Source organism: Paraburkholderia sp. RL18-101-BIB-B (genome assembly GCF_046026985.1).
GTDB lineage: Bacteria > Pseudomonadota > Gammaproteobacteria > Burkholderiales > Burkholderiaceae > Paraburkholderia.
In genome coordinates, this window is the sequence record NZ_JARESV010000003.1 from 230,167 (window position 1) to 345,130 (window position 114,964).

At 63.7% G+C, this 114,964-nt stretch carries 106 protein-coding genes and 1 pseudogene (2 of these 107 running past the window's edge); 37 read left to right on the forward strand and 70 right to left on the reverse strand.

All coding sequences use genetic code 11. From position 1 onward, the window contains the following. Together P0D73_RS06875 and P0D73_RS06880 are read right to left on the reverse strand one after the other, a co-directional pair. Positions 1–927 carry the 5' portion of a sensor histidine kinase gene (locus tag P0D73_RS06875; protein WP_132374299.1) on the reverse strand. Its footprint begins 438 nt before the window's first position, so 927 of the gene's 1,365 nt are visible here — the first part of the coding sequence; it begins with the start codon at positions 925–927; its stop codon lies off the left edge, out of view. Further along, positions 927–1,586: a response regulator gene (locus P0D73_RS06880; RefSeq protein WP_408430516.1), complete on the reverse strand. Its 660-nt coding sequence runs from the start codon at positions 1,584–1,586 to the stop codon at positions 927–929. Before P0D73_RS06880 ends, P0D73_RS06875 begins: the two co-directional genes overlap by 1 nt. 206 nt (positions 1,587–1,792) lie before the next feature. Here P0D73_RS06880 and P0D73_RS06885 point away from each other — a divergent pair, with 206 nt between their 5' ends. From P0D73_RS06885 to P0D73_RS06895, 3 genes are read left to right on the forward strand one after another with little or no spacing between them, the layout of a single operon-like run. Continuing rightward, on the forward strand, positions 1,793–3,271 hold the full coding sequence (locus P0D73_RS06885) for a TolC family protein (protein WP_408430519.1): 1,479 nt from the start codon (positions 1,793–1,795) through the stop codon (positions 3,269–3,271). Continuing rightward, positions 3,261–4,394, forward strand: a complete 1,134-nt coding sequence (locus tag P0D73_RS06890) for an efflux RND transporter periplasmic adaptor subunit (RefSeq protein ID WP_408430521.1) — start codon at positions 3,261–3,263, stop codon at positions 4,392–4,394. The genes P0D73_RS06885 and P0D73_RS06890 overlap by 11 nt, the downstream gene beginning before the upstream one ends. Then, entirely contained in the window at positions 4,391–7,441 is a 3,051-nt protein-coding gene (locus P0D73_RS06895; protein ID WP_408430523.1) for an efflux RND transporter permease subunit, read from the forward strand. Before P0D73_RS06890 ends, P0D73_RS06895 begins: the two co-directional genes overlap by 4 nt. A gap of 89 nt (positions 7,442–7,530) precedes the next feature. On the opposite strand, the gene hpnK is transcribed toward P0D73_RS06895, so the two are convergent. The 3 genes from hpnK to P0D73_RS06910 are packed head-to-tail and all read right to left on the reverse strand — an operon-like array spanning position 7,531 to position 9,982. Then, positions 7,531–8,355, reverse strand: coding sequence for a hopanoid biosynthesis-associated protein HpnK (hpnK, locus tag P0D73_RS06900; RefSeq protein ID WP_408430526.1), 825 nt, complete (start codon positions 8,353–8,355; stop codon positions 7,531–7,533). Further along, entirely contained in the window at positions 8,345–9,619 is a 1,275-nt protein-coding gene (gene hpnI / locus P0D73_RS06905) for a bacteriohopanetetrol glucosamine biosynthesis glycosyltransferase HpnI (RefSeq protein ID WP_408430528.1), read from the reverse strand. The genes hpnK and hpnI (P0D73_RS06905) overlap by 11 nt, the downstream gene beginning before the upstream one ends. 12 nt (positions 9,620–9,631) lie before the next feature. Further along, positions 9,632–9,982, reverse strand: coding sequence for a hypothetical protein (locus P0D73_RS06910; protein WP_132374293.1), 351 nt, complete (start codon positions 9,980–9,982; stop codon positions 9,632–9,634). Between the two features lie 329 nt (positions 9,983–10,311). Between P0D73_RS06910 and P0D73_RS06915 the strand changes: the two genes are divergently transcribed. Together P0D73_RS06915 and P0D73_RS06920 are read left to right on the forward strand one after the other, a co-directional pair. Continuing rightward, entirely contained in the window at positions 10,312–10,971 is a 660-nt protein-coding gene (locus P0D73_RS06915; RefSeq protein ID WP_408176512.1) for a response regulator, read from the forward strand. Then, positions 10,968–12,371, forward strand: a complete 1,404-nt coding sequence (locus P0D73_RS06920) for an ATP-binding protein (RefSeq protein WP_408176511.1) — start codon at positions 10,968–10,970, stop codon at positions 12,369–12,371. Before P0D73_RS06915 ends, P0D73_RS06920 begins: the two co-directional genes overlap by 4 nt. On the opposite strand, the gene P0D73_RS06925 is transcribed toward P0D73_RS06920, so the two are convergent. From P0D73_RS06925 to P0D73_RS06940, 4 genes are all read right to left on the reverse strand, one after another. Continuing rightward, positions 12,368–13,366: a flippase-like domain-containing protein gene (locus P0D73_RS06925; RefSeq protein WP_408430531.1), complete on the reverse strand. Its 999-nt coding sequence runs from the start codon at positions 13,364–13,366 to the stop codon at positions 12,368–12,370. The genes P0D73_RS06920 and P0D73_RS06925 overlap by 4 nt on opposite strands. A gap of 93 nt (positions 13,367–13,459) precedes the next feature. Beyond that, positions 13,460–14,620, reverse strand: a complete 1,161-nt coding sequence (hpnI, locus tag P0D73_RS06930) for a bacteriohopanetetrol glucosamine biosynthesis glycosyltransferase HpnI (protein ID WP_408430534.1) — start codon at positions 14,618–14,620, stop codon at positions 13,460–13,462. Continuing rightward, complete coding sequence (gene hpnJ / locus P0D73_RS06935; RefSeq protein ID WP_408176507.1) at positions 14,617–16,038, reverse strand: hopanoid biosynthesis associated radical SAM protein HpnJ; 1,422 nt, start codon at positions 16,036–16,038, stop codon at positions 14,617–14,619. Before hpnJ ends, hpnI (P0D73_RS06930) begins: the two co-directional genes overlap by 4 nt. A 334-nt stretch (positions 16,039–16,372) precedes the next feature. Beyond that, entirely contained in the window at positions 16,373–16,576 is a 204-nt protein-coding gene (locus P0D73_RS06940) for a cold-shock protein (protein WP_007181784.1), read from the reverse strand. 319 nt (positions 16,577–16,895) lie between these two features. Here P0D73_RS06940 and P0D73_RS06945 point away from each other — a divergent pair, with 319 nt between their 5' ends. Further along, positions 16,896–18,341, forward strand: coding sequence for an NAD-dependent succinate-semialdehyde dehydrogenase (locus P0D73_RS06945; RefSeq protein ID WP_408310986.1), 1,446 nt, complete (start codon positions 16,896–16,898; stop codon positions 18,339–18,341). Between the two features lie 111 nt (positions 18,342–18,452). Next, complete coding sequence (locus P0D73_RS06950; protein ID WP_408430536.1) at positions 18,453–19,028, forward strand: GNAT family N-acetyltransferase; 576 nt, start codon at positions 18,453–18,455, stop codon at positions 19,026–19,028. Positions 19,029–19,093: 65 nt separating this feature from the next. Here P0D73_RS06950 and kdgT read toward each other — a convergent pair whose 3' ends face one another. Beyond that, a complete protein-coding gene (gene kdgT, locus P0D73_RS06955) occupies positions 19,094–20,110 on the reverse strand; it encodes a 2-keto-3-deoxygluconate transporter (protein ID WP_408183591.1) in 1,017 nt (338 codons plus the stop codon). Between the two features lie 270 nt (positions 20,111–20,380). Between kdgT and kduI the strand changes: the two genes are divergently transcribed. From kduI to kdgR, 3 genes are all read left to right on the forward strand, one after another. Beyond that, a complete protein-coding gene (gene kduI / locus P0D73_RS06960) occupies positions 20,381–21,217 on the forward strand; it encodes a 5-dehydro-4-deoxy-D-glucuronate isomerase (protein WP_408233502.1) in 837 nt (278 codons plus the stop codon). 52 nt (positions 21,218–21,269) lie between these two features. Beyond that, positions 21,270–22,040 carry a 2-dehydro-3-deoxy-D-gluconate 5-dehydrogenase KduD gene (gene kduD, locus P0D73_RS06965; RefSeq protein WP_408430539.1) on the forward strand — a complete coding sequence of 257 codons (771 nt, stop codon included), beginning with the start codon at positions 21,270–21,272 and terminating at the stop codon, positions 22,038–22,040. Positions 22,041–22,140: 100 nt separating this feature from the next. After that, positions 22,141–23,013, forward strand: a complete 873-nt coding sequence (gene kdgR, locus P0D73_RS06970; RefSeq protein ID WP_132374282.1) for a DNA-binding transcriptional regulator KdgR — start codon at positions 22,141–22,143, stop codon at positions 23,011–23,013. Positions 23,014–23,024: 11 nt separating this feature from the next. Here the strand turns inward: kdgR and P0D73_RS06975 are convergent, their stop codons facing one another. Beyond that, positions 23,025–23,957: a TauD/TfdA dioxygenase family protein gene (locus P0D73_RS06975; protein ID WP_408180717.1), complete on the reverse strand. Its 933-nt coding sequence runs from the start codon at positions 23,955–23,957 to the stop codon at positions 23,025–23,027. A 790-nt stretch (positions 23,958–24,747) separates the two neighbouring features. Between P0D73_RS06975 and P0D73_RS06980 the strand changes: the two genes are divergently transcribed. After that, positions 24,748–25,131 carry a hypothetical protein gene (locus tag P0D73_RS06980; RefSeq protein ID WP_132374280.1) on the forward strand — a complete coding sequence of 128 codons (384 nt, stop codon included), beginning with the start codon at positions 24,748–24,750 and terminating at the stop codon, positions 25,129–25,131. Between the two features lie 78 nt (positions 25,132–25,209). Further along, positions 25,210–25,458 carry a hypothetical protein gene (locus P0D73_RS06985; RefSeq protein WP_132374279.1) on the forward strand — a complete coding sequence of 83 codons (249 nt, stop codon included), beginning with the start codon at positions 25,210–25,212 and terminating at the stop codon, positions 25,456–25,458. Positions 25,459–25,522: 64 nt separating this feature from the next. On the opposite strand, the gene P0D73_RS06990 is transcribed toward P0D73_RS06985, so the two are convergent. From P0D73_RS06990 to P0D73_RS07060, 15 genes are all read right to left on the reverse strand, one after another. Further along, positions 25,523–25,774 (reverse strand): hypothetical protein, encoded by a 252-nt coding sequence (locus tag P0D73_RS06990; protein ID WP_408180719.1) that lies wholly within the window; start codon positions 25,772–25,774, stop codon positions 25,523–25,525. Between the two features lie 294 nt (positions 25,775–26,068). Further along, positions 26,069–27,316: an enolase C-terminal domain-like protein gene (locus P0D73_RS06995; RefSeq protein WP_408180720.1), complete on the reverse strand. Its 1,248-nt coding sequence runs from the start codon at positions 27,314–27,316 to the stop codon at positions 26,069–26,071. A gap of 44 nt (positions 27,317–27,360) precedes the next feature. Continuing rightward, complete coding sequence (locus tag P0D73_RS07000) at positions 27,361–28,653, reverse strand: MFS transporter (protein WP_408180721.1); 1,293 nt, start codon at positions 28,651–28,653, stop codon at positions 27,361–27,363. Positions 28,654–28,734: 81 nt separating this feature from the next. Beyond that, a complete protein-coding gene (locus tag P0D73_RS07005; protein ID WP_132374275.1) occupies positions 28,735–29,502 on the reverse strand; it encodes an SDR family oxidoreductase in 768 nt (255 codons plus the stop codon). Positions 29,503–29,663: 161 nt separating this feature from the next. After that, positions 29,664–30,383 carry a FadR/GntR family transcriptional regulator gene (locus tag P0D73_RS07010; protein ID WP_408310972.1) on the reverse strand — a complete coding sequence of 240 codons (720 nt, stop codon included), beginning with the start codon at positions 30,381–30,383 and terminating at the stop codon, positions 29,664–29,666. A 285-nt stretch (positions 30,384–30,668) separates the two neighbouring features. Next, positions 30,669–31,310, reverse strand: coding sequence for a glutathione S-transferase family protein (locus tag P0D73_RS07015; RefSeq protein ID WP_408430544.1), 642 nt, complete (start codon positions 31,308–31,310; stop codon positions 30,669–30,671). 16 nt (positions 31,311–31,326) lie between these two features. After that, positions 31,327–31,863: a chromate transporter gene (locus P0D73_RS07020; RefSeq protein ID WP_132374272.1), complete on the reverse strand. Its 537-nt coding sequence runs from the start codon at positions 31,861–31,863 to the stop codon at positions 31,327–31,329. Then, positions 31,853–32,425 (reverse strand): chromate transporter, encoded by a 573-nt coding sequence (locus tag P0D73_RS07025; RefSeq protein ID WP_408430547.1) that lies wholly within the window; start codon positions 32,423–32,425, stop codon positions 31,853–31,855. The genes P0D73_RS07020 and P0D73_RS07025 overlap by 11 nt, the downstream gene beginning before the upstream one ends. 87 nt (positions 32,426–32,512) lie before the next feature. Continuing rightward, positions 32,513–34,060 carry a tripartite tricarboxylate transporter permease gene (locus P0D73_RS07030; protein WP_408289975.1) on the reverse strand — a complete coding sequence of 516 codons (1,548 nt, stop codon included), beginning with the start codon at positions 34,058–34,060 and terminating at the stop codon, positions 32,513–32,515. Between the two features lie 12 nt (positions 34,061–34,072). Next, positions 34,073–34,591, reverse strand: a complete 519-nt coding sequence (locus P0D73_RS07035; RefSeq protein WP_408289977.1) for a tripartite tricarboxylate transporter TctB family protein — start codon at positions 34,589–34,591, stop codon at positions 34,073–34,075. A 188-nt stretch (positions 34,592–34,779) separates the two neighbouring features. After that, positions 34,780–35,160 (reverse strand): VOC family protein, encoded by a 381-nt coding sequence (locus P0D73_RS07040; protein ID WP_132374268.1) that lies wholly within the window; start codon positions 35,158–35,160, stop codon positions 34,780–34,782. A 46-nt stretch (positions 35,161–35,206) separates the two neighbouring features. Then, entirely contained in the window at positions 35,207–36,205 is a 999-nt protein-coding gene (locus P0D73_RS07045) for a tripartite tricarboxylate transporter substrate binding protein (RefSeq protein WP_408289980.1), read from the reverse strand. A gap of 35 nt (positions 36,206–36,240) precedes the next feature. Beyond that, positions 36,241–37,224 carry a substrate-binding domain-containing protein gene (locus tag P0D73_RS07050; RefSeq protein WP_408180727.1) on the reverse strand — a complete coding sequence of 328 codons (984 nt, stop codon included), beginning with the start codon at positions 37,222–37,224 and terminating at the stop codon, positions 36,241–36,243. 182 nt (positions 37,225–37,406) lie between these two features. Beyond that, entirely contained in the window at positions 37,407–38,144 is a 738-nt protein-coding gene (locus P0D73_RS07055; RefSeq protein WP_408180728.1) for a GntR family transcriptional regulator, read from the reverse strand. Between the two features lie 162 nt (positions 38,145–38,306). Then, on the reverse strand, positions 38,307–39,443 hold the full coding sequence (locus tag P0D73_RS07060) for a porin (RefSeq protein ID WP_342960346.1): 1,137 nt from the start codon (positions 39,441–39,443) through the stop codon (positions 38,307–38,309). Between the two features lie 277 nt (positions 39,444–39,720). Here P0D73_RS07060 and P0D73_RS07065 point away from each other — a divergent pair. Then, positions 39,721–40,974, forward strand: a pseudogene (locus P0D73_RS07065) (Hsp70 family protein). Positions 40,975–40,996: 22 nt separating this feature from the next. Here the strand turns inward: P0D73_RS07065 and P0D73_RS07070 are convergent. From P0D73_RS07070 to mprF, 7 genes are all read right to left on the reverse strand, one after another. Then, positions 40,997–41,776, reverse strand: coding sequence for a ParA family protein (locus P0D73_RS07070; protein WP_408180729.1), 780 nt, complete (start codon positions 41,774–41,776; stop codon positions 40,997–40,999). Positions 41,777–41,959: 183 nt separating this feature from the next. Beyond that, positions 41,960–42,616, reverse strand: a complete 657-nt coding sequence (locus P0D73_RS07075) for a TetR/AcrR family transcriptional regulator (RefSeq protein WP_408430551.1) — start codon at positions 42,614–42,616, stop codon at positions 41,960–41,962. 211 nt (positions 42,617–42,827) lie between these two features. Continuing rightward, on the reverse strand, positions 42,828–44,006 hold the full coding sequence (locus P0D73_RS07080) for a 4-hydroxybenzoate 3-monooxygenase (RefSeq protein WP_132374263.1): 1,179 nt from the start codon (positions 44,004–44,006) through the stop codon (positions 42,828–42,830). A 241-nt stretch (positions 44,007–44,247) separates the two neighbouring features. Then, a complete protein-coding gene (gene ilvA / locus P0D73_RS07085) occupies positions 44,248–45,822 on the reverse strand; it encodes a threonine ammonia-lyase, biosynthetic (RefSeq protein ID WP_408180734.1) in 1,575 nt (524 codons plus the stop codon). Positions 45,823–46,037: 215 nt separating this feature from the next. Beyond that, on the reverse strand, positions 46,038–46,286 hold the full coding sequence (locus tag P0D73_RS07090) for a hypothetical protein (protein WP_408180735.1): 249 nt from the start codon (positions 46,284–46,286) through the stop codon (positions 46,038–46,040). A gap of 43 nt (positions 46,287–46,329) precedes the next feature. After that, a complete protein-coding gene (locus P0D73_RS07095; RefSeq protein WP_408430554.1) occupies positions 46,330–47,592 on the reverse strand; it encodes a virulence factor family protein in 1,263 nt (420 codons plus the stop codon). Then, positions 47,589–50,141: a bifunctional lysylphosphatidylglycerol flippase/synthetase MprF gene (gene mprF / locus P0D73_RS07100; protein WP_408430832.1), complete on the reverse strand. Its 2,553-nt coding sequence runs from the start codon at positions 50,139–50,141 to the stop codon at positions 47,589–47,591. Before mprF ends, P0D73_RS07095 begins: the two co-directional genes overlap by 4 nt. Before the next feature lie 490 nt (positions 50,142–50,631). Here mprF and P0D73_RS07105 point away from each other — a divergent pair, with 490 nt between their 5' ends. Next, positions 50,632–50,772: a hypothetical protein gene (locus P0D73_RS07105; RefSeq protein ID WP_165923832.1), complete on the forward strand. Its 141-nt coding sequence runs from the start codon at positions 50,632–50,634 to the stop codon at positions 50,770–50,772. Positions 50,773–51,067: 295 nt separating this feature from the next. Here the strand turns inward: P0D73_RS07105 and P0D73_RS07110 are convergent, their stop codons facing one another. Further along, positions 51,068–51,220 carry a hypothetical protein gene (locus tag P0D73_RS07110; RefSeq protein WP_165923831.1) on the reverse strand — a complete coding sequence of 51 codons (153 nt, stop codon included), beginning with the start codon at positions 51,218–51,220 and terminating at the stop codon, positions 51,068–51,070. 228 nt (positions 51,221–51,448) lie between these two features. Here P0D73_RS07110 and P0D73_RS07115 point away from each other — a divergent pair, with 228 nt between their 5' ends. Beyond that, the gene (locus P0D73_RS07115) at positions 51,449–52,846 is read left to right on the forward strand and encodes an MFS transporter (protein WP_408430556.1); all 1,398 of its coding nucleotides are present in this window, start codon (positions 51,449–51,451) and stop codon (positions 52,844–52,846) included. A 9-nt stretch (positions 52,847–52,855) separates the two neighbouring features. Here P0D73_RS07115 and P0D73_RS07120 read toward each other — a convergent pair whose 3' ends face one another. From P0D73_RS07120 to P0D73_RS07140, 5 genes are all read right to left on the reverse strand, one after another. Further along, a complete protein-coding gene (locus tag P0D73_RS07120; protein ID WP_408430558.1) occupies positions 52,856–53,350 on the reverse strand; it encodes a DUF421 domain-containing protein in 495 nt (164 codons plus the stop codon). A gap of 38 nt (positions 53,351–53,388) precedes the next feature. After that, complete coding sequence (locus P0D73_RS07125; RefSeq protein WP_408310941.1) at positions 53,389–54,045, reverse strand: glycosyltransferase family 2 protein; 657 nt, start codon at positions 54,043–54,045, stop codon at positions 53,389–53,391. Beyond that, positions 54,042–54,647, reverse strand: coding sequence for a class I SAM-dependent methyltransferase (locus tag P0D73_RS07130; RefSeq protein ID WP_408290000.1), 606 nt, complete (start codon positions 54,645–54,647; stop codon positions 54,042–54,044). Before P0D73_RS07130 ends, P0D73_RS07125 begins: the two co-directional genes overlap by 4 nt. Before the next feature lie 24 nt (positions 54,648–54,671). Next, positions 54,672–55,850, reverse strand: coding sequence for an acyl-CoA dehydrogenase family protein (locus P0D73_RS07135; RefSeq protein WP_408430560.1), 1,179 nt, complete (start codon positions 55,848–55,850; stop codon positions 54,672–54,674). Between the two features lie 198 nt (positions 55,851–56,048). Continuing rightward, positions 56,049–58,019, reverse strand: a complete 1,971-nt coding sequence (locus P0D73_RS07140) for a PAS domain-containing hybrid sensor histidine kinase/response regulator (protein ID WP_408290004.1) — start codon at positions 58,017–58,019, stop codon at positions 56,049–56,051. 192 nt (positions 58,020–58,211) lie between these two features. On the opposite strand from P0D73_RS07140, the gene P0D73_RS07145 reads away from it, so the two are divergent. Next, positions 58,212–58,448 (forward strand): hypothetical protein, encoded by a 237-nt coding sequence (locus tag P0D73_RS07145; protein ID WP_408180742.1) that lies wholly within the window; start codon positions 58,212–58,214, stop codon positions 58,446–58,448. An 83-nt stretch (positions 58,449–58,531) separates the two neighbouring features. Here P0D73_RS07145 and P0D73_RS07150 read toward each other — a convergent pair whose 3' ends face one another. Continuing rightward, positions 58,532–59,581, reverse strand: coding sequence for an NAD(P)/FAD-dependent oxidoreductase (locus P0D73_RS07150; protein WP_408180743.1), 1,050 nt, complete (start codon positions 59,579–59,581; stop codon positions 58,532–58,534). A gap of 239 nt (positions 59,582–59,820) precedes the next feature. Here P0D73_RS07150 and P0D73_RS07155 point away from each other — a divergent pair, with 239 nt between their 5' ends. Next, positions 59,821–60,258 (forward strand): carboxymuconolactone decarboxylase family protein, encoded by a 438-nt coding sequence (locus tag P0D73_RS07155; RefSeq protein WP_408180744.1) that lies wholly within the window; start codon positions 59,821–59,823, stop codon positions 60,256–60,258. Positions 60,259–60,290: 32 nt separating this feature from the next. Here the strand turns inward: P0D73_RS07155 and P0D73_RS07160 are convergent, their stop codons facing one another. Both P0D73_RS07160 and P0D73_RS07165 read right to left on the reverse strand, forming a co-directional pair. Continuing rightward, a complete protein-coding gene (locus P0D73_RS07160) occupies positions 60,291–61,865 on the reverse strand; it encodes a methyl-accepting chemotaxis protein (protein WP_408430562.1) in 1,575 nt (524 codons plus the stop codon). Between the two features lie 382 nt (positions 61,866–62,247). Further along, complete coding sequence (locus P0D73_RS07165) at positions 62,248–63,108, reverse strand: LysR family transcriptional regulator (RefSeq protein WP_132374250.1); 861 nt, start codon at positions 63,106–63,108, stop codon at positions 62,248–62,250. Between the two features lie 164 nt (positions 63,109–63,272). Here P0D73_RS07165 and P0D73_RS07170 point away from each other — a divergent pair, with 164 nt between their 5' ends. Further along, positions 63,273–64,673, forward strand: a complete 1,401-nt coding sequence (locus P0D73_RS07170) for a DHA2 family efflux MFS transporter permease subunit (protein ID WP_408430565.1) — start codon at positions 63,273–63,275, stop codon at positions 64,671–64,673. Between the two features lie 18 nt (positions 64,674–64,691). Here the strand turns inward: P0D73_RS07170 and P0D73_RS07175 are convergent, their stop codons facing one another. Then, positions 64,692–65,465 (reverse strand): SDR family NAD(P)-dependent oxidoreductase, encoded by a 774-nt coding sequence (locus P0D73_RS07175; protein WP_408430568.1) that lies wholly within the window; start codon positions 65,463–65,465, stop codon positions 64,692–64,694. A 252-nt stretch (positions 65,466–65,717) separates the two neighbouring features. On the opposite strand from P0D73_RS07175, the gene P0D73_RS07180 reads away from it, so the two are divergent. Next, entirely contained in the window at positions 65,718–66,647 is a 930-nt protein-coding gene (locus tag P0D73_RS07180; RefSeq protein WP_408180748.1) for a LysR family transcriptional regulator, read from the forward strand. Positions 66,648–66,702: 55 nt separating this feature from the next. Here the strand turns inward: P0D73_RS07180 and P0D73_RS07185 are convergent, their stop codons facing one another. Beyond that, the gene (locus P0D73_RS07185; protein WP_408430572.1) at positions 66,703–66,954 is read right to left on the reverse strand and encodes a DUF1488 family protein; all 252 of its coding nucleotides are present in this window, start codon (positions 66,952–66,954) and stop codon (positions 66,703–66,705) included. A gap of 226 nt (positions 66,955–67,180) precedes the next feature. Between P0D73_RS07185 and P0D73_RS07190 the strand changes: the two genes are divergently transcribed. The 3 genes from P0D73_RS07190 to P0D73_RS07200 all read left to right on the forward strand — a co-directional run bounded on the left by P0D73_RS07190 (position 67,181) and on the right by P0D73_RS07200 (position 69,033). Further along, positions 67,181–67,360 (forward strand): hypothetical protein, encoded by a 180-nt coding sequence (locus tag P0D73_RS07190; RefSeq protein WP_408180749.1) that lies wholly within the window; start codon positions 67,181–67,183, stop codon positions 67,358–67,360. Between the two features lie 212 nt (positions 67,361–67,572). Next, positions 67,573–68,652, forward strand: coding sequence for a glycosyltransferase family 2 protein (locus P0D73_RS07195; protein WP_408180750.1), 1,080 nt, complete (start codon positions 67,573–67,575; stop codon positions 68,650–68,652). Between the two features lie 159 nt (positions 68,653–68,811). Then, entirely contained in the window at positions 68,812–69,033 is a 222-nt protein-coding gene (locus tag P0D73_RS07200) for a hypothetical protein (RefSeq protein WP_012433250.1), read from the forward strand. A gap of 128 nt (positions 69,034–69,161) precedes the next feature. On the opposite strand, the gene P0D73_RS07205 is transcribed toward P0D73_RS07200, so the two are convergent. The 12 genes from P0D73_RS07205 to P0D73_RS07260 form a co-directional block, all read right to left on the reverse strand. After that, a complete protein-coding gene (locus P0D73_RS07205; protein WP_132374243.1) occupies positions 69,162–70,466 on the reverse strand; it encodes an MFS family transporter in 1,305 nt (434 codons plus the stop codon). Between the two features lie 290 nt (positions 70,467–70,756). Beyond that, the gene (locus tag P0D73_RS07210; RefSeq protein ID WP_207915627.1) at positions 70,757–72,472 is read right to left on the reverse strand and encodes a SpoVR family protein; all 1,716 of its coding nucleotides are present in this window, start codon (positions 72,470–72,472) and stop codon (positions 70,757–70,759) included. Further along, positions 72,469–73,740, reverse strand: a complete 1,272-nt coding sequence (locus tag P0D73_RS07215) for a YeaH/YhbH family protein (protein WP_132374242.1) — start codon at positions 73,738–73,740, stop codon at positions 72,469–72,471. Before P0D73_RS07215 ends, P0D73_RS07210 begins: the two co-directional genes overlap by 4 nt. Positions 73,741–73,966: 226 nt before the next feature. After that, complete coding sequence (locus P0D73_RS07220) at positions 73,967–75,889, reverse strand: PrkA family serine protein kinase (RefSeq protein WP_132374241.1); 1,923 nt, start codon at positions 75,887–75,889, stop codon at positions 73,967–73,969. A 793-nt stretch (positions 75,890–76,682) separates the two neighbouring features. Next, on the reverse strand, positions 76,683–77,444 hold the full coding sequence (locus P0D73_RS07225; protein WP_132374239.1) for a hydratase: 762 nt from the start codon (positions 77,442–77,444) through the stop codon (positions 76,683–76,685). Between the two features lie 388 nt (positions 77,445–77,832). Beyond that, complete coding sequence (locus P0D73_RS07230) at positions 77,833–79,608, reverse strand: methyl-accepting chemotaxis protein (protein WP_408430575.1); 1,776 nt, start codon at positions 79,606–79,608, stop codon at positions 77,833–77,835. Positions 79,609–80,203: 595 nt separating this feature from the next. Next, positions 80,204–81,244: a LacI family DNA-binding transcriptional regulator gene (locus P0D73_RS07235; RefSeq protein ID WP_408180754.1), complete on the reverse strand. Its 1,041-nt coding sequence runs from the start codon at positions 81,242–81,244 to the stop codon at positions 80,204–80,206. A 168-nt stretch (positions 81,245–81,412) separates the two neighbouring features. Continuing rightward, positions 81,413–82,468, reverse strand: a complete 1,056-nt coding sequence (locus P0D73_RS07240) for an ABC transporter permease (RefSeq protein WP_408430577.1) — start codon at positions 82,466–82,468, stop codon at positions 81,413–81,415. After that, the gene (locus tag P0D73_RS07245) at positions 82,465–84,063 is read right to left on the reverse strand and encodes a sugar ABC transporter ATP-binding protein (RefSeq protein WP_408430580.1); all 1,599 of its coding nucleotides are present in this window, start codon (positions 84,061–84,063) and stop codon (positions 82,465–82,467) included. Before P0D73_RS07245 ends, P0D73_RS07240 begins: the two co-directional genes overlap by 4 nt. Before the next feature lie 304 nt (positions 84,064–84,367). Next, positions 84,368–85,330 carry a sugar ABC transporter substrate-binding protein gene (locus tag P0D73_RS07250; protein ID WP_408180756.1) on the reverse strand — a complete coding sequence of 321 codons (963 nt, stop codon included), beginning with the start codon at positions 85,328–85,330 and terminating at the stop codon, positions 84,368–84,370. A gap of 430 nt (positions 85,331–85,760) precedes the next feature. Next, positions 85,761–86,738 carry a magnesium/cobalt transporter CorA gene (corA, locus tag P0D73_RS07255; protein ID WP_132374233.1) on the reverse strand — a complete coding sequence of 326 codons (978 nt, stop codon included), beginning with the start codon at positions 86,736–86,738 and terminating at the stop codon, positions 85,761–85,763. Between the two features lie 179 nt (positions 86,739–86,917). After that, the gene (locus P0D73_RS07260) at positions 86,918–87,385 is read right to left on the reverse strand and encodes a hypothetical protein (protein WP_408430582.1); all 468 of its coding nucleotides are present in this window, start codon (positions 87,383–87,385) and stop codon (positions 86,918–86,920) included. A gap of 381 nt (positions 87,386–87,766) precedes the next feature. Here P0D73_RS07260 and cydX point away from each other — a divergent pair, with 381 nt between their 5' ends. Both cydX and P0D73_RS07270 read left to right on the forward strand, forming a co-directional pair. Continuing rightward, complete coding sequence (gene cydX / locus P0D73_RS07265; protein ID WP_408430585.1) at positions 87,767–87,916, forward strand: cytochrome bd-I oxidase subunit CydX; 150 nt, start codon at positions 87,767–87,769, stop codon at positions 87,914–87,916. Continuing rightward, positions 87,913–88,530, forward strand: a complete 618-nt coding sequence (locus P0D73_RS07270; protein ID WP_408290029.1) for a P-loop nucleotide/nucleoside kinase family protein — start codon at positions 87,913–87,915, stop codon at positions 88,528–88,530. Before cydX ends, P0D73_RS07270 begins: the two co-directional genes overlap by 4 nt. 131 nt (positions 88,531–88,661) lie before the next feature. Here the strand turns inward: P0D73_RS07270 and P0D73_RS07275 are convergent, their stop codons facing one another. From P0D73_RS07275 to P0D73_RS07285, 3 genes are all read right to left on the reverse strand, one after another. Then, positions 88,662–89,759 (reverse strand): saccharopine dehydrogenase family protein, encoded by a 1,098-nt coding sequence (locus tag P0D73_RS07275; protein WP_408430587.1) that lies wholly within the window; start codon positions 89,757–89,759, stop codon positions 88,662–88,664. A 262-nt stretch (positions 89,760–90,021) separates the two neighbouring features. Beyond that, the gene (locus P0D73_RS07280; protein ID WP_132374229.1) at positions 90,022–90,480 is read right to left on the reverse strand and encodes an Lrp/AsnC family transcriptional regulator; all 459 of its coding nucleotides are present in this window, start codon (positions 90,478–90,480) and stop codon (positions 90,022–90,024) included. A 152-nt stretch (positions 90,481–90,632) separates the two neighbouring features. Continuing rightward, entirely contained in the window at positions 90,633–91,517 is an 885-nt protein-coding gene (locus P0D73_RS07285) for a LysR family transcriptional regulator (RefSeq protein ID WP_408430589.1), read from the reverse strand. Between the two features lie 198 nt (positions 91,518–91,715). On the opposite strand from P0D73_RS07285, the gene P0D73_RS07290 reads away from it, so the two are divergent. Then, entirely contained in the window at positions 91,716–92,237 is a 522-nt protein-coding gene (locus P0D73_RS07290; RefSeq protein WP_408180761.1) for a Spy/CpxP family protein refolding chaperone, read from the forward strand. A 243-nt stretch (positions 92,238–92,480) separates the two neighbouring features. Next, positions 92,481–92,918 (forward strand): PGDYG domain-containing protein, encoded by a 438-nt coding sequence (locus P0D73_RS07295; protein WP_408180762.1) that lies wholly within the window; start codon positions 92,481–92,483, stop codon positions 92,916–92,918. Positions 92,919–92,936: 18 nt separating this feature from the next. Here P0D73_RS07295 and P0D73_RS07300 read toward each other — a convergent pair whose 3' ends face one another. The 8 genes from P0D73_RS07300 to P0D73_RS07335 all read right to left on the reverse strand — a co-directional run bounded on the left by P0D73_RS07300 (position 92,937) and on the right by P0D73_RS07335 (position 100,782). Further along, entirely contained in the window at positions 92,937–93,305 is a 369-nt protein-coding gene (locus P0D73_RS07300) for a DUF3022 domain-containing protein (RefSeq protein ID WP_408180763.1), read from the reverse strand. 102 nt (positions 93,306–93,407) lie between these two features. Next, entirely contained in the window at positions 93,408–94,226 is an 819-nt protein-coding gene (locus P0D73_RS07305) for a YhfC family intramembrane metalloprotease (RefSeq protein WP_132374224.1), read from the reverse strand. A 71-nt stretch (positions 94,227–94,297) separates the two neighbouring features. Then, the gene (locus P0D73_RS07310) at positions 94,298–95,383 is read right to left on the reverse strand and encodes a LacI family DNA-binding transcriptional regulator (RefSeq protein ID WP_408180765.1); all 1,086 of its coding nucleotides are present in this window, start codon (positions 95,381–95,383) and stop codon (positions 94,298–94,300) included. A 55-nt stretch (positions 95,384–95,438) separates the two neighbouring features. After that, positions 95,439–96,404 (reverse strand): 2-hydroxyacid dehydrogenase, encoded by a 966-nt coding sequence (locus P0D73_RS07315; protein ID WP_408430594.1) that lies wholly within the window; start codon positions 96,402–96,404, stop codon positions 95,439–95,441. Beyond that, positions 96,404–97,699 (reverse strand): MFS transporter, encoded by a 1,296-nt coding sequence (locus tag P0D73_RS07320; protein WP_408180767.1) that lies wholly within the window; start codon positions 97,697–97,699, stop codon positions 96,404–96,406. The genes P0D73_RS07315 and P0D73_RS07320 overlap by 1 nt, the downstream gene beginning before the upstream one ends. 128 nt (positions 97,700–97,827) lie before the next feature. After that, the gene (locus tag P0D73_RS07325; protein WP_408430597.1) at positions 97,828–98,811 is read right to left on the reverse strand and encodes a sugar kinase; all 984 of its coding nucleotides are present in this window, start codon (positions 98,809–98,811) and stop codon (positions 97,828–97,830) included. 136 nt (positions 98,812–98,947) lie between these two features. Continuing rightward, positions 98,948–99,721 carry an IolE/MocC family protein gene (locus tag P0D73_RS07330; RefSeq protein ID WP_408430835.1) on the reverse strand — a complete coding sequence of 258 codons (774 nt, stop codon included), beginning with the start codon at positions 99,719–99,721 and terminating at the stop codon, positions 98,948–98,950. Between the two features lie 170 nt (positions 99,722–99,891). Beyond that, entirely contained in the window at positions 99,892–100,782 is an 891-nt protein-coding gene (locus P0D73_RS07335) for a LysR family transcriptional regulator (protein WP_408180770.1), read from the reverse strand. A 120-nt stretch (positions 100,783–100,902) separates the two neighbouring features. Between P0D73_RS07335 and P0D73_RS07340 the strand changes: the two genes are divergently transcribed. The 8 genes from P0D73_RS07340 (at position 100,903) to P0D73_RS07375 (ending at position 108,629) form a co-directional block, all read left to right on the forward strand. After that, complete coding sequence (locus P0D73_RS07340) at positions 100,903–101,997, forward strand: YeiH family protein (RefSeq protein ID WP_408430599.1); 1,095 nt, start codon at positions 100,903–100,905, stop codon at positions 101,995–101,997. Between the two features lie 184 nt (positions 101,998–102,181). Beyond that, a complete protein-coding gene (locus P0D73_RS07345) occupies positions 102,182–102,919 on the forward strand; it encodes a glutathione S-transferase (protein WP_408180772.1) in 738 nt (245 codons plus the stop codon). 112 nt (positions 102,920–103,031) lie between these two features. Next, a complete protein-coding gene (locus P0D73_RS07350) occupies positions 103,032–104,765 on the forward strand; it encodes a ClcB-like voltage-gated chloride channel protein (protein WP_132376878.1) in 1,734 nt (577 codons plus the stop codon). 164 nt (positions 104,766–104,929) lie between these two features. After that, a complete protein-coding gene (locus tag P0D73_RS07355) occupies positions 104,930–106,267 on the forward strand; it encodes a C45 family autoproteolytic acyltransferase/hydrolase (protein ID WP_132374215.1) in 1,338 nt (445 codons plus the stop codon). A 279-nt stretch (positions 106,268–106,546) separates the two neighbouring features. Further along, entirely contained in the window at positions 106,547–106,801 is a 255-nt protein-coding gene (locus P0D73_RS07360; RefSeq protein WP_132374214.1) for a hypothetical protein, read from the forward strand. A gap of 196 nt (positions 106,802–106,997) precedes the next feature. Next, positions 106,998–107,228, forward strand: a complete 231-nt coding sequence (locus P0D73_RS07365) for a DUF2795 domain-containing protein (RefSeq protein WP_132374213.1) — start codon at positions 106,998–107,000, stop codon at positions 107,226–107,228. Further along, positions 107,225–108,124, forward strand: a complete 900-nt coding sequence (locus tag P0D73_RS07370; protein ID WP_207915626.1) for an AraC family transcriptional regulator — start codon at positions 107,225–107,227, stop codon at positions 108,122–108,124. The genes P0D73_RS07365 and P0D73_RS07370 overlap by 4 nt, the downstream gene beginning before the upstream one ends. A 115-nt stretch (positions 108,125–108,239) precedes the next feature. Next, the gene (locus P0D73_RS07375; RefSeq protein WP_132374212.1) at positions 108,240–108,629 is read left to right on the forward strand and encodes a cupin domain-containing protein; all 390 of its coding nucleotides are present in this window, start codon (positions 108,240–108,242) and stop codon (positions 108,627–108,629) included. A 48-nt stretch (positions 108,630–108,677) separates the two neighbouring features. Here the strand turns inward: P0D73_RS07375 and P0D73_RS07380 are convergent, their stop codons facing one another. Then, positions 108,678–109,127, reverse strand: a complete 450-nt coding sequence (locus P0D73_RS07380) for a GNAT family N-acetyltransferase (RefSeq protein ID WP_408287381.1) — start codon at positions 109,125–109,127, stop codon at positions 108,678–108,680. A 146-nt stretch (positions 109,128–109,273) separates the two neighbouring features. Next, complete coding sequence (locus tag P0D73_RS07385; RefSeq protein WP_408287384.1) at positions 109,274–110,332, reverse strand: LysR family transcriptional regulator; 1,059 nt, start codon at positions 110,330–110,332, stop codon at positions 109,274–109,276. Positions 110,333–110,616: 284 nt separating this feature from the next. On the opposite strand from P0D73_RS07385, the gene P0D73_RS07390 reads away from it, so the two are divergent. After that, positions 110,617–110,829, forward strand: a complete 213-nt coding sequence (locus P0D73_RS07390) for a hypothetical protein (protein ID WP_132374209.1) — start codon at positions 110,617–110,619, stop codon at positions 110,827–110,829. Positions 110,830–110,847: 18 nt separating this feature from the next. Here P0D73_RS07390 and P0D73_RS07395 read toward each other — a convergent pair whose 3' ends face one another. Continuing rightward, positions 110,848–111,465, reverse strand: coding sequence for a TetR/AcrR family transcriptional regulator (locus tag P0D73_RS07395; RefSeq protein ID WP_408310870.1), 618 nt, complete (start codon positions 111,463–111,465; stop codon positions 110,848–110,850). 218 nt (positions 111,466–111,683) lie between these two features. Between P0D73_RS07395 and P0D73_RS07400 the strand changes: the two genes are divergently transcribed. Together P0D73_RS07400 and P0D73_RS07405 are read left to right on the forward strand one after the other, a co-directional pair. Then, complete coding sequence (locus tag P0D73_RS07400) at positions 111,684–112,835, forward strand: efflux RND transporter periplasmic adaptor subunit (RefSeq protein ID WP_408430838.1); 1,152 nt, start codon at positions 111,684–111,686, stop codon at positions 112,833–112,835. Continuing rightward, a protein-coding gene (locus P0D73_RS07405; protein WP_408430603.1) for an efflux RND transporter permease subunit crosses the window boundary here: on the forward strand, positions 112,832–114,964 show its 5' portion. Its footprint extends 1,005 nt past the window's final position; only the first 2,133 of its 3,138 coding nucleotides appear in the window; it begins with the start codon at positions 112,832–112,834; its stop codon lies beyond the right edge, outside the window. The genes P0D73_RS07400 and P0D73_RS07405 overlap by 4 nt, the downstream gene beginning before the upstream one ends.

Genomic DNA, 114,964 nt, shown 5'->3' on the forward strand with positions numbered 1-114,964 from the left:
CGCCAGCAACGAAAAATCACCCACGGCCTGCTCACCGATCCGGCGCAAGCTGACCGGCACCATCGACGTGACCGGATGCGCGTCTTCACGCGCCAGCGTCAGCAGTTGCTGCACCAGGTGAATGATGCGGTTGACGCGCCCTTCGACGCGCTCGAGCGTTTGCCCTTCGCCCTTTAACGAACCGTCGCGCGACGCCGCCTGCAATTGCAGCTTCAGCGCGGCGAGCGGTGAGCGCAACTCGTGCGCGGCATCGGCAATAAAGGTGCGCTGTGCCTGCGACGCCGTGTGCAGTCGCTGCAGCATATCGTTGAGAGCTTCGACCAGCGGCTTGATTTCGACCGGCACGCTGCCGTCCAGACGCAGCGGTTCGAGCGAGTCGATGGTGCGGGTGGACAGCGCGCGCGACAGCCCGCCGATCGGCGCCAGCCCGCGCGCCACCACCAGCAGGACCAGCACGATCGTCACCGGCACCAGCACGCCAAGCGGCCAGAGCGTGTGCAGCGCGAGTTGCAGCGCAAGGTCCTCGCGCACGGAGATGGGCTGCGCCACCTGGATATAACGCTGCGCCTGCTGCACGGCGAATGTGCGCCAGTGATACTCGCCGCGCTCCACCGTGTTGAAGCCCGCGGGCTGACGCGGAAACACCGGCGCCTGCAGCGAGTGATAGATGAGCTTGCCGGCAGCGTCCCAGATTTCGATGACGACCCGGTCGTCGGCCAGACCACCCAGGTCGGGGTTGCGATGTTCACCGTCGCCCGCACCGGCGAGGTTCGACGGCAGCGACAGCGCGATCGTGCGCAACTCGTAGTCGAACAGTTCGCTCGCTTCCTCGCGCGCCGTGTGAAAGATGCCGTAGCCGGCCACGCCCGAGGCAACCGCCAGGCCGAAGATCAGCCAACCCAGCAGCCAGCGGCGAATCGACTTCATCAGCACCTCTTCAGACGGTAGCCCACGCCGCGCACGGTCACCACCTGCTCCGCGCCGATCTTGCGCCGCAGGCTATGTACATGCACTTCGATGGTATTGCTGCCCACTTCCTCGCCCCAGCCGTACAGTTTCTCTTCCAGCTCGGCCTTGGTGAACACGCGCGTCGGCTCTTCGATCAGCGCCTGCAGCAGCGCGAATTCGCGCGGCACGAGCGGCAGCGACTCGCCGGACTTGGTGACTTCGTGCGCGGCGGGGTCGAGCGTGAGTTCGCCGTGGGCGTAGACCGGCTGCTTCTGGCCGGTGCGGCGTCTGAGCAGCGCACGCACGCGTGCGGCCAGTTCGTCGAGGTCGAATGGCTTGATCAGATAGTCGTCGGCGCCGGCGTCGAGGCCGCGAATCCGTGCGTCGACGGCGTCGCGAGCCGTCAGGATGATGACCGGCGCGGCGCCGCCGCCCTTGCGATAGGCGTTGAGGACGTCGATGCCGTCCTTCTTCGGCAAGCCGAGATCGAGCAGCACGAGGTCGTACACACCATTGTCGAGCGACAACTCCGCCGCGCGGCCGTCTTCGGCCCAGTCGATCGCGTAGCCGGCGCGGCGCATCGCGCCCAGTACCGTTTCCGCAATCATGTCGTCGTCTTCGACCAGTAGCAGACGCATGGTCTCTCCTCTCCCGTGTTGGCCCCGGCATTGTCTCGCCCGGTAGCTTAACGCTTCCTTATGGCTTGCTTATGTTTTCCTGAAGCGACGCTGAAGGGACGCTTAAATTGGCGTTAAGCGTGTCTTAAGCAGTCCATCAGCAGAATCGGCTCCTGTTCGCGGCATCCCTGCGCGGATGCCCTATTTCTTCGTTCAGGAGCCGGACTTTGCCCGTTTTCAATGCCGCAACGGCGGCTATATCGGCGGCCGTGTCTGGGTTCGCCGCGCCGGCCGAGCCCGCGGTCAAACACACTTCGCGACCATACGACCGGCTGCGCGCGCTCGTGCCGCTCTGCGCGCTGCTGATGGGCGGCTGCACGTGGTATCACCGCGAGCCGCTCGCGCCGCAGGACACGTCCACCTCCGCGCATTCGCTCGAACGCATCCGTATCGATCCGTCGAGCATGCCGCTGCCGGAACTGGCCGCGCATCGCTTCGACCCGTCCGACGGGCTCGATATCGACGAAGTCGCGATGCTCGCGGTGGCCAACAATCCCGACCTCAAGCTGGCCCGCGACGACCTCGGCATCGCCCGCGCGCAGGCCTACTCGGCGGGTCTGCTGCCCGACCCGCAACTGAGCGTATCGAGCGATTATCCCGGCCAGATCGGCACCACGCGCGCGTTCAGCTATGGGTTGAGCATGGACGTGATGGCGATCGTCGTGCGCAGCGCCAACCAACAATCAGCCGACGCCACCGTGGCCAAAACCGATCTCGGTCTGCTGTGGCAGGAATGGCAGATCGTCGCGCAGGCGCGGCAGTTGTTCATCAAGACGCGCTTCCAGCAGGACACGTTGCCGCTTTTGCAGCGTCAGCGCGACCTCGCGCGCACGCGCTACGAACGCATGGCGGAAGCGCGCCGCGACGGCAACCTCACCGACGACACGCTGAATGCGGCGCTCCTCGCCTATAGCGACGCACGCAAGCAATACACCGACGCCGAACGCGCAGCCGAGCAAACGCACCACGATCTGAACGCGCTGCTCGGCGTCTCGCCCGAGGTGCAGTTGCAACTCACCGGCGGCGAAGACATCGAGCCGCTCTCCGACACGACGCTCGACGCCGTGCTCGCAGGATTGCCTCGACGCCGCCCCGATCTGATCGCGCTGCAAGCCGGCTACGAGGCGCAGGAACAGAAATATCGCGCCGCGATTCTCAGCCAGTTTCCGAGTCTGTCCGTGGGCTTCGTGCGGGCGCGCGATACCTCGAACATCTACACGAGCGGCTTCCAGATCAACTTGAGCCTGCCGATCTTCAACCGTAACCAGGGCAACGTCGCGATCGAGCAAGCGACCCGCCAGCACCTGCGCGACGAATATCAGGCGCGGCTGAACAACGCTTACGCGGATGTCGCGCATCTGCGCGCGGACAACACGATCCTCACACGGCAGTTGCAGCAGACCGAGGCCGCCTTGCCCGATGTCGACGTAGCCGCCAACGACGCGGCCGCGGCCTACGCGGAACATAACCTCGCGCTCGGCGCTTACACCGACGCGCAAAGCGCCGCGCTCACCAAACAGATCGACGTCGCGATGTTGCGCGAGTCGCTCGCCGAACAACGCGTCACCTTGCAGGCGCTGCTCGGCAGTGCGATTCCCGATGCCTACTCCACCGCTCTGACTGACTCCGACACTCATGCGAAATAGCCAGACTTCAGCGCTGCGGCCGCGCATTGCCGCCGGTGCGATTTTTATCGCCTGCGCCACGTTGCTGTGCGCCGGCGTTCATGCGGCCCGTGCCGCAAGCGCCGCGGCAGCGCCCGCCGCCGACGCCGCCGATCAACCGGTGGTCGCCGTCCAGACCGTGCACGTGCAGCGCGCCGAGATCGCGCAGCCGGTGCGGGCGTACGGCATCGTCGCGGCGTCCGCGTCGAACCTCACCACCGTCAATCTGCCGTATACCGCGCGTATCGTGCAGATGCGCGTGCAGCCTGGGCAAACCGTGGCGCGCGGCACGCCGCTCTTCGTCGTGCAGGCCGACCCTGCCGCCGTCCTCGCGGCCACCCAGGCGAAAAGCGCCGTGACACTCGCACAAGGCGAGCTGGCGCGCACGCAATCGCTGTACGACAAAGCGCTCGCCACCCAGTCGCAACTCGCCAGTGCCCGCAAGGCTGCTGACGACGCACAGCAGGCGCTCGCCGCGCAGATCCAGACAGGCGTGGCAAGCGGCAACAAGATCATCACCGCGCCAAACGACGGCGTGGTGCTGCAGGTCACGGCCGCTCAGGGCGACCAGGTGCAGCCCGGCGCGGCGATCCTGCAACTCGCCGGCGGCAGCGGCAAGGACGCGCGCGCCAACGTGATGCTCGGCGTCGAACCCGCCGATGCCGCCGCGATCCACGCCGGCGACACCGTCACGTTGCACGGCCTGTCCACGTCGTTCGCGAAGACTTCGGTGAACGGCCACGTCGCGCTGGTCGGCGCGTCCGTGGATCAGCAGAGTCAACTCGTCGACGTCGGCGCGAACGTGCCGCTCGGTCAGACTGCCTTCATTCCCGGCACGCGCGTGAGCGCCGATATCGCGACCCGCAGCGGCACGCACTGGATCGTGCCGCGCGCCGCCGTGCTGAAAGACGACAACGGTGCGTACGTGTTCCAGATCACGCCGCAGAACAAGGCGCGCCGGGTGGCGGTGACCACGCAGGTGGAGAACGGCGACCGCTACGGCGTGGATGGCCCGCTCGACGCCGGCGAGGGCCTCGTGGTCAGCGGCAACTATGAGTTGAAGGACGGCATGGCGGTGCAAACCAGCGGAGGCGCGCCGCGATGAATTTCGGTCAATGGATGCAGAAGCACCGGCGCTCGCTGCTCTTCGTGATCGCGTTGCTGGCGATGGCGGGCGCACTGACCGCGTTCCGCCTGCCGATCTCGCTGTTCCCGAACGTCGCGTTTCCGCGTGCGGTCGTCTCGCTCGACGCGGGCGACCGCCCCGCCGAACAGATGGCCACGCTCGTCACGATGCCTGTGGAAGAAGCGCTGCGGCGCGTGCCGAACGTGCGCGACGTCGAATCGAAAACGAGCCGCGGCGCTGCCGAAATCTCGATCAATTTCGACTGGGGCACCGACATGGCGCAAGCCACCTTGCAGGCGCAGTCGGCCATCAGCGAAATACTCGCGACGCTGCCGCAAGGCACCTCGATGCAGGTGCGGCGCATGGACCCCACCGTGTTTCCGGTGCTGGCGTATAGCCTGACTTCGCAGCGGCAGTCGCTCTCCGCGCTGCACGATCTCGCGCAATTCCAGATGCGGCCGTTGCTGTCTTCGGTGGAAGGCGTGGCGCGCGTCGACGTGACGGGCGGCGATCAGGACGAGTTCGAAGTCGCGATCGATCCCGCCCGCCTCGCCGCGTACAAGCTCTCGCTGTCCGATGTGTCGAAGGCGATCGGCGCGAGCAATGTGCTGATGGCGAACGGCCGCATCGAGGATCACTACAAGCTTTACCTCGTAATCGCCAACACCACCATTACGCGGCTCGACGAACTGCGCAATGTCGTGGTGTCGGCCAACGGCGCGACGCAGATCCGCCTCGGCGACATCGCGACCGTACGCGCTGGCGTGGTGCCGCAATGGATGCGCGTCACCGCCGACGGCCAGGACGCCGTGCTCATCAACGTGTATCAGCAGCCGGGCGCGAACAGCGTGGCGATGGCCAAGGCGATCCGCGCGAAGCTCGCCGATTTCCAGCATCAGATGCCGGCCGGCGTGCATCTGTCGAATTGGTACGACCAGAGCGAACTGGTGATCGCCTCGGCCACCAGCGTGCGCGACGCGATCATGATCGGCGTGGTGCTGGCGGCGTTGACGCTGTTCGCTTTCCTGCGCAACTGGAAGATCACCGCGATCGCCGTCGCGCTCGTGCCGGTGGTGATGGCCGCGACGATCCTCCTGCTCGACGTGTTCGGCATGGGCTTCAACATCATGACCCTCGGCGGCATGGCAGCCGCCGTCGGTCTCGTGATCGACGATGCGATCGTGATGATCGAACACATCGTGCGGCGCATGCGCGAGGGCGGCGCACGCGCGTTTCATGGCCGCGTGATGGCGGCGGCGCTCGAATTCACGCGACCGCTGGCCGGGTCGTCGGCGGCAACGCTGATCATCTTCGTGCCGCTGGCGTTTCTATCCGGCGTGACGGGTGCGTTCTTCAAGGCGCTCTCCGTGACCATGGCAAGCGCCCTGTTCATCTCGTTTCTCGTCACGTGGCTCGCGGTGCCGATTCTGTGCGACCGCTGGCTGAACCCGAAAGACGCCGAGGAACACCAGGAAACCCGCTTCGCCTCGTGGATGAACCGGCGCTACGCGTTTCTGGTCGAGCGCGTCACCGCGCGGCCGGTGCTCGTGTTTTTGGGCCTGCTGCCGTTGATCGTGGTGGCCGCGTTCGCGTTCACTCGCGTGGGCAGCGGATTCATGCCGAGCATGGACGAAGGCGGTTTCGTGCTCGATTACCACACTGAACCGGGCACATCGGTGACGGAGACCGACCGCTTGATGATGCAGATCGAGAGCATCATCCGCGCGAATCCGAATGTCGCGACCTATTCGCGCCGCACCGGCGCCGGTCTTGGCGGCGACCTGAACGAGCCCAACAAGGGCGACTTCTTCGTGCGGCTGAAGTCTGGCAACCGCGAACCGATCGACACCGTGATGGAAGAAATCCGCTCGAAGATCGAGACTCAGGTGCCGGGCGTGAGTATCGAACTCGCGCAGTTGATGGAGGATCTGATCGGCGACCTGACGGCGGTGCCGCAACCGGTCCAGATCAAGATCTATTCCGACGACCCGAACACGCTCGACACGACCGCGCGCAAGGTCGCGGCGCAAATCGGCAAGATCCAGGGCGTGGTGGACGTGAACGACGGCATCAATCCGGCCGGCGACGCCCTCGAATTGCACATCCGCCCGGAAGCGGCGGCCGCCGAAGGCATGGACCCGCAGTCGATCGCTCAGGCCGTCTCCGATATGGTGGAAGGCAATGTGGCCACGCAATTCCAGAGCGGGCCGAAAACGGTCGGCGTGCGCGTGCGCGTGGCCGGCGCGATGAAGCTCACGGATACGCAACTGGGACAGTTGCAGATTCGCGCGCCAGACGGCCACCTGTTCGCGCTCGATCGCGTCGCCGATCAGGTGACGGTGACCGGCCAACCGGAAATCAGCCGCGACAATCTGAAACGGATGGTGGCGGTGACCGCACGCATCGACGGCCGCGATCTCGGCTCGACGATCGCCGACGTGCAGAAGACACTCAGCGATAAGGCTCTATTGCCGAGCGGCGTGTATTACGAATTGGGCGGCCTGTATCAGCAGCAGCAGATTGCGTTCAAAGGGCTGCTGAGTGTGTTCGGTGCGGCGATCGCGCTGGTGTTCGGTTTGCTGCTGTTTCTGTACGAGCGCTTTCGCGTCGCGCTGGCGGTCATGGCGATGCCGTTGCTGGCGGCGGGCGCGGTGTTCATCGGCTTGTGGATCACCGGCATCGAGTTGAACATCTCCGCGATGATGGGGATGACGATGATCATCGGCATCGTGACCGAGGTGGCGATTTTTTATGTGTCGGAGCTGCAGGGGCTCGTGCGGGATGACGAAATGCCATTCGAGGAAGCGTTACTGAGCGCCGGGCGCAATCGTCTGCGTCCTATCGCGATGACGACGATCGCCGCGATTCTGGCGCTGCTGCCGCTGGCTTTTGCATTGGGGCAAGGATCGGCGATGCAGCAGCCGCTGGCGATCGCGATTATCTCGGGGCTGATTGTTCAGTTGCCGCTGGTGTTGCTGTTGCTGCCGGTGTTGTTGAAGTTGTTGATGAAGAAGGAGGCGATTTAAGCCGCGCTATGCGGCCCGCGCGGCTTCCGGTGTGTGCGCCTGTGGCTCGCCGCGGGCGCATCTCCGACTCAGTCGACGCACTGAAAGACCTACACCTTCAGCACATCACCAAACCCGCCAACCCGCACCCCCGCCGCACGAATCGCCATAGCAACTTTCGGCGACAACAACGCGCGCAATTCGTCCTCGTGACGATACATCCTCATCCCGTCACTCAACGGCCGCTCCCCCGCCACCGCGGGATGGCAGTAAATCTCCCCCACCCCATGCGGCAGATCGGCGAGCGCCGCCAGCCACGCCGCCTCATCCATCCGGCCGCTATCGGCGATTCCCACTACGTAATCGTTATGCGCGATGCCGGCGCGATCCAGACGCGCCTTGACCCGCGCGATCCACGGCCGCAACCACAGCGGCGCATTCGCTTCGAACGGCAAGCGCATGGCCTTCATCCCATACTCGCTGCCGATGTCCAGAATCAATCCGAGCACCGTCGGGTGCAAATGAAAATGCTTGTGCGTGTTGACGTGGTCGAGCGTCAGACCGGTCTGCGCAAAGGCATCGAACTGCGCGCGAATTTCCCGCGCAAGCTGCTTGCGCACATGTGGCAAAAAGAAAAACCGCACGCCGTCGCGCACCATGTTGTCGCCGAAGCGGCCATGCTCGTCGAGCAAGGCGGCAATCCCCGCGCGCGGCGTGACCGCGTCGCCGTCGGCCAGCACCAGATGCAGGCCGACGCGCAGCCGCGGCAAGGCGCGGGCGCGCGCCACCGCGTCGCCGGCAGCCGGTGCGCCGATCATCAGGCTCGCGGCGCTCAGCACGCCTTCGCGATGCGCCTGCTCGACCGCCAGATTCACCCGCGCGTGCAGGCCGAAATCGTCGGCGGTGACGATCAATGCGCGTGGCTTAGCCGCCATCCGACGTCTCCATCACATCCATCACGTTCAACGCGCCGTTGCGCGCGGCCTTCGAGGTGGAAGCGTCGATGGGCACGCGCGCACCGCGCCATATCACATGTGAGCCGAACACGGCGGCGCACCACTGCAACGCCAGCAACGTATCACGCAACGGCACCAGCGGCAGATCTCGCCAGAACGTCCGCTCACGACGCGCCGAGCGCAGATGCAACAACAGACGCGCGGCGAGGCCGGCGGCCGTGCCGGTTGCGCTCGTGAACGCGGCCCACGCATGCACCGCGTCGGACGAACTGGCCGCGAGGGCGGTGGTGAGCCACGCGCCGGCCACGAGCCAGGGTGTAGGAAACGTAATGAAGAGGAACGCGAAACCCGGCGCATTCACCGAGCGAATCGTACGCAGCCAGCGTGTTTCGCGCTGCCACAAGGCGGACAACGCCGGCTCGATCACGTCGGTGGCCACCGTCACGCGCGAGAGCACGGTTTGCAGGCCGAGGGCGCGTACGTGTTCGGCCAGCCAGTAATCGTCCGCGAGACAGTTTTTCAGCGCCTCGAAACCGCCGATGCGCTCGAGCGTGGCGCGCCGCAACGCGAGCGTCGCACCGAAGCCGAAACGGCGCGAGCCGGCCGCGTGCGCGACCCGCACCGACGGCGCGAACCATTCGTTGATGAAGAGCGCGCCCACGCGCGGCCAGAAGCCGCCGATGCCGCGCGCCACGTAGAGGCACGTGACCACGCCCACCCGCGCATCCGCGAGCGGCGCGGCCACAGTGTCGAGATAATCGGCTTCGACGGCAATGTCGCTGTCGGCAATCACGATCACGTCATGGCGTGCCCGCGCCGCCATGTTGATCAGATTGCTGACCTTGAGATTGCTGCCGTGCACGCGCGTGTCGATCGCGAGTTCGATGTCGTGCGATGGATAGGCGGCTTGCAAACGGCGCACTACGGCAATCGCCGGATCGTCCGGCGAGGACACGCCGAGCACGAGTTGAAAATGCTCATGACGCTGATCGCAAAAGGTCCGCAGATTGTCGTAGAGACGCGGCTCCGCGCCGCACAGCGGCTTGAGCACGCTGACGCCGACATGCGCGAAGCGATGCAACGGCTGCGAAGCTTGCGAGGTGAAATAAGAGGCACGACCCGCTGTGCCGCGGCGCGAGCCGAAAAACGGCATCGCGACAGCCGCCAGCAGCGCGTACAGCGACGCGCATGCGCAGCCGGCTAGCAGGATCCATTGGGATGCCGTCACCGCGTGCACCGCCATCGTCCGGTTCCGTCAGTGCTCGGCCAGCACGAACGCTCTGCCGGTCAGGCGCAGATGAAGAATCACGAGCCAGCGCCGCGGACAATCCGAGGCGATCGCGACCGGCCGCGCGAGACGGTTGGTCCCGGTCGCATAGTGGCCCTGCAGCGCGAGTTCGAAGGCAGCGTGCGCGAACTGGCGCGTCACGATCACGCCGCTCGCAATCACGGCGATGGCGAGCAGACGGAACGGCATGGAACTGAAGACGCTCTGCGAAACCGGCAGCACCAGCAGTGCGAGGCACGCGAGCAACTCGGCGCCCATGGCGGTGAGCGAGGCCACCATCAGGTGGGCGCGCAGCATGTCGACGGTGGCTGGCTTCATGGCTGGGTCTCGTGACCTGATGGAATGCCCGGCGCCCTGATTCGACGCAACTCGTCGGCGTGGAAAAGCACCGACTGTCATCCCATCGATGTGCTTACGATTGAACTGCAACGACATCGCAACAGCCCCGCCGCCGCGTGTCCGCGATGACGCCGCGACAGCGATCTGTTGAGGGGCGATAGTAGCGATTCAAGCTGAAGGAAACCTTAAGGAAGAAGGCGTATAAAGCGGGGGATGAACAGCATGGTTAAACTTCGGATTACGGCCCAGCGCCTGCTTGAATATCGCGGCTGCCGTGCAATGGAACATCGAACGGAAATAATCAACTCATGCGCGTACTCCTCGTAGAAGACGACGACCTGATCGGCTGCGGTATCGAAGCGGGACTGCGTCAAGCCGGCTTCACGGTCGACTGGGCTCGCGACGGCCACAAGGCCGGTCTCGCGCTCGACACCACCGCCTACGCGCTGGTGCTGCTCGATCTCGGCCTGCCCCGCGTGTCAGGTATGGAACTGCTGAAACGCCTGCGCGATTCGGGCAAGGACGTGCCGGTGCTCGTGCTGACCGCGCGGGGCACGGTGGTCGACCGTGTCGGCGGCCTCGAAGCGGGCGCCGACGACTATCTCGGCAAGCCCTTCGATCTGACCGAACTGATCGCCCGTTGCCGGGCGTTGTTGCGCCGCGCGCAGGGCCGCAGCGTCGAGCGGATCCGCTATCAGGACCTGACGGTCAACCCGGCCGCGCAAACCGTCGAAGTGGGCACGACGCGCGTGTCGCTCACCTCGCGCGAGTGGGCGATCCTGTTGCAGTTGCTGACCAACCAGGGGATTCCCCAGTCGCGTTCGCGTCTCGAAGAAAGCCTGTATGGCTGGCAGGAAGAAATCGAGAGCAACGCGATCGAGGTGCACGTGTCCAATCTGCGCAAGAAACTCGGCGCGAAGCTGATCAAGACCGTGCGCAATATCGGCTACGTGGTGGAGAAAGAATGATGGGCGCGTCGATTCGCCGGCGTCTCGTGCTGTTGGTCCTCACCAGCATCGCGCTGGTCTGGGGCATTGCGCTGGTGTCGAGTTATCGTCAGGCCACGCGCGAAGTCGCCGAATGGGAAGAGGCGCGTCTCGCGGAACTCGCGCAGATTCTCGCCCTGCTCGATCAGCGCAATCTGACCACGCTCGCCAACGCGCGCATCGACGTGCGCGAGGAAGAAAAAGGCGGCGAGCCGGGCGCCAACGACAGCGACGACGACGACGCGCTGCCACGCGACGCGCTGTTCCAGGTGCGCGGCCCGAACGGCGCCGTGCTGGCGGGCAGCCCGCAATTGCGCGAACTCAAGGCGTGGGACCTGCCGGTGCCGGCCGTGAGCGGCACGCAGGACATCACGCTCGGCGGCCAGATGTACCACTCATTCACTTTGCGCGACACCACGCTCGGCCACACCGTGCGCGTCTTCGAACCGGCCAATACGCGCAGCGACCTGGTGAGCGGCGTCGCGAGCCGGATCGCCCGGCCTACGCTAGTCGCGCTGCCGGTGCTGGCGGTGCTGGTGTGGCTCAGCATCGGCTGGAGTCTGGCGCCGCTCAGGCTGCTCTCGCGCGCTATCCGCTCACGCGACGTGAACCGGCTGGAACCGATCGACATTGGCCGCGCGCCGACCGAGGTGCGCCCGCTCGTCGATGCGATCAATCAGCTGCTGTCGCGTTTGCTGCATTCATTGGAGCGCGAACGCGCGTTCACCGCCGACGCCGCGCACGAACTGAAAACGCCGCTGGCCGCGATCAAGGTGCAGGCGCAAGTCGCGCTGGCGGAACAGGACACCGTGCGCCAGCGGCTGGCGATGGAGCGCGTGGTGCAAGGCGTCGACCGCAGCGCGCGGCTCGCGGAGCAATTGCTGCTGCTCGCGCGCCTTGACGTGCATGAAAAAATCTCGACGGCGCCGCTCAAACCAGCAACGGTGGCGAAAGACGCGCTGCTCGCCAACGAGCGCAACGCGCAGCAGAAAAACATTCACGTGATGCTGCTCGGCGACATGCGCGCGGAAATCGACGCGGAGCCCGTGCTGATCGGCATCCTGCTCGACAATCTGCTCGATAACGCGATCAAGTACGGGCATGCCGGCGGCATCATCGAAGTGGCGGTGCAGCACGCCGAAGACCGGGTGCAGGTGACCGTGCGCGACGACGGCCCCGGTGTCGCGGCAGGCGACCTCGACCGTCTGACGAATCGTTTTTTCCGCGCGACCGGCAATCAGGCCACCGGCAGCGGACTAGGTCTTTCGATCGTCGCGCGGATCGCGGAGCATTTCGGCGCGAGCCTGCGTCTGGGCAAGGGTATCGGCGAGAGCGGGCTCGCGGTCGAGGTGTCGTTTCCCGCTTATGCGCAGGCGGGCTAAGGTGCGCGCTCGAACGCCCGCTCGGGTGCCCGGTTCGACGACTCCGCGAACTGCCATGCAATGAGGCCGGGCACGAACATCACGAGGTCGCGAATCCGGCGCGCGCCGGCCAGCGCGAGACAGATGGATGGATCGAGGCCCAGCGCGCCGCCGATCAGAATGAAGCCGCCCTCCTGCACGCCGAGACCGCCCGGCACGAAGAAGGCCGCGCTACTGATTGCCTGGATCAGCGATTCGATCACCACCGCTTCCACCAGCGTGACCTGCACGCCGAGAAAGTGCAGCGCCAGCCAGATTTCCAGCGACGTGAGGAAGCACTGCAGCGGCTGCCAGAAGAACAGGTAGCGCAACACCACGCCACGCCGGCGCCAGATCAGCTTGATGGCCTGATCGATCTGCGCCGACTGCCCGACCAGCGCGGCGAGCTTGCCGCTCGTCATATGATTGAGCGCGCGCGTGATGCGCTCGAACGGACTCGCGTGCTGCACCAGCGCGAACAGCACCAGCAACGGCGTGAGCACCACCACGCCCCACGCCAGTTGCCCGGCGAGCCGCAGCGTGTCGGAATGCGCGTGTGCGAACAGAAAGCCGATGCCGACCATCGTGAAGAGCAACTGGCTGATCACCGTGAGCTGCATATCGACGATGATGCTGCCCACCGCCATGGACGGCCGCACGCCCCAGCGCTTGAGCATGCGAAACGACACCACTTCGCCGCCGATGCGCGCCACCGGCAGCATGCTGTTCACCGATTCGCGCACCCACACGAGGTGCAGCATATTGATGAGACCAGGACGGTTCGCGCCGCGAATCAGCGAACGCCAGTCGCAAGCGTTGGTGAGCATCGGCAGCACGTGCGCGAGCGCCGCCAGCAGCAGCCCCGCGCCGGCCGCGCGCAGCGCGCCGAGCACGGCGCCGGGATTGTCCTGCCAGACGAGCCAGAGCGACACCAGCAAGCCGGCTAGCGCGGCTACGCGGCCGAGATGCTTCGTCACGCGAGCACCCCCTGCGCGCGCTTCAGGCGCCTCGCCGTGCTTTTAACCGCTGCTTTAAAAAACCTGCGCATCATGACCGATCCGTGGTGCCGTTCATTCGTCCTGTGCCGCCGACAACAGGCCGTCGCCATCCACCTTGAAGCTGACGCCTCGCCAGATCACGCGCGAGGACCAGAAGCTCGCGACGAAGATCGCAAACGATACGATATCCCAGAACGGCAGCAGCCACAGATCGCGATGCGCCTGCTTCAACGCGCGATCGGACAGCAGTTTCAAGGCGAGCCGCGCGCACATGGCGGCCAGCGCGAGCGACCACGCCCACCAGCCGCCAGCCGAGAAGATGACCGCGAGCAGCGCGAACGCGAGCGGATGAACCAGCGCGGAGCCGAGATGGCCGAGCGGATCGATGCGGCGAATAGTGCGGCTCCAGCGCAGTTCATGCGCGATCAGTTGCGCCGCGCTCGATTCGACGCAGGCATGCGAGATCGTGAACGGCGGAATCACCACCTTCTCGCCGATCAGGCGCACCGCCTCGCCGATCGCATGGTCCTCGGCCAGATGCCGCACGAACGGCGTAAAGCCGCCGATTTTTTCGAGCGTATCGCGCCGCATCACGATGGTCTGCCCGAAGCACGGGCGCGCGAGCCCGAGCGCGAGACCCGTCACGACACCCGGCAGGAACTGATAGTTGGTCGCTTTGGCCGACAGGCGCGGCCAGAAGCCCGGATCGGGCTGTCCGCGATACGCGCAGGTGACGAGTCCGACGCCGGGCTTCTGCAGCTCGCCGATCACATTGCGCAGATAGTTCGGGCCGACGCTCACGTCGCTGTCGGCGAAAACGAGCACGTCGTGCCGCGCTTGCGGCAGCATGTTGAGGATGTTGCTGATCTTGCGGTTCGGGCCGTACAGGCGCGTGTCGGCCACCACGGTGATGTCGGCTTCGGGAAAGTGGCGCCGCAGATCGTCGACGGTTTGCAGCGCGGGGTCGGCCGAGTCGTGCACGCCGAACAGGAATTGCACGGGCCCTGGATAATCCTGCCGGCAGAAGCTCGACAGATTGGCGAGCAACGCCCACTCGTTACCGTGCAGCGGTTTGACGATGGTGACCGGCGGAAAGGTGCTCGGCTCGGACACCGCTCGCGCGAAGAATCGTCCGATCAACGCGCCGGCGAGCACAGTGTAGCCGACGCCGACAACGGCGCCCGCCGCGCACGCATAGGCCAGCGTGACATCGAGCAGGTGCGCGGCGTTCACGCCTCGTGGGCGCGCAGGAACCGGAAGAATTCGACGCCTTCACGCAAGCGCCGTTTCATCATGTCCCAGCTCGTCAACATCTCATGCAGGATTTCCCAGATCTTCGACGGGCGGAAATAGAACCGCTTATAGAAGTTTTCGAGCTGATGGTAGATCTCGTCGCGCGACAGATGCGGATAGCCGATCGCGGCCAACTGCACGCCTTCCTTGCTCACGAGATTGATCACCTTGTTCTCTTCGAGCCAGCCGTTTTCGACCGCCTGGTTGTAGAGCGTCGTGCCCGGATACGGCGCGGCGAGCGACACCTGGATCGTGTGCGGATTGATCTCCTTGGCGTACTCGATCGTCTTCTGGATCGTGTCCTGCGTTTCGCCCGGCAGACCGAGAATGAAAGTGCCGTGAATCTTGATGCCGAGCTTGCGACAATCGTCGCTGAAACGGCGCGCGATGTCGGTGCGCAGACCTTTCTTGATGTTCAGCAGGATCTGGTCGTCGCCGGATTCGTAGCCGACCAGCAGAAGGCGCAGGCCGTTTTCCTTCATGATCTTGAGCGTGGTGTACGGCACGTTCGCCTTCGCATTGCACGACCACGTCACACCCAGTTTGCCGAGGCCGCGAGCGATTTCCTCGACGCGCGGTTTGAAGTCGGTGAAGGTATCGTCGTCGAACATGATCTCCTTGACTTCAGGCATGTTGTCGCGAATCCACTTCACTTCCGCCAGCACGTTCTCGACCGAACGCGTGCGGTAGCGATGCCCGCCCACGGTCTGCGGCCACAGACAGAAGGTGCACTTCGAACGGCAGCCGCGGCCCGTGTAGATCGACACGTACGGATGCTTCAGATAGCCGATGAAGTAGTTGTCGATCTTCAGATCGCGCTTGTACACGGGCGCCACGAACGGCAGCTCGTCCATATTCTCGAGAATCGGGCGCGCTTCGTTGTGCTCGATCGAACCGTCGCGGTTGCGATAGCTGAGCCCTTTGATCTGCGCGAACGGTTTGCCCTCGGCGATTTCCTGGCAGGTGAAGTCGAATTCCTCGCGGCAGACAAAGTCGATCGCCTCGCTCGCGGTCAGCGAATTGTGCGGATCGACCGCCACCTTCGCGCCGACCATACCGATCAGCAGCGACGGCTTGCGCTTTTTCAGGTCTTCGGCGAATAGCGCGTCGGTGGGAAAGGACGGCGTGCTGGTGTGGATCAGCACCAGATCGTATTGCTGCGCAATGTCGAGCGATGCCTCGACGGACAGGCCGTCGGCGGGCGCGTCGAGCACACGGCTGTCGGGCACGAGTGCGGCGGGCTGCGCGAGCCACGTCGGATACCAGAATGAGCGGACTTCACGCTTGGCCTGATAGCGCGAACCCGCGCCACCATCGAAGCCGTCATACGACGGCGCCTGCAAGAACAGGGTTTTCATGGATGCTCCAGCAAGCCTTGTATCGGCGCTTTCAGTTCTCTGTCGCCAAACTATCGGAACTATTGCCCGCCACCCGGCGGGGGAATCGCGCAAATACTACGGAGCAAAGCTGAAGGAAACCTTAAGGAAAATACGGACGCCGACGATACCGGCGGCGCTGTTCCATGTGCTTGGAAACTGGCGTCGGACTACGTGCGGCAGCCAGGATCGTGCGGGCAAAATCCGGCTCACGGCGCTTCATGTCAAGCGTGTGAACGAGCCGCTTTTTTCGATGTGGAGATCATGCAGATTGATGGCCGGCCGCACGCGTTGCGCGCGCGAACCGGCCATGACGTCAGACCGGCTTGATATCCGCCGCCTGTTTGCCCTTCGGCCCCTGCTTGATTTCAAAGCTGACCTTCTGGTTTTCCTGCAAGGACTTGAAACCTTCGGAACGAATCTCCGAGAAGTGGGCGAACAGATCTTCGCCGCCGTCGTCGGGGGTGATGAAACCAAAGCCTTTTGCGTCGTTAAACCATTTCACTGTACCGGTTGGCATGTCGATTCCTCTGTGCATCTGGGTTGATTGGGCTGCATTCGCCGAGCTTCGCCCGCCGCCGCGGGTGTGCGCCGGATCCTGTCACCGCTGCTCGACTCTACGCTTCTTTGCGCGGCGCTGCTTCGCCCGGTTTTCCGCCGCCGCAACAGCCGAGCCGCAAGACGCGTGCCGCGTACCAAGTCCGGGCAGGCCGCCGGTGCGATTTCACACAATCAGATAAGATGTTTGGTTATCGGCAGTCCACCCATGGCCGCGCAGGTCCAGCCCAATGTTTCACGACCGCGCGACCTGTCGTTTTCCCCTATACAGGAACCCCAGCATGGCCACCTCGAACTATACGGATACCCGACTTCTGATCAACGGCGAGTGGTGCGACGCCGCCAGCGGCAAGACGCTCGACGTCATCAACCCTGCCACCGGCAAGGCCATCGGCAAAGTGGCGCACGCCGGCATTGCCGATCTGGACCGGGCGCTGGCCGCCGCGCAGCGCGGCTTCGAAGCCTGGCGCAAAGTGCCGGCCAACGAGCGCGCCACGACCATGCGCAAGGCCGCCGCGCTGGTGCGCGAGCGCGCCTCGGACATCGGCCGCCTGATGACGCTGGAACAGGGCAAGCCGTTCGCCGAAGCACGCGTCGAAGTGCTGGCGGCAGCGGACATCATCGAATGGTTCGCCGACGAAGGCCGCCGTGTCTACGGCCGGATCGTGCCGTCGCGCAATCTCGCGGCGCAGCAACTGGTGCTCAAGGAACCGATCGGCCCGGTAGCCGCCTTCACGCCGTGGAACTTCCCGGTCAACCAGGTGGTGCGCAAGCTGAGCGCCGCGCTCGCGTGCGGCTGCTCGTTCCTCGTCAAGGCGCCGGAAGAAACCCCGGCATCGCCGGCCGCGCTGCTGCAGGCTTTCGTCGAAGCCGGTGTGCCGGCGGGCACGGTCGGCCTCGTGTTCGGCGACCCGGCTGAGATTTCGAGCTACCTGATTCCGCATCCGGTGATCCGCAAGGTCACGTTCACCGGCTCGACGCCGGTCGGCAAGCAACTGGCGGCACTGGCCGGCGCGCACATGAAGCGCGCGACGATGGAACTGGGCGGTCATGCGCCGGTCATCGTGGCCGAAGACGCCGACGTGGCGCTCGCCGTGAAAGCCGCGGGCGGTGCGAAGTTCCGCAATGCCGGTCAGGTCTGCATCTCGCCGACGCGCTTTCTCGTGCACAACAGCATCCGCGAAGAATTCGCCGCGGCGCTGGTCAAGCACGCTGAAGGCCTCAAGCTCGGCGACGGCCTCGTCGAAGGCACCACGCTCGGCCCGCTCGCCAACGCACGCCGTCTCACCGCGATGAGCAAGGTGCTCGACGACGCGCGCAAGACCGGCGCCAAGGTCGAAACCGGCGGCGAACGCGTGGGCTCGGAAGGCAACTTCTTTGCGCCGACCGTGCTGACCAACGTGTCGCTCGAATCGGACGTGTTCAACAACGAGCCGTTCGGCCCGATCGCCGCGATTCGCGGCTTCGACACGCTCGAGGAGGCGATCGCCGAAGCCAACCGTCTGCCGTACGGTCTGGCGGGCTACGCGTTCACGAAGTCGTTCACCAACGTGCATCTGCTGTCGCAGCAATTGGAAGTCGGCATGCTGTGGATCAACCAGCCGGCCACGCCGTCGCCGGAAATGCCGTTCGGCGGCGTGAAGGATTCGGGCTACGGTTCGGAAGGCGGCCCGGAAGCCATGGAAGGCTATCTGGTCACCAAGGCGGTATCGGTGATGTCGGTTTAAGACGGACCGAGGCGGCTTACCGGCCGCCTCTTTTTACACCACCGTACCGGGTCCGCGAGCCGTCGCTCGCGGGCCTTTTTTATTGCCGTGAACGACACCACCCAACGACTTATGCAAGCCACGCTGACCGGCAAGACCGTGGAGCTGCGGCCGCTTCAGCGGGACCACGCGCAAGGTTTGCTCGACGCCGCCGCGGACGGGCAACTGTGGAATATGAAGCTGACCGTGGTGCCGGGACCCGGCAGCATCGACAGCTATATCGCAACGGCGCTCGAAGGCCGCGCGGCCGGCACCGTGATGCCATTCGTGATCGTGCGGCGCGACACTGGCGCGCTGGTCGGCAGCACGCGGTTCTGGAAGATCGACCGGGTCAATCGCAAACTCGAAATCGGCCACACGTGGCTGAGCGAATCGGTGCAGCGCTCGGCGGTGAATACCGAGGCGAAGTATCTGCTGCTGTGCCACGCATTCGAAGCGATGCAATGCGTGCGCGTGCAATTCACCACCGACGAACTCAACGAGAAATCGCGCGCGGCGATTCTGCGCATCGGCGCGAAACAGGAAGGCGTGGTCCGGCACGAACGCATCATGCCGGATGGGCGTAAGCGCAACTCGGTGCGCTTTAGCATCATCGACGAGGAATGGGACGAGGTGAAGGCGATGCTGGAGGCGAAGCTGGCGCGGTAAAGCCACCAGCGCGCGGCCCGCTCACGCTTCTGAACAGAGCGTAAGCGAGCCGCCTTCACCCTGCTCTACACATGCACATCCCGCTCATTCAGCGGCGGCGTGTTGGCCACCGCGAACTCCTCGCGTAACGCATCGCGCGCATGATGCCGGCGCACCCACATCGCCGTGAGGATCGGCACCAGAATGGCGGTCACCAGGCAGGCCGTCGCGACCATCGCGGTCGCGGCCGGCACCAGCGGCTTGAAGCTCGGAATCATTTCGCCGATGATCGCCGGATTCGCCACCGCGGCCCCCGCCGTCGACGACGCCGCCAGCCCCGCCGCCCCATTGCCGCCGGCGATCCAGCGGTCCGCGAGAATCAGCGGAATGCCCGTCACGACGATCACGCCGAGACCCAGCACGATGCCCGGCAAGCCGCTCTTCGCGATCACGCTGAGGTCGATGCCGTTGCCGAGCGCAAAGCCGAAGAACGGAATCAGCGGATGCACGCAACGGCCGAAGAACTCGCGCAATTCGCCATCCAGGTTACCCAGCGTGAAGCCGACCAGAAACGGCAGCACCGCGCCGACGAACAGACGCGGTTCGAAGAACGCCACGCCGGTCGCGCCAAGAATGATCATGCTGACGAGCGGCCCCGATTCGATCGACATCAGCACGAACGCGCCCGCCTCTTCCTTGGTCCCGTATTGCTGCATCACAGCCGCGTAGAGACCGCCGTTGGTCATGTCCATCGACGTCGTGATTGCCAGCACCGAGAGGCCGGCGAAGAGCCCCGCCTTGACGCCGTCGATCGGAATGAAGTGCGACGCGATGATCGTCGCGATCCACGCCACGAGCATTTTCGTCACCAGCAGCGTGCCCGACTTGCGCAGCACCGTGCCGGTCGCCCGCAGATCGATGGTCGCGCCCATGCAGAAGAACCACACCGCCAGAATCGGCACGGTGCCGGAGATCAACCCATTGGTGAACGAGCCGAAGTACTTGCCCGCGCCCGGCGCAAACGTGTGGACGCAGGCGCCGAGCAGCAACGGCACCAACATCAGGCCGCCAGGAATGCGGTCGATGGCCTTCTTGAGCTTCATGCCTCCTCCATGGACTTCGCGTCCAGTTATTGGGTAATTCACCCTGGGTAATGTCCCCGTTCTGACGCCGGGCTGCTCCCTTTCGGCGCAATATAGCACCGTGAAAGGAACGCTGTTCCGTTTCTGTTAGAAATAGCGCTCATCGTTTACCCGCGTGTTCTTTGAAAGCCTTGCCAGCCGTGATGCGGCGTCGCAATATTTTCGGACCACTGTTCCGAAACTGTATTTCTGCGCTACAGTCGAGCCCACAACCCCAGCGGAGAAAGAACAATGGAAGTGAGACAGGCCATCAACAGCGAATACGCGAAGACGCTGGATACCGACGGGCTGCGCAAGGCGTTTCTGGTCGATCAGGTGTTCGAGCGCGATGCGCTGAAGCTGACCTATAGCCATATCGACCGGATCATCGTCGGCGGCGTGATGCCGGTGGCGCGCGCGGTCGAGGTGCCCAGTTCGCTCGGCAAGACGATCGGCGTGAGCTATCTGCTGGAGCGGCGCGAACTCGGCGCGATCAACATCGGCGGCGACGGCTGGGTCGACGTGGACGGTACGCGCTACACAGTGCGCAACGAAGAGGCGATCTACATCGGCCAAGGTGCGCAGGCCATCGCCTTCGGCAGCGACGACGCCGCACGTCCGGCGAAGTTCTATCTGAACTGCGCGCCTGCTCACACGTCGTATCCGACCCGCACTATCTCGCTCGCGCAGGCCTCGCCGCAAACTCTTGGCGACCCCGCCACGAGCAACCGCCGCACGATCTACAAGTTCATCGTTCCCGAGGTGCTGCCCACCTGCCAGCTTTCCATGGGCATGACCAAACTCGAACCCGGCAGCCTGTGGAACACCATGCCGTGCCATACGCACGAGCGCCGTATGGAGGTGTATTTCTACTTCAACGTCGCCGACGACGCCGCCGTCTTTCACATGATGGGCGAGCCGAACGAGACGCGGCACATTCTCGTGCACAACGAGCAGGCGGTGATCTCGCCGAGCTGGTCGATTCACTCGGGCGTCGGCACGCAGGCGTACACGTTCATCTGGGGCATGGTCGGTGAAAACCAGGTGTTCAGCGACATGGATCACGTCGCGGTTCGGGACTTGCGTTGATGGGCCGCTTTTTTACGCCGCTTTTTGACCTCTGCCACTACGACCGCACGACATGGGCTCGAACATCGTGAACCCCTTTGATATCACCGGCCGCGTCGCCATCGTCACCGGCAGCAACACGGGCCTGGGCGCCGGCATGGCGGTCGCGCTTGCCGCCGCTGGTTGCGACATCGTCGGCGTAAGCCGTGCCGACGCCGGCGACACCGCAGCACGCGTCGAAGCCTGCGGACGCCGCTTCGCCGACGTGCGCGCCGATCTCGGCTCGATCGCGCCGGTCGAGGACATCGTGCGCGCCGCGGTCGAAGCCTTCGGCCGCGTCGACGTGCTGGTGAACAACGCGGGCATCATCCGCCGCGAGGACGCGCTCGATTTCACCGAAGCCGACTGGGACGCCGTGGTGGACGTCAATCTGAAAAGCCTGTTCTTTCTCTCGCAGGCCGCCGCGCGGCAGTTCGTGAAGCAGCAAAGCGGCGGCAAGATCATCAACGTCGCGTCGATGCTGTCGTTTCAAGGCGGCATCCGCGTCGCGTCCTATACGGCGTCGAAAAGCGGCGTGCTCGGACTGACGCGGCTGCTCGCGAACGAATGGGCGTCGCAAGGCATTAACGTCAATGCAATCGCGCCGGGCTACATGGCGACCGCGAACACGGCCGCGCTGCGCGACGACGCGCAGCGCAACGACGAGATTCTCAGCCGCATTCCGGCCGCCCGCTGGGGCACGCCGGACGATCTCGCGGGACCGGTGGTGTTCCTCGCGTCGTCGGCTTCGGACTACGTGCATGGGCATACACTGGCGGTGGACGGCGGCTGGCTCGCGCGCTGACTCGGCAGCGCGCGCCGGACGCGGTATGCTCTCGGCGCCTCGCCGGCGTGTGCCGGCATTGCGGGAACGTCGCGGGTACAGATAGACAGGGAAGACGGAAATGGCATCAACAGGCAAACAGCGCAAGGACGACGGCACCGCACAGGCGCAAGACGCGGAGAATGCCGACTGCGGCGAACGCGGCGAATCGGCCTCGTCGATCGGCCGCGTCTTCGCGATTCTCGGCGCGATCGGCGACAGCGGACAGATCGGCATCAGCGAACTGTCGCAACGGCTCGGCATGTCGAAGACCACCGTGCACCGCGTGATCCAGACGCTCAAGGCGCTCGGCTACGTGACGCAGGAAGTGGAAACCGAGCGCTACCGGCTGACCATCCGTCTGTTCGAACTCGGCGCGAAGGCGCTGGAAAGTGTCGATCTGGTGCGCGAGGCCGACGTCGAGATGCGCCGCATCGGTGAAGCGACGCGCGAGGCGGTGCACCTCGGCGCGTTCGACGAAGACGCCATCATCTACATTCACAAGATCGACGCCGACTACGGGCTGCGCATGCAGTCGCGCATCGGCCGGCGCAACCCGCTGCACAGCACCGCGATCGGCAAAGTCTTGCTCGCGTGGATGGACCCGGCCGACGCGCGCGAGGTGCTCTCGCACGTCGAATTCCGCAAGTCGACGCAAAAGACGCTCTCGTCCGCCGAAGCCGTGCTGAGCATCTTGCCGCACGTGCGCGAGCAAGGCTACGGCGAGGACAACGAGGAACAGGAAGAAGGTCTGCGGTGTCTCGCGGTGCCGGTGTTCGACCGCTTCGGCCGCGTGATCGCCGGCCTGTCGATTTCGTTTCCGACCATGCGCTGCGGCGCCGACACGAAGTCGCACTATGTCGCGCTGCTCAAGAAATCGGGCCTCGCGATCTCGACGCGGCTCGGTTATCGGCAAGCGCCGGCGCCGCAACAGATCGCCGCCGAGCCGGGCTGAACCACAAGCCGTCAGGCAGCCTTCGCCGCCGGATTCGGCTGCACGCTGCGCGTGAAACTGCGGCGGCCGTCCACACTCACCGGCACGTCGCCCTTCAGCGTCACGCGACGCACCACGCGGTGCGCGTCGCCATAGTCGTTGACCGCGTAGTGCTGGGTCGCGCGGTTGTCCCAGATCGCGACGTCGCCCGTCTGCCAGCGCCAGCGTACGATGTTCTCCAGACGCGTCACGTAGCCTTGCAGCAGTTCCAGCAGATGCGCCGACGCGCTCGGCGTGAGACCCACGAAGCTCTTTACGAAGTGCCCGAGAATCAGCGTCTTTTCGCCGGATTCCGGATGCACGCGCACGACCGGATGCTCGGTCTCGTAACGCGTCGACACGAACGCCTCGCGATGACGCTTGATCGCTTCAGCGTCGCGGCCACGCTCGCCGACGCTGGTGTGATTCGCGTAGTCGTAGTCGTTGCTGTGTACGGCCCAGAGCTGATCGGCGAGCGCTTTGAGCGGCGGCGGCAGATCGTCGTAGGCGGTCGCCGTGTTGGCCCACACCGTGTCGCCGCCCACTTCGGGAATCGTCACGCCGCGCAGGATCGACGCCTGCGGATAGGCATCGACGAAGGTCACGTCCGTGTGCCATGAATTGGCGCGGCCGCCGCGATTCGAGTCGAGTTCGAGCAGATAGTCCGTGCCGTCCACCACCGGCACCGTGGGATGCGAAACCGGCTCGCCGAACAGCTTGGCGAAGGCTTCCTGATCGGCGTCCTGCAAGTGCGTCTGGTCGCGGAAAAATATCACCTTGTGATGTACCAGCGCCGCACGAATCGCTTCGACGGTGGCCGGCTCAAGCTGGCTCGACAGGCGTACGCCGCGAATTTCCGCGCCGATGCGGCCAGTGACGGGATGAATGTCCAGTGCGTTGGACGTCGCGAGACTGAGGTTCGACATGCTATGCAACTCCTGGTGTGAGGACGATCGAGGACGAGGCGGCTCAGCGTGTCAGCCGGCGCGCGGACTGACACACAGCCGACCCAGCGATCTAACCAGTCTTGGCGGCGCGCGTAAAACACTTGTTTTTCATGTGCTTATCACATGCGACGTCGTGAGGATCGCGCATGGACGCGATGGCGCCGATATCGCCGCGATGCTGCCGCTCAGGTTCGCTATCGAGGCGCGCGCATCGCGCGAACGCATGCACACGCACGGGTCGCGTCCCAAAATCGCTCGACGATGCCAGTCGGCACAGCTAGTCTGCAACCGAATGTATCTGTACGGCATAGCTGCAACGATAGGCGCCACTACACGCTTGACGGCTGCCACTACACGCGCCGTTCAGCGCTCCGCAACACGCGAGACGCGCGACCACGCCGTCTTTTCCGCAACGCGTTCAATGGCTTGCGCGCTCAACTGCCCGCCGAGCCCTACCTCGTCGCTGCGCGCTGACGCACGCTATTGAAGCGACGCGCGCCTTGCCGGCATGCGTCGCAATCGACACGTCCTGTTACACACAAACACACCGGAAATGCCGCGGCTCAGTAGAGTTCGGGTCACAAGGAAACAGGAGCAATGTCATGAAAAGAATTTTCGCGCTGGTCATTCTGGCTGTCACCCTCGGCAGCGCATTGGGCGGTTGCATCGTGGTGCCGGAAGGCGGCTACCACAACCACTATCACGATCGCTATTGAGCGCGAGCCGCGCAAGACTTTCCACTCACCATCGTAGAAGCCGGAAATAAAACATGAACCAATCACAAAACCGCTGGCTGTCCATGGCGATTGTCGCGGGTCTCGGAATCGGCGCATCGTCGGTCGCGCTGGCCCACGTCGATGTGGGCGTGAACATCGGCATTCCGGGCGTCGCTTATGCGCCCGAACCCGTGTATGCCCCGCCGCCACCGCCGGTCTATGCGCCGGCTCCGCCGGTGGTCGTGGTGAGTCCGGGCTGGTACGGCGAGCGCTATTACGACGGCCACCGTTACTGGGAACGGCGCGAGTGGGAAGATCGACATCACGGCGGACGCGAGTGGCATGAAGCGCGTGGTCCGCACGGCGACTGGCGCGGTCACGATAACGGCTGGCATGGTCATGGCGACGACCACGGCCACGGGCACGGCGATCATTGATGCATAGGCCGCGGCCGCGTCGATGACGCGGCCGTGCCGCGCACGCATTCGCGCCACACCTTCTGTAGGAGCGACGATTTGCTACGCAGCGATCCAAGACGAGTCACCGCGCAAATCAACAACACGCTGATCTGCGCCGAATATAGCGAACAAACCGGTCAATTGTGTTTGCGTCAGGACGGCACACTGTTGCGCGAATGGTTTCCACCTCACTCGTGGATCGCGATTGCGTCAGTGGCGGGCGCGCGGCACTGGGGCACGCGGCCTAGCGATGATGATTTGCTGGCGTTGCTGCACAACGAGATGACACTGTTGCGCACGTCATAGAAGACAGAAGAAGACAATAGGATTTGCGCGCGGCGATGTGCTCGCCGCGCGTTTCGTGAATCGCTTAACGCGCGTTGCGAATCGGCGGCGAGTACGAGCTGACCGTCGTGTTGTTACTCTGACCTGCTTGCCACGAGCCAACGCTGGCTGAACCATATCCGCTATTGTCGGCTTGAGCCGCGCCTTGCTGGCTCAAGGCCTGTGCTTGCGCAGCCTGTGCGCCTTGCGATACAGGCTCGTTGGACGACTGAGCAAACGCGGCTACCGGCGCGGCAAGAACAACGGCGATAGCAACGGTTTGAATGAGCGACTTCATGAAACCACCTCCAAAGATTGTCTTTCTACGCGCTGCGGATAGGGCTGTCGTTGCAGCGGTAGCTTGAGTGTAGGTGGCCAGCGCGGCGGGATAAATCCGCCAATCCTGAATTCACTGTTGCTGCTGCCACTACAATGAAAAACGGCTGTTCAGCGATTGTTTTTTAAATTTCATTTGCTCGAAACCAGCCGTTTCCCGGACATCAATGGAGAGACTGTTCTGCCTTGCGCGTACAGTCGCGTTTTTTGCGGCGCAACAGTCGTGGGGCTAACGTGCCAGACAAACTCGGGTGCTTCACGGCGTTTGCAGCGTACCGTCTTTCAGCCGCGTTTGTGTCCACGTCGTCACGCTGTTTTCGCACGGATATTTCGCGGCCTCGGCTTCGTCGATATCGACGCCGAGACCCGGCTTGTCGTTGGCGTACACGTAACCTTGCCTGAATTCGGGCAGGCCCGGGAAGACATCGAGCAAGGCTGCCCTCGGCCCTTTCAGGTCCTGAATCACGAAGTTCGGCGGCTCGGTGCCCGACCATTCCTGCACCCCGAAATTGCGCGCGGCCAGATCGATATGAATATTCGCCGCATGCGCCAGCGGCGACATGTCGCCGGGGCCGTGCCACGCCGTCCGAACCCCGAATTGCTCGGCAAAGATCTGCAGCTTGCGTCCGGCGGTAATGCCGCCGATCTGGCTGAGATGCACGCGGATGAAGTCGATCAGCCGCTCGGTGATCAGGAAGCGCCATTCATAGGGATTGTTGAACAGCTCGCCCTGTGCCAGCGGCGTGGTCGTTTTGGCGCGTAACTGGCGCATCCATTCCCCCTCCTCCAGCGCGATCGCGTCTTCGAGAAAGAACAGCTCGTACCGTTCCAGTTCGCACGCGAAGCGGATCGCTTCGACCGGCTTCAAACGTTCGTGCACGTCGTGACACAGCGCGACGTCGAAACCGATCTTGCTGCGAATGCCGTCGAACAGCTTGAGCGTGTCGCGCATATACTTCCGGCTGTCGAGATAGACGCCGTCCGCGGCGCCTTGCGGCGCGCTCGCCGGCGCCTTGCCGAAGCCGCCTCCGCCGTACCCGCCGCTCTGGCAGCGAATGTGCGTGATGCCCTGCTCGCGATACTTCTGGATGTTCTCGCACAACTCGTTCAGATCGCGGCCATCCGCGTGACGATAGATCGGCACGCCTTCGCGGCACTTGCCGCCGAACAGCTGGTATAGCGGCATGTTCGCCAGCTTGCCCTTGATGTCCCATAGCGCCATATCGACGCCGGAAATCGCGTTGTTCTCGATCGGTCCGTTGCGCCAATACGCGTTCTGATGCATCAGTTGCCACAGTTCCTCGATCGCGTCCGCGTCGCGCCCGATCAGCAGCGGCCGCAGATACTCCTCGATCAGACACTGCACCGCGACATGCCGGTAGGCGAACGTCGCGCATCCCAGGCCATGGAGACCGGGCTGGTTCGTTTCCACCTTGACGACGATCAGGTTGATGCCTTCCGGCGCGGTCAGGATGACTTTTACATCGGTAATCAGGGTTGCCATGTTCTATCTGCCAGGTTTCAGCCAATGAGTTCGATCGACTAGCGTTACGTGCGATGCAGCGACAGCGATGTTTCGCGCTTCGCACGTTCATCGGAACTCGCCGGCACCGTCATCATCAGGATCACGGACGACAGCAGGCCGCCCGCCATGAAAATATAGGAAGCCGCCGGGCTGCCGGTCGCGCCGTTCAGGTATCCCACCACCCATGAGCCGGCGAACGCGCCCAGCGCGCCGCACGCGTTGATCAGACCGATCGCGCCGCCCAGCACGTTGCCCGGAATCAGCTCCGGCACGAGGGCGAAGAACGGACCGTACGGTGCGTACATCGTTGCGCCCGCCACGACCAGCAGCGCGAACGAGATCCAGAAATGCGAGCCGCCGATCAGGTACGACGCCACGAACGCAATCGTGCCCACCAGCAGCAGCGGCCAGACGAACAGCTTGCGGTTGCGCGTCTTGTCCGACAGCCACGACGCGAGCAGCATCAGGATGATCGCCGCGAGATACGGAACCGCGGCGAGCCAGCCGACCGAGACGATGTCGATCGTCGACGCCGTCTTGAGGATCGACGGCAGCCACATGATGAAGCCGTACACGCCGATGCTCCACAACGCGTGAATCGCACAGAACTTCAACACGATCGACGAGCGGAACGCGGCCTTGTAGTCGCGCACTGGTGCGATATGCGCCTGCTCGGCTTTCAGGCGTGCGTCGAGTTCGGTCTTTTCGGCATCGCTCATCCACGGCGCGTCGGCCGGGCGATCCTTCACCGTGAACCACCAGACAACCGCCCACGCGAGCGCGGGCAAACCTTCGAGGATGAACATCTCGCGCCAGCCGAAGCTGCGCACCAGATAGCCGGACACCACCGACATCCACAACACCGTCACCGGATTGCCGAGAATCAGGAAGGTGTTGGCGCGCGAGCGCTCGGTCTTGGTGAACCAGCGGCTGATGTACATCAGCATCGACGGCATGACGGCCGCCTCAACCACGCCGAGCACGAAGCGCAGCACCATCAGCATCGGAATGTTGCTGACCATGCCGGTGGCCGCCGCGCACAGCCCCCAGAGAATCAGGCTAAAGAAGATCAGCTTCTTCACGCTGTTGCGTTGCGCGTAAATCGCGCCGGGCACCTGAAACAGGCAGTACCCGAGAAAGAACAGCGAACCGATCAGCGACGACGTGCCGTGCGTGATGCCGAGATCGCGATCGATGCCGGCCGCGGCGGCGAAGCCGTAGTTCGCGCGATCGAGATAGGCGAGGCTGTAGGTGATGAAGATGATGGGCATCAGATACCACCATCTTTGGGGTGCTACGGGTTTGACGCTTTCCATGATGTCTCCGGATCGGTACGGCATACTCACTATCTGGCGCGGGCGGTGTTTTGGTTGTGCTCTACCCGCGCGAATCGGTCTTTACAGTACGGCCAGCCAGCCGCCGTCCACGTAAATGATCTGGCCGTTCACGTAGCTCGAAGCCGGCGACGCCAGATACACCGCCGTGCCGACGAGTTCTTCCGGCTTGCCCCAGCGTTGCGAAGGATTGCTGTTCTTGACCCACGCATCGAACGCGGCGTTTTCGATCAGTGGCTTGTTCATGTCGGTCAGGATGTAGCCCGGACCAATGGCATTGGCCTGAATGTTCGCGGCCGCCCACTCGGCGCTCATGGCACGGGTCAGCATCTTGATGCCGCCCTTCGCCGCCGTATAGGCGCCGACCGTCGCTCGCCCGGCCTCGCTCGTCAGCGACCCGATGTTGATGATCTTGCCGCCCGTGCCGCGCGCGATCATGCGTCGCGCGGCCTGCTTCGCGACGATGAATGCGCTCGTGAGGTTGGTGTCGATCACACGCTGCCAGTCGCTCAGTTCGAGGTCGACGAGCGGTTTGCGAAACTGGATACCGGCGTTGTTGATCACGATGTCGATCTGCACACCGTCCTTGTCCCATTGCGCGAAGGCTTCGGCGACGGCGGCTTCGTCGGTCACGTCGAACGCGCGGCCTTGTGCTTTCAAGCCTTTGGCGCTGAGCCGCTCAACGGCTTGCGCCACCGTGTCGGCGCGCGTGCCGTTCAGGATCACGCCGGCGCCGGCGGCGGCGAGGCCTTCGGCGAACGCGAAGCCGATGCCGCGCGCCGATCCGGTGATGAGCGCCGTGCGGCCGCTCAGATCGAATAACTGTGTCATGCAAGTGTCCTCTCGAGGTTCGGTAACGAGGCGCGAGTGCGCCCCTCGCGTGTCGTCATGACAGCCGCGATAAATGAGTTGGGGATGCAACAGCGCTGCTTCTGGACGGTCCGCCTAAGAGGCCGCCCCGTGTGGTCGTGTTGCGTGGTTCAGGCGATTCGTCAGACGGGCTTCTCGCTAGCGCTGCGATCGAGCGCGGCACGGTCCTCGAAGTCCTGCTCGGCGCGCTGGATCAGCGTAAGCACGGCCTGTTCCGCCGCCACGGGATCGCCCTGCTCGATCGCCACGCACAGCGCCTCGTGCATGGGCAGCGAACGAGCCGGCCCACCCTCGATCTCCGAGCTGAGTTCGAAACTGGTACGCAGGATCGCCGACAGCGCGTTCTGCATCTGCTGGACAAACTGGTTGTGGCAGGCCGTGAGAATGGCGCCGTGAAACGCAAGGTCGGCGGGAACATATTCGCCGTGCCCGGCGACCGCGCGCTCCATCAGCTTGAACGCGCGCCGGACCGCAACGCGATCTTCCGCGGTCGCGCGTTTCGCGGCGAGCCGGGCCGCGTTCGGCTCGATGATCAGACGCAACTCCATCAGATCTTCGATGAGACCCGGCTCGACGGCGCCCGCGCGCGCCCGCCATGTGATCACGTCCGGGTCGAACAACTGCCATTGCGAACGCGGCAGCACGACGGTGCCGTAGCGGCGGCGCACCTGAAGCATGCCCTTGGCGGACAGCGACTTCATCGTCTCGCGGATGGTGATGCGGCTCACCTGCATCTGTTCGGCAAGCACGGGCTCGGCGGGAAGAATATCGCCGGGCATGAACTTGCCTGAACAGATCTGCTCGCCCATCTGGTTCAGGACCTGCCTGTGCAAAGTTGCCACGATTCACTCTCTAGGTCATACGTATGATGTAGAAAGATAGTCGCAAGAACGTGACATGGCAATGCGGGTTGACCCGGGGTGTCGGAAGGAATGGATTGAGATGCCCGAGCGGACGGGCTGGTGGGCGGCGGGTGCGGATTCTGGCGGCAAATGTCAGATCATTTGGCGGTCATGGCACGCGCCGTCGATTGCTTATGGCCACAGAACCCTGCACGTACCGGATTTCTTCAAAGGAAGACATAGGCGACGATAGAACGCGCAACTATTCGCCGCCCAGATAGCCACTTAAGGAGCGACCGCCACGGAAAACGCCGGCCTTGCCTTGATCGCCTGAAGCCATCGGTTTAAGGAAGGCAACGGCGGCGGAGCCTCCAACTTCTCGGGGAAGCGCTCAGCCAGTTGCACCCAACGGTGCGCCGCGAGCCCGACGCCGATATCGGCCGCGGTAAAGCGATCTTGCGCGAGATAGTCGTGCTTTTCGAGGGCCGCGTCGGCAATGCCCAGGAGCCGCGTTGCGTCACGATATGAACGCTTGATCGCGTCGTAATCGCGTTGCGCCTCCGGCACACGCGTCAGCCCGAGGAACGCGACGCGCAACGTCGCCCACAGCGTGCCGAGTTGCCAGTCCATCCAGCGCTCGACATCGGCACGGGCAGCCGGGTCGGACGGCAAGAGCGTCTGCGCATCATATTTCGCGGCCAGATAACGGACGATCGTGTTCGACTCCCACAACACGCACTCGCCGTCGACGAGCGTCGGCACCAGTCCATTCGGATTGAGCGCGCGATATTGCGGCGTGTCGATCACGCCGTACTCCAGTCCCGCGTCGATGCGCGAAAACTCCCGCCCCTCTTCGAAACCCAGTTCGGCGAGACACCACAGCACTTTCTGCACGTTGATCGAACTGCGCCTGCCATAGACCTGCATTGCCATACCTCGTTAGCTAGAGAACGTGGCCGATTATCACATTCACGAGACCCGCGGCGAACAGAACGATCAAGGGATTCATTTTCGGCCGCGAAAGAAAGAGGCTCAACGCGATGGCGGCAAGCGCCCAGATCGTCCACGTCGACGAAGAAGCTCGCAGCACGGAAAACGCGCCGGCGAGAATCAGCCCGGTAGCGATCGGCGCGAGGCCCTGCTCCGCCGTCCGATGCCAGGGGTGCTGTTTGTGCCGCGTCCACGCCAGCGTCGCACCGTAGGCGAGCACCGAAGACGGCACGAACAGTGCGAGCGACGCAATCACCGCGCCGAGGAAGCCCGCCGCCTTCCAACCGATCAACGTCGTGAGCAATGCGCCCGGTCCGGGCGCCGCGCGCGAGATCGCGAACAGGTCGACGAATTCGGCCTGCGTCACCCAACCGTGGATCGCCACCGTCTGCTGGTTGATATCTGCGACGATACTTTGCCCGCCGCCCAACGAGAGAAGCGACAACGGCGCGAATACCGCGATCAGTTGCAGATAGATGTTATCGCGCACCTTGGCCGCTCCTCCATGCAACATACAGTCCGGCGGCCCCCGCCACGATAGCGACCGGCACGAGCGGCCAGCGCAGCACGCCGACCGCAACGAAAACCGCGACGATCATCACCAGCGGCCAGCGTTGTACCGCGAGCAGCGAGCGCGCGGTACGAAAGCCCATCGATGCGGTCATGCCGATCGCCGCCGCGGCGACACCTTCGAGAAACTCATGCAGCCACGCGAGTTGCGCGAACTGATGAAACACGGTGGCGAGCAGAACGATCACCACCATGGGCGGCACGAGCAAGGCTGACACGGCCACTGTGCTGCCGATCGCGCCTTTCATGCGGTAGCCGACATAGATCGACAGATTGATCACGTTCGAGCCTGGCAAGATCTGGCCGAGCGTCAGCGCGCCGAGGAATTCATCTTCTTCCAGCCATCCTCGTTGCGTGACCACCTCGCGGTAAATCCATGCGGACAGGCCGCCGCCGAAACTCGTCAGTCCGACCCGCGCGAACAGCAGGAGAATCTCCAGCAACGACACGTCGCTCGACTTGCGCTCGGATAGTGATTGCATGCGGGCTTTCCTTCTGCTGGTCATATCGCGGCGCAGGCAGCGACGGCTGCATGCATAAGTAAAACCCGGCAAAACGTGGGATGAAACTCAATGCCGCTCGTTCGCCAGCCGATGCGCGGCTGCGACCTGCTCTTCTACTTCCCGCACGAGCTTCGACGACTTTCTCCGACGGCTCCAGATCGAAGCCCCCACACTAATGGCAGCACAGCCGAGCAGACTTGCGGCAATCGGACTGCGAAGAAACACGCTCGGATCGCCATTCGAAATGGTCAACGCCTGACGGAACGACTGCTCGAGCGTATGGCCGAGAATCAGCCCGAACAGCAGCGGCGCCTTGGGAATATCGAACTTGCGAAACGCGTAACCGACAATGCCGAAGAACAGCGCAAGGAAAAGATCGAACACGTCGTTACTGAACGAATACACCCCCGCCGACGCAATCACCAGGATTAAACAGAGCAGCACGCCGGACGGCACGTACAGAATGCGCGACAGAATGCCCACGAGCGGCAGATTGAGCAGCAACAGCATGATGTTGCCGACGTACATGCTCGCGATGAGCCCCCACACGAGATCCGGTTGCGTGTGAAACAGCATGGGGCCCGGCTGCATGCCGTACATGATGAACGCGCCCATGATCACCGCCGTCGCGCCGGAACCCGGCACGCCGAGCGCCAGCAGATGCACGAACGCGCCGCACGTGTCCGCGTTGGTCGCCGCTTCCGGCGCCGCGACACCTTCAATGGCGCCGTGGCCAAACTCTTCCGGATGCTTCGAGATTTTCTTTTCCAGCACGTACGAGAGCATGGCCGCGAGCGTGCCGCCGAGGCCCGGCGCCGCGCCGCAGAGAAAGCCGACTGCCGAGCCGCGGAAGATCGCGGGCCGCGCGCGCCGCCACTCCGCGCGAGTGAACCACAGCTTGCCTTCGACACGCACCGTATGCAGCGTGCCGCCCAACGTGCCTTCGACCATCCGGCTGACTTCGGCAATCGCGAAAAGACCCACCACGACCACCAGAAAATTCACGCGATCCTGCAATTGCGTGAGACCGAGCGTAAAACGCGGCACCCCGCTTTGCAGGTCGATGCCCACGGTCGCGAGACCGAGTCCCATGAACACTGCCATCATGCCCTTGCCCAGCGAGTCGCCGGTGAGCGCACCGACCGTCGACAACGCAAAGCAGATCAGCGCGAAGTATTCAGTGGGTCCGAAATGCAGCGCGACGGCAGCGAGCGGCGCCGCCACGAACGCGAGCGCGGTCACACCCATCATGCCGGCCATGAACGAGCTGACGGCGGCAATCGCCAGCGTCGCGGCCGCTCTGCCTTTCCTCGCCAGTGGATAGCCGTCGAGCACCGTCATCACCGCTGCGGCGTCGCCCGGCGTATTGAGCAGGATCGCCGTGACCGCGCCGCCGTACATGCAGCCGTAGTAAATGCCGGTGAGCATCATGAGCGCGGAAATGGGATCCATGCCGAAGGTCACCGGAATCAGCAACGCAATCCCCGCCGATGGGCCGATGCCCGGCAAATGGCTGATCATCGTGCCGATGAAAACGCCGAAAAGCGTATACATGAGATGCATCGGCGTCGCGGCAACCGCGAGTCCGTGCAGAATGCCATGCAGACTGTCCATGATGCGAACGCCTCAGAATGGGAGAAGGCCGGTCGGCACCGGAACGCCGAGAAGCTGGGAAAACAGCAGATCGAAAACCACTGTCACGCCGAGCGCGATGGCGAGATTGGTTTTGTGGCGCTGGCGATTGAAATAGCTGAGCAAGCCAAACAGAAAGACCGAGGTCGAGAGTACATACCCGGCAGGCTCGAAACACAGGTAATAGATGGCGGTCCAGACAACCATGCTGATCAGAATGAACGGACGTTGCTTCGGCTCCGGCACGGCATGTTCCGCGTGGCCATGCTCCGCATCGGCCACTGTTGGTGCGGGAACCGGTTCGGCCGCTTGCGCATGCGCCTTGCCGCGCCCTTCGAGTAGAAGGACGAGCGCCGAGGCGATCAATCCCACGCCGACGAGAGCCGGAAACGCTTTAGGCCCGAGCGGATCGCTCAGCCGGACTTCCGGCAAACGCATGTCCATGTACAGGTACACGGCGGCGAGCGCCATCACGCAGAATGCGAGCCATACGTCGCTTCTGATGCTTTTCATGTCTCCTCCAGAGTTCGACTCCGTTGGTGGTCGCCAAACGCAGCGACCACCGACGGTTCGCACAGTCCGCGCGGACTCGCGTAGTCGTGCTCGTTGATCCGCTTGCGCGCCATGCCGCGCATGCCGCGCGCGCCGCTTGCGCCGGGTTGCCCCCGTGCGCCACTACTGTCAGCAACGACAGCGCCGCATCACTTCTCGTTGTAGCGGCCCGGCTTCACCACTTCGGCGATCGTGCCGTCCGGTGCGCGAAACTTGAGTGCGCCCTCGCCCTTTGCCGAGAGAATCTCGCCGCCGTACTGCTTGATCTTCTCGGCAGCGGCTTCCTGGTCGTCGACCGTGACGCCCCAGTGGTGCAGACGCGGACCGGCGCCCGCGATCTGCGCTTCGTGCGAGTCTTCGCTGTCGTACTTCATCAGCGTAAAGTCGATGTGACCATCGGTCATGTGACGCGAAATGTGTTCGCGGTTGCGCCCGGTCTTCACTTCCTTGAAGCCGAACACTTCGGTATAGAAACGCGTGGCCTGCTCGAGGTCGTCGACCTTGACTGCGAGGTGAACGATGCGTGACATATGGATCTCCATGTCGATAGGTACTGCGGGTTAAAAGAAAAATTCGCTACTTCGCGATACCAAGCTCGCCAAGCAGAGGGGTCAGGCGATTGCGCTCGCCCTGAAGGAAAGCACGCGTCTGAGTGCTGTTCTTGTAGTCGGCGGTCCACAGATTGCGCTTCACGGCTGCAGCCCATTCCGGTGACGCAGTGGCCTTTTGCAATACGTTGTCCCACCATGCTATTTCGGCAGGCGTCATGTTCTTCGGACCGACCAGCACGCGCCAGGTCGTGAAGTCCACATTGATGCCCTGCTCTTTCCACGTCGGCACGTTCGCCAGTTCGCTGCCTTGACGCGTGCCGCCGGGAATCGCGATCATGCGCACGCTGCCCGACTTGCTCGGTCCGAGCACCACGCCGGCGGGCGTCGCAGCCGCGGTCACGTGGCCGCCCATCAGCGCCGTCAATGCTTCACCGCCTGAATCGAAGAACACGACTTTGATCTTCTTCGGATCCTGGCCGGCGCCCTTCATGACCAGCGCCGCGGCATCGTGACTCTGGCCGCCGGGCGAACTCGACACGCCCAGCGTCACGCTGGTCGGGTCTTTCTTGAGCATCTGCACGAGATCGTTGCCCGATTTGATCGGCGAATTGCCCGGCACCGAGAACACGACCTGTTCGGTGACGAATACGGCAAGCGGCGTCACGTCGTCGATGCCTACCGTGGAAAGGCCCGTGATCCGGTTGGTGATCAGCGGCAGCGCCTGAACCGTGACGAAATGGCCGTCGGCTTCGTGTGAATTGATGTACGCGATACTGACGGTGCCGCCACCGCCCGGACGGTTGATGACCGTTACCGGTTTGGTCGAGAGCTTCTCCTGCTGAATCACGCTCTGCAGCGTGCGCGCGACCAGGTCGAGTCCTCCACCCGGCGCGCTCGGCACCACGATCTCGACCGGCCGTCGAGGCTGCCATGCGTCCGCGGCATTCGCGAGCGTCGCGCACGCTGCAAGCAACGCAACACAGATGCCACGCGCGACACTCGATGTCTCAAGCCTCCTCCTCATCACTTCGTCTCCTGTTTATGGTGCTCTATGACGGTTTAAAAATTGAATGCGTCGAAGGTGCTGGCGGCGAAGAGTCTCTCCATCGGCACCTCGTCCTGGATCAGGCCGTCGCTTTTCGCATAGCGCTGCAACGTGTCGAGGTCGGTACGGTTCTCTTTCAGACCGTAGCGCCAGTAGTCATCGCCCATCAGTGATTTGACGCACTCGTATTCGGATGTGATCCACGGATGCATTACGCGCAGCGTGTCGGTGATCGCGAGTTCGCCGAGCGCGATATCGCGCGACTTCCTGAACGCGGCAAACACATTGACCGGCAACCACGGATGCTGTTCGACGAGCGAGCGGCGAATGCCGACCATGTGCATGGGCGGGAACAGCCGTGTTTTGCGGAACCACGCTTCCTCGTTTTCGCGGAAAGCGGGAAAAAGGCGCTGCACGTGTTCATTGCGGCCGAAGCACGATGGTGGTTTCGGCGCGATCAGCGCGTCGATCTCGCCTTTGTCGAGCAGGCGCGCGAGTGTCTGGTCCGAGGCGATCGGTTCCACCTGGATAGCGGACGGCAGGTTGTAAGGCACCCGCGCCTCGCGGCCAGCCTGCTCGAGGCCGCCGATCACCCACTTCACGTCGCGGCTGCTCACACCGTATTCATCGGCGAGCATGCCGCGCACCCAGATGCCCGCCGTCTGCTGAAAGTCGGGCACGCCGATGCGGCGGCCCTTTAGCGCTTGCGGAGAATCAATGCCGCGATCGGTACGGATATAGATCGCCGAATGGCGGAACGACCGTGACAGAAACACCGGCACGCCGATGTAACTGGTTTGCCCACGAGCGGTGGTCAAAAGATGCGTGCCCAGCGACAGTTCCGAGATATCGAATTCGCCGTGGCGGAACGCACGTTGAAAGAGTTCTTCGGCAGGCCCATTCACGAAGTTGACCTTGCATCCGTCGATCGCGACCTTTCCGTCGATCAGCGCACGTGTGCGGTCGGTAATCTGACAAGCCAGCGATAGTTCAAGCATAGAAGTAAAGCGCCGTAGGCTGGTATAGAAACTGGGGAAGAGTGCTCAAAAATAAATCTGAAATACGCTTACGTCTTTCGTAGTGCAAACTAATACTGCTGCGCCCGACTCGACGTTGGGTGCCCATCAATCCGCGCTCGTTAAACGCGGAGGTGCTTCGGTTTTTCTGGTAACCGGCCTGGTCAGGCGATCTGATCCGTGGCCGGCGGCGCTGCAGCTTCCTCGCCGGATTTCACCATGCCGTCCAACGCGACAAGCATGCGCTCCTTGCCCTTCGACACGTGACTGAAACTCATCTCGTAGCTCAGGCTCGCGTTGCGCGATTTGAGCGCATTGACGATTTCGCGGTGCTCTTCATTCGACTGAAGCAGCGCGCCGCGCTGAACCATTCCATGCACCCGGAACAGATGAAATTCCTTGACGAAGCCGCGATAGAGCTTGATCAATCGCGAGTTCCCCGTTGATCGCACGATGTAGTCGTGGAACTCGAGGTTCAACGGATCGAATCGCGAAAAATCGCCTTTCTGCGCGGCTTCCTGCATCTCGTCGACATACGCGTCGAGCTGGGTTGCCATGTCGTCCGTCAAGAGCGGCGCGAGCAACGACGCCGACAATGCCGTGAGGCCTGCGCGCAGATCGTAGACTTCGATTGCATCGTCTCGCGTGACGCGCTGAATGAATACGCCGCGCTGCGGGATCAGATACACGAGGCCCAGTTCAGCCAGCGCGCGACATGCCTCACGCACAGGCCCGCGGCTCACCGAAAGCTTGTCCGCGACGGCCTTCTCATTGAGCCGCTGTCCCGGCTTCAACTCGCCGCTCAGAATCATTCGCTCGATCTCGTGCTGCACGACACCGGTCAGCGTATGCGCCCGGAAATCAGCTAGAGAGACGGTAGGGGAGATGTGATCAGTGTCCATGAAAACGAGTCTAGGTGGCGCCCTGAAAAATGTCAACACTTTACTTTTCACGATCTCATCCTTGCGGAACGCCCGTGCGGCGGGCCTGACGCGCCTGCCATCTCACTGACATTTTCACGTCAGACCAACCTGAAACCCGCCGACGTGCTTCTGCCCTCCCCCTCAAAACCGATGCCGCATCCCGATCCGGAAAGCCAACTGGTTTTGCGCGTCGCTGCCCGAGTTGCCGAAGTAACTCGTCGTTTTGCCGATCATCGCCTGAACCGGCACGCCGTCATTCGTTCCGGACGCTTTCTGGTAAATCGCCAGCGCATAAACGCTGGTGCGCTTGCTCAGCGAATACTCGACACTGCTGTTGATCTGGTTCCACGTGCCCGTGGCGGATCCTCGAACCTGCGTGCGCGTGTAGCCCAGCGCGGCCACCAGCGGCGCATTGACCTGATACACCACGCCGCCTTCGTAGATGTTGAGCGTCGCGGCGCTGTGGTCCAGGTTCTCGAGCCGCGTGTTGGTCCATAGCGCGTAACCGAGCACCGAGCCGAACTGATATTTGGCGCCGATGCCGAGGGTTCGCAGATCACGCTCGCCGAGCGGGTCCAGATTGGCGAGCGTCAGCTTGAGCGGCGGCACTTCCTGCAATGGATACGTGATGTCGGTATAGGCAAAGGCCATGCTGAACGGCCCGTTGCGATAGTCGACGCCGAAGCTGTACGTCCGCGACGAACCGCCGTTGCCGTTGTCGCCGTTCGAACCGCCGAACTCGCCCGCCGCATTGGAAAAACCGTACATCGCGCCGACTTTGAAGCCGTACAACCGCACGCTGTCGAACTTCACCGAATTGTTGATCCGCACCGACGTCAGCAGATCGAGCGTGTCGATGTGATATTCATAAGCATCGCCGGCCGTCAGGCCGCCGGTCGAATACCGGTTCAGATAGTCGTGCGAGAACGGATACTGGCGCCCCATCGTGAATGCGCCCACGCCGCTTTTGGATATACCGACGAAAGCCTGCCGGCCGAACAGCGCGCCGCCCTGGCTGAGCGTACCGTCGCCCAGACCGAAACCATTTTCCAATGTGAACACGGCCTTGTAACCGCCGCCCAGGTCTTCGGCACCCTTCAAACCCCAGCGGTTGCCACCGTTGATGCCGTCGTCGAACTTGACGAGACTGGAGCTGCCGCCGGACGCGTTCTCCGCATGATTGACGTAGCTGATGCCGGCGTCGATCAATCCATAAAGAGTCACGCTGCTCTGCGCGTGGGCCGCGCCAGCCAACCCTCCTATTGCTACGGCACACATCAGCTTCTGAGCCTTGTGGGTGTTCACTTAAGTCTCCTAATTTTTATATCAGATTGAAAGGAATTCCTCGCTTCGGGTTTCGGCCTCAACCGGCGCCCTCGAACTTCCACCTTCAACTGCCTTACAGCCGAATTCCGCACTTGCCTGCTCCGGCGACGCAACCTGCCGTGAGAGCCGGTTCCGCTGGTGCGTCACAACTTGAAACGGAGTGTCGAAGGTTTTATGATAAATGTCAACATTTTACACGCCTATGGTTTTCCTGACGCACAGCATCGATATGGCTTACTGCGGAATAGATTTCGGCACCTCAAATTCAGCCGTGGCGGTCCCTGACGGCCACCGCATCGCACTCGCATCCGTCGAAAAAGGCGCGACCACCCTGCCGACGGCCATCTTCTTCAACCATGACGAACGGGTTCACGTATTCGGACGCGCCGCGCTGGCGGCCTACGTCGACGGTTTCGACGGCCGCCTGATGCGCGCCATCAAAAGCATTCTCGGGACGGGCATTGCGGAATCCAGCACGGCCTTGGGCGATGGATCGGCAATCCCGTATCTCGACGTGATCGCGATGTTCATCGGCCATCTGAAGGGCTGCGCGCAAACGCTGCTCGGCGCGCCAATCGATCAGGCCGTGCTCGGGCGCCCGGTGTTCTTCGTCGACGACGACCCCGCTGCCGATGCCCGCGCGCAACGGCAGCTCGAAGCGGCCGCCCGCTCGGTGGGTTTTCGCGACGTCGAGTTCCAGTACGAGCCGCTTGCCGCCGCCTTCGACTACGAATCGCGGCTCGGAGAAGAAAAAATCGTGCTGGTCGCCGATATCGGCGGAGGCACCTCGGATTTCTCAATGGTGCGGGTGGGTCCGCAGCGAATGTCGAGGGTGGATCGCAAGGAAGATGTGCTCGCGCATCACGGCGTGCATGTCGCCGGAACGGACGTGGATCGGCGGGTCGAATTGGCGGCCATTCTGCGAGAGGCCGGGTATCGCAGTCTGGACACCGAAGGACGCGAAATACCGAATCGCGCCTACTTCGATCTGGAGACCTGGCATCTATCAACTCGCTCTACACGCCTAAACGAGAAACCGAGCTTCGGCTCATGCGCCATCTGTATCGAAACCCGGTTCATCATGACCGGCTGATGCGGGTGGTGGACCGGCGGCTCGGCCATGCGCTCGCCGCGAGTGCGGAACGGGCAAAGATTGCGATTGCGGCCGGGGGCGACACGCTCATCGAGATCGACCCGATCGAGCCGGACCTGAGCGTCGCTTTCGATGAACAGCAACTCGTCGAAGCCATGCGCGAAGAAAGAACGCGGATCGTTCACGCCGCGCGGGAAACTGCGCGGCTGGCCGGCATCGCTGCGGGCAAAGTCGACGCCGTGTATTTCACCGGCGGTTCGACGGGGCTCGCGTCGTTGACGCGCGCGATTGCGGGTGCGTTTGTTTGCGCAAGCCGAACTCGTGTTCGGCGACCCGCTAGCGAGCGTGGCTACCGGCCTCGGCATCCACGCAAAACGGGTGTTCGGTTAGCTGGAGATTCGTGACGGCGGTGTTACCCCGCGGCGCCCGCTCCAATCAATTCCCGATGCAACGCCATGAATTCGTGGGCGAGCTTGTGACGCGGATCGAAGTGAATCATCGGCTTCGCATACTGATGCGACTCGCGAATCTTCACGGACGTCGACAATCGCGACTCCAGCACAGGCAAGCCCTCGCTGATCAGTTCCTCGACCAGTTGAAGCGGCAGACTCGCGCGCGGCTGAAACTGGTTGATCACGATTCCTTCGACTTCGAGTCCGGCGTTGTGATCCTGCTGAATCTCCTTGACGTTGTCGAGCAGCGTGTACAAGGCGCGGCGGGAAAAGTCGTCACAGTCGAACGGAATCAGGCAGCGTTCGACCGCAATCAGCGCGGAACGCGTGTAGAAATTCAACGCCGGCGGCGTATCGATGTAGATCGCGTCGTACTCATCCAGCTCGTTCAACGCGTCACGCAGCTTGTAGATCTTGTAGCGCGATTCGAGCTTGCCGTGCAGCGTGTCGAGATCCGGATGGGAGGGCATCACGTCGAGGTTCTCGAACGGCGTGGGGTGAATGAAGGTCGAGACCGGCGTCGGCCTGAAACTGAAACTCAAGGCCGTTTCGAAGAAGTCCGCGACGTTGGGCTTGAGATCGCTGGCCTGCTTGCCAAGAAGATACTGGCTGGAGTTACCTTGCGGGTCGAGATCGATGACCAGCGTACGCAGGTTCTCGCTGGCGTTGATGGCCGCCAGGTTGCATACGATGGTCGATTTGCCCACACCGCCCTTCTGGTTGAATATGACACGCCGCATGGACCTCTGCCCCTTATTTGAAGAACGCACCAAAGGCACAGCTTACCCTGGCAAAATGACAGCGCGAGGTGCGGCCTTATGAATAGTTCTCGAAGCCCTTCACCTGCGTCCAATCGGGCCATGCCGGGGCGATACGTTCTGGGTCATGGCGATGGTCCGGAATTGAGTTGATGCGCATCGGGGTTAGCGCGCTTGTCGACTGACCGGCTTCTCGCCGAGCGGCCGCAGCCTCGACAGGTACGCATCCACCAGCGCGATGAGTTCCCGCCGCAAGACGGGCGACGCAAGCTGCCCCTGCCGTGCCGCTTCGTGGACGGCGCCAGCAAGGGCGCCTGCGAGCACTCGCGCACCCACGCAGCCGCGTTCGGCAACGCCGCGAACGTTGGCCCTGAACAGCGTTTCGTACGCCTTTGTGCATTCCACATCGAAGCGATCGTGAGCGCTACGCGAATCCTCGCCGCGCGGGCTCTCTTCCAGCAGCACGCGGTGTGCCGCCGGATGCCGGCTGTGTACCGCGATCATCCCGTCGACGAGCACCGTGATGCGTTTCACGCGCGGGGTTTCGAAGTTCGCCGCGGCATGCAGCACTGCGAGCACATCGTCGAAGTGCCGGCGACGCACGGCTTCGATCAGCGCCAGCTTGTTCGGGAAGTACTGATACAGCGATCCGATGCTCGCGCCCGCCGCTTCCGCTACGCCGTTAGTGGTAAGCCCTTCCCAGCCGCGCTCGCCGAGAATGTGAGCCGCCGCGTCGAGAATGGCGTCGATGGTGGCCCGCGAACGCGCTTGCTGCGGCGCTTTGCGCATCGCGCCGCGTGGCGCGGCAATGCGAGTAGCCAAGTGTGACTCCTGAATGGGAATATGAGCAATATGCTCGCATTCCCGGCGCGGGTCCAGAGGTTCGCCGGGCACGCGGATCTTCTGGAGAAAAAACGATGGCCGTGATCGGACATGGCGAGTTTTATCGCCAGCGGGCTAGCCGTCTTTCAGCGCGATCAGATCGTCACTGAAAGGCGCCGCCATATCATCCAATGCAACGCGCCCTGCCCGCTCACGCATGCGCGCCCGCGATGCCGACGTAGTTTTCCGCCATCACTGTGGCCGCCGCGCGCGAGGTCGTCACGTATTCGAGTTCGGCCACCTGAAGCTGCTGCTCGAAAGGCGACGCGCCCTCGATACGGTGCATCATGCTGGTCATCCAGTACGAGAAATGCTCGGCGCGCCAGATGCGTTTGAGTGCGGTCGTGCTGTAACTGTCGAGCAGATCCGTGCGATTCTCGACGTAGAACGCGTTCAGCGCCTCGGTCAACACACGCACGTCGGCCACCGCCAGATTCATGCCCTTCGCGCCGGTGGGTGGCACGATATGCGCCGCATCGCCCGCGAGAAACAGCCGGCCATGTTGCATCGTGTTCGACACGAAACTGCGCATGCCGACAATGTTCTTCTGAAAGATCTTGCCGTCGACGATTGTCTGGCCGTCGTGAGAATCGACTCGTGCATGCAGTTCCGCCCAGATGCGGTCGTCGGACCAGTTCTCGACGGAGTCCTTCGGATCGCACTGGAAGTACATGCGCTGCACATTCGGCGAGCGCGTGCTGATCAACGCGAAGCCTCGCTCATGACGCGCGTAGATCAATTCATCCGATGACGGCGGCCCTTCGCACAGGATACCGAACCAACCGAACGGGTACACCCGCTCAAAGTCCTTGCGCAATGCCTGCGGAATCGATGCGCGCGACACGCCTTGCGAACCATCGCAGCCGATCACGAAGTCGCATTGCAATTCGTACGCTTCGCCCTCGTGGCGATAGCGGATCGACGGCGTGTCGGTATCGATGCCGTGAATCGACGTCTCCGAGACGCCGAAGCGCAGCTTGCCGTCATCGGCCACGCGTGCCGCGACGAGATCCTTGATGACTTCGTGCTGCGCGTAAACCGTGATCGAATGCCCCGTGAGTCCGGTCAGGTCGATGCGGTGCCGCTTGCCTTCGAAAGCCAGTTCGAAGCCGTGATGCAGTGCGCCTTCTGCTTTCATCCGTGCGCCGACGCCGGCTTCGGTCAACAGGTCCATCGTGCCTTGTTCAAGCACGCCGGCACGAATGGTGGATTCGATCTGATCGCGACTGCGCGACTCGAGCACGACGGAGTCGATACCGCGCAGGTGAAGAAGATGGGAAAGAAGCAGGCCCGCAGGGCCGGCACCGATGATGCCAACTTGGGTGCGCATGAGTTGTCTCCTGAATGCGGCGTTAGATTTGCACTCAGTTTGACGATCACGTGCTGTATCGCGCAACGCGATATGGTGGATAGGCTGTATCCAGTTTTGAAATAGCAGCCTTGCTCGGGCACATGCAGCCGATAGGCGAAATCGAGCCCAAACGCCGTCCAGACGGGGCTTGTGGCCCATTCACCCGACGCCTCATCCGTCGCACAGTGTTGCGCTAGCTCAAGGTAAACCCCGAGCCGCTCTAGGACGCGAGAAACAGCCGATACACCGGATTCTGCGTCTCTTCCCAGTTCGGATAGCCGAGCGTGGCGAGAAACTTGTTGAACGCTTCATTCTCGCTGTCCGGCACCTGGATGCCGACCAGAATCGAGCTGTAGTCCGCGCCCTGGTTGCGATAGTGGAACAGGCTGATATTCCAGTTCGGCGCCATCGACGAGAGGAATTTCATCAGCGCGCCCGGACGCTCGGGAAACTCGAAACGGAACAGACGTTCGTCGTGTGCCAACGGCGAGCGCCCGCCGACCATGTAGCGGATGTGCTGCTTGGAGAGTTCATCGAACGTCAGGTCGACCGTGGCGAAGCCGTGCGCTTCAAACGCGCCCGCGATCTGCGCCGACTCGCTGCGATTCCTGATCTGCACGCCCACGAAGATATGGGCGGAGTTCGCATCCGCAATGCGGTAGTTGAATTCAGTGACGCTGCGCGTGCCGACCAGTTCGCAAAAGCGGCGGAAACTGCCACGCTCCTCGGGAATCGTCACGGCGAACACCGCTTCGCGTGCTTCACCGACTTCGGCGCGCTCGGCCACGAAGCGCATGCGGTCGAAGTTCATGTTCGCGCCCGACGTGATCGCAATCAGTGTCTGGTTCTCGATGCCTTCGCGTTCCGCATACTGCTTGGCGCCAGCCACTGCGAGCGAGCCGGCGGGTTCCAGCACACTGCGGGTGTCCTGGAACACGTCCTTGATCGCGGCGCATAGCGCATCGGTATTCACGAGCAGCACGTCGTCGAGATATTCGCTGCACAGGCGGAAGGTTTCTTCACCGACGAGTTTCACCGCCGTGCCGTCCGAGAAGAGACCCACTTCGTTCAGCGTGACCCGCTCACCGGCTTTGAGCGACGCCGCCATCGCGCACGAATCATCGGTCTGCACGCCGATCACCTTGATCTCCGGGCGCACCGATTTCACGTACGCGGCGACGCCCGCCGCCAGTCCACCGCCGCCGATCGGCACGAAGATCGCGTGAATCGGGCCCTGATGCTGGCTGAGAATTTCCATCGCGACGGTGCCCTGGCCAGCGATCACGTACGGATCGTCGAACGGATGTACGAAGGTCAGACCGCGCTCTTCCTGCAGTTTCACTGCGTGTCCGTAGGCGTCGCTATACGATTCGCCGAACTGCACGACTTCGACAGTGGGACCGCCGTGCGCGCGCACCGCATCGACCTTGACCTGCGGAGTCGTCACCGGCACCACGATGATCGCCTTCACGCCCATACGGGCCGCCGACAGCGCCACGCCCTGCGCATGATTGCCCGCCGACGCCGTAATCACCCCACGCTCCAGCGCCTCGGCCGGAATATGCGCCATCTTGTTGTACGCGCCGCGCACCTTGAACGAGAACACCGGCTGGTTGTCCTCGCGCTTCAGATAAACCGGATTGCGCAGACGTGCCGACAGATTCGGCGCGCGTTCGAGTTCGGTCTCGCGGGCCACGTCGTAGACGCGCGCGGTCAGAGTTTTTTTCAGGTAGTCGTGACGAAGCGCGACGCTATCGGCGGCTTCAGCGGCCTGTTTGAGTTGGTGTAACGACAAGGCAAGCTCCTGTGCGGCAAGGACGAATCAGCAAAGAGTTCACCAGGAGGCAGGCTGCAAGCGGATATAAAAAAACCCGCCTCGTGGGGCGGGTTATGTGTCACTGCTATCAGACGCGCGCTAACCCACCATTCGATGAATGATGCTAATAATCAGCGCAATACGGATGTCGAGGCAGTTCATGTGGCCGATCTTCGTTGACTTGGGGCGCTTTGTCAATCCCTGTCGATTGTTATGCGCGCCGCGGCGTGCTCTTTGCGTGGCGGCGAAATGCGCTCGACGACGCGCAAACCACGATCCGGCACGGCGGGCGAACGCCGCGTACTCAGCACACGCTCACGCAGAAACTGGTCGAGCTTGCCGACCGGTTTCACGTCGATGTTCTTCAACTTGCCTAAGCGATTACCACGGGATCCGAAATAAATTTCGAGCGCGTCCAATCCTTCGTCGAGTGAAACATGCATCAGCGTAGTTGGACTCTCTTGCGCTCCACGTCGCGCATGAGTATCAATGCACGCCACTTTGCTTCCTGAAAGCGTTGAGAATGCGCTTTTCGAGCGAATTGTAGTCACCACCGAAGTGATGATCGCCCGAGGTGCGAATCACCTCGACGCCGGTTTTGGTCAGCGCCGGACACAAGGTGTCCTTCTCGTTCTCGCCGTAAAAGCACTGCACGATCGCCGGTGGCACGCGCGTCAATTCCGGCTGGACCTTCAACGCCTTGTCGCTTGCCGGCATGCCGAGCCAGCCGCCCACGCGAATCTGAAAATCGGCGTCCGGCGCGAAGCCGAGCAACGCGATCAGCGACACCTTCGCGCGCAGCGTCTCCGGCAGACGGTTATAGGCGAACGGCATCACGTCCGCGCCGAACGAATAACCGACCAGCGCGATATGCTGCGCGTTCCAGCGCGTGCCGTAGGTTTGCATCACGCGCGCGAGGTCGCGGCTCGTTTGCGCAGGCGGCTTTTCGCTCCAGAAATAGCGCAAGCTGTCCCAGCCGATCACGGAGACGCCGTCTTTCTGCAGCGCCTGGGCGATCGTCTTGTCGAGATCGCGCCAACCGCCGTCGCCGGAAATCACGATCGCCATGAGGCCGTTCGGATGCACGGCCGGCAATTCGATGAGCGGCAGATCGGAGACGTCGTCGTCGCTCGTCGACACCGCCTGCAAATGCGGCGTGATCAACGCGACGAGGCGCGTGCGATCGGCGTTACCCGTGGCAGCCTTTTCGACGAAGCCCGGCACCTTGTCGCGGATAATCGTCGGGTCCGGCGGGCAAGGCTGAAAGCGCGGATCGAGCGTGTGCTCGGCGCCCACCGAGACCGCGCCGGCGATCGTATTGGACGGCGCCTGCTCGAGCACATGCACGGCGAGCGTCGCGCCTTGGCCCGTACCCGCGACGATCGGCGCGAAATAATGGCTCGATTGCGATTGACGTTCGAGTTGATGGCTCAACGCCTCCGCATCGCCCACCAGTTGATGGCAGGCTTCCTTCTTCGCACTTAGATTAGCAGCGTAGCGCGCGGTGTCCACGCCGACGGTCAACGCGCCGGCCTTGGCGAGCGCGTCGGCGCTCTGCTGATCCGCCGCGCTCCAGCCACTCGCTTGCGAGTACAGCACCACGAAGCCGCGCAACGGGCCGGTCGGCTGCGTCACCGTGACGTCGCCATAACGGCCACCGGACACGGTAGTGGTCGCGGCGTGCGCGAGCGCGCCGCCGGTCACGAGGCTCGCCGCCACGGCGAGCTTGAACAACGAATGCAATGTCATGAACGCCGGCCTCCTGCCAGCAATGACAGGTCCGCAAGCGTGAAGAACACGCCCACCGAACCCGACGCCGCGAGATAGCGCGGCTCCCAACGCGGCTGGAACTTGCTCTTGAAAGCACGCAGTCCGCGGAAGTTATAGAAACGGCCGCCGAAACGCCACACGATGCCGGCGAACCGGTGCCAGCGCGAAGCGAGCGGCGTGGGCTGCATGCCGGAGAGCGGCGCGATGCCGAGGCTGAGCGAGCGGAAACCCGCCTGCTTCAGATGCAGCGCCAGTTGCGTGAACAGATATTCCATTGCATACGGCGACGCGCTTTCCACATGACGCATCACGCCGACCGTCGCCTCGGTGTTCATGTCGGTCGTCATGAAGGTGACGAACGCAGCCGGTTCACCGTTCTGGCGTACCAGCATCACCGATTGCGCGGCGAGGTACTCGTCCGTGAAGGCGGCCACCGAGAAGCTCTTTTCGCGCGCGTCGCGGCTGTCGAGCCAGCCGTCTGAAATCTCGCGCAGCGTTGCGAGCGACGCGGGCACGTTCGCCTGATCGATCACTTCGACGGTAAAGCCATCACGCTCGCCGCGCTTGAGCGCATAGCGAAGATGCGCGCGATGCGAGCCCTTCAGGTCGAAATCGTCGAGTACGACATGCGCTTCCTCGCCGAGCTTCATCAGCGTGAGGCCGGCGTCGAGATAAAGCGGCAACGCGTTGGCGCGCACCTGATAGAACGCCGCGCGCCCGCCGTGCGTATGCGCGAGCGCGACGAACTTGCTGATCAGACCGGCCCACTCTTCGCGCGGACCCACCGGATCGTGCAAAGCGGCCCACGTGCGGCCATATTTCGCGTACATCAGGAAAGCCTTGCGCGACTCGGAGAACAGAAAGCTCTTGTCGCCCATCAGTGCGAGACCGGCGTCGCTGCGTTCCTGTGCTCGCACGATGCGCGCCGCGTCGTGCAGATCTTCCGGCGCCGGTTTGACGAAGCGTCCCGGCGCGGGACGCAGCAACTGCCAGAACGAGAACGTCGCGGCGAACAGGCTCGCGGCGAGCGTCGCGCGCAACGCACGCGGCGCGCGTTCGTCGAAGGCGAATTGCCACCACAGGTCGCGCGTGTACGGCACGTCGCGGAAAGCAAACAGCATGACCCACGTGGCGAGCATCAGCACCATCGCAACCGACACCAGCCAGCCGGCCGTAAAGCGCTCCGCGAACAGCGACGAATGACGGTTGAAACGCCGGCGCGTGGACAGCAGCAACACGACCAGCATGCCAAGCACCCCGGCTTCCACGAACGCCAGACCTTTAGTCAGCGACAACGCGAGACTCAGCACCGCCAGCAGAAGCGTCATCCACCACGCGGCGTCCAGCCGCCGCAGCAAACCACGGGCAACGAACAGCAGCGCCACGCCGAGCACGCTGCAGAGCATCTGCGAACTTTCGAGCACCCACAGCGGCAGCACATCGCGCAGCATGTGAATGCGTTGCCAGAACGCGGGCGTCGCGCTGGAAATCACCAGCATGCCGCCGACCACGAACGTGACGAGACTCAGGAACAGCGGCGCGAGCTTCGACGCCGCAGCGGCGTGCTGCAGCGGCAAACGGCTTTTCAGCGCGCGGCCTTCGAAGCCGGCGAGCAGCGCGGCCGAGACGATCAACGGGACACCAAAGTAAATCGTGCGATACGCAAGCAAGGCGGCAACCATCTGATGCGTTTGCACACTGCCGTTCAGCGTGAAGACCATCGCCGCTTCAAACACGCCGACGCCGCCGGGCGTGTGGCCGATCATGCCGAGCAGCATGGCCGCGGCGTAGACCGTGATGAAGGTCACGAAGCTCACATCCGCATGCGGCAGCAATGCCCACAACGCGAGGCCGGCGGCCACCACGTCGAGCACCGCGAGCGCCACTTGCGCGAGCAGGTCGCGGCGCGCGGGAATATCGAACGACAGCCACTTCCAGCGCGTGCGCACCGGGCGCGTTTCGCTGCGGCAGGCGGCGGCCGCCAATCCGAGTACGACGAGCAGCGCCATGCCAATCCAACGCAGCGTGACGGGTTCGAGATGCAGCATCGGCGCGAGCGTGCCAGCTACGCCGACCATGCCGAGCGCCGTCATCAACACCAGTGCGAGCGCGAGCGACACGCTCGTGAACACCGTCATGCGGCCGATCTGCGCGGGCGTGATGCTCGCGACGCCGTAGACGCGCGCACGCACGGCCCCGCCAGTGAGCGCGCCGAAGCCGGTGGCATTGCCGAGTGCCGAGCCGGCGGTCGCACCGATCCACAGCGCCACACGCGGCACGACCGCGCCCAGATAGCGCAAACCGACTGCATCGCGGCCGACCAGCGCCACATAGCTGAGCGCGGTGGCGCCGAGCGCGGCGGTCCACTCACCGGCCGTCAGCTGACGCAATTGACGCATCACCGAGCGATAGTCGACTGCTTGCGAGAGGTGTTGCAAAACGACCAGCAGCAGCGCGCCAATCACGAGCGCGAGCACAGGCGAGAGAAATCCCCTGCTGCCGAGCGTTTTCGATGCACGGTCGAACATCGCGCCCAGCCGGTCGAATTTATAGTTATATCGATGGAACATGGTCAATGCAGGGCCTTGCGTGGAGCTGTCGCGACGGATTGTCCTTCGCGGCGTCGCCGGTTATTGGCGATTACAAATGGATAACGGCACAGGGGTAAAAAGGTTGACAGCGTCAGCCGTATCGAGGGGTTTAACCTGGCCCGCCCATTGAATTTGAATGCACTGCGCGACTTGGCGCAGCCATCCGCGTGCATAAAACGGTCGATATTGCCGATTGGGCCGCGATGAGGCGCGCCGGCTTGTCGACAGGGGGCTGAAGTTTAAACGCTATTTGCGCGCGGCGAATGAAGATTCGACGTGGCGTCGATTGCGCGCGGCATGGCCTATCGCTCGAAGCGTTGAAACGCGGCATCAAGATTTTCTCTTCGCGTGCCGTAATCGAGAGCAATAGCTCAGTGAAACGCGGCGCACTTGCCGGGTGAAATCAGGTACTCGAAGGAGAATGAAGATGGCGGAACAGGATTGGATGATGGCGGGCGTGTATCTGGTCGGGTTGGTGTCGATGGCGCTGTTGATGAGCGCACTGGCCACGCGAGCGACCATGGAGCGCAAGGCCGTAGTGAGGGTGTCGAGCCGCGCCCGCGACTAAACCGAGCCGTAAAGTACGGGCGGTTGCCGTACGAGGTCGGAAACACGAGCGGCGTCACGAATGACGCTCACACGGTGCGAACTGCACGCGTGCCGCCGCTGCAAAGAAGCTTGAATGATGAAACCAGATCGCACAGCGTTCGCTGCACGTGCCAGCGGGCCGCGGTGATATCGCGGCCTGGCGGGCATGAATGACGCAAAAACGACGCTAAACCGTGGCGCCGTGCGCATGACAGACGCGGCGCATGTCTGCGCCCTGCTGTATCGGTCTGCGCGTGTGGCGCGCGGCTTTTGTCTTACTCCGGACGGCGATGCGCTTCCGCGATCACAGCGCAGTTTTGCAGGTGCAGATTCAGTGCATGCAATGCCAAGGCGCGCAGCTTGCCAAAGAAGGTGTTGTTGGCGGCGACGGTAGCGCGGACAGCGGAAGCGTTGGAAGCGGTGTTCATGGCGGGACTCCTGTATAGGGTTTATACCTAGGCAATAACCCGATTATAGCCATCTCCTGCCGCACTGCAACAAATATCAATAAAACCGCAGACTGTTGCGCGACGGTCACAATTACAACGACACGATCTTAAAAAGGGCGGCATCGGCTTGTGCGCTGTTAACAATCCGCACCGTACAGGTGCAATAATGGCCCCTTTGCCCGCGGCCGTTCGCCGCAGCCCGCCGTCATGACCGCCGTCCAGAAAGCTCTGATTGCGCCCCTTATCGTCGCGTGCGCGATGTTCATGGAAAGCGTCGATGCGAACGTGATCGTCACCGCGCTACCGGCCATGGCACGCGACTTCGGGCGCGATCCGGTCACGCTGAAAATCGCGGTAACGAGCTATGTGCTGGGCCTGGGCGTCTTCATTCCCGTGTGCGGGTGGCTCGCCGACCGGTTCGGCGCGCGCACGATCTTCCGCACGGCAATCGGCATCTTCGTGACGGGCTCGCTGCTGTGCGCCGCGTCGAATTCTCTGGCCACCTTCACGCTTGCGCGCTTCGTGCAGGGCGTGGGCGGCGCGATGATGGTGCCGGTCGGGCGGATCATCATCTTTCGCGTGGTGCACAAGTCCGACTTCATCCGCGCGATGAACTATCTGAGCGTCCCGGCGATGCTCGGCCCCGCCGCGGGACCGCTGCTCGGCGGCTTCATCACCACCTATCTGCACTGGCGCCTGATTTTCTTCATCAACGTGCCGATCGGCATTCTCGGCATCTATCTGACCAACAAGCACATCGCCAATACGCGCCAACCGGACCCCGGCCCGCTCGACTGGGTCGGCTTTTTTCTGTCGGCGGCGGGTGCGGTGCTGCTTCTGCTCGGGCTGTCGCTGGTCGGCGGCGAACTGATCTCGAATCGCGACGCGTTCGGCATGTGCGCGTGCGGCGCGGTTCTGCTCGCGGCCTATGTCGCCTACGCGCAGCGCGTCCCGCTACCGCTGCTCGACCTGCGCTTTTTCAAGGTGCCGACGTTCCAGGCGAGCGTGCTCGGGGGTTCGTTGTTTCGGATCGGCCTCGGCGCATTGCCGTTCCTCTTGCCGCTGATGCTGCAGGAAGGCCACGGCATGAGCGCGTTCGAATCCGGCCTGATCACGTGCGCGTCCGCGTTCGGCGGCATGTTCATGCGCACGGTCGCCTCGAGCGTGCTGCACCGCTTCGGGTTCCGTTCGGTGCTGGTAGTCAACGCCGCGTTGTCGGGGCTCTCGATTGCGGCCTGCGGACTATTTTTCCCCGGCACGCCGACCTGGATCATCTGGGTGGTCGTGTTGCTCGGCGGCTTCTTCCCCGCGCTGCAATTCACCAGTCTGAACTCGCTCACTTACGCGGAAATCGCCACTCGCGACGTAGGCCGCGCCACGAGTCTCGGCAGCGTCGTGCAGCAGATGTCGCTCGGCCTCGGCGTGACGATCGGCGGTATCGTGCTGCAGATCTCGCGCGTGCTGCATGGTCATCCGGGCATCACATGGTCGGATTTCTGGCCGGCGTTTCTGGTGGTCGGCCTGTGCTCGTTCGCATCGATTCCGGTCACGCTGCGCATGCCGCACCGCGCGGGCGAGGAAATCTCGCGCGGCGGCCGGGGCTGAGCGATCGCCTCAAGCCTTCTTGCGGATCACGCTCACTTCGCCGTTGCGTTCGAGAATTGCCGCGGCCACGTCGTCCATCGAACGTGAGCCGGTTTTCTGCCGCACGCTTTCGTGCACGTCGGTTCGGGTGATGAGCGCCGCATCCAACTCGCGCGTCTTGAACGCGCCGTTGCTGAACACCTCGCGTTCGACGCCCCCCACCAGCCGCTCCAGCCCGGGCGAGCGCATGCACGCCCACGCCAGCAGCCGATGACACGCTACGATCATGAACGACGCGACCACGGTGGCGATAAACGGCGACGCGCCGGCAATGGCCCGGCTCAACGTCGCGCCTAGCAGTATCACCACCACCGAATCGAACGGCGAGCGTTGTCCGAACGAGCGCCGGCCCGAGATCCGGATCAGCACCAGCGCGATCAGAAATACGACGATCGCGCGCATGGCCATCTGCAGCGGATCGAGCGTTCTGCCTTGACCGAACAGCAGCAAGATCGCGTCCATCATGTCGCCCTCCTTTGACAGCGACAGCGCGCGGCGCCCCCTTACCCGGCGGCCGCCCACGCCGCCAGCGTATCGCCGAAGCCGCCGCGAGCGCGAGCCGCTGCGCGCGCGCTCGTAATCACGCGCGGCGCCGCGCTCCACGCAATGCGCGCGCCGATCGCGATCAACCGGTCGACCAGCGCGACATCCTCGCTGCACTTGAGCGGTGGAAAGCCGCCCGCGCGCCGATAGGCGTCGGCCGACACGCCGAGGTTCGCACCGTGAATGTGACGATGACCGTCGGCATCCACGTAAGTCTTGCGGAAGTATTCGCGCACGCTGTGCGGGTGCGCGGTCCAGTCGTCGACGGCAATCGAGCCGCACACCGCGTCCGCATCCAGTGAAAGCTGCGCGACCAGCCAGCCTGACGAGACGCGGCTGTCGGCGTCGGTGAACGCGAGCCAGCGGGCGCCGTCCGCCAGCAGGAAGTCCGCGCCGGTTGCGCGCGCAATGCCGACATTGCGCGCTTTCAGCGCCAGCGTCTCGACGCCGTAGGCACGCGCGATCGCGCCGGTGAAGTCGTCGCAAGCGTCGAGCACGACCACGATGCGCACTGGTTCGCCCGCCAGGTCCTCATGGCGGGAGGCAGCGATCAAGGCCGCGAGGCAAGGCGCCAGCAACGCCTCTTCGTTATGCGCCGGAACGATCACCCCGATCATAGGAGCCCCTCGCGCTGCGCGACCGACCGTGCGTCGCGCGACCAGACGTCGATCAGCAGATCGGCTTCATCGTGATGCGCGAGACGCGCGAGGCCGCAGCGCGTATCGAACAGCGCATGCGCGGCATCGGCGGATTCGAGCGCTTCGGCGAAGGGACGGCGCCAATGACATGCGAGCAGCGTGCCGTCTGTAGTGAGCGAGGCGGCGATTCGTGAAGCCAGCGTTTCGAGCTCCGCCGAATCGAGGTAATACGCGAATTCGCTGATCACGATCAGATCGAACGGTCCGGCTTCGGTCGGCCACTCGCGCGGCACCGTGCGCTGTTCGACACGGACGTGCGCTGCGCCCGCGACCCGCTCGCGCGCAAGCTGCACCGCGCGTTCGTGCAGATCGGCGGCAAGCAGCGTATCGCAGCGCTTCGCCAACTCGACGGTCAGTTCGCCGTTCGCGCAACCGGGCTCGAACGCGTTCCGGTAACGCGGACGCGGCAGCAACGCGAGCGTGAGCGAGCGCTTGCGGCTCTCGTACCAGCCTTCGCGCAACTTCCACGGATCGTCGCTCTGTTGATAGAGTTCATCGAAGTATGTGACCGGAGAGCTCATGTCAGCGGCCCTCCGTGCATGGCGTCAAAGCGTCCACGGGGCACCTCCGGCATCGTGATCGTCACGACCGTCGCCCTGTCCCGCCGCTGCAACCAGTTCACCGAGCGCGGCCAGATCGCGCTCCGCGTGGCTCTGCCGCAGGAACACCGGCAGATCCGCCAGCGCACGCGCGAAGCGCGCGTTGCGGCACAACGGGCCGGCACCGAGGGTACGCGTCGCGTGATTCATCACGGCGGTCGCGGCGTCTTCGACCACGAGGCGCGCGCGCATCGTCTCGCGTTGCGAGTCAGTCGACGGATTGGCGTCGATGCGCGCGGCGGTCTCGCGCAATACCGCGGCCGCCGCGGCCAATGCCACCTCGACCGCGCCGAGATGGGCAAGCCGATGTGGATCCGCGCGCTGCGTGGACGCGTCGCGCAGCATCCGGCCGATCTGCGCGGCGGCCCCATACCAGCACGCGGCGATACCGGCGCCGCCGTGCCAGAAGCCTGGACGCCGCACATAGGAATGCGCGCCGCCCACCAGCGTCGCCGAAGCCTGGTCGAAGGTCACGTCAGCGCTTGCCGTGGCCTGCATGCCGACCGCTTGCCACTTCGACGTGTCGATCGAGATGGATGGCTGATCCATCGCGACAGCCGCCAGCACCGGCTCATCGTCCAGCCATGCGCTAATCACCGCATGCGTGACGACACCCGCGCCCGAGCACCATGCTTTTGTGCCTACAAGATGAAGGCCTTCGCCATCGCTTCGGATTCCTACTTTGGTCGCTTGCACACGCGCATCGGGCGGCTCGGCGGCCCAGACACCCCACCGGCTTCCCAGAGGCGGCGTGGGCCCATGCAATTCGGCGAGGATCGCAAGTGCATCCGTGTGGCCTTCGAACAGCTTGACGAGTCCGAGATCGCACGCGGCGACTGCTGCGAGGGCGCGCCAGCGCGCGAGCGTCTCGCCGTGACCCGGCAAGGGCACAAAAGGCGCGCGGTCATACCCGTGTTCGACCAATGCGCGCAACACGTCGCCGAGCGCGGCGGGGTCATTGGAATCGAAGCGCGTGTCACGCAGAAAATTTTCAAGCGACCCGGCAGGTTGCGCACCCTTCCGAGCCCTGCTCGCCGCTGTATGGGAATCGCGAGACGCGGTCATGCCGGAACTTTGCGGCGGCCGCGCGTTGACGCCGGCCGCACGATCACGCGTATCGAGCATCGTGCCTCCCTGAAGCTGTTCGATCGAGTGCCGGCGGACTCTCAAGGGCCGCCGCGCACAAAAGACGCTCAGCAAGCGGCGTGCCGCAGGCGCTGAAATGCCTGGACACGTGACACCTTTCTTCGGGAATCAGGAATGCTGATGCAAGCCAGCCATCACACCGCTCTCGTATGAAGGAAGCGCGCGTTGCTCCAACGGCTAGCCGGGGTCGCGCCCGCTGCGCCGCGCTTCCACCTCGGCCAGCAAGGCATCGAACAGCTCGAGTTCCACCGGCTTCACGAGATGCGCATGAAACCCGGCGTCACGGGTGCGCTCGCGATCGCTCGAGTGGCCGAAGCCGGTCATGGCGGCGTACAGGGTGTGGGCGAGTTCGGGCATCGCGCGCAGCGCCGCGATGGTCGCGTAGCCGTCCATCTTCGGCATGGCAAGGTCGATCACAGCGAGGTGGGGCGCAAAGCGCGGCGCGACCTGGACCGCCTGCTCGCCCTCGTAGGCGATGCGCACCTCGTGGCCTTTGAGTTCGAGCAGCATCGCCAGACTGTCGGCCGAATCGCAATTGTCATCGACCAGCAGAATGCGCAGTGGCGCGACTTGGGTGTTCGCCGCGTTCGCCTCATCGCCCGTCGCTTCGGACGGCGCGGCGGCCAGCGGCAGACTCAGCGTAAAGGTACTGCCGCAACCCACCCCTTCGCTGCTCGCGATAATGCTGCCGCCGTGCATCTCGACGAGCGACTTGCACAGCGTGAGGCCGATGCCGAGACCACCCTCGCCGGCATTCTGCCCTTCCTTCTCCTGAGCGAACAGCTCGAAGATCTTGTCGAGCGAGCGCACAGGAATGCCGCAACCGGCATCGCGCACTTCGAGCACGGCCATGTGGTAATCGATACGCGCCACGACGTCGATGGTGCTGCTCACCGGCGAGAACTTTGCCGCGTTGTGCAAAAGGTTTTGCAACACCTGCACGAGACGCGTCATGTCGCCGCGCACGATCACCGGCTCGTCCGGCATATGCTGCACGACCCGCTGCTCGTGCGCATCGGTGAACGGCCGGGCTGCCTCGATCGCGCGCGCCATCACCTCGGCCAGATCCACACGGCCGAGGCGCAACTCGACCTTGTTCGACATGATCCGGCCGACGTCGAGCAGATCGTCGACCAACCGCGTGAGGTGCGTGACCTGGCGATCGATCAGGTCGCGCGAACGCGCCAGCGTGGGACTGACACCGGTTTCGAGTTGCATCACGCCAATCGCATTGCGGACCGGCGCAAGCGGATTGCGCAATTCATGAGCGAGGGTCGCGAGAAACTGCCGCATGCGTTCGCCGGAACGCTCCAGTTCCTCGCGCTGACGCCGCTCGGTCAGATCGCGCGTAACCTTGGCGAAGCCGCGCAGCCGGTTCGACTCGTCATGCATCGCGGTGATCACGACGTTGGCCCAGAAGGTCGTGCCGTCCTTGCGCACGCGCCAGCCTTCGTCCTCGACGTGTCCGATCTGCCGGGCGATTGCCAGTTCGCGCGCGGGCTTGCCTGCCGCCGCTTCCTCAGGCGCGTAGAAAACCGAGAAATGCTGGCCGACGATTTCCTCGCGCGAATAGCCTTTGATGCGCGCAGCGCCGGCATTCCAGCTCACCACGTGGCCTTGCGGATCGAGCATGAAGATCGCATAGTCCTTGACGCAGTCGACCAGCAAGCGGAACCGCTCCTCGCTTTGCCGCAGCGCTTCCAGATACTCGCGTTGCGCGGTCAGATCGCGCGTGATCTTGGCGAAGCCGGTGAGAATGCCCGCGTCGTTGCGGATCGACGTAATCACGACGTTCGACCAGAAGGTCGTGCCGTCCTTGCGGACCCGCCAGCCTTCGTCCTCGAAGCGGCCGGTCAGCGACGCCTGTTGCAGTTCGTAGGCGGGCCAGCCGCGCGCCACCGCTTCATCGGGATAGAAACACGAAAAGTGCCGGCCGATGATCTCGTCCGTGTAGCCCGTCAGCTTCTGTGCCCCGGCATTCCAGCTAACGATCCGCCCGGTCGCGTCGAGCAGGAAGATCGCATAGTCTTCGATCGCCTGCACCAGCGTCCAGTAGTCGACGTCGGCAATCGCACTCGGGCGGGCCGCGGTCGGGGCCTTGGCAGGCTTGCCGTTTTCGCCGGCGGAGGGAACATCAAGCTGTTTCATGGTGGTCCGGAATAAAGGCTACGTCCAAAAGCATACACCGCCAGTCACCGTCCGCTTCGCTTATGGTTTTACCTGAGGCCCACGCGAAAAGTCCGGCGCCGTCTTCCGCGCCGACAAAAGCGCGAGGGCAATCGCCGGGCCCCGCAATTGCTACTCGCTGATCGCACACTCATCAGAAACCAGGAGCCGCAATTGAAACAAGCATTCACCACCCTCGCTCTCGCCGCAGCGCTGGCACTCACCCACAGTGCCGCGCAAGCCGAAGGCTGTACGAAAGGCGCGGTCGTGGGCGGCGTCGCCGGCCACGTTGCGGGTGACCACGGCGTAGCGGGCGCGGCCGCCGGCTGCGCGGTCGGCCATCACGAGGCCAAGAAGAAGGACAAGGAAGCCAGCGCGGCCGCCGCCGCGAGTCAACCCGCCGGGAAATAAGCGGCATGTAGAAAAGAGCCGGTAGCGACCTGTGAAGCACTACCGGCTCAATCAATCAGGAACTCGTTATCTCCGCAACATAGTCATCCGGCAGCGCTGACCTTTTCCGCCAGCTTCGCGTCGTAACTGGAGTGTACGTGCACGCGCTTTTTGTCCGGATAGGCATACGAATATGCACGGCGCAGCGCCAGCGAGGCCTCATGAAAACCCGACAGAATCAGCTTCTGCTTGTTCGGATAGTTGGCGATGTCGCCAACCGCGAAGATGCCGGGCCGCGAGCTCTCGTAGTTCGACGTATCGACATCGACGCGCCCGCCATGAATCGACAATCCCCATTGCGCGATCGGCCCGAGGTCGGCAACGAGTCCGTACAGCGCGACGAGATGCTCGGCCGCGAGTTGTGTCTCGCCCTCGATATGCCGCAACGTGATCGACTTCAATGCATCGCCTTCGACATTGAGCCCCGCAATCGCGCCGACGATAAAGTCCATCTCGCCCGCTTCGACCGCGCGCCGCATCAACTCGACACTCGAATCGGCCGCGCTGAAACCACTGCGCCGATGCACCAGCGTCACCCGGCGCGCGACCTTGCGCAGCGCCAGTGCCCAGTCGAGTGCGGAATCGCCGCCGCCCGCCACGACCACGGTCTTGTCGGCGAAGTCGGCAAGACGCTGCACGCTGTAGTGCACATGGCGCGACTCTAGCGGCACGGCCTCGGCTAGCGCCAGCTTTTGCGGCACGAACGCGCCGTTGCCGGCGGCCAGCAGGATCGCCGCGACATCGAACACGAGGCCGCGATCGGTACGTACGGTCCAGCGCCCGTCGCCGCCCTGCTCGACCGACTCGACCCGTTGTTCGAGATGAATGGACGGATCGAACGGCTTGCATTGGGCCAGCAGGCGCTCCACCAGTTCACGCGCGGTGCACGACGGAATGGCGGGAATATCGTAGATCGGCTTGTCCGGATAGAGCTCGATGCATTGGCCGCCGACCTTGTCGAGCCCGTCGACGATCTGGCAGGACAGGCCGATCACGCCCGCCTCGAAAGCGGCGAAAAGCCCCACGGGGCCGGCGCCGACGATCAGGACGTCGGTGCGGATGGGCGGCGGTTGTTGGTCTGTGGCGGAAGTCATGCGCGATCTCTTCGGATGGGTGGATGGAGGGATAACCCACCATACCGAATCGCCCGATGCGCGGCAACGATGCCATTACCATCGGTAAGGACGCTCGGCGGGCCGCATGCGTTCGCCGTTACCGAGTCGAAGTGGTTACCTGAAAATAGCCAAAATCGGTCATTTTCCAAAGCCAGTCATGCGTCTAATCTTCACTCATCGCATCACGGAATGCGTTCAGCCCAACTCAGGAGTGAATCATGCAACAACGTCTCGACTTCTACAAAGCCAACCCTGCCGCGATCAAGGCCATGATCGGCGTTGAAGAACGCATCGGCAAATCGGCCCTCGAAAAATCGCTGACCGAACTGGTTCGTCTGCGCGCCTCGCAGATCAACGGCTGCGCGTACTGCGTCGACATGCACACCACCGACGCCCGCAAGGGTGGCGAAACCGACCGCCGTCTGGCGACCGTCGTGGTCTGGCGCGAAACGCCGTTCTTCACGGACCGCGAACGCGCCGCGCTCGAATGGACCGAAGCGCTGACGCTGGTGTCGCAAGACCATGTGCCCGACGCGATCTGGGAAGCGGTGCGCCCGCACTTCGGCGATGAGGAACTGGTCGATCTGACGCTGCTGATCTCCGCGATCAATGCATGGAACCGCTTCGCGATTTCGTTCCGCAAGCTGCCTGCCTGAGTGTCACGCGCTCGAAGGCGGTTCAGTTCACTTTAGAAAACCGCCTCGCGCTGCGCCGCATCGCTCGCGACTTTGAAGGCCGCGGTCAAGTCACTCAATTGCCGCGCCTGATCCGCGAGCGAGTTCGCGGTCGCCGCGCTTTCCTCGACCAGCGCCGCATTGTGTTGCGTGACCTCGTCCATCTGCGTGACGGCGAGGCTCACCTGTTTGATGCCCTCGCTCTGCTCTTTCGACGCCGCCGCGATCTCGCCCACGATACGCGCCACGCGCCCGATCGCGGCTTCGATTTCCTGCATCGTATCGCCCGCTTCGTTGACGAGCCCCGCGCCGCTCTCGACGCGCGAGGTCGACTCCGCGATCAGCGCGCCGATCTCCTTCGCGGCCGCCGCCGAACGCTGGGCGAGACTGCGCACCTCGCCCGCCACCACCGCGAAACCGCGCCCTTCCTCGCCGGCGCGCGCCGCTTCGACGGCCGCGTTCAGCGCGAGGATATTGGTCTGAAACGCAATGCCTTCGATCGCGGTAATGATGCCGGTCATTTTCGACGAACCCGCGTGAATCACGCGCATCGTCTCGACCATGCTGCCGACCGACGTGCGCCCGCGCGCGGCCATCTCCGAGGCACGCAACGCCAGTTCGCTCGCGTGATGCGCGTTCTCCGCGTTCAACTGCACGGTGGACGTGAGCTGCTCCATCGCCGCCGCGGTTTCTTCGAGCGATGCCGCCTGTTCCTCGGTGCGTTGCGACAGATCGAGATTGCCGGCGGCGATCTGCTGCGTCGACGACGCGATCGAATGCGAACCGGCCCGCACGGTGGTGACGGTGGCGCCGAGTTTGTCCTGCATCGAGGCGACGCCGCGCAAGAGCGTCGCCATTTCGTCGTTCGAACGAATCGGCACGTGGGTCGTCAATTCGCCGGCGGCGATCGCGTCGAATTGGCGCAACGCGTCGTTCAGCGGCGCCATGATCGCGCGGCGCAACGTGCGCCAACTAATGAACGCGACCGTCAGCCCCAGCAGAATGCTGCCGATGCACGCGTATAGCAGCGTATGAAAAAGCGTGGCCGAGCGCTCGCTCGCGTCGCTCGCCTGCTGGTTCAGATAGTCCTCCAGCGCGCCTTGGCTCGTGTTCATGGCCGTGTACAGACCGATCAGACGGTTCGCACGGCTTTCGTCCATCCAGCTCGCGTCGCCCGTGCGGATCGCCTCGATCAGTTTGTCGATGGCGTCGCGGCGCACGGCGGTGCGCTTCGAGTCGAGGTCGTCGGTGAGGCGCTGCAGTTCGGGCGTCTTCGGCAGATCGCGAAAGCTGGTCCACCACTTGTCCGAATCGCCGAGCAGCATGCGCGCACGCTCGAGCTGCGGATTCAGTTGCGGCGAGTGCGGATTGCTCATCGCCCAATCGAGTCCGAAGCGCGCCCGCGACATGGCGGTGCCCGATTTGCCGAGCGCGACGACCGAGGCGAAATGGATCGTGTAGGCGTCGCGCTGTGCCTCGTTGCTTTCGTTCATGCCGAGAATGCCGAGCACGCCGGTGACGATCAGCAGCACGCCGAGAAACGCGATGGTGATCGCGATCCGTAGATTGATGGTGAGGTTCTTGGTCATCGTGGTTTTTATCGCTCTGGCTGGTTTGGCGCTCTGGCTTATGACGTGCGGCCCCCGCGCACGTGAACGATTAAACGTTCCTTATATGGAACAATGAACCGTATATGGAAAGCATAACGATTCACTCCCTGGCGAAAGAATAAAATTTGGCGGGCGCGGTAAACGCGCAACAGGCCGGGGGCGCGCCTTTTCCGCCAATGGGCGGCGGCGCCCGGCTTGAATAGATTCGATTGACGAACTGCCAAACAACGGCACGTCGCAGTGGATTATTCTGGGATCCTATCTATATGGCACACATCGGATGGATCCTCTATGCCGATGCGCAAGCCGTCGTAGTCAAGTCAACTCGCGGCGCAGATCCCGGCGCCGCACGCCCTGGCCACTATTCCCCGATCCACGACCCGCGCAGATCGCTGTCGTGCAGCAATTGCAGCAGCGTGCCCGCCGGCCGGCTAAGCCGCTTCGCCGCCAGCGCAATGAATTCCACCGACGGCAGCACCGGCAGACTCGCCATGTTCAGCGGCGCCGCAAGGCCGCGCGCCGCCAGATACTGCGGCCGAACCGTAATGCCGAGCCCGCCGCGCGCGGCCGCGATGCAACCGGCGTGGCTGCTGCTCGTGCACACCAACTGCCAGCTGAAGCCCGCCTCGGCGAGCGCGTCGAGCACGACGGCCCGCGTCACGCTCGGCTCGGCGACCAGAATCAGCGGCAACGGCTGGCTCAGATCGACCAGCGTGCCGGCACGCGCCAGCCACTCCAGCCGTCCGGTGAAAAGCGGCACGCCGCGCCGGTCGCCAAGCCGCCGCTTGCCGACCAGCAGATCGATCGCGCCGGCGTCGAGCAACTCATACAGCTTGCCGGTCATGCCGATGGTGATTTCGAGCTCGACATCCGGATGCGCGTCGCGAAACGCCGCCAGCACGGTGGGTAATGGGCCGAGCGCGACATCGTCCGAGGAACCGAGCCGCACGCGGCCTTTCAGACGCGGCGCGCGAAACTGCGATTCGGCCCGCGCGAGCGCCTGCAAAATCACGCTGGCGTGCGCGAGCATGGCTTCGCCGTCCGGCGTCATGGCAAGTGAATGGGTGTCGCGCACGAAGAGGCGCCGGCCCACGCTCTCCTCGAGCCGACGGATGTGTTCGCTGACGCTCGATTGCGTCAGGTCGAGCCGCCGCCCCGCCTCGGTGAAGCTGTGGCAGGCCGCGACGGTCGAAAAGGTCTTGAGCCAGATGGGATTGAGCATGGGGCATTGTCGCGCCGCTTATCGGCAAAGTCGATAACAGTCAGCGTCCCTAGTGGGGTTCCCGATTGACGAGGATGTCAATATGATGACGGAATTGCCCCCACTGAATGCTTAGAGCCGGAGCGGCCGCCCGCCAGTGCCGCCGCTCCGCCGCTCCGTTAAAGATGACCAAGGATTCTTCCCAGACCGCTCTGCTCTGGATCGTCGCTGCCGGCTTTTTCATGCAGTCGCTCGACACGACGATCGTCAACACCGCGCTACCGTCGATTGCGAACAGCCTGCACGTCGCGCCGCTCGCCATGCAGCCGATCGTGGTCGCCTACACGCTGACCATGGCGATGCTCACGCCCGCCTCCGGCTGGCTCGCCGACCGCTTCGGCACGCGGCGCGTCTACTTCGCCGCCATTCTCGTGTTCGTGCTCGGCTCGATCTGCTGCGCGAGCGCCCATACGCTCGGCCAACTGGTGATGGCGCGCGTGCTGCAAGGCGTGGGTGGCTCGATGCTGCTGCCGATCGGGCGGCTCGCCGTCCTGCGTAGCGTTACGGGCGACCAGTATGTCGCGGCGCTCGCGTTCATTTCGGTTGCCGGACAGTTGGGGCCGATCGCCGGGCCGACGCTCGGCGGCTGGTTCGTTCAGGCGATCACGTGGCACTGGATTTTCCTGATCAACGTGCCGATCGGCGCCGTGGGACTGTACGCGGTGCAGCGCTTCTTGCCATCGCATGGCGAAGCAAAGGCGCCGCCGTTCGACTTCGTCGGTTGCGGGCTGCTCTCGCTGTGCATGATCGCGTTCTCGCTCGCCGTCGACGCGCCGGTGCCCACGCATCGCGTGGCATGGTCAGTGGCGCTGTTCGCGCTCGCCGCCGTGAGCGCGCTCGCCTACATTCCGCATGCAAGACGCCGCGTCAATCCGCTTTTCAAGCTGTCGCTCTTTCGCGAGCCGAACTTCAGCGTCGGCCTGATCGGCAACCTGGTGTGCCGCATCGGTTCGAGCGCCGTGCCGTTTCTCGTGCCCTTGCTGCTGCAATTGCAACTGGGCTACTCGCCACTGCATTCGGGCCTGATGATGCTGCCCGCGGCATTGGCCGGCACTGTCGCCAAACGCTGGATCGCGCCGCTCGTGCGCCGCTATGGCTATGACACGTTTCTGCTCGTCAACACGATCATCGTCGGTTCGTCGATCGTTGCGTTCGCACTGATTACGCGCGGCACACCGCTCGTGGTCGAGATCGCGATTCTGGCCGTGTTCGGCGCGGCCAACTCCATGCAGTTCGCGGCGATGAACAGCGTCACGCTCAAAGGCCTCTCGCATGAAGATGCCGGCAGCGGCAACAGCCTCTTTTCGATGGTGCAGATGCTCGCCATCGGGCTGGGTGTATCGATCGGCGGCGGGTTGGTGAATCTCTTCTCGGCGCAAGTGGGATCGGCCGCGCTCGGCTTTCGCCTCGCCTTCGTGTGCGTCGGCGTGATCACGCTGGTGTCGGCGTGGGTGTTTCGCCACCTCGACGAAGCGCCTGCCTCGCGCGCGGTGCACGGGCAAGCGACACAGACCGCCGGCCGCTAATCCCGGCTTTGCCTCGCTTCAGTCCGGCAAGTGGATGCCGGAAAACTCTTTGCACGCTTCGATCAAACGCTCCTGAACGGCAACGTCGCGCACCGCCGGATGCGTCTCGCACGGCTTCATGTGATAGAAGTACGCGCCGCTGACGGTGGCCGCCGGTTCGTCGCTGGCGGCAAGCCATACCTGGGTTTTCGGAGCGGCCCGCAGATCGTCCGGTGCGCCCGGACCACCCATTTTCGTCGCCACCCAGCCCGGCTCCAGCGCGTTCGATAACACCTGAGGCCAACGTCGCGCGATCGCGAACGCCAGCGACGCGTCATGCAGTTTCGAGTCCGAGTACGCCGCCGTACCCCGCCAGGGGCGCTGCTCCCAGGCCAGATCGGCGAGGCTCGCGTCGCCGCTGCGATGCAGGCCCGAACTCAGATAGACGAGCCGCTTCGGCTTCTCGATCAAGGCGGTCAAAACGTACGGCGCGAGCGTATTGACCGCGAACACGTGCGGCAAGCCGTCGACCGTGGCGATCCTGCGCGGCTCCTGATAGCCGACCGCCGCGTTGTGGATCACCGCGTCGAAGCGGCCTAGCCGGTTGACCTGCTCCGCGAGCGCGACCGTGGCCGCGATGCTCGACAGGTCGCCGGCCAGCGCGGCTTCCGCTTGCGGCACGGCGTGCAACGCTTCGTCGGCACGCGCGGCGCTGCGCGCATGCAGCACCACCTGATGGCCGGCATCGACGAGCAGACGCGCGGCCATCTGACCGAGACCGTCAGCGGAACCGGTAATAAAAATACGCGACATGGGGCGTTCTCCGTTATTCAGTTCAAATATGCCCGATGCATGACGAGAATCGCATGTCTTGGTGCTTCGAGCGAACGTCAGCAGATTAACGTCCGCCGCGCGATTGACGCGATAGCCTGGCTGTCATTCCACTCATGACATGACATCATTCGTCCGCCTTGCCTGGCGGCGTTTTCCCGGCGTCGGCACGTGATTTCAAACGGACTTTCGCGTTAGCATGTCACGCATTAATGAATAACAAAGGACTATCACATGCCATTTGACGAGCGCGTGCTGAACGGCATGGGCGTCTTGACGGCGATTGTCGATTGCGGCAGTTTTGCGGCGGCAGGCGTTGCGCTCGACATGTCGCAATCCGGGGTGAGCCGTTCGGTCGCGCGGCTCGAAGCGCGTCTCGGCATCCGGCTCTTTGACCGCACCACGCGCTCGGTTACGCTGACCGACGAAGGCCGGCGCTTCTATGAACAGATCGTGCCGCTGCTGGGTGGGCTCGAAGAAGCCGCGGCCTCCGCCGCAGAGGGCGCGAGCGCCGTACGCGGACGTTTGCGCGTGAACATGGATCCGTTCTTTTCGCGCCTCGTGCTGGGGCCGCGGCTGGGCGGCTTTATCGACAAGCATCCCAACCTGCAGCTCGAACTGATCACCCGCGACCAGATGGGCGATCTGGTCGCCGACGGTTTCGATCTCGCGATCCGTTTCGGCGATCCGCCGGTGTCGACGCTGATCGCTCGCAAGCTGCTGGACACGCGGATTCTCACCGTGGCCGCGCCGCCGTATCTGAAGAAGCATGGACACCCGGTGAATCCGGCCGAGCTCGAAAACGGCAAGCACGTCTGCATCAAGTTTCGCGATCCGCTCACGGGCTACCCGTTCAGTTGGGAATTTCATCGCGGCCGCAAGAAGATGGCGATCACGCCGCACGGCCGTTTAACCGTGAACGACGTGGGCACCTTGCATAGCGTCTGCACGGCGGGCCAGGGCGTCGCGCAGATTCTCTCGCTCGGCGCCGAGTCGTTGATGGCGAGCGGAAAACTCGTCGAGCTATTTCCCGATTGGGGCGACGAGGTTTATCCGCTGTATGCGCTCTATCCTTCGCGGCATCATCCGCCGGCGAAGGTGCGGGCGTTTTACGATTTCATCGTGTCGCTCACGGGCGCCGCGCCGCGCGAACCGGCGGCTTGAGTCCGCGGTCCGCGGTCCGCGACGTCAGCGCGCCGGCGAAAGGCGCTGCGCTGTGTCAGGAAATCGTGTAACGGTTTTGCGGGCCGCCGAGGTACAGGCCGCGCGCGAGCGTGAGGATCTGCTCGCGATGCCGGTCGAACGCGGCGAGCACCGCCGGTTCGTCGGAGCCCACGCTCGGGCTCAGATTCGAAATCACCAAACGGTTGACGGTAAAGGCGATTTCGCGCGCATTGTCGTAGCCCCAGAAATTGACGCAGTGGTGAGACGCGTCGTAGCTGCGGCTGGGATTCGGGAAGTTGAGGGACATTTCGTACTCCCGGGATATAGGGTTCTCCTTCCACGGTGCGCTGAATGGGGGAACGGGTCAAGGGGTTTTTGCAGGCGGGCGGAGCGGGCTCGCCGTTCCCGGGTCACGGCGGGGTTTTTGAGTCCGGATCAGTCAATGATGTGCGAGAGACCGGATCAATACGCGAATCAAGAGCCCAGGTCTGCCGCTTGCTGCAAAGCTCGTGTCATCCAACCAGGAGAGCACCATGAGCCAGACCAAAGAACCCGCCAAGGGCAAGCCGGACGACATCGAACATCCGCAGCCCGCCACGCATAGCGACAACGAAAAGAGCAAGCTGCCTGAACGCGACGATGAAGGACGCGATCAGTCACCCGCGGACCGTCCGGGCAAGAAACCCGGCGAGGGCGAGCCGTCGGTCGGTTGAAATATTAGAAGCCCATCCAGGAGCGGCTTTGCTGCATTTTCGCGGCGAAGCCGCATAAATTTTTCCCTTCCAACGACTTTCATAAGCCAAACATTTCTTCCTAATTTTTACCGATTATTTTTTCTGCATGATGGACTATTTTTCTGCTTGCAGCGACGTGTGCGCCAAGCGGACCAGCTGCCGCCCCTCAACAGATAACAAAGGCGACGCTCATGTCCATCTCCTCGACTCTCACCCACCGTCCCAAGGTCTCCATCTGTCTGCCGACCTGCGATCGTCCCGATCTGATCGCAACGTGCATCGATTCGTGCCTCGCGCAGAGCTACGACGATCTGGAGATCGTGATCGGCGACGACTCGAAGGACGCGCGCACCGAGCAGTTGATCGCGGCCCGTTATGCGCGGGAGCCGCGCGTGCGCTATGCGAAGAATCAGCCGCCGCTCGGCCAGGCGCGCAATGTCGCGAGGCTGTTCCAACGCGCGAGCGGCGACAAGATCCTGCTGATCCACGACGACGACCTGCTCACCACGGACGGCGTCGAAAAGCTCGTGTCGCTATGGACGCTTCACCCGCAACTCGATGCGGCATTCGGCGACCAGTACGAAGCCGATCACAGCGGCGCCATCGACTTCGAAGCGAGCGCGAACCTGAACTCCGCGTTTCGGCGTACGAAAGATGCCGAAGGCCTGCAATCTCTGCCGGGCAGAACCGGCCTGATCCAGATGTTTCCAAACAACGGCTGGATGGCCAACGCCGCACTCGTGAAACGGATCGGCTACAAGGAAGAATACGGCGTGTGCTGCGACTTCGTGTTCGGCACCGAACTCTGTCTCGCCGCGCGCGAGGTGTTCTATCTGCACGACTATGTCTCGGTGTATCGAAAGACGGCCAGCTCGATCTCGCATAGCACGCGCGGCACGGCGGTCGCCGCAACGGTCAGCGCGTATGCGTTCGTCAAGGCGTTGAGGCTGCCGGCGCAGCTCGAGCCGTCGCGCACGCTGGCGTTGCGCCGTCTCGCGCCGATCGTGGTGTCGGTTCATGCGAAGAATCGTCAGGCGCTCACCGGCTTCAAGGTCGCCCTCGCCCATCTGTACGCGTACAACTATGGCCTGAGGGCGCGGCTTTACTACCATCTTCTGTTGCTTGCGCGTGGTGCATTGAGCGCGCGTCAGCAGCCCGTCGCGGCGGCGGTTGCAGCGGTAGCGGCCGCGCCTGTCGTTGCCGCGGATCCGGCCGCCGTGGTGAAGGAACTCGTCTCGGAACTGGTAAGCGATCATTCGGAACAAGTCTGACGTGGCAACGCCGGCGCTGAACGCCGGCAAGCCTTCGCGCAATAAACGTGTTTTCTGCTAAGCATCCTCTGCTAAGCAAACGCGGATTTGTTGCTTGGTCCGGCGCGGTGCGCTGATTACGATAAGGACGTCCCTTCACCAGCCCTGAGGTGATACACCATGTCCGACAGTGCCTGTTTCAAGCCGCGTGTGATCGAACCGGTCGTCGTCAACCAGCCTGAAGGATTGGGTCTCGCGGTGGAGTTATGGCTCGCGCAACCCGTCGATGGAATCGCGGGGCGAGCGCTGCAGATTCATTTACGCAGCGACGCGAAAATGGCGCAAGCCGAGACGCTGCGCGATCTGCTGCACGCATTGGGCACGGAGATCGTCGTGGCGTGAGCATGCGCCCTGCCCTCGATGCACAGTCGGTCCGCATCGCCGGGGCCCATAAAAAACGGCGGCCGGGATTGCCCCGGACCGCCGTTTTCAAGCAGCGCCTAACTGCGCTTCTCGACGAGCCTCAAGACTCAAGGCTCGAGACGCAAATACCCTTCTTTCGACGGATCGCGCATCCGCAGCGCCACGAGGCCGGCAATCGCGCACAGCGCGGTGACGTACCAGTAGAACATCGACTCGTTGCCGACCGACTTCAGCCACAGCGCCACATACTCGGCCGAGCCGCCGAAGATCGCATTCGCCACCGCGTACGAGAGCCCCACGCCGAGCGCGCGCACTTCAGGCGGGAACATTTCCGCCTTGATCAGACCACTGATCGACGTGTAGAAACTGACGATCGCAAGCGCCACCACCACCAGACCGAAGGCCGCATACGGGCTCGTCACGTCCTTCAGCGCGTGCAGGAGCGGCACCGTGCCGATGGTCGCGAAGAAGCCGAAGAACAGCATGGAACGACGGCGGCCGATGCGGTCCGACAACGCGCCGAACGCCGGCTGTATCACCATGTAGACGAACAGCGCGGCGGTCATCACGTTGCTGGCCGTCTTCGCATGCATGCCGGCCGTGTTGACCAGGTACTTCTGCATGTAGGTGGTGAACGTGTAGAAAATCAGCGAGCCGCCGGCCGTGAAACCGAGCACCGTCATGAACGCGCCTTTGTGCAGCCACAGCCCGCGCAGCGTGCCGGCTTCCTTGCGTTGACGCGTTTCGGCGGTGGTGGTTTCGTCGAGCGATTTACGCAGATACAGCGCGACCAATGCCGCGACCGCACCGATGGCGAACGGCACGCGCCAGCCCCATGCCTTCAGCTCTTCGGTGGAAAGCGTTTGTTGCAGCACCACCAGCACCAGCAACGCGCACAACTGGCCGCCGATCAGCGTGACGTACTGGAACGACGCGAAGAAACCGCGCCGGCCCTTGAGCGCGACCTCACTCATATAGGTCGCGCTGGTGCCGTACTCGCCGCCCACCGATAAGCCCTGGAACAACCGCGCGACCAGCAGCAGCGCCGGCGCCAGCGCGCCGATCTGTGCGTACGTGGGCAGCAAGGCGATCACGAGGGAACCGCCGCACATCATGAACACCGACACCATCATGGCCGTGCGGCGGCCGTGCTTGTCGGCGAGGCGGCCGAAGAACCAGCCGCCGATCGGGCGCATCAGGAAGCCGGCGGCGAACACGCCCGCCGTATTGAGCAGCTGCGTGGTGGTATTGCCGCTGGGGAAGAACGCCGGCGCGAAGTACAGCGCGCAGAACGAATACACGTAAAAGTCGAACCACTCGACGAGATTGCCCGATGAAGCGCCAACGATCGCGAAGATGCGGCGCCGTGTGTCGTGAGCCGAGGCCACAGTTTGGTCGGTTAGGTCGGTCATGCTGTTCTCTTTCCTTGTCTTTGAACGGAGGTAGCGGTCGTGGCGCCGCCTTCATCACCCGCGAACCGACATGCCGCAGAGGCAGTCGGCGCGTGCGTGCGCGAATTTTACAGAATCGCAAGGAGAAGATGGGGGTTTGTTAGGGGGCGCCAGACGGGGGGCATGTCGATGTTGCGGCGCGGCAGCGCTGATGTCTTGTCCTGATTGCGACTGCGCGGCCAAGAAAAAAGCCAGCTCGAAAGCTGGCTTTTTTGTCATTGTATCGATCGCGTTGCGTCGCAACCCGCCGATCACACTCTCACCGCGGGCGGTACATAGCGGCACTCATAACGCTTGCGGACCGTGCCATTCTCATCGACGCTTTCCAGATACACGTCGAACTGCCATAGCCGCGCCATGTGCTTGAGCACTTCTTCGCTATCGCCCGACAGATGCCGGTTGTCGCTCATGAAGTGCCGCAGCGTCAAACTCCGGTCGCCGCGCGTGTTCACCGCCCACACCTGAATATTCGGCTCGCGGTGATGCATGTCGTACTGGCGCGACAACGCCTGACGCACGTACTGATAGCCGCTGTCGTCATGAATCGCCGAGACTTCGAGCGCGTCGCGCATGTCGTCGTCGAGCACGGAGAAGAGGCGCATCTCACGGATCAGATGCGGCGACAGATACTGCGCGACGAAACTCTCGTCCTTGAAGTTACGCATCGCGTAGTGCATGGCCGGCAGCCACGGACTGCCCGCCAGCTCCGGGAACCACTTGCGGTCCTCGTCCGTTGGCGCCTCGCAGATGCGGCGAATGTCGCTCATCATCGAAAAACCGAGCGCGTACGGATTGATGCCGCTGTAGTACGGTTTCGTGACCGGCGGCTGGTAGACCACATTGCTGTGCGAATGGAGAAACTCCATCATGAAGCCGTCTTCCAGCTTGCCCTGGTTGTACATGGTGTTGAGCAAGGTGTAATGCCAGAACGTCGCCCAGCCCTCGTTCATCACCTGGGTCTGCCGTTGCGGATAAAAATACTGGCCGACCTTGCGCACGATGCGGATCACTTCCCGCTCCCACGGCTCCAGCAGCGGCGCGTTCTTCTCCGCGAAATACAGCAGGTTTTCCTGCGGCTCCGGTGGATAGCGCTCCTCGATTTCCTCCGGCAACGGCGTATGCCGGGTCGGCAAGGTGCGCCACAGTTCATTGACCTGCGACTGCAGATACGCTTCGCGTTCGCGGCGCGCCGCAAACTCCTTTTCCAGCGACAACTTCTGCGGACGCTTGTAACGGTCCACGCCGTAGTTCATCAACGCGTGGCACGAATCGAGCAATTCCTCGACCCGGTCGAGCCCGAAACGCTCCTCGCACTCCGCGATGTAATTCTTCGCGTAGACCAGGTAGTCGATGATCGCGTGCGCATCCGTCCACAGCCGGAACAGATAGTTGCCCTTGAAGAACGAGTTGTGCCCATAGGCCGCGTGGGCGATGACGAGCGCCTGCATCGTCATCGTGTTCTCTTCCATCAGATACGCGATGCAGGGATTCGAATTGATGACGATCTCGTACGCCAGCCCCATCTGCCCGCGACGGTAGCTTTTTTCGGTGGAGAGAAAGTGTTTGCCGAACGACCAATGACGGTAGTTCACCGGCATGCCGACGGACGCGTACGCATCCATCATCTGTTCGGCGCTGATGAGTTCGAGCTGGATCGGATACACGTCGAGTTCATATTGCTCTGCAACACGGGCAATATGCGAGTCATACTCTTCGATCAATTCGAAGGTCCAGTCGGACGGGCACGGCAGAGGCCGTCTATCGGCTACGTTCATACGGACTTCCCTTTGCCCCTCAGTGGGCGTTCCGGTGTGTCCCCGTGCTGCAGCGGTGTCGACTGCTCCGGCTGCGGCGGCTCCCGTATCGTCCGCCTTCGCCTCGGCATGCCCCGACTGTTGCTGCTGCGGCACGCCTTTCCCGCGCTCCGGCTGGTAGCCGCGCGCTTCGTTGTGCAGGTGTTTTGTCATGAAGACGCCACCTGCTTCTCAAACAGCTCGCGAAATACCGGATAGATGTCGGCCGCGGTTTCGACCTTCTTCATCGCCATGTGCGGCTGGCTCAAGGCCAACTGCGCATATTCGAGCCACAGATTCTGCTCTTCCGGCGTCACCTGAATATACGCAAAATAGCGCACCTTCTCCAGAATGTCATCCGAGAGTATCTTGCGGCACTTCGGCGAGTCGTCGGTCCAGTTGTCGCCGTCCGACGCCTGAGCGCCGTAAATATTCCATTCAGTTGGCGAATAGCGCTCGTCCATTACCTTCTGCATCAGCTCCAGCGCGCTCGACACCACCGTGCCGCCGCTTTCGGTCGAGTGGAAGAACGTGTCTTCGTCGACCTCTTCAGCACGCGTATGGTGGCGGATGAACACCACTTCGATCTTCTCGTAGTTACGCTTGAGGAACAGATACAGCAGGATGAAGAAGCGCTTGGCGAGGTCCTTGCGCTGCTCGTCCATGGAGCCGGACACATCCATCAGACAGAACATGACCGCCTGGCTGGAAGGCGTGGGCTGCTTCACGCGATTCACGTAGCGCAGATCGAACGGATCGATGAACGGAATCCGCCAGATGCGCCCGCGCAAATGGTGAATCTCTTCTTCGAGCACTTTGATCTCTTCGCGACGATCGTCGGGATCGGCTTTCATCGTTTCCAGTTGCCGTTCCATCTCGTGCAACTGGTTGACGAGCGGCGCACCGAGCGCGATGCGGCGGCCGAGCGCGCTGCGCAACGAACGGACCACGTCGATGTTGTTCGGCGTGCCTTCCGCAGCCCAGCCCGCGCGGATGCTTTTCCACGTGGGCACGGCCATCAGATGGGTTTTGACGAGACGCGGCAGCTCGAGATCGTCGAAGAAATACTGCATGAATTCTTCGCGGCTCAGCTCGAACACGAAGTCGTCCTGGCCCTCGCCTTCGTTGCTGGCCTGGTTGCCCCCGCCTCCACCACCGCCGCCTTGCGGGCGCTGGATCTTGTCGCCACGGATGTAGTCGGAATTGCCCGGATGCACCATTTCCCGCTTGCCGCCGGGTCCATGCCGGAACGACGGTTCCGCAATGTCCTTGCGCGGGATGGTGATGCTCTGGGTGTTCTGAATGTCCTTGATGCTGCGATCGCGCACGGCTTCCGAAACGGCGCGACGAATATAGTTCTTAACGCGACGCAAAAAACGTTCGCGATTCGCAATGCTTTTGTTCTTGCCTGCTAACCTGCGGTCGATGATTTGATGAAGCACGCCCGGTCTCCCGTATCGATGGGCGTTCGCGCTTTAGCGCTTACGCCCATCCCATGCACCGCATGTCGATCAGAGTTGGCGCTTTAGCACTTACCCAGACCCCATGCAGCGGCACTAATTTCCGGTGCGCGAGACGCTTGCTGCTTAAGCCCACGCTATGTCCATGCAGCTTGCGCCTCGCAGGGTGCCCGCGCGGTCGGACCGCGCGGGCGGCACGCAATGCGCATCATGACGACTTGCGCACGCGCAGATACCAGTCACACAGCAAGCGCACCTGCTTCGGCGTATAGCCCTTCGTCACCATGCGATTGACGAAGTCTTCGTGCTTGCGTTGTTCCTCCGCCGAGCCCTTGGCGTTGAACGAGATCACCGGCAACAGCTCTTCCGTGTTCGAGAACATCTTCTTTTCGATCACGACGCGCAGCTTCTCGTAGCTGACCCAGGCGGGGTTCTTTCCGCCGTTGGCAGCACGCGCACGCAGCACGAAGTTCACGATCTCGTTGCGGAAGTCCTTCGGGTTGCTGATGCCCGCGGGTTTCTCGATCTTCTCCAGTTCGGCGTTCAGCGCCGCGCGATCGAAACTCTCGCCGGTGTCGTGATCGCGGAACTCCTGATCCTGAATCCAGAAGTCCGCGTACGTCACATAGCGATCGAAGATGTTCTGACCGTACTCGGAATACGACTCCAGATACGCGGTCTGAATTTCCTTGCCGATGAACTCCGCATAGCGCGAGGCGAGCACGTCCTTGATGAACGACAGATACTTCTGCTCGGTTTCTGGTGGGAACTGCTCGCGTTCGATCTGCTGTTCGAGCACGTACATCAGGTGCACCGGATTGGCCGCGACCTCGGTCGAGTCGAAGTTGAATACGCGCGACATGATCTTGAACGCGAAGCGGGTCGACACGCCGGTCATCCCTTCATCCACGCCCGCGAAATCGCGGTACTCCTGATACGACTTGGCCTTCGGATCGGTGTCCTTGAGATTTTCGCCGTCGTACACCTGCATCTTCGAGAACAGGCTCGAATTCTCCGGCTCCTGCAAACGCGTGAGCACCGACATCTGCGCCATCATCTTCAGCGTGCCCGGCGCGCACACCGCATTCGCCAGCGACGAATTACGCAGCAGCTTCTCGTAGATCTTGACCTCTTCACCGTAGCGCAGGCAGTACGGCACCTTCACCACGAAGATCCGGTCGAGCAGTGCTTCATTGTTGCGGTTGTTGCGGAACGCCTTCCATTCGGACTCGTTCGAGTGAGCCAGAATCACGCCGTCGAACGGGATCGCACCGAAGCCTTCCGTGCCCTTGAAGTTGCCTTCCTGGGTCGCAGTCAGGAGCGGGTGCAGGACCTTGATCGGCGCCTTGAACATTTCGACGAACTCGAGCAGGCCCTGATTCGCGAGACACAAGCCACCGGAGTAGCTGTATGCGTCCGCGTCGTCCTGTGCATACTGTTCGAGTTTGCGGATGTCGACCTTACCGACCAGCGACGAAATGTCCTGATTGTTTTCGTCGCCCGGCTCGGTTTTGGCTATACCGATCTGGCGAAGGATCGACGGATAGCGGCGCACCACGCGGAACTTGCGGATGTCACCGTTGAATTCGTGCAGGCGCTTGACCGCCCACGGGCTCAGAATGCTTTTCAGGTAGCGGCGTGGAATGCCGTATTGTTCTTCGAGAATCGGGCCGTCTTCCTCGTAATCGAACAGACCGAGGGGCGACTCGTTCACGGGCGAGCCCTTGATCGAGTAGAACGGCACGCGTTCCATAAGCTGCTTCAGACGTTCCGCAATCGACGATTTACCGCCGCCGACCGGGCCCAACAGATACAGAATCTGCTTCTTTTCTTCGAGCCCCTGGGCCGAGTGCCGGAAGTAGGCGACCACCTGCTCGATCACCTCCTCCATTCCGTAGAACTCACGGAATGCGGGGTATACCTTGATGACCTTGTTCGCGAAGATGCGCGACATGCGCGGATCGTTACGAGTGTCGATCTGTTCCGGCTCCCCGATCGCCGTCAACATGCGTTCGCCAGCCGTGGCGTACGCGGCGGGATTGTCTTTGCAGAGCGCGAGATACTCCTCGAGCGAGAGCTCATCTTCTCGCGTTTTCTCGAAGCGGGTCGCGAAACTGCTGTAGATATCCATGCTACCTCCTCGCCGAAGTCTAGACCGATGTCGTGCGCGGCGCGCTATTCGGAAACGACATCGCTCGAATTCATCCTAAACCCTTTTAAATTTTTTTTCACGAACTACGTTGCGAAAATCGCGCCGCATTCGCCTCCCAACATTCCTCACTTGGAAACAAAGTTTCGACCACCTACAATCTTGCACTCATATCGCAGCGATTGCAGTCATACGTCCCTGCCTTTTGCGCTGCCGCCTTGACGCCTCATCAGCACTCTACTGCAGTGCTGCTCAGTGTTCCTCTCTTACTGTCCTGCAATACTCTCTTGCGTAAGCCGTTACGTTCATCGAACGATCCCACTGCTGTACCGGACGGCATGTCTGCACACGCACACTTTGTTGCTGAAAAGCGCGGACGTCTGCCGGCTTTCTGTGTCCGTTACCTTTTTCCTCAACGCGCGACACAAGCGTTCGGTCTACACCGACACATGCCTGTTACATGTTCATGCGCGATTCACGCGCGGTTTCACACATAAGCAAAGTCCGTGCAGCTTCATGCGGTTCGTCAAGCCACGAACGTTTTTGTTCCGTCATTGGCGAGCGAGTCATGCATCGTCGTGAGCGACACGCAGGCATTAACCGCGTCGTGAGCATGGTTAGCCGCATGTATAACTGAATGACGACAACGCCATGCATCGCTCAATAGGTGTATACGGCAAAGCCGCCGGTACAGATGCGAGCAATGTAAAACGGCCACCCGCAGGCAGCCGTTTGAATGAAGCTTCGTAATACGCTGTTACAAGCGCGCGGCCTCTCAGGTCAGTTCAATCTCCACTTCCCCAAGGCCGTCGATGTGTCCGCGCACGATGCCCGCTTTATCCAGCCTGTGTGCGCCGACGTACGAACCGGTGGTGATAGTCCACTCCGGTTCGATGGTGATACCCATGGCGGCGCAATGGTTGACGAACCAGACCAGCAGTTCGCGCGGGTCGCCGGCCGGATTGCCGGTGGCTTCCGGCAGCAGCGAGGCGCCGTCGAAGCTCAGTTCCAGTTCGGGTGAAACGAAATCGAAGCCGCGCGCGAGACCCGCATAGGCGACCGGATGGCCCGTGATCAACGCGCCGTTGTTCTGCGCATCGGCCAGTTGCGCGAGCGGCGCGACATTCGGCCATTCGGCGAAGCGGCTATCGACGATCTCGATGGCCGGCAATACGACGCCGACCTTCGAGAGCACTTCGTCGCGCGCATAGGCCCGGCCGCGCGGTTCGATCGCCTCGGCGAAGCGGAAGGCGATTTCCAGCTCGACCAGCACGCGGAAGAAACCGTCATGCGCGACGCGTGCCGGCGAGCGCAGCACCAGCGAGGCCGGAATCGGCGCGCCCGCGGCGGCGCCGCCGGGCGCTTTGGCACCGATCTTCCAGGCGCCCGTCGAGTCGCCGAGACCTGCGATAACCGCTTGCTGGATCGCATACGCGGTCGCCGCATCGGGCGGCAGGCTGTCGGGTGCGGGCGCATCGATCGGGCGATGCTGCCGGCGTGCTTCGACGAGGCGGTTCGCGAGGTCGTATGGCGTCATGTCGGTCCTTTGTGGCTGGCGCATTGAGCGGTTGGTTGTGGCGTGCTGGTGGGTGGTGGCCGTGCTTTGGGGCATGCGTTGCTGCGGTCGAAGGCGGCGGAACCACGCTCGTGGGATAAGGGGCCGCGTCGGCGATTGCCGCACCATGGCGGATAGCGTCCCCAAGGGGAGTTGCTTCGGTGCGTCCGTCAATGTACCGGATCACGACGCTTGCCAGGGGACCGACTGCGGTCGCAAACGTTACTTAATGCGCACACCATAAAAAAAGACCGCGAATGCGTGCGCAATCGAGGTCTTTTTGAAGTGAGGCCGTCATCTTCTCGCGGCGCCTACCCATCTAATGGGATTGGCTGTGGCGCCGGGAATGAATGTTGCCACTGACTTCCGCTTAGAACGTTTCCCAATCCTGATCGCTGCCGGCGCTAGCGGTCGCTATCGCTTTAGCAGGCGCGCGTGGCGCTGCGGCAGCGGGCTGTGCCGTCGCGGCCGGCGCCTTCGTCGCGGCTGCGGCTTGCGCGGCGGGTTGCGCAGCACGAGCGTGCGCGACCTTGCGTGCGACCACCGTACGCGGCGGCGTCGCCGCGCGCTTCGGCGGCGCGCTCACGGGCGCCTTGTAACCGCCTTCTTCGAGTTGGAACACGGCTACCGCGGTACGCAGTTTGCCGGCCTGGTCTTCGAGCGACGACGCTGCCGCCGCCGCTTCTTCGACCAGTGCGGCGTTTTGCTGCGTGACTTCGTCCATCTGCGTGACGGCGCGCGCCACCTGATCGATACCGCTGCTCTGCTCTTCCGACGCCGCGGCGATTTCGCCCATGATGTCGGTCACGCGCTGCACCGCGCCGATGATCTCGGTCATGGTGCGGCCGGCTTCGTCGACCAACGCCGAGCCCGACTGCACGCGCTCCACCGAGGTGTCGATCAGTTCCTTGATTTCCTTCGCCGCCGCCGACGAGCGCTGCGCGAGGCTGCGCACTTCACCGGCCACGACCGCGAAACCGCGCCCTTCTTCGCCGGCTCGCGCCGCTTCCACGGCCGCATTCAAGGCGAGGATGTTGGTCTGGAACGCAATCCCTTCGATGATCGAAATAATGTCGGCGATCCTGGCCGAGCTTTGATTGATGTCGCCCATCGTGCCGACCACCTGGCCGACCACCGCGCTGCCCTTATTGGCGATCTCCGACGCATTGGCCGCCAGCGAGCTCGCCTGGCGGGCGTTGTCGGCGTTCTGCTTGACCGTGCCGGTCAGCTCTTCCATGCTCGACGCGGTTTCCTGCAGCGCGGAAGCCTGCTCTTCGGTGCGCGAGGACAGGTCGATATTGCCGGCCGCGATCTGGCGCGCAGCCGTCGCAATCGATTCGCTGCCGCTGCGCACGGTACGCACCGTTTCGGTGAGACTGTGCTGCATTTTGGCGATGCCTTCGAGCAACTGCCCCATTTCGTCGCGCGATGTCACGACGACCGGGCGGCGTAAATCGCCGGCCGAGATCGCGTCGAAATGTTCGAGGGCGGCATCGAGCGGCCGGGCGATCGCGCGGCTAAGCGTCAGGTACGAAATCGCCGCAGCCAGCACGCCGATCAGCAAGGCGCCCACGCTGACCATGCGGAACACATCGAAGCTGCCTTGCGCGGCGTCGTAGCCCTCTTTCGCCGAGGTGAACTGGTATTTGCGCAGCGCGTCGTCGGCATTGGCGAGGTCGTTGTAGGCCACTTGCAGACGCTTGGCGCCCTCGACCAGCTTGGGCGGTTCGTTCGCGACGACGATCGCCGCAAAGGTGTCCATCTGCTGATGCAGCGCGTCGCGTTTGGCGACGACGTCCTGCGCGAGGCGGTCTTCGTCCGGGTCGCGCGGCAGGTCCATGTACTGTTTCCACCACGTGTCGGAGGTGGCGCGCATGCCGCGCGCGCGCTCGAGCGTCGGCGTCGCTTCCGGCGTGCCGATCATGAACGCCGCACGGTCGAGCGCCAGCCGCTCACGCGCCGCGAACAGCTCGGCGTTGCCGATATTGACCGCGCTCGGCATGGCGTTGGTGAAGGTGTCCTTATAGGCGTCGTTCGAACGGCTCATGCCGAACAAACCGAAGACGCCGATGGCGACGAGCAGCGCGGCGAGAAAAGCCATCGTGAGGCCTATCCGCGCCTTGATCGTAATGCCTTTGTTCAACATGCTTGTTCCTGTGCTTTACAAAATGAGAGGCTGCGTACGCAGCGCGGTTTGGCGTGTGGCGTCTGCGTAATGGCGCTTTTTCGATACGTCGCTCTAATAGTCCTGTTTACGGCGTGCTGACCGCGTACTTGAAGGATTTATATGGTATGAGGAAAGGCGCTGTAAGCAACCGGAATAAATTACAAGATGCTGACAGGCGGCGGATTTGCGGGCCGGTGATGCGGAACGGGCGTGCCGGTGCCTGGAGATGGAAGTGAGAGACCGCACGACATTGCGACCGCTGGGAATGTGCTGACGGCGTCGCGCCACAGGTGTTGGATACCCGACGACAGCGAGCGCGCCGCACGGCTGAATTTGATCGTCTGCGTTCTTGCTGCGACGAGAGCAAGCGTTGCACCACAACGCTATTGAGCGTTAGGACATGCGCGCGATTTCAGCGCCCCGCTCGACAACGCCTGCCAGATCTGAAGAAATGTTCAACGCCGCTGCGGGCGAGAATCGAAGGCTACGTGTTACGCCAAGCAAATCGCCCGATGACGCGCGCGGCCGCGCCGCTAGCAGCAAATGCGCTTATGTATCAGCGCATCGAATCCGATCACGCCGCCAGATCGCGCTTGGCCGCGCCGGCCCATGTCGCGGTGGACTCGCGCACGATCAGCCGCGGCGACACCACGCGCCGACGCCCCGGCGCGCGCGGCGTGCCCGACGACGTGCCGGCAATCCGTTCGATCAGCGTCTGCGCAGCCATATCGCCGAGCGCGCGCACTGACTGCCCGACGGTCGAGAGCGCCGGATACGTGAAACGCCCCAGCTCGATATCGTCGAAACCGATGATCGAGCAGTCGCGCGGCACGCTGATATTGCGTTCCGCGGCGGCGCGCAATGCGCCGATGCCCATCATGTCGTTGCCGGCAAAAATCGCCGACGGTTTGACCGTGTCGAACAGTTGCGCGGCCGCACGGTGGCCGCCGGTGCCCGAAAAATCGCTTTCCACGATCGCATCGGGCGGAATCTCGATGCCGCGCTCCGTCATCGCGCGGATAAAGCCGTGCACGCGCATCGCGCTGACCGCCGTCTGAACCGGCCCGGTGATGCAGCCGATCCGCACGTGCCCCAGTTCGAGCAGATGCCGGGTCGCGAGATATGCGCCCTTCTCGTGATCGATCTGCACCAGATCCGCGTTCAGCCCTTCGATATTGCGATCCAGAATGACCAGCGGCTCGTGCGAGTCAGCGAGCGTTTGCGCGAGCACGGCGTCGTCGCCAGCGGAAGCGACGATCAGGCCGTCGATCCGCTTTTCCTGCAGCACGCGCAGATAGTTACGCTGCTTGGCCGGATCGTCGTCGGAATTGCAGAAAAACACGCAGTAGCCGTTACGCGAGCAACCGTCCTCGATGCCGCGCGCCAGTTCCGCGAAATACGGGTTCGTGGTGTTGGGCACGACCAGCCCGATCGTCGCGGTCGCCCGTGCCTTCAGTGAGCGGGCCACCGCCGACGGAACATAGTGGAGCTGACGGATCGCGTGTTCGACCTTCGCGCGCACGTCCGCCGACACCGGCCGCGAGTTGTTCACCACGTGCGATACCGTCGTGAACGACACGCCTGCCACAGCCGCTACATCCTTGATCGTCGCCATAACCTGTTGCTCTCCCGCCAGTTTTACCCGCCGGCCGCGCCATCTGGCGACCCACCGGACGTCTTCATCGAAGACAGACCAAACCCATGAATTCTTACGCTTTACCGCTCATGACGCCGCAACCGCCCTGGTTGCGTTACTCTGCCGGCTTGTGGTGCCGGCCACCGGTCAGGCGCGCTTGCGGCGGCTGCGATACGTATCCAGCACCACCGCCACCACGATCACCCCGCCGGTGATCATGCGCTTGGTCGGCTCGTTCGCGCCAATCTGCGCGAGGCCGGCCGCCAGCACTGAAATGATCAATACGCCGAAAAAGGTACTGATCACCGAGCCGCGCCCGCCCATCAGGCTGGTGCCGCCTATCACCACGGCCGCGATCACCTGCAGTTCCAGGCCGACACCCGCGTTCGGATCGGCCGCTTCCAGACGCGATATCTGGAACAGCGCGGCCAGCCCCGAGAGAGCGCCCATCAGCGCGAACACGATGACCTTGTACGGACGCGGATTGACGCCCGCGAGCCGCACCGCTTCCTCGTTGGTGCCAATGCCGACCAGATAGCGGCCGAACACCGTGCGCGTGAGCACCAGCTGCGCGATCACCATCACCGCCACCGCGATCAGGAACGCCGGCGAGATGCCGACCGCGATCGGGTTCGACAGGAAGTCGAACGCGTCGCCGATATAGGCGGTGCGCGAATTCGTCATCTGATACGCCATGCCGCGCGCCGCTTCGAGCACGCCGAGCGAGACGATGAACGACGGAATCCGCCAGCCCACCGTCACCGCGCCGGTAATGGTGCCGGTCAGCGCCGCCGCGGCGACGCCGAGCAGCGCCGACGGCAACGGCCCCCAGCCCCACTTCAGCGCGGCCACGCTCACCACCGACGCGCCCAGCGCCAGCACCGATCCCACCGACAGATCGATCCCGGCGATGATCAGGACGAAGGTCATCCCGACCGACATCACCACCAGATCGGGAATCTGATTGGCGATCGTGCTGAACGTGTCGTACGTCAAAAAGTGCGAACTCAGCAGCGAGAACAGCACGATCATCGCCAGCAACGCGCCGGCGAGCCCGAGATAATTCGAAAAGCCCAGCCGCGTGCCGGCCGGTTTGCCGCCCGCGAGCGGCGCCGACGGATCGGCCGGCGGCGCGACTGTGCCAGTGCCGCTACCCGTTCCCGGCTTGTCGCCCGATGCTTCCCGCAACGGTTGATCGTTCATGACAGACTCCCTGCTTCGCTGGCGTCGGGGGCGGCGTGCAGCAACGCTTCGCGGCTGCGGTAGCCGGCGAAAGCCGCGGCCAGCAACGCATCCTGCGACCAGTTATCGCGCTCGAACACACCCGTCATGCTGCCCGCGGACATCACGCCGATCCGGTCGCAGATCAGCATGAGCTCACGCAGGTCGCTCGACACCACGACGAGCGCGCGCCCTTCACGGGCCAGCGCACCCATCAGGCCATAAATATCGAACTTCGCGCCGACGTCGATGCCGCGCGTAGGTTCGTCGAATAACAGCACGCGGCAGTCGCGCGCCAGCCAGCGGCCGATCACGACCTTCTGCTGGTTGCCGCCCGACAGCTCGCCGACAATCTGCCCCGGCCCGGACGTGCGGATCCGCATCGCCGCGATCTGCGTCTGCGCGAGCGCATTCTCCCGCTTCGCATCGACGATGCCGTGCCGCGCCACGCTGCCGATATTGCCAAGCGACACATTGGCCGCGATCGGCTGCGGCAGCAACAGGCCTTCGCCTTTACGGTCCTCGGTGATCAGCGCGATGCCCGCGCGCACCGCGTCCGAGGGCGACGCGATCTGTACCGGCGTGGGCGGCGCGCCCGGCGTTTGCGCCAGCGACACGGTGCCGCCGTCCTTCGGATCGGCGCCGTAAATCAGCCGCATCAACTCCGTGCGGCCCGCGCCGATCAGGCCGCTGATGCCGAAAATCTCGCCCGCGCGCACTTCGAACGACACCTCGCGCACCACCTTGCCGCGCGTGAGGCGGTCCACTTTCAACAGCGGCGCGCCGATGTTGCGCACGCCCAGATCGATCCGCTCGCCGAGCTCCCGGCCGACCATCCATGTGACGATTTCGTCGCTGGTCAGGTTGGCCATCGCGTCGACATGCACCAGCCGCCCGTCGCGCAGGACCGCTATCTGCTCGGCCACCCGCGCGAGCTCCTCGAGCCGGTGCGAGATGTAGACGAGCGCCACGCCGCGCGCCTTCAGCCGGTCGATCTGTTCGAACAGCAGATCGACTTCGCGCGCGGTCAGCATCGCGGTCGGCTCGTCGAGGATCAGCACGCGGCAGTCGTCGATCAGATTGCGGGCGATTTCCACCATCTGCTGATGGCCGATGCCGAGCTCGCCGACCAGCGTGTCCGGATCGATCGCGTCGAGGCCGACCTGCGCCATGGCGTGACGCGCATCCTCGCGCAGCTTGCGCCGGTCGATCCAGCCGAAGCTGAACGCGCCGATCCGCGGCAAGCGGTTCAGGAACAGATTTTCGGCCACCGACAAGGTCGGCAGCAGATTCAGCTCCTGCATCACCATGCGCACGCCGAGCGCCTCGGCTTCGGTGCGGCTCGCCGGCGCATAAGGCGCGCCGCCGAGCTGCATCGTGCCGGTGGTCGGGTCGACCAGGCCGCCGATGATTTTGGACAGCGTACTCTTGCCTGCGCCATTCTCGCCCGTCAGCGCCAATACCTCGCCGGCGCGCAGCGACAGCGAAATGTCGGCGAGCACCGGTTCGGCGTAGGTCTTGCCGATGCCGCTGACAGACAGGACGGCAGGCACGGCGTCGTGATCGGTTGAGTCCATCGCAATCCTGGTTCCGTGGCGCCGGGCCGTGGCCTCATGCGATTCGCTCGCTTGAAGTTGCGGCCCGTGCGCCCCGTGTCATGCCGGCCCAATGCGCGGAATGCGCAGGCGCTAAAAGCCACGCACCCTCCCGTCGCGCGGCACCGTCATGACGCTTACCTCTGGAATTAACGGCGGCGCGGCAGGTTTCTTGAGCGTTTATTGAATACACGCGGGTTTGCGAGCGTATGTCATGCATTGAGCACGAAACGACGCCGGCGCAAAACCGCGTACCCGACTTACCCCGGGACTGACCGGGCGATGCTTACTTCGTGACCAGATCGCACGGCGTTTCCACCACGCCGGACAGATCCGCCTGCTTCTTGTGTTCGCTGAGCGCCTTCAGCGCGGTGTCGATGCCGAACACGGCCTGCTTGGCGGCGTACTGATCCGCCGTGGCGAGCACGCGGCCGTCCTTGAGCATCGGCTTGATCGCGTTGATGTTGTCGTAGCCGACCACCAACACCTTGCCCTGCTTGCCTGCCGCGCGCACGGCCGAGACCGCGCCGATCGCCATGTTGTCGTTGCCGGCGAGGAGCGCCTTCAGATTCGGGTATTCGTTGAGCATGGCCGACGCCACCGCGTTGCCCTTGTCGATCTCCCATTCACCCGATTGCACCGAAACGACCTTGGCGCCCACCTTCTGCATCGCGTCCTTGAAGCCCGCGGTGCGCTGTTGCGCGTTGGTGGTGGTCGAAACGCCTTCGATGATGCCGACCTCGTCGCCCGCCTTGAGCTTCTTCGCCAGGTAGTCGCCGACCTTCTGCGCGCCCTTGCGGTTATCCGGTCCGACGAACGGCACATTCAGGTCCTTCGACTTGAGCACGTCCGGGTCGAGCCGGTTGTCGATGTTCACGACGATGATGCCCGCGTCCACCGCCTTCTTGACGACCGGCACCAGCGCTTTCGAATCGGCCGGCGCGAGCACGATCGCGTCGACCTTGGAGACGATCATCTGTTCGACGATGCGGATCTGGTTCGCGGTATCAGTCTCGTCCTTGATGCCGTTGGTGATCAGGTCGAACTGCGACGGGTTGTGCTTCTGATAGTCCTTCGCGCCGGTCTCCATGGTCAGGAAAAACTCGTTGGCGAGCGACTTCATCACCAGCGCGACCTTCGGCTTATGAGCGGGCGCGCTCTGCGCGTACGCGGAGGAAAACGGCAAGGCGGCGGTAGCGGTGGCGAGGACGGCGGCCACCAGGATGCGGCGGCGAATGCGTTGGCTCATGCATATCTCCAGGGTCTGTCAGGCTCGCAACGGAGCCTTATTTTTAATTAGTGCGCAAACGTTTGCGAGGCCCATTCTCAGCGCAGTCCATTCCGATTGTCAACGATGCGCGGTGTTGCAGTGCATCGGCGCGCGGCGATGCGCCGGCGTGCTGTGCGCCCGGTCGAATCGGAGCGGCGCGCTGTTGTAGCGGGCCGGCAGGCGGCGTGTGGCAAAGGGTTCCTCGCTTGGTCCGTGCGTAGCAGATTTGCCGCCGGCTGCAAGATCAACGGCCGGCGGGCCGCCTATGCTGGACTTTTATTGCGCGCGGTGCAAGCGTGGAGAACGCCGGACGGCCAGCGGGTGGGTTTGCTGCGGGGGCGCTGTTGCTCAGTCCGGCCAGTTTGAGCGGATGGATGGCGGCGCCGACGGACGCCGCCCTGCCCGCTCATCAAAGCCAGCCGACCTTGCGGAAGCGCCAGTACAGCACCAGGTCGACGGTCAGCATCACCGCGAGACAGATCGGATAGCCGTACTTGTAGTGCAGCTCGGGGATGGTCTGGAAGTTCATCCCGTAGATGCCGGCGATCATGGTCGGCACCGCGAACAGCGCCGCGAACGAGCCGAGCCGTTTGGTCACCTCGCTCTCGGCCAGCGAAATCATGCCGAGATTCACCTGCACGGCGGTGACGACCATTTCGCGCCGCCCGTCGATGATCCTGACGATCCGCTCGAGGTGGTCGTAGACATCGCGGAAGTACGCCTGCATGCCCCCGCAGACGCTCGGAATCCGGCCGCCCGTCAGTTTGCTGATTGCTTCCTGCAATGGCGCGATATGGTGCTGCAGAATCACGAGGCGCCGTTTCAACGAATACAGATCCTGGATGATCGCGCGCGACGCCGCCGAATTGTTGCGGTCGAAAATGCGGTCTTCGAGCGCTTCGATCTCGGTGTTCAACGCCTCGATGATCGGGAAGTAACGATCGACGATATCGTCGGCGAGCGCATACAGCACGAACGCCGCGCCTTCCTTGAGCAGTTGCGGCTCGCGCTCGCAGCGGGCGCGCACGTTCTGAAAGCCGATGCGCGTGCCGCGCCGCACCGACAGCACATAGTTGCTTCCCACGAACACGTCGACTTCGCCGATCAGCAGTTCGCCCTCTTCGTCCATTTCCACCGTGTGCATCACGGCGAACAGCGACTCGCCGTACTCCTCGATCTTGGGACGCTGATGGCCGTTCTGCGCATCTTCGATCGCGAGTTCATGCAGGCCGAACTCGTGTTTCATCACGGCCAGCTCGCCCGGGCCCGGGTCCTTTAGCGCCACCCAGACAAAACACTCGGGCCGCGCCACGTAGTCGCTGATGCTATCGATGTCGATGTCTGCCAGCTTCCGGCCGTCCTGATAGGCGGCGCAATTGATCAGCATGTTTGGATTACCTTGAAAACGGAACAGAGCGGCCCGACGCTTACGAAACGTAAGCCTGGCGGCGCATCTGCAGGAACGGATTGGCGTTAGCCGCCATGTTAAGGGCTATGCGCGCCGCTCATGTATCGAATTGTTAAGCCGCGCGGACGCCGTGCGCAACGCCCGCGAGACAGAGCACGCTATTGCGCGACCCGCCGCAGCGCGATACGGTGATCGTCGCCGAACGTGACCGAGGCGCGGTTCGTGTAGCGCGTATCGGCCGTCACCGTGAAGCGCATTTCGACGACCGGATCGAACTGCGTCGACACGGCGATGCGATGCACGCCCGGACTCAGATAGAAGACCACGTGCTCGCCGTTCATCAGGTCGGTGACCTGTTCGCCGTCGATATACACCAAGGCATCGCGAAAGCGGACGATCACGTCGCGCGAACGCTCACGGCGGACATCCACGGCGACGAGCCCCGTCCCCGCCTCTGTGTAGCCTGGCTGGACGATGCGCGCGGCCGGCACCGGCTTGAATGGAACCGGCTCGGCGGGTGTCGAGGCGCAGCCGGCGAGCACGCCGAGGCTCGGCGCGGCAAGCGCGCCCAGCTTCGCCAATACGACCCACGCGGCTTGACGGTGACGGTCCGGACGCGTCGGCATGCTGGGTCTCCCGTGTTGTTGGTTGTGGTCTTGCTCGTGTGCTTCTTCTTGCTGATCGGTATGCGGGACGATGCCTGGCCGTCCTGATCGCTGCCGTTCATTGCACCCGCTCAACCTTTGCCATGCATGATAGCAATGCGCGGTCGTTCTGCCAGCCTGGCCGATCGGACGACCCCGCGGCCTCTTGCATGGCGCCGCGTTCTTCTTCATGATCGCTGCAAAGGGCCGTTCCGTGGGCTGCTGCGCGTTGTGTTCCCGTTGCGGATTTACCCTCGGTTCCAGCGCATGCCACTTTGCCTGCGGACATGCCGGCTTCACTGTACGAGCTATGCGCCACGCTTCGGGGCCGGCCTTGCTGGACATACGACCAAGGAGTCTGCAATGTGGTATTTCACCTGGATTCTCGGCATCGGCGTGGCGTTGGGCTTCGGCATCATCAACGTGATGTGGCTGGAAGCCGGCGGCAAGTTCGCGCGTGACCCGGAGCGCGCCGGCGCGACACCCGCCACGCCCGAGGACACGCCTTCGTGACCCATCTGGTTTTCTTCTGCGGCCACGCGGGCACGGGTAAGACCACGCTCGCGAGAAAGCTGCTCGGCCCGTTGATGAAAGCGAGCGCCACGCCCTTCTGCCTGCTCGATAAAGACACGCTCTACGGCGGCTACAGCGCGGCCGCCATGGCCATGCTGACCGGCGACCCGAACGACCGCGACAGCCCGCTGTTTCTGCAGCATCTGCGCGATCCCGAGTATCGCGGCCTGCTCGATACCGCCCGCGACAATCTCGAACTCGGCGTCAGCGCGATGGTGGTCGGGCCGCTCTCGCGCGAAGTGCGCGAGCGGCGTTTGTTCGATCGCGCGTGGCTGGGGGTCGCTGCGGACGTGGTACTACGGGTCGTGTGGGTCTATACGTCGGAAGAGACGGCGCGGCAGCGGATCCTCGCGCGCGCCAATCCGAACGACGCATACAAACTCGCGCACTGGGACGAGTATCGGCAGCGCCGTTTCGTGCCCAGTGGCGATATCTGCGGCGATCTGCTGATGTTCGACAATACCGCGCCTACTTCGGCGGATCATGAAACCCTGCTCGCGCGCATCGTGGGCGAGCCGCAGGCGGCGACGATCATGCCGCCGGTACCTGTGTAGCAGCGGCGTCAATAAAAAACGCCCCGAATGTCGGGGCGTTTCCTCGGCTCTCTGCGAAGCCGTCTTTGCTGCTCGCGGCAGACGTTTCATGCCTGCTGCCGCCTTGTCGCACGGCCCTCGATGCCGGTCCTTCAGACAGTAGCCATCGTCTCCAGCGACTGTCCTTCGTACAACTGGCCGAAGCGGTTCGCGAGGAAGTCGCGCAGCGACACCTGCTCCTGGCGCACGAAGCCCTTTTGCGGCAGCTTCTGTTCACGGAACAGATCGAGCACCGCGCACATCGCGCCGGCCGTGGTGATCTGGATCGCACTCATCGGCACGCCGCACACCGTCTTCGCGAAGATCTTGCGGGTGAATACTTCCTGCACCAGTTGACCGTCGCGCATGCCGCTCACCGTGATGAACACCAGCACCACGTCTTGCGCGGTGGACGGCACCGAACGGCGCATGATGTTCTTGAGCGTGTCGCGGTCGCTGGCAAGACGCAGGTCTTCGAGCAGGAACTGCATCAGGTTGCGGTGGCCCGGATAGCGCACCGACTTGTAGTCGAGCGACTCGACCCGGCCCGCCAGCGTTTCGCAAAGCGTGCCGAGTCCGCCTGAGGTGTTGAAGGCTTCGTATTCGGTGCCGTCGAGCGAGAAATGTTCGAGGCCTTCGAGCGGCTGCACCCACTGCGTGCGGCTGTCGCGGATCGCTTCGCACGGCTGGCAGTACTCGTTGATCAGACCGTCGACGCTCCACGTCAGGTTGTACTTCAGCGCGTTGGTCGGGAATTCCGGCAGCGCGCCCACGCGCATCTTGACGTCGCGGATTTCCGTGAAGCGGTTCGCCAGTTCATGCGCGGCGATGCCGATGAAGCCCGGCGCAAGACCGCACTGCGGCATGAAGGCGTGATCGGCGTCGTCCGCGATCGCGCGGATCGCATGGGTGGCGCGCACGTCTTCCGTCAAATCGAAGTAATGCACGCCTGCGCCCTTGGCCGCCGACGCCACGTTAACCGCGAGGTAGTACGGCAGCGCGTTGACGAGCGCGTCGAAACCTTGCACGGCGGCGCGCAGCGCGGCGGCATCGGCGGAATCCACACGGCGGGTCGGAATACCCTGGGCGGCAAGTTTGTCGAGCGCGTGCTGGTCGCGGTCGAACGCGACGACGTCGTAGTCGCCGGTTTCGCGCAACATGTGAGCGATGGTGTGACCGATCAAACCTGCACCAACGATGGCTATTTTCATTGCGCTTCTCCTTTATCGACCGATGTCAGCGCTTTAGCGCTTACTCCGGTCCCATTTTGTGTGCTGTCTCCAGCTTGGGAAGTGCGCTGCGCTCGTGGCGCGGCGCCCGGCGGGCTGAACCCTTGAGCAACAGTTTAGGGAGAAGCAAAAACAGTTCATACGCGCAAAATGCTGCGCTATGACCATGAACTTCGACGTTATGACGAACTTTTTAGTCGATATGTCTGAAAGTTGTTAAAACGGCGTAAACGCGGGGTGGCGCTCACACCATGCCGCGATCGATCTTGCGCGCGAGGATGATTGAAGTCGTGGTCCTCTCCACGCCTTCAAGCCCGCCGATCTGATCGAGCAGATCGTTCAGGCGATCGGGCGAATCGGCACGCAGCCACGCGACGTAATCGAACTCGCCGCTCACCGCGCACAGCAACTGCACCTCGGGCATCTTGCCGAGGCGCTTCTGCACAGCCGGCCCATGCTTCGGCGCGATGATGATGCCGACGTAAGCCACGATGCTCGAGTCGAGCACGTCCTGGCCGAGCCGCACGCTGTATCCGGCGATCACATTGCTGCGTTCGAGCCGCGCGATGCGCGCGATCACCGTGGTGCGCGCCACGCCGAGCTGACGAGCGAGATTGGCAACGCTCTCGCGAGCGTTGGTTTGCAGCAGCGCAACGAGGTTGCGGTCGAGGTCGTCGAGTTGGTCGAGGCGCGGAGGTCTCATCGAGAGAAAAGGAAGTGGCTCAGATGAGGCGGATTATCGCGCGTCTTCCGCGGCAAATGGAGAAGTCACCCAACCCAATCGCCTTGAACATCATCATGAGCGAAATGGCGCGCGTTGCGCGAGTCACGGGCGCATCGCGTTAGCCGCCAGGCTCATGCGCCGAACCGCTCAATCACGAAATCGATAAAGCTGGTGAGCTTGGGCGTGGCGCGCCGATCGCGCGGATACAACAGATGGACCGGCGCGCCTTCGGGCAGATAATCTTCCAGTACCGACACCAACTCGCCGCTGGCAATCTCCCTGGCAAGCAGCGCCTCCGGCTGCAACACGAGCCCGAAGCCGTGCAATGCGGCCACCTTGAGTGCCTGGCCGTTGTTCGCGCGAAAGCGGCCGGCGCGCAACTGACACTCGGTCGCGCTCTCGCCGCCGAGGCGCCACAAACCTTCGCGGCCCCAATGCAGAAATCCCAGGCATTCATGCTGCATGAGATCCTCGGGTGTGCGCGGCGTACCGGCGCGCGCCAGATACGCCGGCGACGCACACGCGCGCATCCGGTACGGCTTCAACGGCCGCGCGACGAAACTCGAATCAGGCAACTGGCCGATGCGCACCGACGCGTCGAAGCCCTCTTCTACCAGGTCGATCATACGGTTCGACAGATCGAGTTCGAGCGTGATGTCGGGCCAAGCGGTGAGGAACTCGGTCATCGCCGGGGCGAAGATTTCGACGCCATAGGTGAGCGGCACCGTCACCTTGAGCACGCCGCGCGGCGCGGCGGCCATCGCCTCGGCGAGCGATTCCGCATCCTTGACGTCGGCCAGGATGCGCCGGCATTGCTCGTAATACTGCCGGCCGATCTCCGTCAGACTTTGCCGACGTGTGGTGCGCGTCAACAGCCGCGTGCCGAGCCGCGCTTCGAGCGAACGGATATGCTTGCCTACCATCGCCGACGATATGTCGAAGCGCTCGGCGGCCGCCGTCAGGCTGCCCGCCTCGACCACGGCGACGAAGATCTCCATGCTGACGAATTTATCCACCCGCTATTTCCTGTTCGTTTCGGTTGTAAGCGTTTGTCGCATAAGAGCCGCATTGTAGGGATATCGTGATACTAATAGCGGCGACGGCAAAGTGGGCAGCCGGCCGCCGTGCATAATCATGACCCGCGCATGACCACTGCATGACGGGCCGCTCGCACGCGAGCCTTGTCCCAATTCGAATAGACATCAGGAGTTTCGATGAAAAAAGCACTGGTAATGCTGGCCACCGCAGTCGCCATGAGCGGCGCGTTCGCACAAACACCCGCGTCGGCGTCGGCACCGGTGAGCGCCGCTTCCGCACCCGCCGGCAAGGCCGGCCACGAGCGCAACGTCGAAGACCGCATCGCCTACCTGCATTCGCAACTGAAGATCACCTCGGCGCAGGAATCGCAGTGGAACACCTTCGCCGACGTGATGCGCAGCAACGGTCAAACGATGGGCCAGTTGTTCCAGCAACGCCGGGCCGCCACCAACGTGTCGGCGCTCGACGACATGAAGCAATACGCGACGATCGCGCAAGCGCATGCGGACGGCATGAAGAAGCTCGTCGATGCGTTCGATCCGCTGTACAACAGCTTCTCGCCGGAACAGAAGAAGCTGGCTGACGTGACCTTCCATCAGCCGGGCGGCGTGGAAGGCCACGGTCATCATGGCAAAGGCAAGGGCAAAGGCGGCAAGTCCGCGCCGGCCCCGGCAAGCGACGCCACGGTGAAGCCGTAACTGTAAGAAACCGCCGGCGCGCAGCGCGGATTTGCCGCGCGGCGCGCCGTTTTTTTTGCCATGGGCGGCGGCATATGGCCGCGTTCCCCGAGCGCGTCGATCGTGTCGCCGACAGACGATCCGCGCCGCCGTCCATCGCAAAAGAAACCGGTCGCCAGATGCATCTGGCATGATGCGAGTCGTACGCGGCCCGAACACCTGAAGTCGGGCACCGCCGTAAAACTCTCCACACCTGCTCGCTTCATGACCGAACTGAAAAATCTCGACCTGAGTCAAGACGCCAACGCCCGCCGTGTCGTCAAAGACGAAACGGTCAGCGTCGAATTCGCCGCCGCCGAAGGCGAACTGATGAGCCTCGAAGGCCCGAACCGCTATGTGCGCGGCGACGCGCTGATCACGGGCTCGACGGGCGACCGCTGGGTCGTTTCGCGCGAACGCTTCGACGCCAAATACGTTCCCGCCGATGCCGCCGTCTCGCACGGCGAAGCCGGCGCGTACCGCAACCGCCCCGCCGTCGTGCTGGCCAAACAGATGCATGAAGCGTTCACGCTCGCGCGCTCGGCAAACGGCGGCGACGTGCTGCGCGGCGCCGCCGGCGACTGGGTCATGCAATACGCGCCGGGCGACTACGGCGTGGTGCAAGCCGCCCGCTTCGCGAAGGTCTACCGGCTCGCCGATTGAGCCGTATCCGCCAGTGCATTAAGCGAACTCGTCGCCGAGATCCACGGTGACATCGCGCGGCACCGCTTCGCCGTTCGCATACTGCTCCTCGAGCGAACCGATGCTCGCTTCGACATACGCGCGCAACACCGCGAAACTGCGGCCGCGCAGCCGCGCCGGCAGCGCGCGATAACGCGCCAACGCGGTCGGCGCGATCACCACGGTCATCACGATACGGCGCGCGGTCGCGCCGAAACGCATCGCCACCCAGTGAATCGCCAGCGTTGGCGTGCCGTCTTCCGCGGCGCGCTGGATGAACTGCGTCTGCTCGGGAAACAGATCGCTGATGACGCGCGCCAGCTCCTCGAACTCGGGGTTGGCGCAGTCGTATTGGTAAGCTTCTTCCATTGAAGTGTGCCGAAAGGGTGGCCTCGAAAAGAGGCCGATTGTAGAGAACGGTCGACAGTTCAAAGTGACGCGCGCATCATGCGGCGCCGTCAAGTGCGGCCGTCATGCGGGCACCGCGGGACGCCTGAACGCCCGGAACAGCAACCCCGTCACGATCACCGCTCCCACGGCATACACGGCGTCCACCGCGGCGAGCGGCACGAGTTGCGCCTGGAACAACGCGGCGGGCACATCCACCAGCGCATGCAGCGCAATCGCGAGCGGCAGGATGCCGCGCCAGCCGGCTCGCAAGCCACGCCACATCAACACCGACAAGCCGATCTGGAACACCAGCGCGGCCACGCGTTCGAGCGCGAAAATGCCGGCGGTCTGCGGCGTCAGGCTGGCGAGAATCAGGTGGATGCGCATCACCGCATCGGTCGGCAAATTGCTCAGATAGCCGTCCAGTTCGCCGCGGTTTTCGAAGACCGCGAACAGGATCCATTGAATTTGCACCAGCACGCCGACGAGCCACGCTTCGGCGCCACCGTGGCCGAGGCCGTAGGTCAGCGCGGTGCCGTCGTTCGTTCCCGCCGCGAGCGATGTCGAGCCCGACTTCGCCGCCGCGCGCTTGAGCAACAGCCGCATGCCGATGAACCGCCCCACTTCCTCGCAAATACCCGCGGCCAGCGCGCCGTACACCACGAAGGCGAGCGGATTCGACAGGAAGCTCGCGGTCGCTTCGTTCCGATGCAGCACGTAGTCGTTCAGCGCGCGCTCGATCACCATGGCGAACAGCGCGAATACGGCGATGCCGGTTATGGCGTCACGCGGCTTGAGCGCGAGCGGACGGCGCAGACGGCGGTAGATCAGAAAGGGTAATGCGGCGACGAGCAGCGTCGCGACGGCGAGGCTCGAGAGGGTAAGTGGTGCAACAACCATGAGTTTCCTTGCGATGTCCGGCGCGCACCCGCTGCGCGCCGCAGCCCGAATGATCGCAGATCGGCGAGAATTCAGCGCAAAGTGGAGGCGCGGACGATCAATTCGCCCGGCAAAAGGCAGTCGCGCGCGGTGGTCTGAACGCCTTCGATGCGTTCGTGCAGGAACTCGACCGCGCGGTAGCCGATCTCGTAGGTCGGCTGACGGATCGTGGTGACGCCGGTCAATTCGGCCCATTCGGGGTCGTCGATGGAAAGCAGCGCGACGCGGGCTTGCCAGTCGGCGCCGTAGCGCGCTTTCAGATGCAAGGCGAGACACAGCGCGACAGGCGCGTTGGCCGCGAACAAGGCGACGCGCGCGGCGTTGCCCGTGGCGGCGGCGTCGCGCGTGTGGGCGGCCGCGTCGATCGCGCGGTCCAGTTCGGCGAGGCTGCGCTCGACGTCGACGGCATCCGCGAGATTCAGCACCAACGTGTGACCACGCGCGGCGTTCTTGCCACCTGGATCGCTCTGAGCGCTCATCGCCTCACGAAAAGCCGCTTCGCGCAATTGCCGCGAGCTGACCTGCTCGAAAGGCTGAACGACGAACCAGATATCGTCGAACCCATTGTCCAGCAGATGCCGCGTGCCGAGTTCAGCCGCCGCCCGGTTGTCGAGACCGACCATATCCGCGACGAGTCCATCCACCGAACGGTCCACCAGCACCGCCGGAATCCCGCCGCCTCCCACCGGGCGCAGCGTTTCCTCGCGCACGCCGAGCGCGTTGACGATCACGCCTTCCACGCGGTACGTGGTGAGCAGTTGCAGGTAGCGCCGCTCCATCTCGACTTCGTTCGCCGCATGGCAGATCAGCGGCATCAGGCCGAGCGCGTGGCATGCCGCTTCCACGCCTTGCAGCACTTCGACCGTGTAGGGATTCGTCAGGTCGGCGAGCAGCATGCCGATCAGGCGGTTGCGGCCACGCTTGAGGCCGCGCGCCATCTGGTTGGGCTGATAGTCGAGGCGCGCAATCGCGGCCTCGATACGCGCGCGCAGTTCAGGCGACAGCACGCTCATCTCGCCGTTCAGATAGCGCGAGATGCTGGTCTTGCCCGTGCCGGCTTCGCGCGCGACATCGGTGATGGTCGCGCGGCGCGGCGTGGCCTGCGGCGTCGTGCTCATCGGCTGCTCGTGGATTGGCTCATCAATCGGCTCATCAATCGGCTCACTGAGCGCCTCACTTGGCGAGAACGTCGCGGTTGACGATATTGCTGGTCAGCGTGCCGTCGAGCGCGGCGACCAGGTTCTCCGCCGCATTGCGCGCCATCGCGTGACGGGTTTCAAGCGTCGCCGAACCGATATGCGGCAACGCGACCACATTCGCGAGTTTCAGCAGCGGCGAGTCGGCCGGCAGCGGTTCGGTCTCGAACACGTCGAGACCGGCGCCGTGGATCGTGCCGTTCCGCAGCGCTTCAATCAGCGCCTTTTCGTCGACGGTCGCGCCGCGCGAGGCGTTGATCAGGATCGCGCTCTTCTTCATCGACTTCAACTCAGCCGCGCCGATCATGTGCTTTGTCTCCGGCGTCAAAGGCACTTGCAGGCAAACGAAGTCAGACACGGCGAGCAGTTCCGCCAACTCGACGCGCCGCGCGCCGTACATCTCTTCGGCCTGCGGGTTCGCACTGCGATTGGTGTACAGCACCTTCATGTTGAAGCCGAGCGCCGCGCGCCGCGCCACCGCGCCGCCGATCCGCCCGAGCCCGACGATACCGAGCGTCTTGCCCTGCACGTCGACGCCGAACTGAGCCGGGCCGATGCTGTGCTGCCAATGCCCCGCCTTCACCCACTCGGCGAGTTCGACCACGCGCCGTGCCGACGCGAGGATCAGCGAGAACACCGTGTCCGCGGTGGACTCGGTCAACACGTCCGGCGTGTGCGCGAGCACGATGCCGCGGCGCGTGAGGTCGGCCACGTCGAACTGGTCGAAGCCCACGGAGATAGTCGAGAGCGCCTTGAGCCGGGTCGCGCCTTCGAGCATCGCCGGCGTGATTTTCGCGCTCGAACCGATGCCGCCGTCCGCATCTTTCAACGCGGCCACGAACGTGTCGTGCTGCGTGGCATCGACCTGCACGACTTGCGCATGCTGTTGCAGATACGCGAGCACATCTTCGGGCAGCGACTTCCAGGCGACGATCTTCTTCATCAGCTTATTTTCCTAGCAACGGGGTGACGAGCGGCGGGCGCATTGTTCTGCGCTTGCGGCTGCGGTTTGACGATCAGCGTCAGAATTACGGCGGCGATCAGCGCCACGCTCATGAAAGCATACGACGCCGCGGGCGAACCGGTCGCACCGTTCAGATAGCCGACCACATACGAGCCGACGAACGAACCGAGCGCGCCCATGCTGTTGATCAGCGCCATCGCGCCGCCCGCGACGTTCTTGGGCAGCAGTTCCGGCACGATCGCGAAGAACGGGCCATACGGCGCGTACATCGCGGCGCCGGCGATCACCAGCAATGCGTACGAGAGCCAGAAATGCGTGGAGCCTAGCGCGTACGAAGCCGCGAACGCCACCGCGCCGACCAGCAGGAACGGCCACACGAATACTTTGCGGCGATTGAGTTTATCCGATGCCCACGAAGCTGCAAGCATCGCGATAGTCGCGGCGAGGTAAGGCAGCGCCGAGAGCCAGCCGGTTTCGACCATGCCGAGCGTCGAACCGTTCTTCAGGATCGACGGCAGCCACAGCACGAAACCATACACGCCGATGCTCCAGCAGAAATACTGCGCGCACAGCTTGATCACCGCGGGCGTTTTGAACGCGTCGCTATAGTTGCGCACCGGTTTGATCGCGGCCTGCTCGGCGCGCAGCGTTTCGGCGAGGTCGTCCTTCTGCTGCTGCGTGAGCCACGACACCTGTTGCGGCTTGTCCTGCACGATGAACCACCAGCACACGGCCCAGAGAATCGCGGGCGCGCCTTCGGCGATGAACATGTGACGCCAGCCGAACGAGTGCACCAGATAGCCCGACACCACCGACATCCACAGCACCGTCACCGGATTGCCGAGAATCAGGAAGGTGTTGGCGCGCGAACGCTCGCTCTTGGTGAACCAGTTGCTGATGAAAATCAGCATGGCGGGCATCACTGCGGCTTCAACCACGCCGAGCACGAAGCGGATCACCATCAGCGACGGGATATTGCTGACCATGCCGGTGAGCGACGCGCAACCGCCCCACAGAATCAGACTCCAGAACACGAGCTTCTTGACGCTGCGACGTTCCGCGTAGATCGCACCGGGAATCTGGAAGAAGAAGTATCCGAGGAAGAACAGCGCGCCGATCAGCGACGACAGTCCCTTGCTGATGCCGAGGTCCTGGTTGATGCCGGCGGCCGACGCGAAACCGAAGTTCGCGCGGTCCAGATAAGCGAGGCTGTAGGTGATGAATACGATCGGCATGATCGTCCACCAACGGCGAATCGCAAGCGATGAGGTCATGGGGTGTCTCCTTGGACGGCTTCCCGAAACAATGATGAACGGTCATGGGGCGCTCTGTTCGAGCGCTCTTGCTGTTATCGAGGCAGCTTGACGGAACGCGGCCGGTTGCGGACCTCGCTCGCGGATCTTCAGGCCGCGGCCGCGATGGACGGCGCACCGGCCGCTTCCAGCGCGTCGAGTTCGGCACGGCTCGGCAGCCCTTCCGAATCGCCGATCACCTGAATCGCCAGCGCGCCGATGCGGTTGCCGCGCGCCACGGCTTGCGGCAGCGATTTGCCTTCGAGCAGCGCGCTCACCACGCCGACCGCGAAACCATCGCCCGCGCCGACCGTGTCCACGACTTTCGCAACCGGCTGGCCGGCGATCACGGCGGCATCGTCAGCGGTGCGGAAGTACGCGCCCTGCGCGCCGAGCTTGATGATCACGCCGCGCGCGCCGTGATCCAGATAGAACTTCGCGATGTCCTCCGGCTGCGTGTAGCCGGTCAGAATCTCGCCTTCGCCGATGCCGGGCAGCACCCAGTCGGCCTGCGCGGCGAGCGCGTTCAGGCCTTCGACCATCGAGGCGCGCGACGGCCACAGCGTCGGACGCAGGTTCGGGTCGAAGGAAATCGTCTTACCGGCGGCACGCATTTCGCGCGCCAGATGGAACGCGAGTTCGCGCGAGGTCGCCGAAATCGCGGGCGCCACGCCGGTCAGATGCAGATGACGCGCCGGCAGCACATAGTCCGCCGCATAGTCGGCCAGCGACAGATGGCTCGCCGCCGAACCCTTGCGGAAATACTCGATCGCCGGGTCGCTGCCGTCGTCGTTCTTCGACTTGAGCTGGAAGCCGGTCGGATAGCGCTCGTCGGTCGTCACGCAGCCCTGGTCGATGCCCTCTTTCGTCAACGTGTCGCGTACGTACTGGCCGAACGAATCGTTGCCGACGCGGCTCATCCAGCCCACTTTGAAGCCGAGGCGCGACAGACCGATCGCCACGTTCAGATCGGCGCCGGCGACGCGCTTCGTGAACTGCCCGACACCCGCGAGCGGGCCGGTTTCGGCGGCCACGAACATGGCCATCGCTTCGCCGTAGGTGATGACATCGAGTGCTGCGCTTGTCTTGCTCATGCTTCGCTCCTGCGTGATCTCTCTTGCTGCGTGTTTTGCGAGTTTTGCGTGGATGCTTGCCGCTTACCGTTCGCCGCGTGCTGCTTGCCGCGTGCTGTCTCCGACGTCGCTGCCTTCTCTCAGGTCCTGCTGCCGCTCACGCGGCGGCCAGCCATGCGACGTAATGCGCCGCGTCCGTGTCGACACGGCTCGTATCGAACGGAAACTCGATGCCGCGCGGCACATGACGCGGCAGCTTGTCGAGCACCGCGGCGAACTGCGTGTCGTCGGCGGCCGGGGCGGCGGGAAAGCGTCGTGCGCCCTCGCCCACCGTCGTCTTGCAATGGATGTATTCCACATGCGCCGCCAGCGGCGCGGCGGCCTCGAGCGGCTCGACCTCGCGCCAGGCCCAGTTGCCGATGTCGAAGGTCATGCCGAGCACGTCGGCGTGACCTTCGCGCGTCAACGCGTCGAACAGGCCGGTGAACTGCGCGAGTGAACCGCCCTCGGCCAATTGCCCGTTTTCGACGACGAGCCGCAATTGCGCGCAGCGCATGTGATCGGCGATCACAGTGGCATTGGCGTCGGCGGCGAAACCGCCGAGCTGCAACTTGACGAAGCGCGCGCCGAGCGCAAGCGCCTCTTCGATCGAGAGGCGCAACGCGTCCGCATCGAGCTTGCCCTGCGCCGTGTACAGCGCAGCCGGCGTGGAGTACACGGACCACAAGCCCAGTTCCGCGATCTGCTTGCCGAGCGCGTGCAGGTTGTGCGGAGCGGCGTCGGTTTCGTCGGCGAACAGTTCGCGGCGCACTTCGAACCCCGCCGCGCCGGCCTGCTTGCTCGCTCGCGCCCACTTCAGATGACCGTCCGTGCGGACCGCTTCCATCCCGAATGCGCTTGCGACGATCACCACGTCCACTGCGTCAGCCATGTCGAATTTACTCAAATCTGTCTCTTGATCAGCATTTGGAACCGGTTCCAAAGACACTTCGAAAAAAAGCGCCGAGGCGCTTGCGATGCCCGAATAGTCGCCGAGGCCGCCGACATGCACCATAGTGGAAATCCCCAGGCGCGGGTGGCACGGCGCTCGGACCTCGCGCCTCAAGGTCCCTCGGCTAGACACAGCGCGAGAAACTGCTCCACGACCCGCGATGGCGCGCTCGCATGCGGCACCAGGATCGACAGCCGCCGCGTGAGCGGCTCCGGGCTGAGCGACAGCAGGCACAGCGCGCGGTCCTCGTGCCGCATCGACATCGCCGAGACGAAGCCGATGCCCATACCCGCCCGCACCGCTTCCTTCACGCCTTCGACGCCGGCAATCTCCAGCGCCACGCGCATCGGCACACCCGCCCGCGCAAACGCCCGCTCGACGATCTGCCGCACGCCCGAGCCCGCCTCGCGCAACACCAGTGGATGCTCGCCGAAGGCCGCCAGGTCTGCGGGGCCACCGTCGCCCAATTGCGCCAACGGATGCGAGCGCGGCATGATCGCGACGATCTCGTCTTCGCGCCACGCATGCACCGCCGTGTCTGGCGGCAGATCCACGCCGACCGGCCCCTCGATCATCGCGATGTCCACCGAATCCAGCGCACCGACGATCTCCGTGGTGTTGCCGTCAGCGGTATGCAGCGTCACGTCCGGATAGCGGCGATGGAAGTCGGCGATCAGATACGGCAGCAAATAGCTTGCGGGCGTGGTGCTCGCGCCGATCCGCAAGGTGCCCTGCTCCAGGCCGCGCAAGGCGTCGCGGTACGCATGCGCCTGCCGCCAGGTGTCGCGCAGCCGCGTGGCGTAGCTGGCGAGTTGCTCGCCGGCAGGCGTGAGGCGCACGCCACGGCCGTCGCGCTGATACAGCGGCTCGCCGAATTCGTCCTGCAACTGCCGCAACTGGCCGGACACGGCGGGCTGCGACAAATGCAGCGCCACAGCCGCCCGGCTGATATTGCGATGCTCGGCGACTGCAGCGAACGTTATAAGTTGGTCTGGGGTCATGACGGTCAAAGTATCAGCTCAGGCGATACCTTACATTCTAAATCATGATTTTTCATATCGATATATCTAATTTAGGATTAGCCCATCGAATCTTAGTCAGTCACAGAAAAGGGCTGTTCCATGTCCACCGCTCATCTCACCGCCGCCAGTACGACGCCCGCCGGGTTTTCCACCCGCGGGCAGCTCAACGGCATTCTGTTCGTCGCGCTGTTTGCCGCTGCCGTCACGCGCATCGCCGCGATTCCCGCCATTGCCGGATTGGGCTTGAGCCCGCTGATCGTCGGCATCGTGGCCGGCGCCATTTACGGCAACGCGCTGCGCGACGGCATGCCCGCCAGTTGGGCTGCCGGCGTCAATTTTTCGGCGCGCAAGCTGTTGCGCGTCGCCGTGGCCTTTTTCGGGCTGCGCGTGAGCCTGCAGGAAATCGCTCAGGTCGGCGTGCCCGGCCTCGCGGAATCCGTCCTGATCGTGGTCAGCACGCTCGTGATCGGTACGTGGGCCGGCATGAAAATCATGAAGCTCGACCGCGACACCGCCTTGCTGACCGCAGCGGGCAGCGCGATCTGCGGCGCCGCCGCCGTGCTCGCCTTCGAGTCGACGCTGCAATCGAAGCCGCACAAAAGCGCGATGGCCGTGGGCAGCGTGGTGCTGTTCGGCACGCTCTCGATGTTCCTTTACCCGGTTCTGTTCAAGGCAGGCTGGCTGCATCTGGACACGGTCGGCGCGGGCCTCTTTTTCGGCGGCACGATCCATGAAGTGGCACAGGTGGTCGGTGCGGCCAGCAACGTGAGCCCGGAAGCGACGCATATCGCCACCATCGTCAAGATGACCCGCGTGATGTTGCTGGTGCCGGTGCTGCTGGTGGTCGGCATGTGGGTGAACCGCTCGGCGCGCCGCGATTCGGCTGCGGGCGGCATGGACGGCGCCCACGGCAACGCGCCGCGCAAGCTGGCGATTCCCTGGTTCGCGCTCGGCTTCCTCGCCTTCGTCGGGATCAACTCGCTGCATGTGCTGCCGGAAAGCGCGACGAGCACGCTCAACATGCTGGACACCTTCGCGCTGACCATGGCCATGACCGCACTCGGCATCGAAACACGCATTTCGCAAATCCGTCAGGCCGGCCCTCGTGCACTGACCACGGGCTTCATCCTGTATGTGTGGCTGATTGCCGGCGGACTGGGTATTACATGGACTGTCCAGCACCTGTTCGGCTAAGCCGCCCTCGCCTTCACACCCACCCCGCCGCGTGCGGGGTTTTGCGCATTCTGGAGACCCATCCGGCGCGCTCGCGCGGCATACTGGTTGCTGGCGTCGTCAGCTCATGCAGCATGCTTACGCGGCCCGCTTCTGCGCGCCGTCTTTGCGTCTGTGTCAATGCAACCGGAATGAGGATCGATCGATGAGCCTGGAACTTTACTATTGGGATGGCCTGCAAGGCCGCGGCGAATTCGTGCGGCTCGCCCTGGAGGAAGCCGGCGCCGACTACGTGGAAGTGGCGCGCGGCGAACGGTCGGAGGGTCTCAGCACGAACGCGATGATGTCGGTAATGAAGAGCAAGGACGAGCCGTATCCGCCGTTCGCGCCGCCGTTTCTGAAAGACGGCGACCTGGTGATCGCGCAGACCGCCAACATCCTGTTCTACCTCGGTCCGCGGCTGAACCTTGCGCCCACGGTGGAGAGCCTGCGCTACGTAGCCAACGGCCTGCAACTGACCATCGCCGACATGGTCACCGAAGCGCACGACACGCACCATCCGCTCGCGAGCGCGCTTTACTACGAAGACCAGAAAGACGCCGCCAAAGTGCGCGCGCACGACTTCATCGACAACCGCATTCCGAAATTCATGTCGTACTTCGAGCGCGTGCTCAGACAGAATCCGGCCGGCGATCAGTTCATGGTGGGCGACGCGCTCACTTACGTCGACCTGTCGATGTTCCAACTGATCGACGGCTTGCTGTACGCGTTTCCGCGCGCGCTCAAGCGTTTCGGCGAACACTACCCGCGGCTCGCCGCCTTGCACGACGCGGTGATCGAGCGGCCGAACATCGCCGCGTATCTGCAGTCCGAGCGGCGTATCGAACACAACGAGGCCTGCATCTTCCGGCACTACCCTGAACTCGACAAGGCGGCGACTTGAGCCACGCCTTCTTCCCTCGCTCACTCACCGTCTCGCGCCCGCCGTCCAAAGCGGGCGCGATGCTGTTGCCGTGCGCGCTTATCCACCCGCTTTCACGCCCCGTACCGACGACGTGCTTTCATTCCTGCTGAAGCTGCGCACCCGCGCCCAAGATCTGTTCCGTCTGTCCGAAGCCCACACGATGCTGATCTGGTCGGTCGTGGTCGGCGTCGCGGGCGCCTTCGCGACGATCGCCTTTCGCGAGGGCATTGCGCTCCTGCAATTCGCGGTGGTCGGCAAGTCCGGCAGCTTCGTCGAAATGGCGCGCGGTTTGCCGTGGACCGTGCGGATCTGGCTGCCCGCGGCGGGCGGCCTGATCGCCGGCTTCTTTCTGCTGATCGCGCAGCGTCACGCGGACAAATGCAATCACGTCGACTACATGGAAGCGGTCGCGATCGGCGACGGCGTGGTGCCGGTGAAGCTGAGCTTGTGGCGCAGCGTGTCGTCGCTGTTCACCATCTCGAGCGGCGGGTCGATCGGCCGTGAAGGTCCGATGGTGCAACTGGCGGCGCTCGCCGCGTCGCTGATCGGACGCTGGGTGCATTTCGATCCGTCGCGGCTGCGTTTGCTGGTGGCGTGCGGCGCGGCGGCCGGGATCACTTCCGCGTACAGCGCGCCGATCGCGGGCGCGTTTTTCGTCACCGAGATCGTGCTCGGCTCGATCGCAATGGAAAGCTTCGGGCCCGTGGTGGTCTCGGCGGTGGTGGCCAACATCACGATGCGTGAATTCGCCGGCTACAAACCGCCGTACGAAATGCCGGTGTTTCCGCCGGTGGCCGGCGTCGAAGTGCTGCTGTTCGTCGCGCTCGGCGTGCTGTGCGGCGCGGCGGCTCCGCAGTTTCTGCGGCTGCTCGACGTGTCGAAGAAAAGCTTTCGCAAGCTGCCGGTGCCGCTGCCCGTGAGGCTCGCGCTCGGCGGTCTCGTGGTCGGCATTCTGTCGGTCTGGACACCCGAGGTGTGGGGCAACGGCTACAGCGTCGTCAACTCGGTTCTGCATTCGCCGTGGACGTGGACCGCGCTCGTCCTCGTGCTGGTGTTCAAGCTCGTCGCCACGGCGGCTACGGCGGGCTCCGGCGCGGTCGGCGGGGTGTTCACGCCGACGCTGTTCGTCGGCGCGGTGGTCGGCTCGCTGTTCGGCCAGGGCATGCACGCGCTGTGGCCGCACGGCACGTCGGCGCCGTTCGCCTATGCGATGGTCGGCATGGGCGCGTTTCTGGCAGGCGCCACCCAGGCGCCGCTGATGGCGATCCTGATGATCTTCGAGATGACGCTCAGCTATCAGGTCGTACTGCCGCTGATGCTCTCCTGCGTGGTCGCCTATTTCGTCTCGCGCGCGATCGGCAAGACCTCCATGTATGAAATCACCTTGCGCCGCAATCACGAGGAACAGGAGCGCTCGCGCCTGCGCGCCACGCAGATGCGCGAGCTGATCCGTCCCGCCGAAACCGTCGTGCCGCCCAACGCGAGCGTGCAGGACATGACGCGCGTGTTCCTCGAATATCCGGTGAAGTATCTCTATGTGGCCAATGAGTCCGGCGCGTTTCTCGGCGTGGTCGCGCTCAAGGACATCACCTCCGATCTGCTCGACGGCAGCGACACGTCGGCGAAGACCGCGGCCGATTATCTGCAGCCGCATTTCGACGTGCTCACGCCGGACATGCCGCTGGGCGTGGCGTTGCAGCACTTCCTCGCGTTTCAGGGCGAACGGCTGCCGGTGATCGAAAGCGCCGCGCATCCGACGCTCGCCGGCGTGGTCTATAAAACCTCGCTGCTCGACGCGTATTTCCGCATGAATCCGACGCGTTAGTCGCCACGCACAACTCGCCTTCGCGCCGCGCCCGCGCTGCCTTTGGCGCGCGTGCAAAGCGCGCCAAATTTTCTACAATGGACAGACCGCTGCGGCGAGCGCCGACAGCGCGCGTTACGCCAAAACGGGCGCACCGAGACGCCCGTCCTTCGATCGGAGCGAAGATGAGCGAACCGTCCCCCGATGCCGTGCGCCGTGATCAGGCGGGCTGGATTTTCCTGCACACTGAAGGCGAGCCGTACGATCGCGGCGAGCAACACGGCCAATTGCTCGCCGGCGAAATCCGCAACGCGATCCACACCGCCCGCTATCTCGCGAAGTGGGACACCGGCGAAGACTTCGAGACCTTCGTCAACGCCGCCGTTTCCCAGTTCGCCAATAAACTCGACACCGAGTTCGCCGACGAAATCCAGGGCATCGCCGACGGCGCACAACTGCCGTTCGCCGAAGTGCTGGCGTGGAACGGCTACATGGATCTGCTGCAAAGCTGGTGGCCGACCCACGCGTCGCAGAAGCAGCCGAACCTCGGCGTGAAGCCGTGGCGCGGACGGCGCGGGCATCATTGCAGCGCGTTCATCGCCACCGGCCGCGCGACCCGCGACGGCCGCATCGTGATGGCGCATAACTCGTGGGACCGCTACGCCGCCGGCGACGCGTTCAACGTAGTCTTCGACATCGTGCCGGACCAGGGCAATCGCATCCTCATGCAAGGCTTGCCCGGCTGCATTTCCAGCCTTACCGATTTCTGGGTCACCGCCGCCGGGCTGATGGTGACGGAAACCACCATCTCCAACTTCGTCGGCTACAACGCGGCCGGCGCGCCCGAGTTCTATCGTTCGCGGCGCGCGTCGCAGTACGCGAACAGCATCGGCGAATGGTGCGAAATGTTCGCCATCGCCAACAACGGCGGCTATGCGAATAGCTGGCTGCTTGGCGACGCCAAGACCGGCGAGATCGCGCGCTACGAACTGGGCCTGCACTTCTCCGGATTCGAGAGCACCAAGGACGGTTTCTACAGCGGCTATAACACCGCGACCGACCTGAAGATCCGCAATCAGGAATGCCTCGGCGAAGGCGAGGACTATACGGACGTGCGCAAGAACGGCGCGCGGCGCCTGCGCTTCATGCAGCTCGAAGAAATGCATCACGGCAAGATCGACGTGGAACTGGCCAAGGAGATGATCGCCGATCATCACGACGTCTACCTCGACCGCAACGACAACCCCTGCTCGCGAACCATCTGCGGGCATCTGGAACTGGACGACGCGCGCTTTGGCGGCACCGATCACGGACCGTTCAATCCGTGGGGCGCCAACGACGGCAAAGTGGTCGACAGCGAAATGGCGCGCGAGATGGCGTTCAGCGCGCGCTGGGGACATCCGTGCGGGCGGCCGTTCGACGCGCAGGCGTTCATGAAGCGGCATCCGCAGTGGAACTGGCTGAACGGTTATATGCGCGACCGGCCGTCGTGGCCGTGGACGCGCTTCGACATACTGCGTTAGAACGGCGTCGGCCGCACTGCAACATGCCGTAGTACGACCGTTCGCGACGGCGCTGCTGCGTTGTTGCCGGGTTTCTGCCATTATCTGAAATCTACAATACCGTTTTGCCGCAAATGTGCGCGCCCTACAGATTTTGCGCATCTAAGATGGAAGATGCGAGTTAGCCGCCGACTGCGACACCTCGGCAACACCGCGTGTAGCATGCGCCGTCCTTTCGACGCGGGGACGGCACAGCGCTTGCTCAACTGTCAGCGCCGCATGAGCTTAGGAGGTCGGGCGATGAAAACCTCGACACTGTTGACCATGGTGACGCTGTCAGCCTCGTGTTTTGCCGCGCCGGTTCACACCGCGCCGGACGGCACGAACGCCAATAGTCTTGCCGAACGCGCCAACGCAGCACCCGTCGCCCCCGCGGCGCCGGACGTCGCCGCCACGGACGATAATCGTCCGCAACAATGGCAACATATCGCGCTGCCCAAATCGCGGCATCTCGATCGAAGCTTTACCGGACAGAACGAGCATTTGCAGACCTGACGCCGGCATGTGCAGATGTACGCGCCGGTTGTATGCGTGAGACTTCGTGGCCCTGAAACGGCGACGATGGCGAGCGCGGCTGTGCACTTTCTAAAGCGATAAGTAACGGGTCGCGCAGGCTGTGGCTCCTGATTCAGCGGCAACACTCACGTCCCCAGTACCCATCACGTCCAACCGTATCAACAGGAGCGCTTGCATGACCGCATCGGCTATTCCCGGCGAATCGATTGACCTGCAGATCACCGACCTTCTGAGCGAAGTCCAGTTTCCGACCTACAAGGACGCGCTGGTCGACGCCGCGCGCGAAGCCGGCGCGAGCAACGAAGTGCTGTCGATGCTCGACGGCTTGCCGGAACAGGATTACGCCGACGTGGCTTCGGTGACGCGCCTCATCAGCGGCAATTACGGTCCGGGGCTCGGTGCATGAGCGAGGAACCGGCTTCATCGCCGACTGGTTCGCGCCCGCCGTCCCTTCCGCTTTCGCTTTCGTCAGGGCAGAAGCGCGGTTCCGACTGGATTTATCGCTCGCCGCAGACGGCCGGTGTGAGCGGAATCGAACGGATCGAGGCATTCTTTCATCAGGCCGGCTACGCGATGCACCGGCACGATACCTATGCGATCGGCCGCACGCTGGCCGGGGTGCAGAGCTTTCGCTATCGCGGCAGCACCCGCAACAGCTTACCGGGCGGCACGATGGTGCTGCATCCCGACGAACCGCACGACGGCCAGGCCGGCACCGGCGACGGTTTTCACTACCGCATGATCTATGTCGATCCGGCGCTGTTCCAGCAGGCGCTCGGCGGCAAGCCGCTGCCGTTCCTGGAAGGCGGCCTGTCGAACGATCCGCGCCTGTTCGCCGCCACCGAGAGCCTGCTGCGCGCGATGGACAGCGCCATCGACCCGCTCGAACAGGACAGCGCGCTCTACGATCTGGCCGTCGCACTCGACACCGTCGCGGGCGCGCCGGATACACCGCGTCCGGTGGATTACCGCGCGGCGACCCTGGCGCGCGACTACCTGCTTGCGTCGCTCGATCGCGCCGTCACGCTCGACGAACTCGCCGCCGCCGCGGGCCGCGACCGCTGGAGTCTGTCGCGCGATTTTCGCGCGCTGTTCGGCACCAGTCCGCATCGCTATCTGACCATGCGGCGTCTCGATCTCGTGCGGCAACTGGTGCTCAAGGGTGTGTCGCTCGCCGACGCCTCGGCGGCAAGCGGCTTTGCCGATCAGAGCCACATGACGCGGCACTTCAAGCACGCCTGGGGCGTCGCGCCGGCGCAGTGGCTGAAGATGCTCGGCTCGCCGGCGCCCGGCGCGCGCTGAGCGAAGGCGCGCCGGATCGTACCGCGCCGCACAAGCGCGCACAAACGTTCAAGACCCGGCCCCGGCTTGCGCCGTACGCTCCTGCCTGACACAACCGCTCAGGAGGAGCACTGCGATGTCCGACGCACAGATCACTCAACGGCCGTATCAGGCCATCAACTTCGCCGAAAAACTGCGGCTCTTCAACGACCAGTGGCAAGCACGCGTGGTCGCCGAAATGAACGACTATCAGTTCAAGCTGGTGCGAATCGAAGGGGATTTCATCTGGCACGAGCACGCCGATACCGATGAAACCTTCATCGTGCTCGACGGGCAATTGCGCATCGACCTGCGCGATGGTTTCGTGCTGATTTCGGCGGGAGAAATGTTCGTGGTGCCGAAGGGCACCGAGCACAAACCGTACGCCGAACGCGAGGTGAAGCTGCTGCTGATCGAGCCGCGCGGTGTGAAGAATACCGGCGAGGAAGTCAGCGAACGGACGGCGGCGAACGACGTGTGGATTTAGGCAATCAATCTCGCAGTTCGCCGCGGCGTCGGCCGGCACGTGGCTCATCTACGAGATTCGTCCGCGCGGCTCGCGCACGTAATAAATGTCCCATTCGCTTTCGCCGGTTTTGACGAAGCCGTGGCGGCGATAAAAACGGTTCGAGTCGCTGTCGCGCAGCGCGCCTACTTTGATCGGCAGCGATTTCGAATCCGCCTGCGCGAACAGTTCGGCTAGTACCGCTTGCCCGATTCCCCTGCCTTGCTGCGTGGGGACGATGTAGAGATGGTCCAGCACGAGGTGATCGGCCAGGGACCTGAACAGCACGAATCCGGCTTGCGCGCCGTCGATCAGAATGAACCGGCAAAACGCCGGATCGAACGATGCAACGAAGCGCTCGCGAGCGCGCACCGGATCGAAGCGGCCGACACGCTCCAGGCTTTCGCGCATCGCGGCGATGCGGATGTGCACGAGCGTGTCGATGTCGGCGAACGTCGTGTCGGCGAAACTCAGGTTCATGCGGTTCGGCTCTCTGGGTAGTCTTATCGTTATCGAACTCGTGCGGCTGCACGAGGCTCGAATCGAAGAAGATAACCCAGTCGCGCACGTCTCGGCCGAAAACCCTAACGCCGCACCTCACTCGCCAACGCCCCTCGCGCGCCAAATCAAAACGGCGACGACGCCGCGATCCGCGAGCGCGCGGACTTGTGCGAAGGACGCGCAGCGTCGGCGGCCAATTCCGGCAGCGACAAGTCGTCCATGTCCGCAACAACCTTTGCCGACTCGGTCACGGAACGCGCCGGCGCCACGGTGCGCGGATCGCGCGCCTGCCGGCCCGGCTGCTGGAAATACTCGACGAGGTGATCGATGAAAGTGCGCACCTTCGCCGGCAAATGCAGGCGGCTCGGATAGGCGATCGTGATTTCGATCTGCGGCAAACGGTAGTCGCGCAGCAGCGGCACGAGTCGCCCGGACGCCAGGTCACGGCCGATCAGATAGCTCGGCAGGATCGCCACGCCCATGCCCAGCAGCGCGAACTGCCTGAGCATCTCGGTATTGTTCGCGACGATCGCATTCGTGGGGCGCACGCGGACTTCGCCGTTCGGTCCGGTGAACACACGCTCCTCGCCGCCCTGTTCGGCCGGCCGGCTCAGGCACGGATGCGAGAGCAGATGCTCGGGCCGGGTCGGCGTGCCGTGCTGCGCCAGGTAGGCAGGCGTCGCGCAAACCGTCAAGTAACCGGTGGTCAACCGCCGTGTGACGATGCTCGCGCTGCGCATGTGCCGCGCCACCAGAATGCCGACGTCGAAGCCCTCTTCCACCAGATCGACATGGCGATCCGCGAGCGTGACATCGGGCACGACATCCGGATAACGCGCGGCATAAGACTGCACCACGGGCGCGAGGCTGTGCAGCCCGAACACCACCGGCGCGACGATGCGCAAAGTGCCGACCGGCTCGTGATTGCGCGCCACCACCATCTGCTCCACGCCTTCGAGGTCATCGAGAATGTGGCGCACGCGCTCCAGATACGTCGTGCCGGACTCCGTCAGCGACAGGCGGCGCGTGGTGCGATTGAGCAGGCGCGTGCCGAGGCGCGCTTCCAGATCGGCGACATGGCGTGTGACGACCGCGGTGGAAAGGTCCAGCGCGCCGGCCGCGCCAACGAAACTGCCGAGGTCGGCCACTTTGACGAATACGCGCATCGACTGCAATTGGTTCATTGGACGACTCCTGCCTCGGTAAAGCCGGGCCGGCGCACCCCTCGCGCCTGTGTCGACCCGTGCGGCAAGGCGCGCGCGGGTTTGCCCAACGATCCGATTGTATCGACCCGATCATGTCCCAACCCTGACCTGAACATGACAATCCGGACAGGTTTGCGAGGCGTTCCCGTCACCTTCGCGGACGTATGGCGGGATTTATTGCGAGCATTATTGCGAATTTCGACTAGGTATAAACCCTAGTATTCTGGTAACATAGCGCCCGAAAGTAATCAATCGCTATCGCTATGACACACCGTTTTCAGCTTTTCGAAAAAATCGCGTTCTCGCTGGTCTGCTGGTCCGCCGCGGCCTGTTCGGCCTTCATCGCTTATGAACGCTGCCCGGATATCAAGGTGGTCCTGCACGTGGGCAAAGAAGTGCTGCGCTACAGCGGTCAGTATTCGTACGTGTGCGCGACGCCGGTTGCCGACGCCTGCACCCAGTTGCCGACCAACTGATCGCGCGTTTCAACGCGCTTACGCGTTGCGCCCGAACACCACGCGCGCGAAAAATCCCGCCAGCACCGTTTCAGCCATCTCCGCCGGGACGTTCTGCGGGTCGACCGTGTAGAAGAACTGCACGCCGTCGCACAACCCCATCAAGCCGATCGCCAGCGTCTCCGGCGGCATCAGCATCGGCGTGCCGACTCGCGCCGAAAACTCGCGAATATACGCGCTCATTTGCTCGAGCTTCTCGTGCACGAATGCGTTAAAGCGGATCCGGAAGCGGCCGTCGCGCACCGCGAGCAGCTTCGCCTCCACCCACAGCAGGAAACACTTGTTCTCGCGATGCAGGTTGCTGTAGTAGCGCAGCACGCGCTCCTCCGCTTCCTCACGCGATGCCGCGCTCGCGAAAATGGCCTGCAGCCCCGCCTGCATGATCTCGTGGTCGCGCCGCAGTAGTTCGAGAAACAACTCGCTCTTGCTGCGGAAGTTCGAATAGAACGCGCCACGCGTATAGCCCGCCGCCCCGGCGATGTCCTCGACACTCGCCGCGACAAAGCCTTTCTTCATAAAAATCGCTTGCGCAGCGTCGAGCAGACGCTCGCGCGTCTGGTCCTTGCTCTGCTCGCGTGTCAGTCGTTGCCGTTTCATGGGCGCAAGTCTAGCACTGAAAAGAATTCCAATTCACCTCAACATTCAAATACAGGTGTGTATTAGAATGCACATCGTCATTCTGAATCAGTCGCGTATGCCAATTGCATGAACGGCCAGCGCGTCTTCGCTGGCGGGCCGCTGCGGCTTGCCCTGTTCGTTCGCTGTCTCGAGTTGGGGTAATTGTGAAGCGTCCCGGTCTTCCCGCATCGTTCGCGCTGCGTCCGCAGTCCCATCGGTATCGTCATCGCGCGCGCCTGCGCCGCGCCGCATTCGTGCTGGTTCTGGCCGGCGTCGTCACGCTGGCCGCGTGTTCGAAGAAAGAAGCCGCGGCGCCCGAGCCGCGTCCGGTGGTGGCCGTCGCCGTGCGTGCGGACGGCAGCGCCATGCAGGCGGCGTCCTTGCCCGGCGAGGTGCAGGCGCGCTATTCGACGCCGCTGTCGTTTCGCGTCGGCGGCAAGATCGTCGAGCGTCGCGTGCGTCTCGGCGATGTCGTGAAGAACGGACAGATCGTCGCCCGGCTCGATCCGGCGGACGCGCAGAAGAATGCCGCGAGCGCGCAGGCGCAGCTCGCCGCCGCGCAACATGCTCTCGTGTATGCGAAGCAGCAACTCGATCGCGATCAGGCACAGGCCAAAGAAAACCTGATCGCGCCCGCGCAACTCGAGCAGACGACCAATGCGTACGCATCCGCCGTCGCGCAGCGCGATCAGGCCGCGCAGCAGGCGGCGTTGTCGAAAGACCAGTTGCAATACACCACGCTCGCCGCCGATCACGCCGGCGTGATTACCGCCGAACAGGCCGACACCGGCCAGAACGTCTCCGCGGGCCAGGCCGTCTACAACCTCGCGTGGAGCGGCGACATCGACGTGATGTGCGACGTGCCGGAAAGCGCGCTCGCCGCGCTCTCGGTCGGGCAAACCGCCAACGTCACGCTCGCCGCGCTGCCGGGACGCAAGTTCAGCGCGCGCGTGCGCGAACTGTCGCCCGCCGCCGACCCGCAAAGCCGCACCTATCGCGCCAAACTCACGCTCGAGAATCCCGGCCCGGACGTGCGCCTCGGCATGACCGCCGATATCGAACTCGCCGCGCAAGCTAACGCCTCGGCTACTCGGCACGGCTCGTTCACCGTGCCCGCCACCGCGCTGTTCCACGACGGCACGCAACCCGCCGTGTGGATCGTGCGCGCCGCGGATAACGCGCTGGAACTGCGCCGCGTGACCGTCACGCGTTACAACGAACGCACCATCGTGATCGGCCAAGGCCTCAAGGACGGCGAACGCGTCGTGCTGCAAGGCGTGCATACGGTGAGCGCCGGCGAAAAAGTCCGCGCGATCGCACCGCTGCATCCCGAGGACTTCGCTTCATGAGCACCACGCATGAAGAAGGACGCTTCAACCTGTCCGCATGGGCGCTGCGCCACCAGGCGCTGGTCGTTTTCCTGATCGCGCTCGCGACCGCCTTCGGCATCCTCGCCTATACGCGGCTCGCGCAATCCGAAGACCCGCCCTTCACGTTCCGCGTGATGGTGATCCGCACCTTCTGGCCGGGCGCCACCGCGCGCCAGATGCAGGAACAGGTCACGGACCGCATCGGCCGCAAATTGCAGGAGACGCCCGCCATCGATTTCGTGCGCAGCTACTCGCGCCCCGGCGAATCGCTGATGTTCTTCTCCATGAAGGACTCGGCGCCGGTCAAGGACGTGCCCGAGACCTGGTATCAGGTGCGCAAGAAAGTCGGCGACATTGCGGCGACGCTGCCGCAAGGTATTCAAGGCCCGTTCTTCAACGACGAATTCGGCGACGTCTACACCAACATCTACACGCTCGAAGGCGACGGCTTTTCTCCCGCGCAACTGCACGACTACGCGGACCAGTTGCGCACGGTGCTGCTGCGCGTGCCGGGCGTCGGCAAGGTCGATTATTTCGGCGACCCGGATCAGCACATCTACATCGAGATCGCCAACACGCAACTCACGCGCCTCGGGATCTCGCCGCAGCAGCTCGGCCAGGCCATCAATTCGCAGAACAGCGTGTCGCAGGCCGGCACGCTGACCACCACGGACGACCGCGTGTTCGTGCGCCCCACCGGCCAGTTCAAGGACGTCAACGCGCTCGCCGACACGCTGATCCGCATCAACAACCGCTCGTTCCGTCTCGGCGACATCGCCACGATCAAACGCGGCTACGACGACCCCGTCGCCACGCAAATGCGCGCCGGCGGCAAGGCCGTGCTCGGCATCGGCGTGACGATGCAGCCGGGCGGCGACGTGATCCGCCTCGGCAAGGCGCTCGATCAACAGATGGTGCAGTTGCGCCGTGCACTGCCCGCCGGCTTGCAACTGGTCGAAGTGTCGAGCATGCCGGACGCGGTCGCGCATTCGGTCGACGACTTTCTCGAAGCCGTCGCCGAAGCGGTGGCGATCGTACTGGTGGTGAGCCTGGTTTCGCTCGGCGTGCGCACCGGCATGGTGGTCGTGATTTCGATCCCGGTGGTGCTCGCCGTCACCGCGCTGTGCATGTATCTGTTCGATATCGGCCTGCACAAGGTGTCGCTCGGCACGCTGGTGCTCGCCTTGGGACTGCTCGTCGACGACGCGATCATCGCGGTCGAGATGATGTCGGTGAAGCTGGAGCAAGGCTGGAACCGCACGCGCGCGGCGGCCTATGCGTACACCAGCACCGCGTTTCCGATGCTGACCGGCACGCTCGTCACCGTCTCCGGCTTTCTGCCAATCGCGTTGGCCAAGTCGAGCACCGGCGAATACACGCGCTCGATCTTCGAAGTGTCGGCGATCGCGCTGATCGCCTCGTGGCTCGCCGCGGTTGTGCTGATTCCGCTGCTCGGCTATCACCTGCTGCCCGAGCGCAAACGCGAGGCGCACGAAGCACATCTGCCCGACGATCACGAGCACGACATTTACGACACGCGTTTTTACCGGCGCCTGCGCGGCTGGGTCGGCTGGTGCATCGAGCGGCGCTTCGTCGTGCTGGCGATCACCGTCGTGCTGTTCGTGCTGGCCATGGCGGGTTTCACGCTGGTGCCGCAGCAGTTCTTCCCGAGTTCGGACCGTCCCGAGTTGCTGGTGGATGTGCGGCTGCCCGAAGGCGCGTCGTTCGAAGCTACCTTGCGTGAGGCCGAGCGGCTCGAAAAAGCACTGGTGGGCCGTCCGGAAATCGATCATACGGTCGACTTCGTGGGCACCGGCGCACCGCGTTTCTATCTGCCGCTCGATCAACAATTGCCGCAGCCGAATTTCGCGCAGTTCGTGATCACGGCGAAGTCGGTGAAGGATCGCGAAAAACTCGCGCAATGGCTCGGACCGGAATTGCGCAACCACTTCCCGGCGATTCGCACGCGTCTGTCGCGCCTCGAGAACGGGCCGCCGGTTGGCTATCCGGTGCAGTTCCGCGTGAGCGGCGACGATATCGCGACCGTGCGGTCGATCGCCGATCGCGTAGCCGCGACCATGCGTGCGGACCGCGGCACCAGCAACGTC

Bases quoted from the DNA above. Each gene is read 5' to 3' on its own strand.
- cydX (WP_408430585.1), top strand. From the start codon at position 87,767: ATGTGGTATTTCACCTGGATTCTCGGCATCGGCGTGGCGTTGGGCTTC.
- P0D73_RS07260 (WP_408430582.1), bottom strand. From the start codon at position 87,385: ATGCCGACGCGTCCGGACCGTCACCGTCAAGCCGCGTGGGTCGTATTG.
- P0D73_RS07375 (WP_132374212.1), top strand. From the start codon at position 108,240: ATGTCCGACGCACAGATCACTCAACGGCCGTATCAGGCCATCAACTTC.
- P0D73_RS06940 (WP_007181784.1), bottom strand. From the start codon at position 16,576: ATGCCAACCGGTACAGTGAAATGGTTTAACGACGCAAAAGGCTTTGGT.
- P0D73_RS07325 (WP_408430597.1), bottom strand. From the start codon at position 98,811: ATGAGCAAGACAAGCGCAGCACTCGATGTCATCACCTACGGCGAAGCG.
- P0D73_RS07015 (WP_408430544.1), bottom strand. From the start codon at position 31,310: ATGCAGGTCTATGGCAGGCGCAGTTCGATCAACGTGCAGAAAGTGCTG.
- P0D73_RS07345 (WP_408180772.1), top strand. From the start codon at position 102,182: ATGAGCCTGGAACTTTACTATTGGGATGGCCTGCAAGGCCGCGGCGAA.
- P0D73_RS07310 (WP_408180765.1), bottom strand. From the start codon at position 95,383: ATGAGCACGACGCCGCAGGCCACGCCGCGCCGCGCGACCATCACCGAT.
- P0D73_RS06990 (WP_408180719.1), bottom strand. From the start codon at position 25,774: ATGAAGTCGCTCATTCAAACCGTTGCTATCGCCGTTGTTCTTGCCGCG.
- P0D73_RS07140 (WP_408290004.1), bottom strand. From the start codon at position 58,019: ATGAAACAGCTTGATGTTCCCTCCGCCGGCGAAAACGGCAAGCCTGCC.
- P0D73_RS07080 (WP_132374263.1), bottom strand. From the start codon at position 44,006: ATGCGCACCCAAGTTGGCATCATCGGTGCCGGCCCTGCGGGCCTGCTT.
- P0D73_RS06915 (WP_408176512.1), top strand. From the start codon at position 10,312: ATGCGCGTACTCCTCGTAGAAGACGACGACCTGATCGGCTGCGGTATC.
- P0D73_RS07245 (WP_408430580.1), bottom strand. From the start codon at position 84,063: ATGGACTCAACCGATCACGACGCCGTGCCTGCCGTCCTGTCTGTCAGC.
- P0D73_RS07220 (WP_132374241.1), bottom strand. From the start codon at position 75,889: ATGGATATCTACAGCAGTTTCGCGACCCGCTTCGAGAAAACGCGAGAA.
- P0D73_RS07120 (WP_408430558.1), bottom strand. From the start codon at position 53,350: ATGATGGACGCGATCTTGCTGCTGTTCGGTCAAGGCAGAACGCTCGAT.
- P0D73_RS07320 (WP_408180767.1), bottom strand. From the start codon at position 97,699: ATGACCTCATCGCTTGCGATTCGCCGTTGGTGGACGATCATGCCGATC.
- P0D73_RS07165 (WP_132374250.1), bottom strand. From the start codon at position 63,108: ATGCTCAATCCCATCTGGCTCAAGACCTTTTCGACCGTCGCGGCCTGC.
- P0D73_RS07300 (WP_408180763.1), bottom strand. From the start codon at position 93,305: ATGGAAGAAGCTTACCAATACGACTGCGCCAACCCCGAGTTCGAGGAG.
- P0D73_RS07055 (WP_408180728.1), bottom strand. From the start codon at position 38,144: ATGGACACTGATCACATCTCCCCTACCGTCTCTCTAGCTGATTTCCGG.
- P0D73_RS07110 (WP_165923831.1), bottom strand. From the start codon at position 51,220: ATGAACACCGCTTCCAACGCTTCCGCTGTCCGCGCTACCGTCGCCGCC.
- P0D73_RS07050 (WP_408180727.1), bottom strand. From the start codon at position 37,224: ATGCTTGAACTATCGCTGGCTTGTCAGATTACCGACCGCACACGTGCG.
- P0D73_RS07305 (WP_132374224.1), bottom strand. From the start codon at position 94,226: ATGGTTGTTGCACCACTTACCCTCTCGAGCCTCGCCGTCGCGACGCTG.
- mprF (WP_408430832.1), bottom strand. From the start codon at position 50,141: ATGTTCGACCGTGCATCGAAAACGCTCGGCAGCAGGGGATTTCTCTCG.
- P0D73_RS07095 (WP_408430554.1), bottom strand. From the start codon at position 47,592: ATGACATTGCATTCGTTGTTCAAGCTCGCCGTGGCGGCGAGCCTCGTG.
- P0D73_RS07355 (WP_132374215.1), top strand. From the start codon at position 104,930: ATGAGCGAACCGTCCCCCGATGCCGTGCGCCGTGATCAGGCGGGCTGG.
- P0D73_RS07035 (WP_408289977.1), bottom strand. From the start codon at position 34,591: ATGAAAAGCATCAGAAGCGACGTATGGCTCGCATTCTGCGTGATGGCG.
- corA (WP_132374233.1), bottom strand. From the start codon at position 86,738: ATGCTGATCAATTGCGCCGCCTATCAGGACGGCCGGAAGCTGGCAGAC.
- P0D73_RS07250 (WP_408180756.1), bottom strand. From the start codon at position 85,330: ATGAGCCAACGCATTCGCCGCCGCATCCTGGTGGCCGCCGTCCTCGCC.
- P0D73_RS07340 (WP_408430599.1), top strand. From the start codon at position 100,903: ATGTCCACCGCTCATCTCACCGCCGCCAGTACGACGCCCGCCGGGTTT.
- hpnI (WP_408430528.1), bottom strand. From the start codon at position 9,619: ATGGCGGTGCACGCGGTGACGGCATCCCAATGGATCCTGCTAGCCGGC.
- P0D73_RS07185 (WP_408430572.1), bottom strand. From the start codon at position 66,954: ATGTCCCTCAACTTCCCGAATCCCAGCCGCAGCTACGACGCGTCTCAC.
- P0D73_RS06975 (WP_408180717.1), bottom strand. From the start codon at position 23,957: ATGTCGAACCTCAGTCTCGCGACGTCCAACGCACTGGACATTCATCCC.
- kduI (WP_408233502.1), top strand. From the start codon at position 20,381: ATGGAAGTGAGACAGGCCATCAACAGCGAATACGCGAAGACGCTGGAT.
- P0D73_RS07000 (WP_408180721.1), bottom strand. From the start codon at position 28,653: ATGGAAAGCGTCAAACCCGTAGCACCCCAAAGATGGTGGTATCTGATG.
- P0D73_RS07335 (WP_408180770.1), bottom strand. From the start codon at position 100,782: ATGACCCCAGACCAACTTATAACGTTCGCTGCAGTCGCCGAGCATCGC.
- P0D73_RS06950 (WP_408430536.1), top strand. From the start codon at position 18,453: ATGCAAGCCACGCTGACCGGCAAGACCGTGGAGCTGCGGCCGCTTCAG.
- P0D73_RS07295 (WP_408180762.1), top strand. From the start codon at position 92,481: ATGACCGAACTGAAAAATCTCGACCTGAGTCAAGACGCCAACGCCCGC.
- P0D73_RS07380 (WP_408287381.1), bottom strand. From the start codon at position 109,127: ATGAACCTGAGTTTCGCCGACACGACGTTCGCCGACATCGACACGCTC.
- P0D73_RS07385 (WP_408287384.1), bottom strand. From the start codon at position 110,332: ATGAACCAATTGCAGTCGATGCGCGTATTCGTCAAAGTGGCCGACCTC.
- P0D73_RS07025 (WP_408430547.1), bottom strand. From the start codon at position 32,425: ATGCAATCACTATCCGAGCGCAAGTCGAGCGACGTGTCGTTGCTGGAG.
- P0D73_RS07170 (WP_408430565.1), top strand. From the start codon at position 63,273: ATGACCAAGGATTCTTCCCAGACCGCTCTGCTCTGGATCGTCGCTGCC.
- P0D73_RS07115 (WP_408430556.1), top strand. From the start codon at position 51,449: ATGACCGCCGTCCAGAAAGCTCTGATTGCGCCCCTTATCGTCGCGTGC.
- P0D73_RS07125 (WP_408310941.1), bottom strand. From the start codon at position 54,045: ATGATCGGGGTGATCGTTCCGGCGCATAACGAAGAGGCGTTGCTGGCG.
- P0D73_RS07290 (WP_408180761.1), top strand. From the start codon at position 91,716: ATGAAAAAAGCACTGGTAATGCTGGCCACCGCAGTCGCCATGAGCGGC.
- P0D73_RS07200 (WP_012433250.1), top strand. From the start codon at position 68,812: ATGTCCGACAGTGCCTGTTTCAAGCCGCGTGTGATCGAACCGGTCGTC.
- P0D73_RS07180 (WP_408180748.1), top strand. From the start codon at position 65,718: ATGCCATTTGACGAGCGCGTGCTGAACGGCATGGGCGTCTTGACGGCG.
- P0D73_RS07105 (WP_165923832.1), top strand. From the start codon at position 50,632: ATGGCGGAACAGGATTGGATGATGGCGGGCGTGTATCTGGTCGGGTTG.
- P0D73_RS07155 (WP_408180744.1), top strand. From the start codon at position 59,821: ATGCAACAACGTCTCGACTTCTACAAAGCCAACCCTGCCGCGATCAAG.
- P0D73_RS06890 (WP_408430521.1), top strand. From the start codon at position 3,261: ATGCGAAATAGCCAGACTTCAGCGCTGCGGCCGCGCATTGCCGCCGGT.
- kduD (WP_408430539.1), top strand. From the start codon at position 21,270: ATGGGCTCGAACATCGTGAACCCCTTTGATATCACCGGCCGCGTCGCC.
- P0D73_RS07005 (WP_132374275.1), bottom strand. From the start codon at position 29,502: ATGACACAGTTATTCGATCTGAGCGGCCGCACGGCGCTCATCACCGGA.
- P0D73_RS06910 (WP_132374293.1), bottom strand. From the start codon at position 9,982: ATGAAGCCAGCCACCGTCGACATGCTGCGCGCCCACCTGATGGTGGCC.
- P0D73_RS07370 (WP_207915626.1), top strand. From the start codon at position 107,225: ATGAGCGAGGAACCGGCTTCATCGCCGACTGGTTCGCGCCCGCCGTCC.
- P0D73_RS07240 (WP_408430577.1), bottom strand. From the start codon at position 82,468: ATGAACGATCAACCGTTGCGGGAAGCATCGGGCGACAAGCCGGGAACG.
- P0D73_RS07040 (WP_132374268.1), bottom strand. From the start codon at position 35,160: ATGTCACGCATCGTTCACCTCGCAGTCAAGGTCGACGACCTCGAGCAG.
- P0D73_RS07205 (WP_132374243.1), bottom strand. From the start codon at position 70,466: ATGACCGACCTAACCGACCAAACTGTGGCCTCGGCTCACGACACACGG.
- P0D73_RS07390 (WP_132374209.1), top strand. From the start codon at position 110,617: ATGACACACCGTTTTCAGCTTTTCGAAAAAATCGCGTTCTCGCTGGTC.
- P0D73_RS07060 (WP_342960346.1), bottom strand. From the start codon at position 39,443: ATGTGTGCCGTAGCAATAGGAGGGTTGGCTGGCGCGGCCCACGCGCAG.
- P0D73_RS07135 (WP_408430560.1), bottom strand. From the start codon at position 55,850: ATGCTCGATACGCGTGATCGTGCGGCCGGCGTCAACGCGCGGCCGCCG.
- kdgR (WP_132374282.1), top strand. From the start codon at position 22,141: ATGGCATCAACAGGCAAACAGCGCAAGGACGACGGCACCGCACAGGCG.
- P0D73_RS07210 (WP_207915627.1), bottom strand. From the start codon at position 72,472: ATGACAAAACACCTGCACAACGAAGCGCGCGGCTACCAGCCGGAGCGC.
- P0D73_RS07130 (WP_408290000.1), bottom strand. From the start codon at position 54,647: ATGAGCTCTCCGGTCACATACTTCGATGAACTCTATCAACAGAGCGAC.
- P0D73_RS07365 (WP_132374213.1), top strand. From the start codon at position 106,998: ATGACCGCATCGGCTATTCCCGGCGAATCGATTGACCTGCAGATCACC.
- P0D73_RS07150 (WP_408180743.1), bottom strand. From the start codon at position 59,581: ATGACTTCCGCCACAGACCAACAACCGCCGCCCATCCGCACCGACGTC.
- P0D73_RS07330 (WP_408430835.1), bottom strand. From the start codon at position 99,721: ATGGCTGACGCAGTGGACGTGGTGATCGTCGCAAGCGCATTCGGGATG.
- P0D73_RS07190 (WP_408180749.1), top strand. From the start codon at position 67,181: ATGAGCCAGACCAAAGAACCCGCCAAGGGCAAGCCGGACGACATCGAA.
- hpnK (WP_408430526.1), bottom strand. From the start codon at position 8,355: ATGGCGGCTAAGCCACGCGCATTGATCGTCACCGCCGACGATTTCGGC.
- P0D73_RS07175 (WP_408430568.1), bottom strand. From the start codon at position 65,465: ATGTCGCGTATTTTTATTACCGGTTCCGCTGACGGTCTCGGTCAGATG.
- P0D73_RS07070 (WP_408180729.1), bottom strand. From the start codon at position 41,776: ATGCGGCGTGTCATATTCAACCAGAAGGGCGGTGTGGGCAAATCGACC.
- P0D73_RS07360 (WP_132374214.1), top strand. From the start codon at position 106,547: ATGAAAACCTCGACACTGTTGACCATGGTGACGCTGTCAGCCTCGTGT.
- P0D73_RS06920 (WP_408176511.1), top strand. From the start codon at position 10,968: ATGATGGGCGCGTCGATTCGCCGGCGTCTCGTGCTGTTGGTCCTCACC.
- P0D73_RS07395 (WP_408310870.1), bottom strand. From the start codon at position 111,465: ATGAAACGGCAACGACTGACACGCGAGCAGAGCAAGGACCAGACGCGC.
- P0D73_RS07235 (WP_408180754.1), bottom strand. From the start codon at position 81,244: ATGGCGACGATCAAGGATGTAGCGGCTGTGGCAGGCGTGTCGTTCACG.
- P0D73_RS06880 (WP_408430516.1), bottom strand. From the start codon at position 1,586: ATGCGTCTGCTACTGGTCGAAGACGACGACATGATTGCGGAAACGGTA.
- kdgT (WP_408183591.1), bottom strand. From the start codon at position 20,110: ATGAAGCTCAAGAAGGCCATCGACCGCATTCCTGGCGGCCTGATGTTG.
- P0D73_RS07030 (WP_408289975.1), bottom strand. From the start codon at position 34,060: ATGGACAGTCTGCATGGCATTCTGCACGGACTCGCGGTTGCCGCGACG.
- P0D73_RS07275 (WP_408430587.1), bottom strand. From the start codon at position 89,759: ATGAAAATAGCCATCGTTGGTGCAGGTTTGATCGGTCACACCATCGCT.
- P0D73_RS07230 (WP_408430575.1), bottom strand. From the start codon at position 79,608: ATGTTGAACAAAGGCATTACGATCAAGGCGCGGATAGGCCTCACGATG.
- P0D73_RS07315 (WP_408430594.1), bottom strand. From the start codon at position 96,404: ATGAAGAAGATCGTCGCCTGGAAGTCGCTGCCCGAAGATGTGCTCGCG.
- P0D73_RS07280 (WP_132374229.1), bottom strand. From the start codon at position 90,480: ATGAGACCTCCGCGCCTCGACCAACTCGACGACCTCGACCGCAACCTC.
- P0D73_RS06895 (WP_408430523.1), top strand. From the start codon at position 4,391: ATGAATTTCGGTCAATGGATGCAGAAGCACCGGCGCTCGCTGCTCTTC.
- P0D73_RS07160 (WP_408430562.1), bottom strand. From the start codon at position 61,865: ATGACCAAGAACCTCACCATCAATCTACGGATCGCGATCACCATCGCG.
- P0D73_RS07225 (WP_132374239.1), bottom strand. From the start codon at position 77,444: ATGACGCCATACGACCTCGCGAACCGCCTCGTCGAAGCACGCCGGCAG.
- P0D73_RS06995 (WP_408180720.1), bottom strand. From the start codon at position 27,316: ATGGCAACCCTGATTACCGATGTAAAAGTCATCCTGACCGCGCCGGAA.
- hpnJ (WP_408176507.1), bottom strand. From the start codon at position 16,038: ATGAAAACCCTGTTCTTGCAGGCGCCGTCGTATGACGGCTTCGATGGT.
- P0D73_RS07195 (WP_408180750.1), top strand. From the start codon at position 67,573: ATGTCCATCTCCTCGACTCTCACCCACCGTCCCAAGGTCTCCATCTGT.
- P0D73_RS06980 (WP_132374280.1), top strand. From the start codon at position 24,748: ATGAACCAATCACAAAACCGCTGGCTGTCCATGGCGATTGTCGCGGGT.
- P0D73_RS06945 (WP_408310986.1), top strand. From the start codon at position 16,896: ATGGCCACCTCGAACTATACGGATACCCGACTTCTGATCAACGGCGAG.
- P0D73_RS07045 (WP_408289980.1), bottom strand. From the start codon at position 36,205: ATGAGGAGGAGGCTTGAGACATCGAGTGTCGCGCGTGGCATCTGTGTT.
- P0D73_RS07090 (WP_408180735.1), bottom strand. From the start codon at position 46,286: ATGCATGTTTCACTCGACGAAGGATTGGACGCGCTCGAAATTTATTTC.